The following is a 114,219-nucleotide window of genomic DNA, read 5'->3' as shown; positions in this document are numbered from 1 at the left end:
AGTATTCTACGTATAATAATTCTACCTAAGCATCCATGCCAGCACCAACCGCGAAACCATCGTGACCGAGGTTCGCCGCTCACAGCGGATCCACGGTGTCGATCTCGCCGATCTTGAGGATGCACCCCGTCCTCGCCTCGAGCTTGGCTTGTCCGTATCCGACCGTGTAGGAGATGGTGATGCCCTCATCCGTGGCAGCCGAGACCCGATAGCCGCGCGACTGGTCACCGGTGGCGGCCTCAGCGGAGGAATCACCGGTGATCGTGTATCCGTGCTCCGTCCATGACTCCTTGAGGCTCTCCATGTACGCCAAGCTCAGCTCGCTGTCCGGTTCGAGTTCACCGAAGCGGTAGACGATCTGGAGATCTACCCATTCCTCGTCCCGGGCGGCACCGTGCTCGCATTCGTTGAGGCCCGAGTAGTCCCTGTAGTCCGGGCCCCTGGCCACGGCAAATCCTTCGACGGCTTCGAGCGCGGACAGACTGTCCTGCACCACGGCATCGAGGCGCTGCCAGCCTTCGGAGGAATCGAATTCGCGCGGCGTGTTCGGTTCCCCGGGAACGTATTCCGCGTCGATGTGGCCAATCAACACTGCAACCAACGCGATACTTGCCGGGATGACCACCAGGTCCGGCCACAGGATCAGCTTGCGGGAGCGAGGGTTTGCGAGCTGATGCTTAATGTCGGCCCGGGTCGCTTCGTAGAGAGCGAAGATCCCCGCGATAGCCGCTGGCAGGAATGTGATGATTCCAAGGAAGGCCTGAGCATTGAGGGCAAGCACCATCTGGATCGCGAAAGCGGGCACAGACAAGCCCAGATAAACCATCCCCCGCCCGGTCAACCCGACATGGATAGCCGCGAGCAGATAGACCGGCAGCGCCGTGCCGAATGCGAGGATCACCAGTAGCGCCGTGCTGTGCATCTCGTCCAAGGGCGGATCCGGCTTGAAAGCGTGCTCAAGGCCGGGAATCATCGTCATCGCCGGAACGCCGCAGATGCCGGTGAGTCCGGCCATGGACCACAGGGCTACGCGCAGGCCCAGCACCGATCCTTGGGTGCGCTCTTGCTGAGCGATCGGCTCTTCTTGCGGCGGCGCGGCTTCGCCGCTGTCTGGGTCCTCGGATATCAAGGCGCGTCCTCGTTCTCAGTGGTCGGTGGGCTTAGAACCACTGGTCGGATCTGGGATGGGGGCGGCCCGGAACAGGTCGGTCAGGTAGCGCTCGATGTCGGCCACCGGGGAGTCCTCGGCGGCGTAGGGGTCGATCTCGACGCTGACGGTGGCGTCGGAGTGGACTATGAGGCGAACCAGGCCGTTGGCTGCGTGGGTATCGGAGACCACCGAGACCTGGCTCGAGCCGACCTCGGCCAGCGCTGACATGAGGTCGTCAAGTCCCCCATCGGAATCGCTCATCGTTTGCCCTCCCCTCGGACCGCCGCGAGGATCTTGGTTCGGGCTCTGGCGCAGGCGGCGTGGAGTTCGGTCAGGACCACTCCGGCCTCGGCGGAGACCTCTTCGCAGAAGGAGACCGAGCGGGCGATGTCGTGCGGGAGTCTGATGTTCGAGAGTTTGAGGTCGAGGGACATGGTCGCCTCGATCGAGTGGGTGGTGGAGGCGGCGGTGACCATGCTCCGAGACAGGCCGGTCGCTACCGGGTCGCCTCGGAAATGGGGGTCGGCGGCGATCTCGCGCATCTGGCTCGCGGTCTCTCCCAGGATCTGGTCCGCGCTCGGGACTGTGACGGGCACTTCTGGATGCTCCTTCTAATGCGTTGGGTTGCAATGAGTCCGGCGATGGCGCTGGATCAGGTTAGGAGGGCGATGCTGGATACGAGCTGGATCAGGTTAGGAGGGCGATGCTGGATACGACGGTGTCGATCTCGGTGCGGTTCTCGTCCGTGTCGGGCATCGCCATGCCCATGAGGAAGATCGAGCTGTCCTCGGTGAGGACGTGAACGATGTGGCCGTACATCGCGTCCTCGCCTTCCGTGGACACCTCCCAGGTGAAGGTGTAGGCCTCCTCGCCGTCGACCTCGGTGGCTTCGGAGATGAGGATTTCCCTCTCGTCCGGATAGGGGTAGAAGAACTCCGAGTTCTCGCCCGCGATGGTGGAGGTCGAGAACGACATCTCCTCCCCCGTCATCGGATCGCCGTGGAAGGCGACCACCGATCCGCCGTCGGGACCGGCCGCGGCCGAGGAGAAGGCCTCGATCAGGTCGCCGGACTCCTGCTGTTCCCAGCCCTCGGGGAGCTCGTAGGAGATGCCGGCGTCGACGTCCTCGACGCGGTTCTCGTCGGGGGTCGGCTCGCCGGAGCCCGACTCGATCGGCGGGTCGCAGGCCAGGAGTTCGGCGCCGGAGGCGCAGGTGGTATCGGGACGTTGCATCATCCACAATGCCCAGGCCCCGGATCCGACCAGGACCAGGACGAGGGCCAGGAGGAGGACGATCCTGCCGCCCGCCGATTTCTTCGGCGGGGCGGGCGGCTGGGGGCCGTACCCGTGGGGCGGCTGGTTCTGCGGAGGGTGGTACCCGGATTGCGCTTGGGGCCCAGACGAATAGCCGGCTGGGGGCGGGACCTGTTGGGGGTGGCCGCCTTGGGGTTGCTGCTGGGGTCCGGGTTGGTAACCCGGTGGCGGTCCAGGTTGGAAACCCGACTGGGGTCCGGGTTGCTGGTATGGGTTCTGGTTGTGGTCGGCCACAGGAGTGTCCTTCAAGGGTGCGGAGCAGGAGATTGGGCGGGTAACGTGATCACTTCGCCACGGACGGACAGTAACAGAATCCCGCATCCTTCACAGTCCACGTGAATCGCCCTTTGCGGCGCAGCGGGGTGCGGAGGTCGGCGGCTCGCGGACTCGGGCGGAGCTTGCCGAGATCGCGTCCTCATGGTGAGGCGCGCCGGGTCTTCGCCTCATCATTCAAGGTGCGCTCGCAGTTCGTTGGCCACCAGTTGGGAGACAGCCACGGCCTGGGCCTGCGGCTCGGCGTCGGAGTCGTTCGGCTGGACGACTTCGATTCGCATGACGATATTCTCGAAGTACCAGAAGATCTCCGCTTCGAAGTAGCCGTACTTCACCGAGCGGTCGTAATGCAGGAACGCCAGGCGGTCGTTGACGAACTCCCTGCCGGGAACCTCGCACAGCTCGTACCAGCGGGAGATTGCGGCGTCCTCGTCGGTGAGCTCCTGAATCGGGACCGCCTTTAGGAGCTCGATGTCCGCGGTCAATGTCGTGAGATCGTTCGATCCGGTTCCAGTCCAGTCGCATCGGGCGCCGTCGTCTTCGGTTCGGCCCTGCACTGGCGCCTGGTCCGCCGCGAGTTCCCAGCCCTCCAACGACATTGAGTCGCACAGGTCCGGAAGCAGCTCGGAGCGACGCGGCGTCTCGGGGAGGGTGGGGCGAGCTTGGGTGTCGGGGTCGAACTCGGCCATCACCAGGTTTGCCGCATGGAGGGTCAGGTCGAGTTCCCGTTGCGTCGAAGCGGAACTCGCGTAGAACACCATCGCGACATTCCCGACCGATGTGAAGAGTCGATAGCCGCCGGAGCCGTCGTCGTACTGGGAATGGAGCAGGAGCGCCTGGTCGCCAAAGTCCCCGAGATCGATCCCGGAAACGTAGGCATCCGATCCGTCGGCGAAACTCTTGAAGTCCTCGTAGGCGTCCGCGACGTCCTCGCGCCAGTCCTGCGGGTCTTGAAAGAACTCCAGCTCGAAATCGACGCCTTCCTCATCCGCCACTGCCAACCAGCACTCCAGACCGACCACGTAGGGCTCGTACCAGTCGTCCACGACCGTCTCAACCGAGGGATCGACTTCAAAGGGCATGTCGGCGCCTACGGTGGCGCAGAAGTGCTCGGAACCCTCGGGCGAGAAGGGAATTGGATCGGTGCTGGCGAAGACCTCGTCGGTCGGCACGAATGTACTGGGCTGCACCGAACCCCCGAGCAATAGCAGCGCCCCGAGGAGCACGGCGCCCATGCGCCATTTCGGACTGATGCGTTCGCCACGGCTCCAATCGATCGTGCCGTCGCCGCGCTGTATGGCGTGGTGCCGCGACGCGCTCTGTGCGTCACGCGGTTCGACCGGTCGGTTCCGGCCGGGGTGGGGGCTATTCATCGTCGAATTACCTTTTCAGTGATCGAAATCGGGTCCGGGAAGTCGAAGTCGTCCGCTTCGACGGGTTCGGAGGGGCAGGTGGACGTGGGACGTCGGTCAGCTGTTGCGTGCCGCCCACCACCCCGCGGCGGTTCCGCCGCCGAGGAGCAGCACGATCATCAGGACCACCCTGAGGATGTGGCGGCGGTGGTACATCTTGGGAGGTGGCGGGGGACCGGGTGGTCCGTATGGCGGCGGGCGGGATGGGACGTTTCCCGGCACGGGCGGGTAGGGCGGCTGGGACGGCTGGCCCGGGGGTCGGGGATTCGTCGGGCCGGTTGACGGTTCCCATACCGGGAGCGGGCCGGGTTGGCCCGGTGGGGGGCCGGGCCGACCGAGCGGCGGACCGGATTGCGGACCCGGGTGGCCGGGTTGCGGTTCCGGCTGGGAGAACCGGTTCGGTGGGGTGCCTTGCGGGGGAGGGTAGGACATATCGACGTCGCTCCAGGGGATCGGTGGAGGTCGGGCTGCGGGGTCGGGTGGTGGATGTGATCGTCTTCGATCATCGCGGATCGCGATCCTCGTTGAGGTGCATCCGAGTTCGCCGGAACCATCCGCTGTCGAGTACCAATGGTTACTGATGGGTATCGTAGCGACACAAAGCAACCCCAAGTGCTCATGCCGTCTCAGTTCACGGCCCTCGCTTGGGGACGAAGTTCGAGGTGGAATTCGGCGTCCTGACGGAGCGGCACCGGTGAATTACACTCTCCGTCGTGGTCACACTGCACGATCCCCCGCCCCCTCCCCCCTACAAACCCCCGAAGCCCCAGGGCAAGGCCGACCGCGAGGTCCACATTGTCACCTCGATTGTGTTCATCTCGGTCATCTTCAGCCTCGTCGTCCTGACCGGTCCGGCCAGCTCGGATCCCCCGCTCACCAACGATGAGGCCTCGGAGATCGTCGGGGAGTTCTTCGATGCGCTCCAGGCCAAGGACATCGATGCCGCCTTGGCCTTGACCGATCTGGATCTGACCGACCAGCACCTTGAGTTCCTGCGGCCCGAGATCATCGCGGACGACTGGCAGGTCACGACCATCGCCGCCGCCGGCACCGAATCCAGTTCCGGCGCCGACGTGACGGTGATCCTCGAGTTCGACGGGGAGTCCGACTCAGGGGTGATGGAGGTCGGAAAGACGGATGACGTTCCGCATATCAAGATGCCGCTCAACGAGACTCGAGTCGAGAGCGAGCGCGCTTTCGATTGGATCACCGTCAATGGCGAGGCCGTCGAGCCCACCGAGTTCGACTCGATCTTCCTGCTTCCCGGGGTCTACGACTTCGGATCCGAGGCGGCCGGACGCCATGCGGTGTTTCCCGACACCGAGCTCTCAGCGGGCGAGACTGTCAACCTTCCCGATCCGTCCGAGTACACCGATGCCGCTCAGCGTCTAGTGGAGGCCGACCTCGATCGCTGCGCGGAGTGGGCCTTCCCGGTACCTCGCGGATGCCCCGCGGGCCTCGAATACTTTGAGGATGACCTGCCGAATCTGCATGATGTGACCGACCTCGACTGGGAGATCGTGGAGTATCCGCAGGTCAGCACCGATGATGGCGTCTACTTTTTCACCGTGAACACGGTCGAGGCGGGGAGCGTGGAGGTGTCCGGTTCGGCCTTCTACCGGGCCGACTCCGGCGAAACCGGTGAGCGGCAGGCATTCCATCTCCGCTGCGAGATCAACACCGGCTATTTCGATATGGCGATCGACGCGGACGGGGAAGGGTACTTCCCGGGCCTCGCCCCAGGTTACGACTCCGAATGCGAGTTCATCCAATGAGGATATTGACTGGACCGGGGCGCAAATTGCTCGCCGCGGACATCGCGGTGACGGTGGCGATCGCTCTCGGATTCGGGGGCCTCAGCCTGCTCCAGCTCGCTTCTTCCGACATCGTCGAAGTCGATACCGAGAAGGTCGAGCTGGTCACCGAATACCTTGAGGCCCTTCGCGGTGGAGATTTCGACGCCGCCGACGCCCTGACCGTTGCATCCTCCGAAATTCCGATACACGAAGAGGCCCCGCCTAGCGGGGACTGGGAAATCGGCGAGGTCACCCAACGCACCCGCGACAGCAGCGTGGTCCAGGCAACAATCAGGCACGGCGAGGAAGAGCACCTCTTCTCCTTCCGCGTCGACACTGAAGGCGACGAGCTCCTGCTCTGGGTCCCTGTGGTTCCCGTCAACTACTCCCCCGGAGATTTCACCGGCCCGGTCAAGTTCAACGGCACCGAGATCGACCTGCCTGAGGCCGAATCTGTGGGCTCGCAGGGCACCATCTACCTCCGCCCCGGGGTCTACGCCGTCGAGTTCGCGCCCTTCATCGAAAGCGTGACGGTGGCCCTCGGCCCCTGGGACAATCTCAATCTGAACCAGCTCTTCGCCGACGCCGCCGCGGCCGATTCCGCTGCCCTCCAGGAACAGATCGCCGCCGATCTCACTGCGCTGCTGGAGAACTGCTACTCCGGCGAATCCGACGCCGACTGCACCGGCCTGCCGGATCCCGTCCTCGAGGAGGTCACTATCGACGACGACGGGTACGACAATCTGGAGGGCCACGAGTGGACGGTCGTGCCGCCCGAGGTCATCGAGGTCCTGCAATATGCCGGGGCCACCGCCCAGTTCGGGTTCTACGGCGCGGAGCTGCAACTCACCGCGACCGGCGAGGATAACGAAGGGCGGTCCACGACCGTCAGGAGTCGGTGTCTCCTCGTCACCGATTTCCGTGCCACCACTGCGGTGATCAACGGAAGCGACACCATCGCATTCCCCGATCCCGGCCATGCGGAATCCTGCGACGGCATGGGTCGCACCTGACTATTGCCCGGCGGCCTTGTCGGCGGCTTGTTCGAGGCGGTCGCGGTAGTCGGACCACCAGCCCTCGTCGCCTTCGGGCAGGCCGTTGAAGTCGGGACGCAGTCCGGCGGTGCCGCTGATGCGCTTGACCAGGCCGAGGAGGTTGGTTCCGGTCGGAGTCATGGGACGGCGCAGATCGTATTCGCCCAGGCCGTCGAGTTTCCACAGCAGGCTTTCGCGGGCGTTGCGGAGATCGCGGTGCAGCCGTGCCTTGGTGTCGGTCATGCTCGCGATATTGCCATCGAGGTGCGACATCAAGCTTGCAGGACAGCGCTCAGTCGATGAGCTCGAACGGGTACTGGTCTATCGAGGGGACGATCGCTTCGAGGAACAGCTCCTCGATCCGTTCAATATCTTCCTGGGTTGGGTCACTGTTGCTCGCGCCGTAGTTGATCCGGGCCGTGACAATCCACGCTCCCTTGACGAATCCGGCTTCCATGACTTCGAGGTCGGCGATGCCGGATCCCATACAGAGCGGTTGCGGCGCACCGGCGTCCAGCGCCTCGAATCGGTCCGCGAACGAACGCCAGGTAATGGGTTCGACCTCGTCGCAGGTGTATTCGGTCCAGCGATTCGGGTCGTCCGCCAGATCGACCTCGAACGACACCCCCATCTCCTCGAGGCGCTCGCCCGAGGGCAAATCCATCGTGACTTCGAGATCGCAGCTGGCGGACGGCCATGGCCTGGGGTCGGATTCGGTTCTGTTCAGCTCCGCCTCCTCGAACGGCGCGAGCGCCGTTTCCCAGCGTTCCCTGTCGCACAGGTCGAGCGACACGGACGCGGCCAGGTCCGTCATGCGGTCTTCTTCTCGGTCGGACACGAGTTGTATTGACAAGCCGGTCAGCGGGCCCACGAGCATGACCACCAGCACCGTGACCAGGATGATGCTGGTTCCCTTGCCCAGCTTGGGAGCCGGCAGTGGGGGTCCCGGCTCGACCACTGAATCGTGGCGCTCCTGGATGGCCCAATGCACCGCGAGGAAGTCGTCGTCATCGGTGAACATCTGCCGCATTGGCGAGCGGCGTTTTCCGCTCGGCAGCTCCAGCAGGATGCGATCGCCACTGGTGATCAAGCGTCCCCGGTCCGGTGTGCGCGGCAAGCGGGTCCGGTGGTCGAAGATGCCGAAGATGGTCGGGTTGACCAGGCTGTTGGAGCGCGGATCGTAGTAGGTCCACGGGTGCCGCAACCACCTGCTGAAGAGCAGGAATACACCGACGCATGACGTGAACGGCCCCAAGGCCAGCCACTCGAAATCTTTCACGAGGATGAAGGAGAAGGCCGCAACGAGCACGGCCATGACCACCAGGAGGATCACCACCCAACTGCGGCGGAAACGGACCGGGATCAACTCATCCGGAACGGGTTCGTCGGCTTGGAACTCGACATACGGATCGATGCTCACTCGGCGCCCTCGCAGCCGGAGTCGAAGTCGGAACTCCACCAGCTCGCCTTGCCGCTCGACTCTCCCTCCGGGTCCTCGTTCGGGCCGATCCCGAAGCCGCCGTCCGCGCCGAAGTACGGGTACAGGGCCGCCAGCGGGATATCGCAGTCGATCACGGCCTCCTCACCGGTGTCCGCATCAGTCGCGGTGAGCCTGGCGGTCCCGGGCTCCCTCGTCGCGAAGATCATCTCTTCGGGGGAGGTGATGACGCCGCTCAGGCTGGTGACGGCAGCCCGCGGATATGTGGTTATCTCCCAGGACTTCTCGAAGTCGTCGCCCTCGCCCCCGAAATGGTCATTGACCCGGTGGTCCGGGAGGCCGAAGGGACAGCCGAATCGTTCGGGCCCGTCTTCGGCTGAGAGGCAGTCGTCCAGGTATGCGGCGAGGCGCTCGTTCACCGCGTCTTCGGCCCCAATCGTGATCGCGAAGTTGAAGAACTGATCACCCCACATTGGAGTCTCATCGTTGGGGTGTTTGAACACCGTGTCGCCCAAGACGATCACCGGTGGGCTGTGAGATTCCAATATGTCCGGCGACGTCTCTCGGTAGGGCTGATAGACCCCGGGCAGGAACGAGAAGGAGAGGACGCCGGCATCCGGTTCCACCGGCACCGAGTGGCCGTTCAGCTCGAAGTAAGGGAGCAATGGCTGCGAGATTTCCAGCTCGGCGAACGCGTTCTCGATGCGCCATGCACCGTCGACGCGATCCAATTCGTACGCTTCGGTCACGGCCGTCGCCTCCGGACCTGTGATCGTCGCCAGAACCACCGCTGAGCCGGAGTCCGGTGACCAGACATGGAGGCCGAGCTCGGTGATCTCCCAGTCGCCGCTGATCGCGTCCGGGGCAATGAAGTCGGTGCGACCCGTCGGCTCGTCCAGCGCGATTGCCAGCGCGGTGTCCACATTGCCGTCCCGGGAGGCCTCCAAGAACGCACGCACCGTTTCGACCGGTTCATCCGCGTACCCGCGGGCGGTCGTCCACCGTCCGACGACAACTGCGACGCCGGCCGTCAAAGCGAGCGCGATGACCAGGGCGAGGATGCGACGGGTGCTGGAGCGCAGGGGCGCGTCGGGCCAGTGTCGGCGGCGGCGTTCCTGCGGTTGAATTCTGCGGGCGACCATTACTTTCCCAGGGGCTCAGGGGCATTCGGCACTCACCGTACAACGATGTTTCCATTCGGTGGTGTCGTGCTCCTATCATGGACCGGTGCGGCTGCCCCGAATCCCTCGCCACCTTAATCCCGCCCGAGTCTTCTCCCGATTGCCAGACCGGGTGCTCGTCGTGGGGGCGGTCTTGGTCGTCCTCATCTTCCTCATGGTCCTCGGCTGGACTCCGAAGCAGGACAGCTTCGTTGATCAACAACACTATGAGGAGGCCAATGACCCGCCGTATGTCGTCAGCGAGTATCAGTTGGTCGAGGATGCGGAGGTGGGCGCGGAGATCAGCGTCGCCGACATCGTGTTCCGCGCTTCAGAAGACGGCGAGTACGTCAGTTGGGCGGCCTCTTTCTCCAACCCGCACACCGAATATGCCGCGACCTTCGTCATCGAGGTGACGGCGGTCGGCGGAGACGAGACCGAGACGGAGGAGTTCGAGGTGTTCACGCTCGAGTCCCCGCTGCGGTCGGGCGAGTCGGTCACGTTCGGCAACGCCATGTCGATCTATGGCCTCCCTGACGTGACCGAGGTGACCGTATCGATCACCGAGCTCGCGTGGTTCGAGACCAAAAACGCCGAACCACTCCAGGCTCGGACCGCCATCGGATTCCTGGTCGAAGAGATCGAGATCGCCTCCGACCGTTCCACGGTGACCTTCCACCTCACGGTCGACAACGTCGCGGCCTACGCGTACGAGGTCGACTATTTCGCCCTGTTCTACGACGCGGACGGCGCGCTCCTCGGCGGCGCTGAGGCGAGCGGCTCGATGGGCGATGTGCTGCCGCCCGGCACCTCCACTCGCGTGTTGGAGATTCCCCGGTTCTCCGAACCGCCCGCGGGCGCCGACTTCGAGAACACCATGATCTTGGCGATCTGAAATGGAAATCAACGACGGAAGCGTGTCCCATACCCCTATGGCTGACCCGACCTCGAAGCCGCCGACAGCCCCGAAGTCCGGACCCGATCGCGCCAGGCGCGAATTCCGGGTGACGGTGTGGGTCGTCGTCGTCTCGCTGGTGCTGACCTGCACCGCGTTCATCTGGCGTCACCAGTACGAGAGCGACTTCTCGCGGATCGCGGAGGAGACGGTGACCTCCTACTTTGAAGCACTGCAGGACAAGGACATCCAGTCGGCACTCGCACTGACCGATTACGTCCCGGACCCCAGTCACCCGGAGTACCTTGACCCCGAGGTGATCGGCGAGGACTGGTCCGTCGGCCGCGTCGAGACTGTCGGGACCAGTGAGGCTGCCGAACTGCCGATGGGCGTGACAGCTGAGGCGACCGTGGACGTCGACCTCGACTTCGACGGCCAGACCGAGACCGGCCAGTTCACTGTTAGAGAAGGGGCGAACGGTCCGTACATCATGGACCCTGCCACCAACATGTTCATCCTTGAGGCCGGTGTCTCGCGCGACTTCGTGCAAGTCAACGGCCTCGCAATCACTGGCAGCACGGTCGAGTTGACCGTGCTGCCGGGTGTCTACGACTTCGGTGCCGAGGCCGGGCGGGTCGCACTCTTCCCCGGGGACGATCCGCCTGCGGATGCGACAGCGACGCCTCCGCTCAATCCGGGCGACTTCGCCGAAGTGGCCCACAATACGGCCACGAATGTCATCGAAGACTGTGCGACGCAATCGGTCCCGGAACCAATTGTGGGCACCGCCTCAGCCTGGGACAGCTGCCCGTTCGGTATTGACCAGCTCGAACTCGATCTGTTCATGATGGGCCTGTGGGACCCGTTCGACGTGGAATGGACGGTCATCGAGTACCCGGAATGGCGCCTCGAAGTCGACGCCAACGGGGTTCTCGTCGCCAACTCAATCGCACCCCTCCGGATGGAGGTTTCCGGCCACGCCTTCTACCGAGACGAGCCTGAAGGTGAGAAGTATCGGCACGCGTTTCACCTGGCCTGCGATTTCCCGGACCTGATCGCGTACCCCGTTGTGCATGCCGAGGCCCCAGAGGTGAGCCACCCGAACGGAATCTCTGGCCCCACAATCCACGAGGGCTGCGAGGTACTCCCATGAACCCGATGAAAATGAAGACTTTGAGCATCGGACGGCGCTTCTCGCTGGGAGCCGAGGCGATGGTGATCGCCCTCGCCGCCACATCGTTCCTGTTCGCCCTGGAACTCGAGCCCGAACCGACCCAGCAAGAACAGGCTGTCACCGAATACTTCGAGTCCCAGAACGAATCGCCCCTGCCATTGGGCGACTGGGAACTCCTCGACGTCGAACAGCGCGGCCGGCGCACCGTGGTCGCGACCGTCCAATCCGGCGGGGCCGAGTATGAGATCGCGTTCCACCAACCAGACGATGATGTAGGTGTCATGGGCGGCGATCTCGCCGGCGTGTCCTCCGAGTTGTTCTCGGCGGCGACCGTCAATGGCGAGAGCGTCGACTTTTCCGAGCTGGTGGATGAGGAAGGTGACGGCGGCCTCTACGTTCCGGCCGGCGTCTACCGATTCGAGTTCGCCCCCTTCATCGAACCGGCCACGGTCGTCGTGCAACCGGGAGGAACCGTCGACCTGGAAGCGGTGTACCGGGAAGCTCTGGCCGCGTCGCTCGAGGAGGTCGAGGCTCAGGTTCTGGCCGACTTCGACGCCTACCTAGAAGGGTGTGTACCCGAGGGGGACGAGTCCGCAGAGTGCCTGAGCTTCACGCGCTTCGACCGGGACACAGTGTTCGTTGACCTGAAGCAGTACGACGAGGTCACGAGCCATGTCTGGTCGATCGGCGCGACGGGGGCGGTCGCCCTGGCGGTGAACCGAAACGAGTTCAGCCTGGGCTACACCGGGGTCACGCTCAACCTTGACGCCGAAGGCATTCCGGATGGCGAATCAGAGCCGGTCGCGTTCCATGCCAGTTGCGAACTCGATCCGGGGCACGTGACTCCGGTTCTCACGCCGGATGGCACCTTCGAGTTTCGCGGGTTCGCGGAAGGCAGCTTCTCCGACTGTCTTTCGGCAGGCACCGACGAGTTCGAGTAGTTCGCCTCTAGCGTGTTCTCGCAACGGATTTCGATGACCGGTCAGCCGGTGCCGAAGGCCGTCAGGGTGAGATCGGTTCCGGGCGGGATTCGTTCGGCGTCGACCCGCAGGGTTCTCGTCGCCGAACCGGTCGGCATCCAACCCAGACTGTGGAGACCACTCTCGGCCCCGAGAATATTGCCTTCCTCATCCCGGTAGACGATCGTGGGATTGCCGAGGCTCACGGCCAGCCCGCTGTCGTTCTCCACCGTGACCGTCAGCAACTGCTCTCCGCCACGCGGTTCGTCCTCGAACTCGGTCACCTGCAAATCCGCGTCGGAGACCTCCCAACCCGTCACGCCTTCCGGTTCGTACCAGGTGATCTCGTCCACCTCGAGGGTCGCGTCCACGGCCCGCACCGGCTCGGCGGCGTCGAACACCGACTCGTCCTCCAGGTAGGTCTCGCCGGAGTCACCTGCCCAGCTGGTCCCGCCCGGTTCCAGCGCCACGGAGAGCACGCGCGGTACCGCGAAGTCACCGTTCTCGGCTTCGACCGTCAGTGCCACGGAAACCAGGGCAACATAGTCGGGGTGGTCATTGGCCAGCAGCACACCCCAGCTCACATCGGCGCCCTGGCGGAAATCGTCCTGCAAGATCGTGAACCCCGAGTTGCCCATGCCCACACCGAGCCCGATCTCGTCCTCGTCCAGCTGCACCGGATCGGTGTTCGGTTGCACCGGTTCCTCTTCCGCCGCAGGCGACTCAGTGGACTCGGCCGGGGTCGGATTCGCGAACACTGCTGGGTCAGGCTGCCAGGAGGACCCGACGATCAGGGCGAGCACCACGAAAATCCAGGCAAGGACCGTTACCGGGTAAGGCACGCGTTCCAGGACACGGTCGACGGTGTGAGCGAAAGATCGCAGGCGAGGGTGCATGAGTCCCAAGATAACCGGTTCCCGCGAGGACCACAGGCCTCGCCGAGACCACATAGAATGGCCCTCGCCCCACCCTCCGTGACCCCCGAGGATCCCCATGCCATCCCCAGCATCACAAGAGAACCACGATGAACCGGCTCTTGACTACCGGCCCTCCCGGGCGCGAGTCATCGCCGCGACGGTGCTCGCGTTGCTGCTCCTGGCTGCCGCGGCCGGGTTCACCCGCGGGTGGTTTCAGTCCCGCACCATCGCGCATGAACCGGTGGAGACGGTGCGGGAGTTCCTGGAGGCCTCTCGCAGCGGCGACGTCGAGACCGCGCGGGCCTTGGCCGCTGGCCAGAATGAGAACCGCGACGACCTCCTCACCGCCGAGGCCGCCAGCGCCGACTGGGAGATCGGCGAGCTCGAGCTGGAGGTCTTCGAGGAGGCCGAGAATCCGAGCTTCCAGTACGACTCGGCCGTGGTGCGGGCGACCATCACCGGGCCCGCCGGCGCGAGCGCGACCGAGCAGTTCGAGCTGGACCGCGTCGACGGCGAATGGAAGCTGTCGCACCCGTTCGGGACGCTCACCGTCTCAAGTCAGCCGGTCCCGTACTTCGAAGTGAACGGGTTCGTTGCGCCGCTGGAGAACGCGGCTGACGAGTCGGAGGACATGTTCACCTCCGAGTCGGTGGAATTCGATGTGCTCCCCGGCCTGTACGAGTTCTACGCCGATGCCCCCGAAGGCCTCGAATTCGAAGTGCCCGCGCTGCTCTCGCTCGGGGACAAGTTCGTCGTAGACGGCGAGATTGACGAGGTCACCGCCGAGAAGTTGGCGGTTGCCGAGGCCATGGGCTATGGGTTGCAACTCTCCGACATCGGGGGCTTCACGGTCTCCGGAGTGAACGAGGAGGACCTGAACGCCCGCGTTCACACCTTCCTCGATGACTGTCTGGCCGCGGAGGACGGATCGGTCGGCTACGGCTGCCCGTTCGGGCTCGGCTGGTCGGAGATCAGCGATCTCCCCGATCAGTTCTCGATCCACGATGAGCGGTCCTGGGAGGTCCTGACCTATCCCGAGGTGAGCGTGGGCACGACCGAGGAAATGGTGAACGCCACCTCTGACCTCCACATCGTCAACCGCACGCCGGGGCTGGCGGCGGTCACGCTGACCTCTGAGGAGACCGACGATACCGCGGTGCTCGAATGCGATATCGACGTCAGCCGGTTCTGGGTCGAGTACGACGAGGAGGGCCGCTATCTCATTGCCCCATGGGAGAACGGCCAGGTCGAGAGCGCCACCGATGAGGATGCCGAGGATTGGGACGGCGGCTTCGACTTCAACAGCGTCTGCTCGATCGCGGCGTAGTACGTCGCCCCGGTGTTATCGATTTTCGATGCGGGGGCTCGGCTCACGGCGGTTTGATCGCGAAGGCGATGCGGACGAAGAGGGCCAGCCCGAGGAACACGAAAACGTAGACGCCGAAGTCGGCCGGATCCCGCTCGATGTGGGATGCGCGGGAGTCCAGGATCTCGCGGGGATCGTATTCGACCTCGATGGCCTGCTCGGGCACCGAATCCGAGAAGCAACAGCCGTCCAATGGGTCCGTTTCGAGGCCGTGGTCATCGGAGAGTCCGTAGCCGTTCGGGTCTTCGAACTCGCCGAAGCCCACGGTCACCTCGGTGGCGAAGCCGTAGCAGTCCACCGCGAGTTCGCTCTCCATGTGAGAGCCGAATCGACCGCTCACCTCCCGGTCGGTCACGTCCAAGACCACGCACTGGTCGACAATGCCGCGGTAGTCCATCGCGATGTCGTAGACGGCGAAACCGGAGCAGACGAACACCCCGATCAGCGGCAGGTTCATGAGCCAGGCGGCGCGATGGCGATACTTCACGCTGTCGGCAATGCCGAAGGCCGACGTGATGCAGAAGGCCAGAATGACGGCGCCGGTCGGATATCCACTGCCGCCGTAGAAAGCGTTCAGCCAGAATGCGCCGAAGACGACGGCCGCGGCGAGCGGGGTCCAGCAGAGCGCCGTCCACCATCCGCCGCGAGCGGGGCGGACCTGATCGTCGTCCATGCAAGGGGCTCCTACAAAGGCGAGGGCCGCCGATCCGAAGATCGACGGCCCCCTTGTTCTGTCGGTGGTTATTGACCGCTGCCGTTGGGCGGCAGCAGGGTCGTCTGGATGAGCTGTTCGCCGTCCTTGCGGCGCACCAGGGTGCCGCGGCCGGCGGGTTGCGGGCTCGGGCGGAGCTTGCCGAAGATCGCGCCCTCCTCCTTGCGTCCGCTCATGAGCAGGCCCGGCGATTCGAGCTGCTTAATCTGGCCCACGATCGGGTCCATCATGGACCTGCTGGCGCCGGTCGCACGTCGGGCGACGATCACGTGGAAGCCGATGTCGCGGCCCTGCGGGATCAGCTCTGCGATGGGCGCCATGGGGTTCTGCCTGGTCCCGACCATCTCGTAGTCGTCCACGATCAGGTACAGGTCCGGGCCGGTCCACCAGGAGCGGTCGCGCAGCGCCTGCGGCGTCACGTCGTCGCCGGGCATTCGCCGTTCGATCGGGCCCTTGAGGTTCTTGATCGAGTTCTCGAACTGCTTGCCCGACATGGCGTAGTCCAACAGCGTCGGCTTGGAGATCTCCTCCAGCATGCCGCGCCGGTAGTCGGCCATGATGACCTTGGCTTCCTTGTCCGTGTACGTCGCCTGGATCTGACGGGCGATGTGCCGCAGCAGGTTCGTCTTTCCGCACTCCGAGTCGCCGAACACCAATAGGTGCGGCTCCGTCTGGAAGTCCAGGTAGACGGGCTTGAGGCCGGCCTCGTTGAGGCCGATCGGAATGCCCGGCTTGGAGCGGTCGACGGCCTGCAGGAACCCTTCGACGTGCAGCTCGCGCGGCAGCAGTCGCACGGGCGGGCAAGGCGCGGCGCGCCAGGCCTGCTTGACCTTCTTGACGAAGTCCTCCACGCCCGGCTGCAAGTCGTCGCCGTCACGAATGCCGTCGATGCGCGGCACACCCGAGAGGAAGTGCAGCTTCTGGAGCGACAGGCCCCGGCCCGGGCGGCCCTTCGGCACGTTCGCCGCGGCCTTCCGGTCGATCTCGGATTCCATATTGTCCGAGAGCTTGAGCTCCAGCTTCAGGCCGAACATGTCGCGCATGTTCATGCGGATGTCGCCCCAGCGGGTGCAGGTGACCATGACGTGCACGCCGTAGGACAGACCGCGGTTACCGATGGCGCGGATGGAGTCCACGAACGGCTCGAAGTCCTCCCGCAGCGTCATCCAGTTGTCGATGACGAGGAAGACGTCGCCGTACGGGTCCTCTTGGTACCTGCCGTCGGCCTTCATGCGGCGGTAGGTGCCCATGCCGTCGATCTTGTTGGCGGTGAAGAACGCCTCGCGCTCGTCCAGGATGGTCGAGACCTCCTGGATCGTGCGCCGCACGCCCTCTTCCTCCTGGCGGCCGAAGACGCCGGCCACGTGGGGCAGCTCCTCGATGCCGCGCAGAGAACCGCCACCGAAGTCGAGGCAGTAGAACTGGACTTCCCGAGGCGTGTGCGTCAGCGCCAGCGATCCGATGAGCGAACGCAGCATCGTCGACTTACCGGAGACGGCACCGCCGGCGATGGCGACCGTGCCCTGGGCGCCCGACAGGTCCACGATGAACGGGGACCGGGTCTGCTCGAACGGGCGGTCCTCCTCGCCGAGGACGGCGTGGAGCTTTCCGTTGAGCGCGAAGTTCTTCGGCGTCAGGCCGCGAACCGGGTCGGCCTCCAGCGGCGGGAACAGCTGGTCGAGCGTCGGCGGGTCGAGCAGCGGCGGCAGCCACACCTCGTGGGCCGGGCGGCCCATGCCGATGCAGTTCTGGACGATGACCTCGAGGACGGAGAGCTTGCTCTCCTCCTCTTCCTCTTCCTCGATCTCCTCTTCCGGCTCCTCCTCGGGCTCCGGCTCGGGCGGGAGCTCGACGAAGCCGGGCAGGAACCGCTGCACCTTCTGCGACACCGCGGCGATCCGCTCGGCGCGGGAGGCGACCTTCTTCGGCGGCTTGTAGGTGCCACCGACGTAGGCGGCACGGAAGCGCACCAGTTCCTCGGTGCCGACCTGGAGGTAACCGTGGCCGGGCGCCTGCGGAAGCTCGTAGGCCGCACCGGAACCGATCACGGTGCGCGACTCCTGCGCGGAGAACGTGCGCAGCGCGACCCGGTAGGACAGGAACGTGTCCAGGCCCTTGAGCTTGCCCTCTTCCAGTCGCTGCGAGGCGAGCAGCATGTGCACGCCGATCGAACGGCCGATGCGGCCGATCTGCAGGAACAGGTTGATGAACTCGGGCTTGGCGACGAGCATTTCGGAGAACTCGTCCGAGATGATCATCAGGGTCGGCATCGGGTCGAGCGGCTGGCCCGCGAGGCGGGCCTTCTCGTACTCCCACCGGTTGGTGAAGTTGCCCGCCTTGCGCAGTTCTTCCTGGCGCCGAACCAGTTCGCCCTCGAGGGCGTCCTGCATGCGGTCGACCAGCTCGATCTCGTCGGCGAGGTTGGTGATGACCGCCGAGACGTGCGGCAGGTCGTCCAGGGCCGCGAACGTGGCGCCACCCTTGAAGTCGACGAGGATGAAGTTGAGCTCTTCGGAAGAGTGCGTGGCGATCAGGGCACCGACCATGGTGCGGAGCACCTCGGACTTACCGGAACCGGTCGCGCCGATGAGCAGGCCGTGCGGGCCCATCCCGCCGACCGCCGCCTCCTTGAAGTCGATGTCGACGAGCGCACCGTCCGGGCCGGGCCCGATCGGCACCTTCAGGTAGTCCTTGATGGGCTTCTCGCGCCAGTGCACCGCCGGGTCCATCGCGGCGGCGTCGTTGAATCCCAGCATCTCGGGAAGACCCGACGGGTTCGACATCGGCGAGGCGTCCTCGTCGCCGGATTCGGTGGAGCCGCCGGCGCCCTTGAGCGTCAGCCTCCACGGGCTCAGGCTGCGGGCGACGCCCTCGGCCTCGTTGGTAGAGAGGCGGTCCGGCTTGCCCAGCACGCGGCGGCGCCCGGCCTGCTCGGTGCGGACCTCCTCGACGGCGACGTCGAACAGCTTGATGTGCGCCCCGGGCTTGCGGGGCAGGTAACCGGAGAAGTCGAAGACGGTGACGCCGGCCATGCCATCGGCCGCGACGATGCCCGTCGGGTCGACCTCGCCGCCGTCGAGAATGATCACCAGGTGCTTCTCGCCGTCACCGGAGGTCGCTCCCGGCGACCAGCCGCCACGGCTGGACAGCTGATCGCGCAGGGCGGCTTCGAGCTTCCCGGTCGAGTTGTAGAACATGCGGACCGGCCCGGCGCCGTCCTCGTCGCTGGGGTGCTGGAGGTGCGGCAGCCACTTGGCCCAGTGCCAGTCGGGCATCCGCTCCTGGTCGGCGACAACCGCAATGAGCACATCGTCGGGCGAGTGCAGGACCGCCAGCTGACACAGCTGCGCCCGGAGGTTCTCCATGACGATCTGCCGGTCGCCGCGCAGGACCACGCGCCCGGCCTCGGTATAGCTCATTGAACGTGGGATGTCGATCACGTTCGAATGGGCGGCAACGAATCTTCGCAGCGCCATCGACGTCATCGGCTCCAGGTCCTCGACCGGTTTCGTCTCGGGAGGCACCAGTTTCATCGTCATGCGCTGCTTGCCGATGCCCACCCTGATGTCCAGGGCGTCATCGTCCTTGGCACGGCGCTCCCACATGCGCCGCGAACCCACCAGCGACCACAGCGCCTTCGGGTCGGGGTGGCGCCAGCGCGCCGCCCGCCACTGCCGCTCGGCGCCCTTGCGGGCGCGGCGCCGCACCTGGTTGAGGTAGCGCATGTAGTCGCGCCGGTCCGCGTTGAACTCGGCCTTCTTCTGGCCGCGGTTCGAGGTCATGCTCGTGGCCATCATGCCGACCATCGAGATGCCCATCATCGCGCCCATGGCGATGCGCAGCGTGTTGTTGCCGCCACCGCCACCGCCGCCCATGCCGGAGCGGCTCATCATCATGAGCGCCATGGCAGCAGCGCCCGCGAGCATCGGCAATATCATCAGATACTGGGCGATGTTCTTGGGCTGCGGGTCGGGCATGTCGGGCGGCGACTCGAGCAAGATGTCGCCACGCGGCGCCTGCGGACCGCGTTTACGCGGCGGCCTGCGGAAGAGTTTGGTCGTCACACTGGGTCCTTGTACTCACCGGGGATGCGCCCTGCCGAACGAAGCGCGCTCTGTACGAGTATCGCACTTAACAGGGTAGAGCCGCATCGCCACTCATGCGGTACTCGGTCGTTGGCGCAATGCGTTTATCCTGTGTATGTCCCCCGATTTTCAACCCGACCCGGAGGTTCGTGCGGTGAGCACCAAGTCGGCCACCCTAAGCAGGGTGACGATCGTCAGTCCTCGCACCAGGATCGACCTCGCATTGCCCTCAGATGTCCCCCTGTCGGACCTGCTGCCTACGATCCTGCATCAGGCCGGTGAGTACTACATCGACGAGGCAGGCGACAACGGCGGTTGGATCCTGTCCCGCCTCGGCGAGGACGCCGTGGACATCGGGCATTCCTGCTCCCAGCTGTCGATCACCGACGGCGAGATGTTGTACCTCAACCCGGCCGACGCGGCCAAGCCCGAGGTCGTCTTCGACGACATCATCGACGCGGTCGCCACCGCCACCGACTCCCGCGGCAATCGCTGGGACCACGTGGCCACGAAGCGCTTCAGCATCGGCGTCGGCACCGCGGCCCTGGCGGCGGGCGCCATCGCGATCCTGTTCACCGGGCCGAACCACCTGCCCGGTGCGATCGTCGCCCTCGGCGTGGCCGCGGTCCTCGTCGGCGCCTCGGCGCTGCTGTCGCGGGCCGTCGGCGACTCCCGCGCGGCCACCTACTTCGGCGTCGTCGCCGTCATTTACAGCGGGGTCGGCGGGCTGCTCATCGCCGCCGGCGACGAGAGCCTGTGGGATCTGGCCGCACCGCACGTCATGATCGCCGCCAGTGCGGTCCTGCTGTTCAGTGTGTTGTCGATGGTCGCCGTCGGCGATATGGCCTCGGCACCGGTGTTCATCGTGACCATCCTCGGCGCGGTCGTCCTCGGCATCGCCGTGGGCTTCATGATGGCCTTGCAGGAGAGTGGAACCGCCGCGGCGGGCGCCGCCCTGGCCGCCCCGCTGGCCATGACGATCCTGCCCTCGGCGCCGCGACTGGCGCTGACGATGGCGATGGTCCCCACCCCGACCCTGCCGACGACCACCGAGGAGCTCAAAGAGGGCGACACGGAGGCCATCGACGGCAAGCGGATCCTCAAGCTCTCCGAGCACGCCGGCAACTACCTGGAGGCCCTGTACTCCTTCGCCGCCGTGGTCGGCCTGGTCTCCTCGATCGCCCTGGCCTTCTCGGGCACCCTGCCCGGCGTCCTCCTGGCCACCATCGTCGGCCTGATCATGCTCAGCCGCTCCCGCACCGTCGAGGACCGCCCGGCCCGCATCGTCATGCTGGCCTCGGGCATGGGCAGCCTGGCCCTGGTGCTGACGGCGATCTTCATCGGCACCAACTCGATGGTCGTCCAGCTCGCGGCGATCCTCGGCTCGCTGGTGCTGCTCACGGTGATCGCGATGGTCTACGGCCTGGCCGTGGCCGGCAAGAAGATCGCCCCGACGTGGGGCCGCTCGCTCGACATCTGCGAGGCGCTCCTGATCGTGGCGATCCTGCCGCTGGTCGGTTGGATCTGCGGCCTGTACACCTTTGCGCTGACGCTCCGGGGCTAGTTTCTCCCACCTCTGAAAGGGATATCTGATGGCACAGATGCGTTCCCGCCGCGAACAGGTGGACGCCCACAAGTTCATAACCTCGCGGATGAACCAGGCGCTGGTGCTGGCCAACCCCGACTCCGTCGAGCGTCCGCTGCGGCGCATCGGGGTATCGATCTTCGTGTCCGTGATGATCATGGTGCTGGTCTTCGGTGGCTTCGCGATCGCGGCGCTGCTGGGCAAGGGCAATGAAGAGCCGGTCGTGGGCAATATCATCGTCGTCAAGGGCACCAGCGCGGTCTACGTCTACACGACGCAGGACGGCCAGGAGGCGACCGACGACAACCCGGCCATGCTGTGGCCGGTGCACAATTACACCTCCGCGCTGCTGCTGGCCCAGCCCGGCGACAATGGCATGCCCACCGTGCAGAACCTGAAACTCTCGTCGCTGGAGGACCGGCCGCGCGGCTTCACCGTCGGCATCCCCGGCGCCCCGAGCATTCCTCCGGGCAAGGAGGACCTGCTCCAGAACGAGAACTGGAACGCCTGCTCGATGCCGAGCGAGCCGGGCTCCGACCCCCACCTGTACCTGACCCAGCTGGTCGTCGCGGACATGACCGGTGGGCAGAAGCTCGGAACCGAGCAATGGATGCTGGCCAAGACCGCAGTGCATGAGGAGACCGAGGAACCGGACTACTTCCTGCTGTGGAACGACCTGAAGTTCGAGATCCCGGACCTGGACCTCCTGAACCTGCAACGGGCTGATGCGGTTCCCATCAACGAGAACGTGATGAACACGATCTCTCCCGGGCCGCCGCTGGCCGCCAAGACCTCCGACTACGAGTACTTCGGCACCCCCTCCGAGGTCGAGAGTGAGGGACAGTTCCTGTACTTCGGCCAGACGGTCGAGGCCAGCGGGTCGTATTTCGTGCTGATGCAGGACGGCGGGGAGGCCCAGTTCGCTCCGATCTCCGAGACCGATGTGACGCTGCTCGAGGGCGCGGGCATCGAGAACACCGGGGACCGGCTCCCGGTCCAGTCCTCGGTCGTCTCCGGTACTGGTTCGCAGGCCCAGTACCGAGCGGACTCCGAGTCGTTCCCGCAGGGCGTCCAGGAGCTGTGGACGGCCCGCCCCGAGCAGTCCGCAGTCTGCGCGGTCTTCGACCCGGCCACCTCTGCTGAGGAGGCCAAGGTCGAGATCAACCTGTACGACTCGGCTCCCAGCACGCTGACCACCCGGGCGAAGGAGATCACGCTCGACGAAAACGGTGAGATCATCTCCAACATCGCGGGCCAGACCGCGCAGACCGTGCTACCCGCCGGGACGGCGGCGCTGGTGAAGTCGCAGTCGAGTCCGGGCCAGAGTTTCGAGATGGCCACGTATCTGATCGACGACCGGGGTTACCGCTTCGGCATCGTGGACCACGAGATTACGGGGTCGACCAAGAAGATGCTCGGCTATGACGGCGTGACCTCGACCGGGGTTCCGCAGGTCATGCTCGATCTGATTCCCAAGGGCGCCGACCTCGACCCCGAGGACGCGAAGAAGGAGCAGAACCCGGACGCCGAGGTCCCCGAGTACGACACGGGCGGCGACCCGGCCGCCGACGACGGCACCGGCGGTTCCGAAGGCGAATCCGAGGGCGCCGAAGGCGAGTCGCCTGCCGCAGACGAGGGCGGCGAATAAGCGCACCGGCGGCACCGCTCACCAGATTTTGGTGGGCGGTGCCATTGGTTCCACCGTGTTAGCCTGTCGCCTAACACTCCACAACCCGAGGACTCACAATGACCTTCCCGCCCCAGCAGCCTGGGTTCGACCCCAATCAGCAACCGCCCCAAGGCCAGCCGGGCGGGTACTCGCCGCAGCAGCCGGGATACGGCCAGCAGCCGCAACAGCCCGGATACGGCCAGCAACCCGGTTACGGCCAGCAGCCGCAGCAACCCGGCTATGGTCAACAGCCGCAACAGCCCGGCTACGGCCAGCAGCAGCCCGGCGGCTTCGGGCAGCAGCCGGGTCAGCCAGGACAACCCGGTCAGCAGCCCGGCTACGGGGCCCAGCCCGGTTTCGGCGGCCCCGGCGTTCCCGGGCAGGCGCCGAAGAAGTCCAAGACCGGCCTGTTCGTCAGCATCGGCGCGGGCGTCCTGGTCCTGGTCGTCGCGATCGTGCTGCTCGTCCTGAAGCCGTGGGACGGCGCGGGCGCGCCGTCGGCGTCGGATTCCCCCACAGAGGTGGCGGAGAAGTTCCTTCCGGTCATGTCCGAGGTCCTCGTTGCGATGTACTCCGGCGGCGACAACGCCGACGCCGCCGCACTCGTCGAGGACATCAAGCCTTACTTCTGCGCCGAGGCGGTGTCTGACATGGAGTCGTCGCTGGCAGAAGCCGACATGGAGTCGGCGGCCGAGGAACTCGGTCAGACGGACCTCCCGGAGATGGACGTCGACATGGACATCCAGTACGAGGTCACCGGCGAGAAGATCGATGGCGATACGGCCACCGTCGACGTCCACACCAGCATGAACGTCCCGACCCCGGAGTTCGACGACGAGTACAACATCACCGGTTGGACCGGGGAGCCCACCGAGTCGGACGAAACCCTCGACATGGTCAAGGAGAACGACGTCTGGGTCGTCTGCGATGCCACGTTCATGGGTGGTGGCGGCGAGGAGTAAACCCCCGCAAGCGAAGTGAAGGCCCCGCCAGAAAACCGGCGGGGCCTTCGCTTTGCGTCTCAAGGCGTTAGACGAGGGCGGACAGCAGGTCGTAATAGCCAGCCTGGCCGGCCCGGTTCGGGTGGTAGGACTCCGCGACCGGCCAGGAGAAGCCGTTGAGCCACTCCGTGTCGTCGCAGATGGCATGTCCTTCAAAGGAATCGCGCACGTCGATGTACTCGAAGCCGTAGCCGCCGGCGACCGAGGCGATGGCCCGGCCGAGGTGGTCGGCGGCGTTATTGAGGGCCGCCTGCTCGGCGGAGCTGATGCGGGTGATGGCGTTGCACTCCTCGCCGTTGAACAGGCGCGGGTAGCCCAGGACGATGACGCGGGCGTTCGGAGCGGCCGCTGCGATGGCGTCGTAGGCGGCGCTGAGGTCGGTCGGAAGCTGCTCGTCGATATACCGCTCGGCGGCGGCGATCTCGGCGTCGCAGGTCCAGGGGGACGGGTAGGCGCACTGCTGGATGACGCTCGCCCAGCCGGTGTCGTTGCCGCCGATGGTGACCGTGACGAGGTCGGTGCTGTCGGAGAGGGCTCCGAGCTGGTTGGCGATGAGGTCGCCGGTCTCGGCGCCCGAGCAGGCCGCAAAGGTGAAGTCCGCGCCGGTCCCGGCGGCGATCAGCGAGGGGTAGGCGTAGGTGGAACGGCTGCAACCGGAGCCGTCCTCGATGTACTCGCGGGTTCCGACACCGGAGGCGTAGGAGTCGCCGAGTGCGACGTATTCGGTGGTCTGCGCCTGTGCGGTTCCGGTGGCGGCTAGGAGGGTCGTCAGGGTGGCTACGACCAAGCTCGCCACCATTGTGGAGATTCTCCGGGGGTGGGTCATTCGGGCTCCATCTCGAATTTTGTCCGGGTAGTGGAGCCCTGTTTATAGCAATTCGATAACGAATGATCCACCAACGGAACGCGGCGAGTCGGAAAATTGACGCCGAACGTTCCCGTTGCACGCCAGCGGCTCCGCGCCCCGAGGACGGGAGGCGGAGCCGGTGCTGTTGTAAGTGGACCAGCGAGGGTCAGAGTCCCTCGGGCAGGTCGAGCCGGTCGAGCGGCTGGGGTTCGTCGGGGGTCTCGGCGAGCAGGCGCTCGTCCTCGTCCTCCTTGGCCTCACCGGGACCGACCAGCAGCCGTTCCACCTCGGCCTCCAGGTGGGCGCGCAGGAGCGAACCGAAGCACTCGGAGTCGCCGGCCGAGAGCGCGGCCAGGAGATCCTCGTGCTCGCCGACGAGGTCGCGGTGGACCTCGAAGTGCTCGTACATCGAGAAGGTGCTCAGCCGGGTCTCGATGAGGAGGGTGCCCATCATGCGGCCCAGACGGGGCGAACCGGCCGCGTCGGAGAGCATGCGGTGGAAGGCGAGATACGCGTCGCCCAGGATGCGCGCGTCATCGGTGCGGAGCGCACGCTGCATCCGCTTGACCTCTCCCCCAAGGTCTTTGATGACGGCCTTGCGTTCGGCCAGCGGCAGCCCCAAGAGGCGCCGGCCCAGTTCGGGCTCGATGCGCGAGCGCAGCCAGTGGACGTCGCGCACGTCCTCGGCGGTCATGGTGCGCACCGCGAGGCCGCGGCGGCCCCGGATGATCAGCAGCCCCTCGGCGGCCAAGCGCTGCATGGCCTCCCGCAGCGGCCCGCGACTGACGCCCAGCTGGTAGGCCATCTCGGCCTCGCCCAGCGGAGCGCCGGGCGGCAGTGAGCCGTCGACGATCGCGTCGCGGATGGTGTCGGCGATGAGGTCCACCGTCGACGTGCGCCGCACAGGGGCCAAACGCCCGACCTGGCGAGTGCCCGAAATACCGCTCTTGCGATCTGACACGGCTGTCTGTTCTCCTTCTGTCCGCTCTGGCCAGGATCTTAGCGCCACCCGAAAACCACGCTCCGTCTAAAGCCCCGGTTGCACGCGCCGACAGGACAAGGTTTGACAACGTTTTCGTTACCGAACGTCGATAATCAGATTGTCGACAAACTTACATTAGACGGCTAGGGTCGGCAATGAACACGAGTAAGTTTCTGGAGGAGCCCAACGTGTCCGATAAATTGAATCTCAACCGCCGCAGCCTGATGCTCGGCGCATCCGGCATCGCTGCCGCCTCCGCCCTGGGAGCCTGCTCCCGTGTGGACGAAGGAGGCGACGGTGAAGACGGTGGCGGCCTCTTGGCAGACGCGCAAGACGGCGGCACCATCCGCGTCGCCTACGCCGATGAGAACCCCTACGCCTACACGGCCGACGACGAGTCGGTCACCGGCCAGTCCGTCGACGTCCACACCCACCTGCTCGGCGAGCTCGGCATCGAACCCGGCCAGATCGAGTGGATCTTCACCGAGTGGGACTCCCTCATCGGTGGCCTGGGCAGCACCCACGACATGGTCATCGCGGGCATGTACGTCACCCCTGAGCGCTGTGCGAACGTCGCGTTCGCAGACCCGGACTACATCATGCCGGACGCACTGCTGGTCCTGAAGGACAATCCGGGCGGGTGGACCACCCTCAACGCGATGGCCGACGAAGGCGGCACCATCGGCGTCATGAACGCCACCAGCGAGCAGGAGGTGGCCGATCAGCTCTTCGAAGAGGACAGGATCAACGTCGGGGCCGACCTTCCCGCCCTCATCCTGGAGCTCAAGGCCGGACGCTGCGACGCCATCGGCCTGACCGGGGCGAACCTCAAGCTCGCCGCCGAGGCCGACGGCGAACTCGAAGTGACAGAGGACTTCTGGCTGGTCGACCCCGAGTCCGGCGAGGACATCATCGGCGCCGGCGCCGCGGTGTTCCAGCCCAAGGACACCGACTTCCGCGACGCGGTCAACGAGAAGCTCGCCGAGCTCCTGGAGGACACCGCCACGTGGGAGGGCCTGGTCGGCAAATACCAGTTCACCGTCGAGGACAACCACCCCGACGGACTGACCGCGCAGGACCTGTGCGGGGACTCCTACCAGTAGCCCCATGGACTTTCAAGCGGTCATTGACTCGCTGCCCAGGTACGCCGAGCCGCTGCTGGTGACCATTCAGGTCACCGTCGCCTCGGCGGCCCTGGCGCTGCTCGTGGCGTTCGCACTGGGCCTCATGACGAGTTCGAAGCACCTGGTGGTGCGCACCCCGGCCCGCGTGGTCGTGGAGTTCTTCCGCGGTTCCTCGGTCGTAGTGCAGCTGTTCTGGTTCGCGATCGCCATGCCGGTGATCCTGGGCATCCAGTTCGACTACGCCATCGCCGCCGCGATCATCGCGCTCGCCCTCAACTACGGTTCCTACTCTTCTGAGGTGGTGCGGAGCGCCATCGCCTCGGTCCCCAAGGGACAATTGGAGGCCTGCACCGCGCTGAACTTCACCCCGATTCAGCGGATGCGGCTGGTGATCCTCCCGCAGGCCTGGCCCGAGATGATCCCCTCGCTGTGCTCCTTCGCGATCATGCTGCTCAAGGCCAGCGCCCTGGTCTCGCTCATCAGCGTCACCGACATCACCAGAATGGCCACCCTCATCGGCGGACAGGGCGGCGGCGTCAATCAATTGCCGCACCTCGCCCTCATCCTGGTCATCTACTTCGTGCTGGCCTGGCTCATCTGGAACGGGATGCGAGCGCTGGAGCGCAAGGCCAAGCGGGGCGTCGGCATTGACGCGAAGCTTCCCAAGAACCGAGCGATCGACGCGCCGGCGGCCGCCGCCGGCGGGGGAGGTGCGGCCTGATGCAAGAGTGGAACAACGAGACCGTCGTCGAGATCTTCCCGGCCATCTGGGATGGCTTCCTGGTCGTTCTCCAGGTCACCCTGGTCGCCGGCATCATCGCCGTGCTCCTGGGCCTGTTGGTGGCGATCGGCGAGCGCAGCGGCCCTCCGTGGCTGAAGCGCGTCCTCTCCGGTTTCTTCCAGTTCATCCGCAACACCCCCCTGCTGGTGCAGGTGCTGTTCGTCTGGACCGCCACGAGCCTGTACATCAACCCCGAGTGGACCGCCTTCGCGGTCGGCTCGGCGGTGCTGGGCGTCCACTACGCCTCCTACACCTCGGAGTCCTACCGGGCCGGGATCGAAGCGATCCCGAAGGGCCAGTGGGAGGCCGCGACAGCGCTGAGCCTGCCCACCCACCGGGTGTGGGGCGCGATCATCCTGCCGCAGATGCTGCGGCGCTCGACCGCGGCGGTCGCCAACTGGGTCATCGCCATGTTCAAAGAGGTCCCGACGCTGTTCGCCATCGGCGTGCTGGAGATGATCGCCCAAGCCCAGAAGTACCAGGGCCAGAACTACACCGGCGTTGTCGAGGGCTACACCATCGCAGGAATCCTGTTCCTGGCCGCCTCCTACCCGGTGGCGGTCGCAGCGCGGAGATTGGAGAACCGTCTTGCCAAGTCCCACTTCTAATGAACCGATTATCCGCTTCGACCGGGTCAACAAGTCCTTCGGCGACCTGAACGTGCTGAACGGGCTGAGCTTCGACATCGCCCCCGCCGAGCGCGTCACGCTGATCGGACCCTCGGGTTCGGGCAAGACCACGATCCTGCGCCTGCTCATGACGCTGGAGCACATCACCCCGGTCAAGCACCCGGAGGAGAACGGCGGCGTCATGTGGGTCGAGGGCGAGCCCTTCTCCCACATGGACAAGGGCGGGAAGCTGGTGGTCGCGAACGAGCGCCACCTGCGGCAGGCCCGCCAGAAGATCGGCATGGTCTTCCAGCAGTTCAACCTGTTCCCCAACATGACCGTCATGCGCAACGTCACCGAGGCGCAGGTCCACACCCTCAAGCGCTCCAAGGACGAGGCCGCGGCCAAGGCCAAGGAGCTGCTCGACCTGGTGGGCCTGTCCGACAAGGTCGACAACTACCCCAGCCAGCTCTCGGGCGGGCAGCAGCAGCGCGTGGCGATCGCTCGCGCCCTGGCGATGGACCCCGACATCCTGCTGCTGGACGAGGTCACCAGCGCGCTCGACCCGGAGCTCGTCGCCGACGTGCTCGGCGTCCTGCGCGACGTGGCGTCCTCGACCAACATCACGATGCTCATCGTGACCCACGAGATGGGTTTCGCCCGCGACGTCTCGGACCGGATCATGATGTTCGACAAGGGAGTCATTGTGGAAGAGGGTGCGCCGGAAGCGATGTTCGGCGATCCCCGAGAAGAACGCACTCAGGACTTCCTCAGGGCCGTGCGCTCGGAGTAGACTGAATGCTCCTCCATCCTTGGAGAGTGTTAGGGGTGTTCGAGGGGGACGGCCAGAGGGGTTTTAAGGCCGTCCCCCTCATTTTTTTGCGTCCAGAACGTGGCCCGGTTCCTCGGCTCGGTCTCGCGCCCGAGCGAAGCCGCTGGGTATGGGATGCGGTCACATCGCGTGAGTGGCAGAATCTAACTTCGTGTCGACTCCCGGCACCCAGACTCAGTCGCCAGACCTAGTAGCCAGAAAGTGAGCCAGCGAGCCGATGAATCTGTTCGGTAGAGGCGAAGTCACCCCCGAGGAAGCCGTGGCCGTCATCGGCCTGGGCCGCTTCGGCTCGGCCGTGGCCGATTCCCTCACCCGCCTCGGCCACGAGGTCCTGGCCATCGACGAACGCGCCGATATCGTGCAGCGGTCGGCCGAGTCGCTCGCCCACGTCGTGCAGGCCGACTCGACCGAATCGGCGGTGCTCGCGCAGCTGGGCCTCGGCGAGTTCGACCACGTCGTCGTCGCCATCGGCACTGACATCGAGGCGAGCGTGCTGACCGTCCTGGCGTGCGAGGAGGTCGGCGTCCGCGAGATCTGGGCCAAGGCCATCAACGCCAAGCACGGCCAGATCCTGCACCGCACCGGCGCGCACCACGTCGTCTACCCCGAGGCGGCCATGGGTGAGCGAGTCGCACACCTGGTGAGCGGCAAGATGATGGACTTCATCGAGTTCGACGACGGTTTCGCGATCGTCAAGACCAAGGCGCCGACGGAAGCGGTCGACAAGCGCCTGGGCGACTCCCGGCTGCGCTCGAAGTACGGCGTGACCGTCGTGGGCGTCAAGAAGACCGGAGAGGACTTCACCTACGCCACGGCCGAAACGGTGGTCGCCGAGGGCGACACCCTCATCGTCTCTGGAGCGACCACAAAGGTCGAGGCCTTCGCCTCCACCACCTGATATGTCCAAGCTCTTCGCGAGAATCGCCCGGCACCCGATCCGCCTGGTGCCCATCACGTTCGTGGTGGTCATCCTGGCCGCGGGCGGACTGCTCATGCTGCCGGTGGCGCAGGCCGACCCGGGTTCCACGCACTGGGTCGACGCGTTCTTCACCTCCACCAGCGCCATCACCGTGACCGGGCTGGTCACCCTCGACACCCCGGTGCACTGGACGATGTTCGGCGAGGGCGTCATCATGGTCGCCATGCAGGTCGGCGGCCTGGGCATCATGACCAGCGCCGCGTTCCTGGGCCTCCTGGTGTCCAAGAAGCTCGGCCTGCGCTCGCGCCTGATCGCCCAGGCCGAGCTGCACACCTCGGTCAGCCTCGGCGACCTGCGCGGGGTCATCCTGCGCGCCTTCGTCGTCGCGGGGCTCGTGGAGCTGACCGTCGCGGTGATTCTGACGCTGCGATTCCACTTCCACTACGGCATGCCGACCGGCGAGGCGATGTGGCAGGGCCTGTTCCACGGGGTCAGCTCGTTCAACAACGGCGGCTTCAGCCTCTTCTCCGACTCCCTCATGGGGTTCGTGAACGACCCGTGGGTGATCGGCCCGGTCGCGGCCGCCTCCATCATCGGTTCGCTCGGCATGCCGGTGATCTTCGAGCTCACCCGGCGCGGCTGGGGCCGGCGTAAATGGACCCTGCACACCAAGATGACGCTCGCCGGGACCTCGATCCTGTTCGCCGGCGGCATGGTCGTGTTCCTGGCCTTCGAGTGGTCCAACCCCGCCACGCTCGGTCCGATGGGCTGGCACGAGAAGCTCTGGCCGGCGTTCTTCCAGTCGGCCATGCTGCGCACCACCGGTTTCAACTCCATCGACGTCGGTGCGATGCAGGAGCACTCCCTGCTGACCTCGATCGTGCTCATGTTCATCGGCGGCGGGTCGGCCTCGACCTCCGGCGGCATCAAGGTCACGACGTTCTTCGTGCTGCTGTGGGTCATCTGGTCCGAGGTGCGCGGCGAGCCCGACGCCTCGGCCTTCCGCACCCGGTTGAGCGTCGCCGTCATCCGCCAGTCGCTGACGATCGCGCTGATCTATGTGGCCGCCAACGCGGCCGCCATCGTCACGATGCAGATGTTCGAGCCGCAGTTCGCGCTGCACGAGATCATGTTCGAGGTGACCAGCGCTCTGGCCACCGTGGGCCAGTCGACGGGCATCACCGCCGACCTGAGCACACCGTCCAGATTGCTCATTGTGTTCCTTATGTTCGTCGGCAGGATCGGGCCGGTGCTGTTGGCGACGTCCCTGGCGATGCGCACGAGGCAGCGGCTGTACCGTTATCCCGAAGGGCGTCCGCTGGTCGGCTGAGCCCCCCGGTCGAGCCCGTACCCCTGCACAAGCGAAGATGGTCACCAGCACGCCGCAGCGCGGATCGTCGCTTAGGAAAGGACGCCCCCCGATGTCCCGTAAAGCCCGGCAGCGCACCAGTAGGCTCCCGATCCGCATGCAGCTCATGCTGCCGATCGCGGCGGCGCTCATGGGCATGCTCGTGCTCGGGCTGTTCCAGACCGTCACTGTATGGGACCAGTACCAGGACTCGGGTGACGCGGAGGTGCTGGCGGATCTGGCCGGCTCGCTCAACCGGGTCCTCGACGGCCACCAGAACGAGGGCGGTCCGTTCCTCGAGGCGGTGCTGACGCAGGACATGGAGGGGTTCGACGCCGCCGCGGCGCGGGCGGACACCGATGAGGCGATCGACGACTTCGAGTCCGTCGGGAGCACGGCCGCCACGCGTTTCCCGTCGCTGGATTCGGAGATCGAGGACCTGCTCGAACGGGCCGACGAGTTGGGCGCGGCCCGTACCTCGCTGGACGGCCTCGCCGCCGGGGAGCTGGAGTTCTCCGGCGAAGAGGTCCTGGGCGCCTTCGGCACGTACACGGCGATCGCCGACAAGATCGTCGAGCTCTCGTCGCTACTGCCCACATTGGTGAACGACGCGCGGATCTCCGCGCAGCTCGACTCCATCGCCTCGGCCATGCAACTCGGCCGGCTCGCCGCCGAGATCCAGTTCCGGGTGACCGCCGACCTGGCGTTCATCGCCGTCGAACAGGCGCTGACGGTCGACCGCGAGACGCTGGGCAACGTGGCCGTCCGGGCCGGCGCCTACGACCGACAGCTCACCGACTTCCAGAACAACGCCTCCGATCAGGTCATCGACGCCTTCCAGGACCTGGCCGAGGGCGACGGGCCGAGGTCCGCGAGCGAGGCGCTCGGGATCTACCTCAACGGTTCGATCCCCACGATCTCGCCCCCCGAGTTCTCTGCCGCGCAGGGCGAGATCGTGGACTCGTGGAACCGGACCACGAACACCGCGATGATGTACCTGCGCCAGGACGTGGAGGACCTCGGGCAGTCCTCGACGCGGACGCTGCTGACCACGTTCGCGCTCATCATCGCCCTGTCGCTCACCGCGATCATCTCGGCGGCCATGCTGGCCCGCCGCATCAGCCTGCGCGTCGACGGCGTCCGCGAGGCGACCCTGACCGCCGCGTACGACACGCTGCCGAAGACCGTCGCCGCGGTCTCGCAGGCGGGCAACGCCGACGATGTCGACCGCCTCTTGCAGTCCGCCAAGAAGCAGACGGTCATCGCCACGGACTCGCGCTACTCCGACGAGCTGGACTCCCTCGCGGAGGCCTTCAGCGCCGCCCACCACCAGGCGCTGCGCCAGACCGCGAACCAGGCGCTGCTGCGCATCGACGTCGAGGCGATGATGAAGACGCTCGCCCGCCGGGGCCAGAGCCTCATCCGGCGCCAGCAGCAGGTCATGGAATCCCTTGTGGACGACAGCGGGGGTTCCCGCATCCCCGACGAGTGGCGCAGCGTCTACCACCTGCTGTCGCGCATGCGCCGCAACGAGGAGAACCTGCTGCTGCTCGCGGGCGGCGACCCGCAGCGGCGCTACAACCACCCCTCGGACGTGGAGACGATCATCCGCGACGCCGTCTCCGAGATCGAGGACGCCGGCCGGGTCGTGGTCGAGAACCAGGTCGGGGCGCGCCTCGACACCAAGCCCGCCGGCGACGTCGTCCGCATCCTCGCCGAGCTGCTCGACAATGCCGCGTCCTACTCCCCGCCGACGCAGGCCGTCCGGGTCACCTCCCGCCGCTCGGGCTCGGAGATCGTCATCTCCATCGCCGACGACGGCATCGGCCTCGGGCCCGACCAGATGTCGGCGATCAACCGCCGCCTGGCCGAGCCGACCCAGCTGAACTCCGAACTGACGGCCACCATGGGCCTGTTGGTGGTCGGGCGGCTCGCCGCCGAGCACGCCATCAGCGTCCAGCTCCATTCGACGATGGGCAAGGGCACGCTGGCGCTGGTGCGCATCCCCGCCGCCGCCCACGCCGAGGACCCGGTCGGGCTCGTCCCGCAGCACGGCGGCGGAGCCGCCGCGCGGCTGGCCCTGTCGGCGCGAGCGGCGAACCTGCCGATCACCGGGACGGGCACCGACGGCGCGGCCGCCGGGGCGACCGAACCCATCGTTCCCAGGCCCCGCAAGGCCGGCGACGCGTTCGGCGAGCCGGACCCGGTGCCCGCGCGCTCCGGAAGCATCCCTCAAGCGGGTCGTTCTCGCGGCGCCACCGGCACTCCTGGTGCCGTGACGCCTACGCTTGCAACCTCGGCCCCGGCCACTGCGGGGCCCGGCGGCGAGCCGGTGGATGTTACCTTCAGGAAGGTGAACAGAGCACTCGAATCCACCGGCAGGGAGAACGGTTCGGCATTGCCGCGCCGGGCGCCCGGATCGAAGCTGCTTCCCGGCTCCGTACCCGGTTCCCGTCCGAGTGGCAACGGGGTCGACCTGGACCCCGCAGAGATCCGCGACCGCTTGACCGGATTCGCTTCCGGAATCGCGGCCGCATCGGAACACGAACAGCGCCAATAACGTAGAAAGCAGCGAGATGGACACCAAGGAAAAGAACGTCGGCGACCTCGACTGGCTCCTCACCTCCTTCGTGGAGAAAGTGCCTGACGTTTCCGAGGCGCTCACCGTCTCCGTCGACGGCCTCGCCATCGCCGCCTCCCAGGGCTTGACGACCGATCGGGCCGACCAGCTCGCCGCGATCACCTCGGGGCTCGCGAGCCTCACCACCGGCGCGGCCAAGGTCCTCGATGCCGGCCGCATCCGCCAGTCCGTGATCGACATGGACGAGGGCGTACTGCTGCTCATGGCCGTCGGCGACCGCGCCCAGGTGGCCGTGCTGGCCAACGCCGGCTGCGACCTCGGCCAGGTCGGCTACGAGACCGCGCTGCTCGTCAAGCGCGTCTACGCCGCCCTCGAACCCGACGCGCGCGCCTGACGACCTCCCCAATTGACGACCATTCCTCTGGGACTTTGCTCACCTGTGCCCGGCCGTCCCTCGGGGCGGCCGCTCCGGCGTCCGACGGCCGAAGCCGGTGTTGCACTCTCCACCTGCGACAACCACCGAACGCCGATGAGTGAGTGACGCTCGGAAACGCCGCTTGACGCCCGGCCCTCCGCACGTGCGGGCGATCGGGAGGCTATTCTGCGTTCGCTACCTGGTAATAGAAATCTGGAGGCCCACCGGTGACCACGGTTGAACCCAAGGTCGAACCCACGCCCATCGTTGCGCGGCCCTGGCCGGTGCGTCGCGAACCCAAGGGCTCCTGGCTCGCCCGGACGCTGCGCACCACGGACGCCAAGCAGATTGGGCTGCTGTACTTCGTGACGTCGTTCGCGTTCTTCGCGATCGGCGGCATCCTCGCGCTCCTGATCCGCGCCGAGCTGTTCCAGCCCGGCCTCCAGATCGTCTCGTCCGAGCAGTTCAACCAGCTGTTCACCATGCACGGCACCATCATGCTGCTGATGTTCGCGACGCCCATCGTGTTCGCGTTCGGCAACTACCTGGTGCCCTTGCAGATCGGCGCCCCGGACGTGGCGTTCCCGCGCCTGAACGCCTTTGCCTACTGGCTGTACCTGCTGGGCTCGATCATGGCCGTCAGCGGCTTCATCACCCCCGGCGGCGCCGCGGCCTTCGGCTGGTTCGCCTACCAGCCCCTGTCGAACGCGATCAACTCCCCCGGCATCGGCGCTGACCTGTGGTTCGTCGGCCTGACCATCTCCGGTCTGGGCACGATCCTCGGCGCGGTCAACATGATCACCACGATCGTGACGATGCGCGCCCCGGGCATGCTCATGTTCCGGATGCCGATCCTCACCTGGAACATCCTCATCACCAGCCTGCTCATGGTCCTGGTGTTCCCGATCCTGGCCGCCGCCCTCCTCGCCGTCGTCGCCGACCGCCAACTGGGCGCGCACGTCTTCGACTCCGAGACCGGCGGCGCCATCCTGTGGCAGCACCTGTTCTGGTTCTTCGGACACCCCGAGGTGTACATCGTGGCCCTGCCGTTCTTCGGCATCGTCTCCGAGATCTTCCCGGTCTTCAGCCGCAAGCCCATCTTCGGCTACAAGACCCTAGTGTACGCGACGCTGTCGATCGCGGCCCTGTCGATGGCGGTGTGGGCCCACCACATGTACGCCACCGGCTCGGTCATGCTGCCGTTCTTCTCGCTCATGACCTTCCTGATCGCTGTGCCCACCGGCGTCAAGTTCTTCAACTGGATCGGCACCATGTGGCGCGGCCAGTTGACGTTCGAGACCCCGATGCTGTTCAGCGTCGGCTTCCTGGTGACGTTCCTGCTGGGCGGCCTCTCGGGCGTCCTGCTGGCCAGCCCGCCGGTCGACTTCCACGTCTCGGACTCCTACTTCGTGGTGGCGCACTTCCACTACGTCCTGTTCGGCACCATCGTGTTCGCCGTCTACGCCGGCGTGTACTTCTGGTTCCCGAAGGTCGCCGGACGCATGTACGACGAGCGACTCGGCAAGGTCCACTTCTGGTTGACCTTCATCGGCTTCCACACCACCTTCCTGGTCCAGCACTGGCTCGGCGCCGAGGGCTTCCCCCGCCGCTACGCCGACTACCAGGCCGGCGACGGATTCACGACGCTGAACATGATCTCGACGGTCGGCGCGTTCATCCTGGGCCTGTCCACGCTGCCGTTCATCTGGAACCTGTTTAAGTCCTGGAAGGCCGGCCGGATCGTCGAGACCAACGACCCGTGGGGCTACGGAGGCTCGCTGGAGTGGGCCACCTCCTGCCCGCCGCCGCTGCGCAACTTCGACCGCCTTCCGCGCATCCGCTCGGAGCGCCCCGTCTTCGACGAGAAGTGGGGCCACCTGGTCAAGGAAGTCAAAGGCCACTAACGCCGCAAGACGAAGCCCGGGAGCCGAGCTCCCGGGCTTTTTCCTTGCCAGCCCCTGTTACCGAGGCCTCGATATCACTAGGATCGGGGACATGAGCCGGGCATTGATTGTGGTGGACGTGCAGAACGACTTCTGCGAGGGCGGATCGCTCGCCGTGGCGGGAGGTGCTGCCGTGGCCCGTGCGGTCACGGAACTCATCAACGACTCAGCGGGGCGCTGGGACCACGTGGTCGCCACCCGCGACTGGCACATCGACCCCGGCGCGCACTTCTCGGCCGAACCCGACTTCCTCGACTCCTGGCCGCCCCACTGCGTGGTCGGCACCCCCGGCTCGGATTTTCACCCGGACTTCGACGCCTCGCTCGCCGAAGCGGTCTTCGACAAGGGCGCCTACGAGGCCGCGTACTCGGGCTTCGAGGGATCGAGCGGCGAGACGAGCCTGGCCCAGTGGCTGCGCGCCCGCGCCGTCACCGAGGTCGAGGTCGTCGGCATCGCCACCGACCACTGCGTCCGGGCCACCGCGCTCGACGCGGCCACCGAGGGCTTCAAGTCCACGGTCCTGCTCGACTACACCGCGGCAGTGGCGGAAGAGACCAGGGCAAAGGCTCTAGACGAGCTCACGCGGGCCGGCGTCACCCTAGCCTGACCATAATGTGACGCTGAACATAGACGACACGCCCATTGCACGTCCCGTATATGTACCATCGAGATTGGTACCGTCCGGGTATGTCATTGGAGAGCACGATGCCAAAGAACCTGCAAGTCCGCGATCTCGATGAGGAAGTCGTCGCCGAACTCAAGGCCCGGGCCGCCCGCGCCCGGCAGTCCCTATCGACCTACGCCGGACAGATCCTCGCCGAGGCCGTTTCACACCCGAGCCCAGATGATCTTCTGGAACGCCTTAAGGCGCTACGCGAGCTCGGCGGCGGTGCGAGCCATGAGGACATCATGGAAGAGATCCGCAGAATCCGCGAATCGTGATCGTCCTCGACAACTCGGCGCTCATCGAAGCGACGATCGGCCACGACGACCGGCCGGGCCTCGACCAGGAACTCGTAGGTCAAGAGCTGCACGTTCCACACTTGATCGACTATGAGTTTCGGAACGCGCTTCGCGGAATGCTGCTGGGTGGCAAGATCATCCGAACCCGCGCAGAAGGAGCGATCATGATCAAGGAAACCCTGCCCTTCGTGCGATACCCCGAGTCGGTTACAGGTCGCCGGGCCTGGGACCTGAAGGACAATTTTAATCCCTACGACGCCAGCTACGTGGCGCTGGCGGAGTATCTCGGATGCCCGTTGGTGACCACCGACGCGAAGATCGAACGCGGATCGAGAACCATCGAAGTCCGTCTCTATTGAGCGCGACTACTTGCCGAAGCGGCGGTCCCTGGTGGCGAAGGAGCGGACCGCCCTCAGGAAGTCGACGCGGCGGAAGTCCGGCCAGTTCGAGTCGCAGAAGAAGTACTCCGAATAGGCCGACTGCCACAGCAGGAAACCGGACAGCCGCTGCTCCCCCGACGTGCGGATGACCAGGTCGGGGTCGGGTTGGCCGGCGGTGTAGAGGTGCCCCGCGATTCCCTCGGCGTCGATGGACTCGGCCACCTGCTCCAGGCTCGCGCCCGTCGCGGCCTGTTCGAGCATGTACGAGCGCACCGCGTCGGCGATCTCGCGCTGGCCGCCGTAGCAGATCGCCAGGTTGACCTGGATGCCCTGCTTGCCGGCGGCACGCTGCTGGGCGTGCTTGAGGCGCTTCTGGTGCTCGGTCGGGAGCAGGTCGAGCGCGCCGACCATGCCCACGCGCCACGGCTGGTCGTCGCCGGCCAGCTCGACGGCGAGGTCGCAGATGATGTCGAGCAGCGGATCGAGCTCGTCGGCGGGGCGCTCGAGGTTCTCGGTGGAGAGCATGTAGATCGTCACGTGAGCGACGCCGAGCTCATCGCACCAGCCCAGGAACCGCTCGATGTGCTTCGCCCCGGCCCGGTGGCCGTCATTGGGGTCGGTGTATCCCATGTCGCGCGCCCAGCGTCGATTGCCGTCGACCATGACGCCGATATGGCGGGGCAGGGCGGCGTCGCCGACCAGTTCACGGGTCAGACGCCGTTCGTAAATGCGGTAGAGCAGGTTCGAGATCGCCACAACGAGCAATTGTAGGCCGGGACGTGCAGCGTCCCGGCCCCGAGGGTTGTGACCTTTCGGTTAATAACACCCGACTACTCCAGCCCCAGGCGGTGCTTGAGCGCGTCCAGCTCGCTCCAGAGCGTGGCCGGGAGCTTGTCGCCGAAGCGGGCGAACCAGCTCTCGATGAGGGGGATCTCGGCGGTCCACTCGTCGAGGTCGACCTTCAGCGCCGCCTCCAGGTCCTCGTCGCTCATGCCCAGGCCGGAGACGTCGAGCGAGTTCGGCGTCGGGCAGTACCCGATCGGGGTCTCGACCGCCTCGGCCGTGCCGTCGAGGCGCTCGGTCACCCACTTCAGGACCCGCGAGTTCTCGCCGAAGCCCGGCCACAGGAACTTGCCGTCGTCGTCGCGGCGGAACCAGTTGACGTAGAAGACCTTCGGCATCAGGTCCTCGTCCACGGCCGCCTTGCCCATCTCGATCCAGTGCCCGAAGTAGTCGGCCGCGTTGTAGCCGATGAACGGCAGCATCGCCATCGGGTCGCGGCGCACGACCCCGACCTTGCCCTTCGCGGCGGCCGTGGTCTCGGACGAGAGCGTCGCGCCCATGTAGACCCCGTGCACCCAGTCGCGGGATTGCGTCACCAGCGGGATCGTGTCGGCCCGCCTGCCGCCGAACAGGATCGCGTCGATCGGGACGCCCCGCGGGTCGTCGTACTCGTCGGCCAGCACCGGGCACTGCCGGATCGGCGTGCAGAAGCGGCTGTTCGGGTGGCTGGAGAGCGTCCCCGTATCGGGCGTCCAGGGCTGGCCCTTCCAGTCGGTGGCGTGGGCCGGGGGCTCCCCCATGCCCTCCCACCAGACGTCGCCGTCCTCGGTGAGCGCCACGTTCGTGAACAGCGTGTGGCCCTTCTCGATGGTGCGCATCGCGTTCGGGTTGGTCCTGTAGTCGGTGCCCGGGGCGACCCCGAAGAAGCCGTACTCCGGGTTCGAGGCCCACAGCCGGCCGTCCTCGCCGAAGCGGAGCCACGCGATGTCGTCGCCGAGCGTCTCGACCTTCCACCCCGGGATCGTCGGCTCCAGCATCGCCAGGTTCGTCTTCCCGCACGCCGAGGGGAACGCGCCGGTCACGTGGAAGACCTTCCCTTCCGGGCTGGTCAGACGCAGGATGAGCATGTGCTCGGCGAGCCAGCCCTCCTCACGGCCGATCGCCGAGCCGATGCGCAGCGAGTAGCACTTCTTGCCCAGCAGCGAGTTCCCGCCGTAGCCCGAACCGAACGACCAGATCTCCCGGTCCCCGGGGAAGTGCGAGATGTACTTCGTCTCGTTGCACGGCCACGGCACGTCGGCCTGGCCCGGTTCCAGCGGCGCGCCGACCGAGTGCAGGCACGGCACGAAGTCCGCGTTCTCGCCCATCTTCTCGAGCGCCTCGGCGCCCATGCGCGTCATGATGTGCATCGAGACCGCGACGTAGGCCGAGTCGGTGATCTCCACGCCGAACATCGGCTTCTCGGCCTCGAGCGAGCCCATGCAGAACGGGACGACGTACATCGTGCGCCCGCGCATCGAACCCCGGTACAGGTCGGTCATGGTCTCGCGCATGTAGTCCGGCGCGGTCCAGTTATTCGTGGGCCCGGCGTCCTCCGGATCGACCGAGCAGATGAAGGTGCGCTCCTCGACCCGCGCGACGTCATCGGGGTCGGTGCGGGCGATGAACGAGTCCGGCTTGCCCGGAACGGGCTCGAGGGTTCCGAAGGCGACCAGTTCGGCGGTCAGGCGCTCCCACTCGGCGCGGGAGCCGTCGCACCAGACGACCTGGTCGGGGGTCGTGAGGTCGGCGATCTCGGCGACCCAGGCGAGCAGTCGCGCGTGGCGGGTGGGCGGGCTCGTAAGCCCGGTGGCGGGTTCGGCGGCGGTCGTGACTTGTGCGCTCACTGTCGCTCCTTCGTCTGGTGCTCATTGACGGCTCGCATGCTTCACCGTCGAGGGCAGTGCCGGTCGCGGGCAGGTTCAGGGCCCCGGCCGGTGTCTTGGACGCTACGTGAGCGCACGCTTCCGCGCAGGAACTCATGATCGAAGAGGGAGCAGTTGAACAGGGACTCCGCCTGCGGATACCTACAACGTGCTTATTCAAGCTCGAAACAAGCATATATATCGGTGTTTTCAGCGTGACCGAGCAGCATCGAGCACGATGTAATGAATTGGTCTCATTCCCCCAACTAAAGCGATCTGTTTCGCGCAGCGAACGAGCGCGTTAGATCGCCGTCTCGAATGGGTTACTGGGGCGAACAGCGCCAGGTTTCGCCCATTCCGGCGCACGGCGGGGCGAGGTATTACAGGATTCACTGCACACCCAGTTCGGCCCGAGTACGGAGGCACCGATGTCACACCGCGAAACCGAATCGAACGCCCGCAGTGGCCGCGCCAAGGTCTGGATCATCGCGCTGGCGATTCCGGTCGCGATTCTGCTCGCGGCGTGGCTGGTCTACCGGGCCTTTTAACGGGCGCGCATGGCGCCGGGCACGTTCGCGCTCAGCGGGAGGGGCCGTCAGGTCGGGTCGTCGTCAGACGGACGGACCGCGGCGGCGCAGGTCGTCCACGCTCGTCATGGCCTCGCGCAGCTCCTTGAGCCAGTCCTGGGCGTGCTGCTCGACCAGCCGGACGCACCAGGCGAGGGCGTCGGAGCGGGAGGCGGCGACGCCGGAGCCGACGAGGGTGTCCAGGACGAGGCGCTCGGGCTGGCGGAGCCTGGTGGTGACCGGCAGGGACTGGTGGGTGAAGACCATGGTGGTCGCCCCGCAGCGCGCGCCCCAGGAGGCCTGGCGGTGGTAGCGGTACTGGAGCTGCTGGGCGATCTGGACGCGCATGTCGCGGGTGGCTTCGCGGAAGCGGGAGATGCGGCCCTCTTCGGTTGCGGCCCTGTCGGACTCGGTGGCGTCGGCCGGGTGGTCCGGGGCCGGGAGCGGGCAGATGACGATCATCTCGTCGCGATCGGCGGTCACCTCGGGCATCCCGGCGATCCACCCGTCGGGCACTATTCCGAAGATCCAGGCCGGGGCGTCGTCGGTGGACGGCAGGGGGCCGTAATGCCACGAGCCGGTGTCGTCGATGCCTGGTGCCATGGACGGATCTCCTCACGTTTCCGAGGACTCCTGTGTACAGCATGGAGGCAAACCGGACTCACATGCCCCTGAGTCTGTGTTCACATGTTTCGGAGAAACGCCCCCGCCAGCGCGCAGGTGCAGACGATGGCGGCACCGACGCAGGCGAGCATCTGGCCCGGCCGGGGCCGGACCCGGTACTGCCAGGACAGCCAGACGCCCAGGACGATGGGACCGGTGCCGATACCCGCGAAGAGGGTGGCGGCGGCGAAGGCCCCGCGGACGACTCCGCCGGATCCGTCCGCTGCCGTGCTGAGGATCCAGGCGGCGGCCGCGACGGCGAGTGCGCCGACCGCGGCGCCGATGGCAGCGGCGGTGATCTCGGTGTGACGGGGCGCTTCGATGGGGAGTTCACCCCGTCGGGCGAGGCTCAGGAGGCGGTCGGCTCGTTTGAGGCGGGCGCGGATGCCGGCGGCGGTGGGGATGCGGCCCGAGTGGGCGGCGTGGGGGGTGGGGCCGGTGCGGCGGTGGCCGACGAATTCGCCGAGGGCCCTCCAGAGGACGGCGACGGTCTTGTCGGTCTCGGCGACCAGTGTGGAGGCTTCGACGGCGGCGCGGTTGGCCTCGTCGCGGCGGGCGCGAGAAGCGGCGACGGTGCCCGCGAGGTCGGCGGTCTCGGTGCGGTAGGCGTCGTGGGCGGCTTCGATCTCGGCGGCGGTGGCGGCGCGTTCGCGCAGGTAGGTCTCGACGGCGGCGGTGTAGTTGTCTGGCATGGCACCCCTTGGTGTTGCGCGCCTTGGCTAGGCGAGGCTGTCGAGGACGGCGTTCGGCAGGTGGGCGCACGTCATATAGGGGATGACGACCTGCGGGGCGCGGTGGCGGGCGCGGTCGAAGTAGAGGCCGCGTCGCGGCCTCGGGTACCAGGCGGGCCCGCCGGAGGCGGGCGAGAGCGGGGCGAGTTCGGGGCCTTGGACGTCGAGGGCGAGCCAGGCGTCGACGGCGTCGAAGCGGGCGGCGTATCCGCCGAGGTCTTCGCGCAGGCGCGGCACGGACCGCCACCAGCCGAGGGTGTGCAGGTGCCGTTCGGGGCCGTTGAGGAGCATGTCGCGCATGGCTTCTCGTCCGGCGGCGTCGAGTCGGGCGGAGCCGGCGTCGACGGCGTACCAGAGGGCGAGGCGGAGGGTGCCGTCGCAGCGCGATTCCCAGTCCTTGCAGGCGTCGGTCAGGCTGTCGTGCCAGTTGACTTGGGCGCCTTCGGCTTCGAGGGCGGCGGCGAGGTTGAGCGCGCCGGAGGCGGCGTCGGTTTCGAGGCAGCACAGGTCGACGGCGATGGGCTGGGCTCGGGCGGCGGTGAGTGCGGCGGCGGCGAGGATGTCGGCGGCCTCGCCGGAGCGGGTGCCGAGGATGGCGAGGTTGCGGCCGGGCGCGCGGTGGAGCGCGAGTTCGGCGCCGGCGGCGCCGAGGTCGATGGTCTGGCCGAGGATCGCGGTCTCCGGCCGCGGGGTGCGGCCGGAGAGTTCGGGGATGTGGTCGCCGTCGAAGAGGGCGGGTGGTTCGTTGTCGGCGGGGCGGCCCTCCCACAGTCGTTTTTGGAGCGGTTCCCAGGCGTCGGCGTGGCCGGCGTTGGGTATAGCAACGCATTTGTTGGCGCCCGAGTGCCCGGATTCGTCGTTGACGATGGCGTGGAAGCGGGGGACGGTGTCGGCGGCGTGGTTGTTCTCGGCGAGGACGCGGCGGGCCTTGGGCAGGGCGATGCGGAGGGTGAACTGGGCGACGAGGCTGGGTCGGCCCCACAGCGCTTCGATCCCGGCGATGTCCTGTGAGGCGAGGACGAGATGAATGCCCTGGCTGCGGCCGCGGCGGGCGAGGTCTTCGAGGAGCCCTACGGCCTCTTCGGTGACGGCGTCGCGGGCTTCGAGGAGGACCTGGAATTCGTCGACGACGGCGACGATGCGGGGCCAGTGGCCGGCGGGGTCGGCGGCGCGGAGCTCTTCGAGTTTGGTGGCCTCGTGGGCCTTGGCGGCCTCGGCGCGGCGGCGCAGTTCGGCCTTGAGGTGGCGCAGGAGGGCGAGCCCGAATTCGCGGTCGTCGTTGATATTGACGCCGACGAGGCGCACGTGCGGCAGCCACGACGGGTCCCGTCTACCGGCGGCGAAGCGCGCGAAGGAGACGCCCTCTTTGAAGTCGAGGAGGTAGAGGGCGAGTTCGTCGGGGTGGTAGGTGGAGGCGAGGGCGGCGATCCAGGCGTACAGCAGGTTGGTCTTGCCCGAGCCGGACGGGCCGCCGACGAGGGCGTGGGGCGGGTTGTCGCCGAGCGTGACGCGGGCGATCTCGCCGGTGGGGCGTTCGCCGAGCGCGGCCTCCAGTCCGGTGGCGGAGGACTCGGCCCACAGTCGCTGCGGGAGGAGGTCGACCAGGCGGGCCGGTTCCCTTCCGGCGCTGTGCTTCTCGGCGATGGACTTGGCGGCGGCGGTGATGAGCGGCAGGGGCGGCGCCGCGTCGAGCCGGACGGGAGCGCCGAGCCCGGAGTAACCAGCGGTCTCGAGGCGGGGCACGTCTTCGACCTGGTCGCCGACGACGACGAGGTGGACGCCGGCGGCGATGCCGGTGCGGCGCAGGCGGGCGAGCTGGGCCTTCTCGTGGGCGTGCCATTCGGACAGGCTCGCGCCCTGGAGGACGAGGACGCGCCACGGTTCGGGGCGGCGGCCGGTGGCGGCGGCGAGTTCGGCGAGGGAGGCGTGTTCGCCGGCGAGGACGTCGGCGTTGACGCGGCGGACCTCTTCGACCAGGGAGTCGAGGGTTTCGCGCAGGCCCGAGGGTCCGACGAAGGACAGCAGGCCCGCCTTGCCGAGGGGCGCGAAGGCCGACAGGGGCCCGCCGAGGTGTTCGGGGTCGTAGACGTGGCAGCGGACGCGCCCGGCCGGGACGGATCCGATGGCGCGCAGGAGGAGTCCGGGGAGCGCGGCGGCGGCGCCCGCGTCGACGCACAGGTGGGCGCGGTCGAGCAGCGGCACGAGCGCGGGCAGGTCGGCGTCGCCTGCCAGGCGGCCGATCCGCAGCAGCGGTGCGGCGCCGCGGCCGAGACCGGAGGCGGGTTCCCAACTGGCCCAGTCGGTTCCGGCGGCGGCCGGGGCGCATGCGGCGGCGGCGTCGCGAACGGCTTGGACACTGGCGGCGACGGCGTTCTCCCGGCGGGCCTCCAGGGTTTCGATCATGCGGCGGTGGATGGCGCCGAGCTTGGCCTGCTTGCGGGTGGAGCCGGTGATGAGCGCGTCCGCTTCGGCGCGCACGGCCTCGGATGCGGCGGCGGTGTGCTCGGCGAGGGCGCGGGCCTCGGCCCGGGCCCTCCCGAGCTCGTCGCCCATCGCGACCACCAGTCGTCGGCGCCAGCTGCTCATGGTTCAGGCCTTCCGGTCGGTCTTACCCAGTCGGTGGAGCGCGGCGACCAGGGCCGGGCCGATCGCGGCGGTGCGGGCCGCGGCGGCGTGGTCCTCGCCGTCTTGGGGCGGCGGCGGGCCGAGGGTGCACGCGGAGGCCAGCGCGGCCGCGATGTGGTCGGGTTCGGCGCGGGGCACGAGGGAGCGGACCTTCGCGGAGCACCGGTCGCGCAGGGTGCCCACGTCGCCGCCGCCCGGAGTGCGGCCCAGGTGCTCGGCGGCAAGGGTGCGCACCAGTGGCCAGGCCAGGCCGGGCAGTTTCACCCCGGCGCCGGGACCGGCGTCGCGCAGGCGCTTGTGATAACCGTCGGCGTTGCCGTCGGCGGCGCAGCGCAGCAGGTCGTTGAACAGTCGGGTGGGCGGGACGTTCTGGGGGTCGGCGTCGCCGGAGCGGTCGCACAGTTCGTTGATCTGGTCGGTCCACCAGCGCTTCGGGTCGACCGGGGCGGGTGCGGCCGGTGCCGTTCCGGTCGGGGCCGCCCTGGAGCTCGAGGCGGCGGCTCCGGCGCCGATCGAGTCGAGGTAGTCGTCCACGGCTCCGGCGGCGTCGGCCAGTCGCTTCCGCGCGTCGGCGAGTTTCTCGCGGGCGGTGCCGAGCCGGTGGAGGCCGACCTCGGCGTTCGATTCGCGGGCGGCATCTTTGAGCTCGGCCTGGGCGGCCTCCAGGTGCGCGTCGGCGGCGGCGAGCCCGGGCGAGGGGAAGTCGGCGGCGAGGGTGCGAAGGTGGCCGGCGAGGGCGGCGACGTCCAAGAGGGGTCTCCGTTCTAGAGGGTGGCGGCGTAGGCTTCGGCCTGCTCGGCGGCGGCGAAGGTGGCGGCGAGGGACTGCTCGAGCTCGGTGGCGGCCTGGGCGAGCGCGGCCTGGGCGGTGGCGACGGCGTCGTGGCCCGACCCGGCGGTGACGGCGGTGAGGCTTCCCTGGGCGGCTTCGATGTTCTGGCTGGCAGTGGTGATGGCGGACTGGCCGTCGCGGACCTGCTGGAGCGCGGCGGCGATGGCCGACTTGAGTTCGGCGACGCTCACGGTTGACACGATTCTCATTCTCACCGAAATCCCGTCGACTTTCCGTGATTGACCGATCGCACAGCGTGTCTGCTTTGTCGGATTCCCGACATGCCCGTGACCTGGAGTCATGGTTTCAATGCATTTAACGGTGGCGAAGTGACACACCTCCCAACTACAGTGTGAGTACCAACGGGGCCAGATGAGGGGTCGTCAATTGGGGAGGTCCGCAGGTCCTTCCCAATTGACGACCGCTCATCTAAGTCCCCCACACATCGACACCCGGGAGGCGACCGTGCTAACACAGCGCACCTACGTCCTCGATACCTCGGTTCTCCTATCGGATCCTGGAGCGTTCTCACGGTTCGACGAACATCATGTGGTCATCCCCCTCGTCGTCATCAGCGAACTCGAGGCCAAGCGGCACCACCCGGAACTCGGCTGGTTCGCCCGCGAATGCCTCAGGCGCCTCGATGAACTTCGGATCAAGCACGGACGCCTGGACCAGCCGATCGAGATCGGCGACGCCGGGGGCACCTTCCGCGTAGAGCTCAACCACGTCGACACCTCCCGGCTCCCCGCCGGGTTCGCCGTCGACTCCAACGACTCCCGCATCCTCGCCGTCGCCCACAACCTCGGCAAGGAGGCCGAAGCCAAGCCGGGCAAGGGACACGGCTCGAAAGCCGTGCTCATCACCAAGGACGTGCCGCTCCGCGTCAAGGCCGCCGCCGTCGGCATCTCCACCGAGGAGTACCGCCACGGCCAGGCCGTCGACCCCACCTGGTCGGGCATGAGCGAACTGTTCGTGTCCGATGAGGACATGCAGTCGCTCCATGACGGCCACGACGTCGACCTGCCGCCCGAATCCGACCTGCCCTGCCACACCGGGCTCGTCCTGGGCGGCAACAACGGCTCGGCGCTCGCCCGCGTCACCGCCGACAAACAGGTCCGGCTCATCCGCAGCCGGGAGGCCTTCGGCATCCACGGGCGCTCGGCCGAACAGCGGGTCGCGCTCGACCTGCTGCTCGACCCCGAGATCGGCATCGTCTCCCTGGGCGGCAAGGCCGGCACCGGCAAGTCGGCGCTGGCGCTGTGCGCGGGACTCGAACAGGTCCTGGAGCGCGAGACCCACAAGAAGGTCATCGTGTTCCGGCCCCTGTACGCCGTCGGCGGGCAGCAGCTGGGCTACCTGCCCGGCACCGAGGGCGAGAAGATGAGCCCGTGGGGCCAGGCCGTGTTCGACACGCTCGGCGCGGTCACCACCGAGGTCGTCGTCTCCGAGATCCTCGAGCGCGGCATGCTCGAGGTCCTGCCGCTGACGCACATCCGGGGGCGCAGCCTCCACGACGCGTTCGTCATCGTCGATGAAGCGCAGTCACTCGAACGCGGAGTGCTGCTGACGGTGCTGTCCCGAATCGGACAGGGATCCAAAGTGGTGCTCACCCACGATGTCGCGCAACGCGACAACCTGCGGGTCGGCCGCCACGACGGGGTCGCCTCCGTCATCGACGTGCTCAAGGGCCACCCACTCTTCGCGCATGTGACCCTTACGCGCAGTGAGCGTTCGGAGATCGCGGAGATGGTGACCAACCTGCTCGAAGGCTGAGGAAGAGACTCTGGCATTCTGTGTCGCGGGTGTGTCCATAAGCACCCGCGACACAGGAGTTGAGAGATGATCCCACTGCTGACCCGGTACGGCTCCAGACTCGCTGCCGTACTCGTCCTCGCGTTGGGGGCGGTCATCGCCGTCTACGCCATCAACGACACCCCCGCGGAAGAAGACGCCAACCACCCCAGCCAGGCCGCCGCAGAGCAGCAGGCCGAGGCCGAGGCCATGTACGAAGAGGTCCGCTTCCAGCACGTCAACTACATCCGCGAGACCGCGGGTGCCGACGTCACGACCAAGGCCGACGCCGTCGCCGACTACGCGGTGGACAAGGCCCAAGGCCTCAACGACGCCGAGCAGGCGGCCGAAGAGGCCAAGGAAGCCGAAGAGGCCGCCGAAGAAGAAGCGGCGGCCAACTCCAACCCCACGTCAGTTGACATTCCGTCCAGCTGCGACGAGTTCTCGGGGAACAAGGCCACCGGCTGCGCGCTCACCCTCGACCACGGCTTCGACCTCGAGCAGTTCGCCTGCCTCGAGCTGCTGTGGGACCGCGAATCCGGCTGGAACGAGAAGGCCGCCAACGGCATCGGCGCCTACGGCATTCCCCAGGCGCTCCCCGGCTCCAAGATGGCGACCGAAGGCGACGACTGGGAGACGAACCCGGTCACCCAGATCAACTGGGGCCTGGGCTACATCGAAGGCCGCTACGGAGAGCCGTGCAGTGCTTGGGCGGCTTCCGAGGAACAGGGCTGGTACTGACCGCAGCCAGAAACCGACGACGGCCAAGGTCACGACCTCGGACCCGACCGTCAACCGCTGAGTGAGCCCGGCCGCGAAAGCGCCGGGCTCTCGCGGTACCCCGAACCACTCGGCCACGTACGGCGCCGAGCAGATCACCAAGGCGCTCACCGCGATCCAGCTGCACACCACCACGGTGCGGCGGGCATTCGCCGCGACCGGCACCTCGCTGCGCTTCGCCCAGCGGTCGAAGCACAAGCCCGTCGCCGCGAGCGTGACGAAAGCGCAGAACGCCGCGTAGCGGTGGATGGCCGAGATCAGCGAGACCTCGGGAAGTCCGGGAGGGTCGGTCGGAAAGACCGCCACCAGGGTCAGGAAGCCCGCCCACGTCAGCAGCGCCGGCATGATCCAGCGCGGTGCGGCCGTGCGCCGCGAGGCGAAGGCGAACAGGCACGCGCCGGAGGCGAACAGCCCCAACGAGGTCGGCAGCAGCCAACCCAGCGGCGTGTACAGATGCAGGCTGATCACGGCCGTCAGCGGGTTGAGCCCGGAGGTCGCGTGGAGCACGACCATCGCGACCAGACCCACGCCGAGTGCGGCGAAGCCCGCGACGGTCAGTCGATTCAGGAGCTTGTCGGGAGTGCCAAGGGGCGCTGGTGAACTCATGACTAAAGACTCGTCGGAAACGCTCGCGAGCGCAGTGACGCGGGCGCCCGAATCCACCCCCTTGCAGGCCCCCACCCCTAGGTACAGCCAGCCCTACCATCCCGGTGTCGGTACCCGCCGTTTCCCCAGCCCGCGGACCGCGCTCCCGCCTGCCCGCGATGTGACACGCTGGAGGCATGAACCGTCTCGCCGGGGCGATGTCCCCGTACCTACGCCAGCACGCCGACAATCCCGTCGACTGGTGGCAGTGGGGCCCCGAGGCGCTCGCCGAGGCCGAGCGGCGCGACGTCCCGCTGCTGCTGAGCGTCGGCTATTCGACCTGCCACTGGTGCCACGTGATGGCGCACGAGTCGTTCGAGGACCCGACCGTCGCGGCCTCGATGAACGACCGGTTCACGGCGATCAAGATCGACCGCGAGGAACGGCCCGACCTCGACGCGGTCTACATGCAGGCGACCATGGCGATCACCGGGCAGGGCGGCTGGCCGATGACGGTGTTCGCCTTCCCCGACGGCACCCCGTTCTTCGCCGGGACCTACTTCCCCAAGACGCATTTCCTGCGCCTGCTCGACGCCGTCCACACCGCCTGGACCGAGCAGCGGGCCGAACTCGGGCGCCAGGGCGCGGCCATCGTCGAGGCCGCCGCGGGCGGCGGGCCCGCGTTCGCCGACGTCACCATCGCCTGCCCGCTAGACGGCCCCTGCCCGCCCGCGCCGCCGATCCGCACCGAACTGCTCGACCGGGCGGCCGCGTCGCTGCTCTCCTCGGCCGACCGGGTGAACGGCGGCTTCGGGACGGCCCCGAAGTTCCCGAGCGTCCCCTCCCTGCGATTCCTGTGCGACTACTACGTCCGCACCGGCGACGAGGCCGCGCTCGACCACGTCAAGCTGACCGCCGAACGAATGGCGCGCGGCGGCATCTACGACCAGCTGGCCGGCGGTTTCGCGCGGTACAGCGTGGACGAGGCGTGGACGGTCCCGCACTTCGAGAAGATGCTGTACGACAATGCCGAGCTGCTGTGGCTGTACTCGCGGCTGTACGGCGAGGGCGAGCTGTTCGCGCGCGTGGCCGACGAGACGGCGTGGTTCCTGTTGGAGCACTTCACGACCGGCGAGGGCGCCTTCGCGGCGGCATTCGACGCCGACACCGGCGGAGTCGAGGGCCTGACGTACGTGTGGACGCCGCAGGAGCTGACCGAGGTACTCGGCGTGGACGACGCGATGTGGGCGGCCTCGGCGTTCGGGCTCGACCCGGCGCGGCCGAACTTCGAGCACGGCGCGAACGTGCTGCTGCTCCCTCAGAACCCCGATGACGGGCCGCGAATGGCGGCGGTGCGGCACCGGCTGCTGGCGGCGCGATCGAAGCGCGAGCAGCCGGGCCGCGACGACAAGGTCGTGGCGGCCTGGAACGGGCTGACGATCGCGGCGCTGGCCGAGTACGCCTCCCGCACCGGCCACCGGGATTCGCTCCTGGCGGCCGAGCAGGCGGCGGACGTGCTGGCGCGCATCCACCTTGACGCCCAGGGGCGGCTGGCGCGGGCGTCACTGAGCGGGGTCGCCTCGGAGGCGCCGGGGATCCTGGAGGACTACGCGGCGGTGGCGCTGGGATTCCTGCGCCTGGGTGGAAGGTGGACGGAGCGGGCGACGGCGCTCCTGGAGCAGATCCGCGAGCGCTTCACCGACGGCGAAGGCGGATTCTTCGACACAGCCGAGGACGCCGAGGCCCTGGTGACGCGCCCGGCGGACGTGCACGACGGCCCGACGGCCTCGGGCTGGGCCCTAGCGGCGGCGGCGCTGCTGGAGGCATACCAGGTGACCGGCGACGAGACCTATAAGGACGACGCCTGGCGAGCTGTGGCCCGCGCCGAACCGGCGATGGGCGCGAACCCGAGGTTCACCTCGGGCCTCCACGCGGCGGCCGAAGCGCTGGTACGGGCGCAGAGTCACTGACCGTCCGGAAGTTATCCACAGGCGAGAAATAGGTCGCATCTTCACGCCGAATGCTGCGTTACCTGGGGTAGGACCATTTGCGGGTGGGAGTTATCCACAGGGGGAAAGTTTTTGTTGGAAATGTTGGCCGGGCCTGTGATGGTAGATAGCAAAAACGTCTCTTCGCCGGAGGTCGGAGGAGAGCGAGGAGACGTTGGCTGTAGGACCGGCGGTAAGACATTGGGTATCCCGGGAGCCGCCCCCGTAGAGGAAAGTCCGGGCGCGGGTGCACCCGCGCCCGGCTCCTACAGCCACACCTCGCGAGGAATACGCGAGTGGACCGCATCCAGCGGTCCACTCGCACCAAACTCTGAAACTCCTAGCCGCGCGGCTAGATTTTGGGTCGATCATCACACGGGCGTTCCGGGGAAATGCGATTGCCGCTGTCGGAGGCGGCACTTACGTTTGATGGTTGTGAACCCGAAACCGCCCCGCCCCCAACCCCTGTCGCCGCCCGATATCCCCACCGCCCCACTCCGCTACCTGCTCCAGGTGGCGAAGGCGCAGACCGGCCGGGTCGCGCTCGGGTTCATCTTTCTGAGCCTCGCCGGCACCGCCTGGGTCCTCCTGCCGTGGGCGATCTCCAAGATCGTCGACGAAGTCCTCCTCGCGCGCGACACCAGCCTGCTGCTCCCCTGGTCGATCGCGCTGGGCATCATCGCCTTCTCCAGCTCATGGGTGTTCGTGATCGGATACCGGGCTCTGTTCATGGCCGAGTCCCATGCCCGCGTCAGCACCGTCGAGCACCTCACCGACCACCTCAACCGGGCCGGCACCGGCGTGCGCGGCGCCATCTCGCCCGGCGAGATGGTCAACCTGTCGACCGAGGACGCCCACAAGACCGGTTCGTTCATCTTCCAGCTCGGGTTCGGGTGGATGGGCGTGGTCATGCTCGGCGTCGGCGGCGGCATCCTGTGGAACACCGAACCGGCGCTCGGACTCACCGCCGCCATCGGCGTCATCGTCATCGGCTTCCTCGTGGGACCCTCGCTCGGGCGCCTCCAGGGCCACCAGATCCGCTACCGATCCTCGGTCGCCACCCTCACCAGCCAGGCCGCCGACGTCGTCGGCGGCCTGCGGGTCCTGCGCGGCATCGGCGGCGAGGTCGGTCGAGGAGTCGCGGTAGCGCGAGGCCCAGTTCGCCTCGCGCTACCGCGACTCCTCGACCGACCTGCGCCAGGCCGGCTACGCCGTCGCCACCGCCGACTCCTGGGTCCAGGGCCTGCGCAACGCCCTGCCGCTCGCACTCATCGCCGCGATCACCTGGGTCGGCGCCCGACTCGCGCTGACCGGCACCATCTCCGTCGGGGAACTCTCGGCCGCCTTCGGTATGACCACGCTTCTGGGCGCCCACGCCGGCGCCATGATCGGCATGGCGCAGGCCGTCATCGCCGCCCGCGTCTCCGCCCGCCGCCTCACCGCGTTCTTCGCCACCCGCACCGACATCGACGAGACCGGCGACGCCACCGGCGCCTCGGGCGCCCTCGCCGACGCCGAGACCGGGCTGCAAATCGAACCGGGCCGCCTCACCGTCGTCGTCAGCGCCGAGGGCAGGCCGGCGGCCGACGCCCTCGAACGCCTCGCCCGATACAAGGACTCCCAGGCCACCTGGGGTTCCGAGCCCCTCGGCGAGATCGCCCTCACCGAGATCCGCGAGCGCGTCCTGCTGCTGGGCGAGGACTACCTCTTCGCCCAGACCCTCGGCGAGACCCTCCGGGGCGACCCCGAGGCCGCCCTCGCCGCCATCGAGACCGCCTGCGCCGCCGACGTCTACTCCAGTCTCGGCTCCGACCTCGACGCCGAGATCACCAACGGCGGCCGCAACCTCTCCGGCGGCCAGCGCCAGCGGCTGCGCCTGGCCCGCGCGCTCGCCGCCGAGTCCGAGGCGCTGCTGGCGGTCGAGCCGACCTCCGCCGTCGACGCCCACACCGAGTCCCTCATCGCCGAGCGGGTCGCGGCCGCCCGGGCGGGTCGCGCCACCGCCGTCGTCACCGCCTCGCCGCTGTGGTTGGCCCGCGCCGACCGCGTCGTATGGATGTGGGAAGGCAAGGTCCGTGCCGCCGGAACGCACGCCGAGCTCTCGCTCGACCGCGAGTACCGCGCCCTCACCTCCCGACAGGAGTCCTGATGACCGCTCAAAGCCAGTCCGGTCACCGGCTGCCGATCGCCGACCGCTCCGCCATGCTGCGGGCGATCGGCCGGCTCGTGCTCGACGACAAGGCCGCGTTCTGCGCGGTCCTCGCCCTGTATGTGGCGGCGGCCGGGGCGGGTGCGGCCCTGCCGGTCATGCTCGGCGCGGTCATCGACGGCATCGGGACCGGTTGGACGGCCTCGCGCGTCGACCTGGTGTGCGGAGCGATCTTCGGTTGCGTGGTGGCGCAGCTGGTCCTGATGCGCACCGGTCGTCTCTTCGGCTACCGGCTGGGCGAGCGGGCGGCGGCGCGGCTGCGCGAGTCGTTCGTCGAGCGCGTCATGCGGCTGCCGCTGGGCACGGTGGAGCGGGCCGGGACCGGCGACCTGGCTACGCGGACCTCCGGTGACGTCGGGGCCGTGGCCGAGCTACTGCGCAAGACCGGCCCGGAGGTGGCGGTCTCCCTCATCGAGCTCATCGTGATCACGGTGGCCGCGTTCGTGGTCAGCCCGCTGCTGGGCCTGCTGTTCCTGGTCGGCGTGCCGGCCCTGGTGTTCGCCGCTCGCCGCTACGCGCGCCTGGCCAGTCCGGTGTTCATCTCCGAGCGGGCGGCGATGAGCGAGATCGCCGAGACGCTGACGGCCTCGGCCGCCGGGGCGCAGACCATCGCGGCCTACCGGATGCAGGACGAGCGCCGGGGCGCCGGCCACGGGCGGGCCGCGACGCACCTGGACCGCCTCAAGGGCATCATCCGCCTGCAGACCTGGTTCTTCCCTGCCACGGACCTGACGTTCCTGATCCCGACGGTGGTCGTGACGATCGTGGGCGGGCTCTGGTACCTGGAAGGGTGGGTCACGATCGGCGAGGTCGTGGCCGTCGCGATGCTGACGCTGCGCCTGGACGGTCCGGTGTTCCGGTCCATGATGTCGCTCAGCGAGTTCCAGATGGGCGGGGCGGCGCTGGCCCGCGTCGAGGGCGTCCACCTGATGCCCGACGAGGTGCGCGAGGCGGCTCCTTCGGGCGCCGAGGTGCGCCTGGACGACGTCACCTTCGGCTACGGCGACGGCCCGGATGTCCTGCACGGCCTGAGCCTGCACCCGCGGCCGGGCGAGCGGCTGGTGGTCGTGGGCCCGTCGGGGGCGGGCAAGTCGACGATCGCGCGGCTCATCGCGGGGATCGACCGGCCCCGCACCGGTTCGGTGATGCTCGGCGGGGTCCCGGTCGCCGATATCCCGCTGGAAGTGCTGCGCCGCAAGGTGGTCCTGGTGACCCAGGAGCATTACGTGTTCACGGCGACGCTGCGCGAGAACCTGAACCTGGCCGCGCCGGAGGCGGGCGACGAGCAGCTGCTGAACGCGCTGGACCAGGTCGACGCGCGCTGGGCGTGCGACCTGCCCGACGGGCTCGACACCGCGCTTGGGGACGAATACCGCGAGGTCACGATCGCCGAGGCGCAGCAGTTGGCGCTGGCGCGCGTCATCCTGGCCGACCCGGACGTGGTCATCCTGGACGAGGCCACGGCCGGGATCGATCCCGGCAGCGCGGGGAACGTGGAGGCGTCGCTGGCCGCCGCTCTGGGCGGGCGCACCGTCATCGCGATCGCGCACCAGCTTCAAGCGGCGGAGGCGGCCGACCGGATCGCGGTGGTCCGCGAGGGCCGCATCGCCGAGGCGGGCACGCACCACGAACTGCTTGCGGCCGAAGGGGTGTACGCGAGCCTGTGGAGCGTGTGGAAGGGCGTCGCCGCCTGAGCGTCGTTCGAGCTTCGGACGCGCAACCCAACCCGAAAGACGGACATATCAACAGCCGCGCTACAAAATACCAGAAATTCGCGTTTTCGGCATTAAAGTGGCTCCCCGTACCAATGGTTGAAAGCTCGAACGGGGAGCCCTCGATGGCAAGCACGCGCCTCCAGTCCACTGTCCATGCGCACCACTGGAAAGGCTTCCGCTATTACTCGCGGCTGACCCGCTCGCCGGCAGCACGGCTCGACCCGGTGGTGCTCATCGGCGGGGCCATGCAGCGCAAGGAGGACTGGGGCCGGCTGGAGCAGGGGATGCTGGAGGCCGCCGACGTCATCTGCCCCGACCTGCCCGGCTGGGGCGAGGCCGACCTGCTGGCGGCCGAACACGGCCCCGACCTGCTGGCCGATGCGCTGCGGCACCTGCTCGACGACCTGGGGGTGCGGCGCGCCAATGTCTTCGCCGGCTCGTACGGCACCGCGATCGCCTACCGGCTGGCGCAGACCGCGCCCGACCGGATCGCCCGGATGGTCCTGGCCGGGACGATGAGCACCATCCCCGACGAGGCCCGGCCGGGCATGCAGGGCGCGATCGACCTGGCGCTCTCGGGCGTCCGGGAGCGGTTCGGTCCGGCCGCCGTCGAGATGCTCATGTGCGCCGATCCCGGCATCGACATCGCCTCGGCTGCCGTGGTGCGGCGCATCCTGTCCCGCCGCTTCGAAGGCGTCAGCGAGGACGAGCTCGCCAAGTTCGTCGCCAACACCCGCCGCCTGCTCGAACGCGACCTCATCGACACCTCGCTCTCCCCGGTCGTCCCGGCCCTGTTCGCCGTCGGCGCCCACGACACGCTGACGCCGCCGGAGCTGTGCCGCGAGCTCGCGCTGACGTGCCGCGACAGCTGGTTCACCGTCATGCCCCGCGCCGACCACCTGCTGCACCTCGAACGCCCCCGCGAACTGGTCGACCTCATGACCCGCTTCTTCGCCACCGAGCCGCTCGCGGGCCTGCACCGCGACGGCCTCAATGACGGGCCCTACGACGGCCCCTATGACGGCGCCGTCGAGTACCTGAACCAGAGCCGCGTCCCGGCCCTGACCTGAACCGGCCGCCGCGTCCAGAACCCGGAAGGCCGGTTCTCCCAACGGGAACCGGCCTTCCGGGTTCGTCGGTCCGTCACCCTTGCTTTGACCGCCTTGTTCTGCCCCAAGGTAATCGAGCTTGATCATCCCTTTTCGGACACTTGACAAGTTAAGTTGCTCCTGGTGATTGCCAAAACAAAAAATCGATGCTTACCTATATGTGGTTGGGTAGAACAATCGTTTGCAGGTCCGTCCCCAGGCGCTCTGCGGCGTCTTGAGTCGGGCCTCCCCTCTTGTGAAAGGCAGCGTTATGACAACGCCAGCCCGCATACGCTCGCGCCGTTCAGTGCGAAGACTTCTACTGGCCGCACTCACAGCGGCCGCACTCGCCGTAGCCGGATTCCTGTACCTCACACCGGCACAGGCACAGGCGAACGGCTTCCACATCGTCGGCAACGACCTGGTCGACGCCAACGGCAACGTATTCATCATGCGCGGCTCCACCCACCCGTACGAGTGGTACCAGGGCCAGAACGAATCGATCAGCGACATGAGCGCGAAGGGCGCCAACACCATCCGCGTCGTCCTCGGCTCGGGCCAGCAGTGGGGCCCGACTCCGGCGTCGAGCGTCGCCGCGCTCATCGACGAGTGCAAGGCCAACCAGGTCGTGTGCGTCCTCGAAGTGCACGACACCACCGGGTACGGCGACCAGTACGCGCCGAACGCGGCCTCGCTCGACCAGGCGGTGGACTACTGGGCGAGCATCCAGGACGTCCTCGAGGGCGAAGAGGCGTACGTCCTCATCAATATCGGCAACGAGGCCTGGGGCAACGACAATGTCTCCGGCTGGGAGCCGGCGGCGACGGCGGCCGTGCAGCGGATGCGGAGCCTCGGCTTCGAGCACACGCTGGTCATCGACGCGCCGAACTGGGGCCAGGACTGGACCAACACCATGCGCGACGGCGCCGCCGCGCAGAACATCTTCGACGCGGACCCGCAGGCCAACACCCTGCTCTCGGTCCACATGTACAGCGTCTACGCCCAGCCGCAGGCCGTCATCGACTACTTCGACGCGTTCGAGGCCAAGGGCCTGCCGCTCATCATCGGCGAGTTCGGCGAGGACACGACCACCACGATCGAGTCCGAGGCCGAGGCCCGCGGGATCGGCTGGATCTCCTGGTCCTGGTCGGGCAATAACGGCCAAACCCACGACCAGACCCTCAATTTCGACCCGAACCAGCTGACGCCCTGGGGCGAGCGGGTGTTCAACGGCCCCTATGGCATCGGCGCCACCGCCGAACGCGCCAGCATCTTCGATGACGGCACCGACCCGACCAGCCCCGACGATCCCACCTCGCCGGACGACCCGACCACGCCGCCCGAGGGCGACTGCTCGGCCGAGATCACGGTGTCCAACTCATGGGGTTCGGGCTGGCAGGGCAATGTCAGCGTCACCGCCGACTCCGACGCCATCGACGACTGGACGCTCCAGTGGACCTGGCCGGGAAGCCAGACCGTCAGCTCGTCCTGGAACACGGAACTGACCCAATCGGGCAGCACCGTGACCGCCACCAGCGTCGGCTGGAACGCCAAGGTCTCCTCGGGTGAGACCCGCCAGGTCTTCGGCTTCATCGCGACCTCCGCGACCGCGACGCCGGGGGTGACCTGCTCGGCCGCGTAAGCAGCGGCAGCGCAAGTTCCGCAACTGAGAACATGCAGTAGGTGTCCGGCCCCGCCAATGGGGCCGGACACTGTCGTTCGGTCCTCTAATCCAGGTAGCCGATGGCGGCCATCATGCCGACTTCCCCGTGGTAGAGGTTGTGGCAGTGGAGCATCCACGTGCCGGGGTTGACCGCGTCGAAGTCGACCTCGACGGTCTCGCCGGGCAGCACGATCGCGGTGTCCTTGCGCAGCCCGGTCTCGGCGAGCGCGAAGGAGTGCCCGTGCAGGTGCATCGGGTGCCACATCTCGTCGCCGTTGACGAACCGCAGCCGGACCCGCTCGCCCTCCTCGATCGGATAGGGATTGCCGAGGTCGTGCGGTCGGCCGTTGATGGCCCAGTCGAACGCCGCCATCCCGCCGGTCAGTTCCAGGTCGATCACCCGGTCCGGTTCCCGCGCTTCCAAAGCGGTCGTCTCGGCCGGGACGATCTCTGCGTAGGAGAGCACGTGCCCGGTGAGTTCGGCGGGGGCGAAGTCGGCCGCCGGGGCCTCGCCCGAACCGGTGCGCACCAGCGCCCGGCCGCGGGCCTGCTTGCCCTCGGCCTCGGCCACGAGCGCGAAGGCGCCGTCTTGGAGCGTCACGATCGCGTCGTAGCGCTCGCCCATGCCGATGAGGATCGCGTCGGCCTCGGCCTGCTCGCACGCGAACCCGTCGGTGTGGGTGACGGTGAACTTATGCCCCGACAGGGCGACGCGGTAGGCGGTATCGGCTCCGGCGTTGATGATCCGCAGCCGCACCCTCGCGCCGGGTTCGGCCTCGAACACCTCCGGGTCGTCCGCGATGCGGCCGTTGACCAGGTGGTGCGGATACCTGACGTCGCCCGCGTCCGGACCGAGGAGCTCGGATTCGGCGCCGTGGAGCAGGAAGTCGTCGGCGGTCGGCGCCTGACCGTGGCCGTCGTGCCCGCCTTGGGATCCCTCGCCTTCCATGTCCATCCCGGCGGCGAGCGCGGCGAGCACGTCGTCGGGCGTACCGGTGACGCCGTCCATCCAGTCGTCGAGCACCACCGTCCACTCCAGGTCCCACTCGGCGGCCTCGTCCGGGTCCTCCACGATGAGCGGCGCGTACAGGCCCCGGTCGAGCTGGGTGCCCATGTGCGGGTGGAACCAGTGGGTCCCGGAATCGGCGGCGGTGAACCGGTAGGTGTAGGTCTCGCCGGGCTCGACCGGCGCCTGGGTGAGGTCGGGGACCCCGTCGGCGTCGCAGCGCAGCTGGAGGCCGTGCCAGTGGACGGTGGTGGCCGCGGGCAGGTCGTTGACGAGGGTCGCCTTGATCTGCTCGCCCTTGGCGACGCGGATCGGAGCACCGGGAACGGTGCCGCCGTAGGTCCAGGTGGGGACGATCAACCCGCCGAGATCGACCTCGGCGGCAACGGCATTGAGCGTGATTTCCCGGACGGCACCGGGATTGCGGGCGGCCTCGGCGGCGGCGACCCGCTCGGAGTCGGGGCCGACGAAGGACGGTTTCGGCTCCTGGTCTTCGGAGCAGGCCGCGAGGGCGGCGAAGGGGATCGCGACGGCGCCGGAGCGCAGCACGGAGCGACGTGTCAGAGCACGCATGATGAAAGGACCTTTCGGTTCACGGTTTGCGAATGGATTCGGCGGCTTATCCCCTGGCGGGGGCCGAATCTAAATCCGCAGCACCGCGATCCGATTGAGACGCAGGCCGGTCGGCGGCAGTTCAGGTGGAGGGAGCGCCCACCGCCGAGGATTCGCGGGGGCCGCCGGGACGGGCCGCAACACGAACGCCGGCAGGCGTGACCAGAAGGCGCGCAGGAACTTCAGTGAGAGCCCGACCAGGATCGCCCCGCAGACCATGACGCTCAAAAACGACATGAGCGGCACCGGTTCCGGATCGACGTCGACCGGTTCGACGGGCATCGCGTGCGCCCCCATCGCCGAATGCCCGGCGCCGTGCGCCGTCGCGGGCCCGGAAACGTCGGGCCCCTCCACCGCGATCACGGCCGCAATATGCCCGTGCCCCTCGCCGTGCCCGCCCGGATGCCCGAACGCGTGCATCGCGATGATGCCCACCGCCAGTACGGCAACGGAGGCGAGGCGCAGCAGCATGCGAAGCACGGCGTCCTCCAATCCGCGGGCGGGACGAGCACTTCGGTACTCGCTCAACGACATTGGCCACGGCGACTCGCCGTCACACCGCATGATCGTACCCTATAGGGGTATTCATGAGCGAAACGCGAACCCCTGGGTCCTTCTATTGCAAGACACTTGCAATAGTAAGCTTCTGGCAATAAGCACTGCACCGCCGCACCACCAAGGGGGACCGCCCACGATGACCGTCTACACGCTCCCGGACCTGCCCTACGATTACGGCTCGCTGGAGCCGCACATCAACGGCCATATCCTCGAACTGCACCACGACAAGCACCACGCCGCGTATGTCAAGGGCGCCAACGACACCCTGGAGCGGATCGCGGAGGCGCGCGACAAGGGCGACTTCGGCGGGATCGTAGGCCTGGAGAAGACCCTCGCGTTCAATGTCTCCGGCCACGTTCTCCACTCCCTCTACTGGGAGAACATGAGCCCGGACGGCGGCGACCGGCCCGAGGGCGACCTGGCCGACGCGATCAACGAGTACTTCGGCTCCTTCGAGGGCTTCCACGGGCAGCTCTCTGCCGCGACCACCCTCGTCCAGGGTTCGGGCTGGGGCGTCCTCTCCTACGAACCGACGTCGGGGCGCCTCATCGTGGAGCAGGTCTACGACCACCACGGGAACGTCGCCCAGTCCTCGGTGCCGCTGCTCGCCTTCGACGCCTGGGAGCACGCGTACTACCTCCAATACAAGAACGTCCGCCCCGACTTCGTGAAGGCGATGTGGGAGGTCGTCAACTGGCAGGACGTCGCCGCCCGATACGAGGCGGCCAAGGCGGCATGACCGACGCGCCACGCGTCGACGCAGACGTGGGAGACGCCGATCGCCTCCCATGAGCCTCAGCCTTCGGGTGGGGTGATTCCACAGGGCCCGGCCGCGCGATGCACGCGCGGTCGGGCCCGTCGCCTGCGCCCGCGCTCATCCGCGCCGACGAAAACCGGCCGGTAGGGTGGCAGTCCAGGACGCAGAGGGCGGGGTGGGAATGGACGGCGACGAGTACATGCAGATCGGCGAGGTGGCCGAGCGGACGTCTTTGAGTCTGCGGACGATTCGCTACTACGAGGAGGTCGGCCTGGTCGTGCCCTCCGAGCGCAGCCAGGGCCGGTTCCGGCTCTACACCGAGGCCGATGTGCGCCGCCTGTGGCTGATCCGCAAGCTCAAGCCCCTCGATCTCTCGCTCGACCAGATCCGGGACCTGCTCGCCGCCCTCGACCGCGCAGGCGCCGATGACGTCGGTCCCGACGAGGCCGCCGTGCTGCGTTCATCCCTGGCCGCGTTCCATGCGATCGCCCGCGCCCGCTGCGCGCTGATGCGGGAGCAGCTGGTCGGCGCCGAGGAGTTCGCCGCCGACGTGGCCGACCGGATCACCGCGCTCGAACCCGCCGGCGAGGACACCGCACCCAAGTCCTGACCGGACCCGGTGCGGTCGCTCCGTCCGCGCCTTCGGCCCCTCAGTGCGCCGAGGTGAGGTTCCCCGAGAGCTCCCCGTGCAGTTCGGCGCTGGGCCGGTTGAGGCCGACGAACTCGACGGTCTTGCCTCGGGCGGCGTACTTCTCCTCGATCGCATCCAGCGCGGAGACGGTGGAGGCGTCCCACACGTGGGCGTCGGACAGGTCGATGACGATCTTGTCGGGGTCGCCGTCGTAGTCGAAGAAATGCACGAGGTCATTGCTGGAGGCGAAGAACAACTGGCCGGTGACGGCGTAGACCTCGGTCGAGCCGTCGGGGTCGGTGACGCTGGTGACCTCCACGACGTGCGCGACCTTGCGGGCGAAGGCGACCATCGCGACGATGACACCCGCACCGACGCCGATGGCGAGGTTGTGGGTCGCGACGGTCGCCGCGACGGTGACGACCATGACGATGGTCTCGGAGACCGGCATCTTCTTCAGGGTCTTGGGTCGGATGGAGTGCCAGTCGAAGGTCACCGCGGACACGAAGATCATGACCGCGACCAGCGCGGCCATGGGGATCTGCGCGACCACGCCGCCGAGGACGACGATGAGGATCAGCAGGAAGATCCCGGCCGAGAAGGTCGAGAGGCGCGAACGCGCCCCGGCCTTGACGTTGATCATGGTCTGGCCGATCATCGCGCATCCGGCCATGCCGCCGAAGAACCCGACCAGCACATTGCCGATGCCCTGGCCGGCGGCCTCGCGGGTCTTATTGGAGCGGGTGTCGGTGGCGTCGTCGACGACCTTGGCGGTCATGAGCGACTCGAGCAGGCCGACCGCCGCGAGCCCCAGGGCGTACGGCGCGATGACGGAGAGCGTGTCCAGGTTGAACGGGACGTCCGGCAGGGCGAGGAACGGCAGGCCCGAAGGCAGTTCGCCCATGTCGCCGACGTTCGGCACCGCGATCCCGAAGGCCACCGTCACCACGGTGAGGCCGACGATGGCGACCAGCGGCGAGGGGACGGCCTTGAAGACCAGGGGCAGGCCCCAGATGACGGCGAGTCCGGAGCCGATCAGGGCCCACACCATCCAGTTCGCGCCCCAGAAGTGCGGAATCTGCGCCATGAAGATCAGGATCGCGAGCGCGTTGATGAACCCGGTGAGGACGCTGCGGGGAATGAACCGCATCAGCTTGGCGACGCCGGTGAACGCCAGGACGACCTGGATCAGGCCCGCGAGGACGGTGGCCGCGATCAAGTACCCGACACCGTGCGAGGCGACCAGCGGGGCGACGACCAGGGCCATCGCGCCGGTCGCGGCCGAGATCATGGCCGGGCGTCCGCCGAGGAAGGCGATCGAGCAGGCCATGACGAACGACGCGAACAGTCCGACGCGCGGATCGACGCCCGCGATGATCGAGAACGCGATCGCCTCGGGGATCAGCGCGAGGGCGACCAGCAGACCGGCGAGCAATTCAATTCGCAGGAAGGGCACGAGCGGCCTGGGCAGGACGAATCGGCCGCGCGCAGAGCGCAGCTGGGCGGCAAGAGGCATGCAACACCGTTCACGGTAAGCGGGCGAGGGCGCACCGAGACGGCGTTGGGACGGTGCCGGAAGACCTCACCGATACTACTGTGCAACCGGAGAGTATCGGCGCTCATCGTGTCTGGTGGTGTGCCGTCTAACAATGACGCCACGGAAGAGTTCACCGCCCACATAACGAACGCCCGGAAGGCCCGATCCTCAAGCCGGGTTGAGCCGCTTGACGAGCCGATCGCGGTCACCGAGGTTCTCGCTGCTCAGGCCTTTCCGTCGTCTTCGGGGAAGAGTTCGGCGATCAGTCCCTCGATGCGGGTCTTGATCTCGTCGCGGATGGGGCGGACGGCCTCGACGCCCTGCCCGGCGGGGTCGTCGAGCTTCCAGTCCAGGTAGCGCTTCCCGGGGAAGACGGGGCAGGCGTCGCCGCAGCCCATGGTGATGCACACGTCGGAGGCCTCGACCGCGTCGTAGGTCAGGATCTTCGGCGATTCGGCCGAGATGTCGATCCCGACCTCCCTCATCGCCTCGACCGCGGCCGGGTTCACCTGGTCGGCCGGGGCGGACCCGGCGGAACGGACCTCGACGCGGCCGGCGGCGAGGTGGGCCAGCCACCCGGCGGCCATCTGCGAGCGTCCGGCATTGTGGACGCAGACGAAGAGGACGGACGGCTTCTCGGACATGGTGGGCTTCCTTTGTGAGTAGGGCCTTTGCTCTGGACGGTGGTCGGTGGACATGATCAGGCGACTTTGGCTGCGGGAGTGCGGAAGAGGCGGCGGGCCCACAGGCTCACGTAGACCAGGCCCACCAGGACCGGGACCTCGATGAGCGGGCCGACCACGCCCGCGAGGGCCTGGCCCGAGGCCGCCCCGAAGGTCGCGATCGCGACGGCGATGGCCAGTTCGAAGTTATTGCCCGCGGCGGTGAACGCGAGCGTGGTGGTGCGTTCGTAGTTCAATCCCACGGCCTTGCCGAAGGCGAAGGAGCCGGCCCACATGATCGCGAAGTAGGCGAGCAGTGGGATCGCGATCCGGACGACGTCCATCGGCTGACCGAGGATCGCCTCGCCTTGCAGGGCGAAGAGGACCACGATGGTGAACAGCAGTCCGTAGAGCGCGAACGGGCCGATCTTCGGGAGGAACTTCGACTCGTACCAGTCCCTGCCCTTGCGGCGCTCGCCGACGCGGCGGGTCAGGTAGCCCGCGGCGAGCGGCACGCCGAGGAACACGGCGACATTGAGCGCGATCTCCCAACCGGAGACTTCCAGGCCGGTCGAGTCCAGGCCGAGCCACCTGGGGAGCGCGTCGAGGTAGAGCCAGCCGAGCGCGCCGAAGGCGATCACCTGGAAGACCGAGTTCAACGCGACGAGGACCGCGGCCGCTTCCCGGTCGCCGCAGGCGAGGTCGTTCCAGATGATGACCATCGCGATGCAGCGGGCCAGGCCGACGATGATGAGTCCGGTCCGGAACGCGGGGAGATCGGGCAGGAAGATCCAGGCGAGGGCGAACATCAGCGCCGGGCCGATGAGCCAGTTGAGGACGATCGAGGAGACCAGTAGCCGCTTGTCCGCGGTGACCGAGTCGAGCTTGTCGTAGCGGACCTTCGCCAGGACCGGGTACATCATAAGCAGCAGGCCCGCCGCGATCGGCAGGCTGATCCCGCCGATCTGGACCGCGTTGAGCACCTTGCCGACTCCGGGCACCCACTGGCCGAGCGCGATGCCGGCGACCATCGCGGCGCCGATCCACACCGGCAGGTACTTGTCGAGGGTGGAGAGCCTGCCGCCCATCGCGGTCGGGGCGGCCGTGGCGGTGGCGGTCATACGCCGGCCTCCTGCGGGACCGACAGGACCGTGGAGAGCAGGTCGAGCGCGGCGGGCGCGGCGCGGTAGTAGACCCAGGTGCCGCGGCGCTCGGAGGTGACCAGGCCGATCTCCTTGAGCACCTTGAGGTGGTGGGAGATCGTCGGCGCGGACACGTCGAATCCTTCGGTCAGGTCGCAGACGCACGCCTCCCCGCCCGCGTGGGACGCGATGAGGGAGAGCAGGCGCAGCCGGATCGGGTCGCCGAGGGCCTTGAACGACGGGGCGAGCCGCTCGGCCTGATCGGCGTTCAAGGGCTCTTTGATCAGCGGGGTGCGGCAGTCCGCCAGGGTCAGCGCGATCGGCTCGCGACCAGGTTGCTTCGACATACGTTTATTTTGACCGACATGAAAGCAAGACGGCAAGCCGACCCCTGGTAATCCAGATCACGGCTCACGTCGAAGCCCCGACCGACCACGCGGCCGGGCGAGTCGTGGTCAGATCGGCCGGATCGGGCGGCAGGGCACCGGCGGGATACCGGCGGCTCGGCGGCCGCCTCTCACGCGAGGCTATCGGCGACAATGCGGCCGCATACCGTCCGTGACCAGTCGCGATGGCGGTTCCAGCGGTAGTGGAAGTGCTTAATGGACAATATTTGAAGAAGGATCGGGTGTCATAACCTCGCCCTGAACGGAAGGTTTCCAACCACCGAAGGGGATTCGGTGCCATGCGTGCCCTCATGACGCCGTGCGGCGGCACCGCGTCCTCGGTCCACCCGTCAACGTCCGGAACGAAGAAGGCCGAAACCGCATGACCGATCGCCCCAGTCCCACCCGTCAGCCCGCCCGGTCCCGGCGAATGACCTGGGACCAGGCCGCAATGCTCGTGGTCACCATCAGCGTCTTGGCGATCCTCGGCGCCATGGGGTTCCTCGGCATCACGGTGCTCCCCGGCGAATTGGCCGAGCCCGCTCCCGAACCGCTGGCCGCCGACCCGGCGGAGTCGGGAAGCGACGAACCAGGACCGGCGCTGGAATACTCGACCACGGAAGAAGTCGATCTGGACAGCCGAGAAGGTGCGGCGACGCTCTGGTTCGAAGCGCGAATCAATGACGACCTCGACGCGCTCGAACCCCGCACGTGCGCGAACCCGTCATCTGTCGTCACCGCGGACCTGCAGGACGCCGAAGCACACGAGGCGAGGGACGACGACTACACCGTCTCGAACATCTTCGTGACCTCGCGCGAGTACAACGGCGACACCGAGGTGGCGATATTCCTGCTCGACCAGGAGCCGACCTACGACTACATCTGGGAGAAGGAGTCGAGGCCCGGCGACATCATCACGATCCTGACCGTCGTCGAGGAAGACGGCGAGTGGAAGGTATGCGATGTCGAAGGGTTCGCCTGACGCGACAAGGACGCCCGAGAACGGCTTCCACGCCGCCCGCTACCTCGCTGACGAGGGCCACGGCCGATCGTCCTATTCGGTCCTCGTCGCCCTCGCCAGGGTTCCGATGATCTCCGAGATCGTCACCGCCTCGACCTGACCGGCCGGGAAGCGAACTTCCTTGATCGTCTGGACCTCTTCGGCTTCGAAGTAGTAGCCGCCGCCGAAGCCCGGCTCTATGTCGACTTCGACCGCTCCCCCGCCTCGCAACCGCCGCTTCAGACCCGAAGTCCAGCCGCTGGACGGCTCACGCATCGGCAGCCAGTCTTTCTTCGACAGGCCGTACAGGGCTCCCGTATTGGATTTCGTACCCGCGAACCTCGTCAGCTTTCCGGCCTTCGATTCCGCCTCGGTCGGGGCCTTGACCTGGCGCCCAAGTTGCTCGAACGGTTGCAGCACTTCGTAGTCCGCCAGGATCTCAGCCCAGGTCTCCACCTCACCGCCCATCAGCAGAGGATGCGCGATCCTGATCCGCGCGTCCTCGGGCAGATCTCTCTCGTTCTCTTCGGCGTCGGTGACCGTGCGGTCCTCGGCCAGCCGGAACGTCACCGTCCCGGTTTCCGAGTTCGCTTGCCAGACCAGGCGCTTCGCCAAGTGCCACATCAGGGCGTGGTCGACCAGCAGACGCTGGAACTCCCCCTTCGACCAGGTCCGACCCTCCACCATTGCGAATTCCAGGCGCTTGGTCTGCTCCGTGCCGACCGACTTCAAGCCCTTCTTCAGCCGCTCGAATTTCTGCTTGGCCTCCCCTGCGGCCTCGAGGTCGTCCCCCGGTCCCGGCTTCGGCAGACTCTTTCGGATCTTGTCCTTCTCGTCGATCACGAAGGGCCGCAACTGCTCGTCGAATCCGACCTTGAATCGGCGATTCCCGTAGTCGAGCCTGAGGGTCGCGTCCTCCCCCAGTTCGAAGTCCGGCACCAAGCGGTCGGCCAGCTCCTCCGCATCCAGGCCCATCCCGGCCGCGATCAGTTCCACCTGGTCCTCCGCGGCCTGCTTGAGCGGCTTGGACTTGCCGCTCCGCTGCATGTCGTAGACGGCCTTCAGCGACTCCTCCGACTCGATTGCGCCCAGCACCTCCAGGCCGTTCACAGCCCGCTTCGTCAGCCCCTCACCGGGCCAGCGCCGGATCTGCGCCTCGAGGCGTTCGACCGTCTCGACGTCGGCGAAGCGGGCGAGCTGCGTGAACGCCCACACGTCCTTCGGAGGCGCCCCGTCCACCGTCCAGGCCTCGAAGACCGCCCAGGAGAACGCGCGCAGACTCGCCGCGTCGCAATGCCGCTTCACCTCGTCAAGGCCCGCATAGGGAATCGATATCGAGTCCAGGGACATCGCCGCCACCAAGTGCTCGACCGCCTCGCACGGCAGGCGCGCCTCACGGCCCCGTAGCAACACCGGCACTTCGCGCACCTGCCCGGCCCAGTCCGGGGCCTTCGGCTTGCGGGTGCCCGGGTCCAGCGGGTCGGCGTCGAGGATCGTCTTGACCGCAGCGACCGCTTCGTCCTCATAGTCGGCAGCGGAGGCCAGGACCGCGTCCACGCCGTGGCGGCCCGCGAGGAACCGCAACGCGGCCTCGGCGGCCTGCTTCTGCTTGCCCGCCTTGCCGACGGCGTCGGGCACCAGCCAGGCGATGGCGTCAAGGCCGTGCCGGTTCATCCAGGTGAGGACGCTCGCGCGGGTCGAGCGCAGGCGTACCAGCCAGTCGGCGACGAGACGGGCGGCCTCACTACCGCCGATCGGCGGTAGCGCGCGATGTTCGCGCGGCTGCTTCGCCAGCGCCGCCAGCACTTCCGGGACAGCGTCGAGTCCGCCTTCGGCGAGGCTCACCTGCGCCTCCACGATGGCCTTGCCGCCCTCGGCCCACAGCTCGCGCTCGCCCTCGGCCCAACGCAGGCTGGTCCCGCCGATCGGCGTCAACTCGACCACCGCGCGTTTCCGTTTGGGGCGCTTCTGCTTCCATGGCGGACTAGCGAGGAATTCGGGGACCTCCTCGGCCACGGACGGCACTCCGTCCAGGTTCAAGAGCCGGTCGATGGTCTCGCGAACGCCGGGCTCGGCCACGGCGTAGGCGGCCTCGCCGACCAGCGGGATCGCGGTGACCAGGGAGGAGAACCGCGCCCGCTGCCCCGGATCCGCGGCATCCGCGAGTCGCGCGATCGCCCGCAGCGTCCGCTGCGGGAAGCGCTCGGCGGCTTCGCGCAGGAGTTGCCACGTGCCCTGTTCGACGACGTGATCCAGCAGGAACGCCATCGCCTCATCGCTGGGCAGTTGCGCCAGGACCTCGCAGAGGTAGTCCTTATTGCGCTTGCCCTCGCCGTTGAGGATCGTCTCGGTCAGGATCGGCACGCCGCCGACGCCGACGCTGTCCAGTAGCGCCTGAACGGTCCGGAAGCTCCGACCCCACTCGTCGAGCGTGGTGATCCCGGCGGTGGCGAGCTGCTCGGCCGAGGCGACGCTGGCGATGAGCATCTCCTGGTGGATCCAGCTCTCCTCGCCGGACGCGCCCCACTCGGCGCACGACTCCTCGACCCAGTCCTGCTCGGTCGGCATGCAGAAGGCCCGGAGCAGTCGCTGCCGGACGTTGCCTCCCCGGTCCTCGAACACGTCGCGGAAGCGCCGGTACTCGGTTTCGGGCAGCGCGGCGAGCAGTTCGCGGACGCGATGCGCTTCGACTCCCCTGCTCACCCAGTAGGCTCCCCGGGGGTTGGGTGGCACGAACTCGACCGCGAACATCTCGCTGGAGTAGCGGCCGGCAGGCTGCCCGGATTGGGATCCCACGGCGTGGACCGCCAGCAGCTCCGCGGTCGCGGCGACCGCGAACTCCGCTCCATGCTCACCGAGCCAGGCGTCGAACTGGAGGTAATCGATCGCCCAGAGCGGTGTTCCGGCTCGGGAGACGACTTGGAAGGCCGCCGCCGCCCCGAGGGGGTCGGGCTCACCGCGCAGGTAGGACTGAAGCGCCGAGGCCACCACGGGATCGCTCTGCGGCGACTCGACGGCGTGACGCAGATGGGACATGCGGCGGCGGACCCCGACCTCCTTCCAATGCTCGGTCAGGTTCCCCAGGGGCACGTACGGCCCCGTCGATCGCCGGCCCCTGCGGGGGATCGCGCCATCCAGTAGCGCGATCTGATTATGCCGCAACAATTCCGGACGAAGCTCCAGATGGTCCTCATCCGGCAGTTCGAAGGCTCGCTCGTCGTTCATGCTCGTGAGCTTAAGATCCAGGTGCAACAGCGTAGCGGCGCAAGGCCATCACCGCCTTGACGGATCCGCGAATCCCATCGCTCGGGAAGATCGACTGGTCGGCGGCCTGCCTCGACGGCTCACATGTTCGGCCATTCGGTGGCAAGGCTTCCTCTTCACCATCACCGGACTCGGTATCGCAGGATCCGCCTCCGCCGACCCGGCCACGCCCGCGGACGACATCAGCATTCAGGCCCTGACCTGCTCGAGCGGGACCGGTTCGACCAATGAAGGGGGCACCCTGATTCGCCACGCCTGGGCGAAGTGCGACGACGATCTCGGAGGTGGCTACTGGCGGTTCAGGGTCGTCTGGAGCTGCTCCGGTGAGAACTGGAACCGCACCAGCGGATGGGTCCCGGCCGACGCCCGACGGACCTACGGGTTCTGCCCCGCCGGCAAGAGCGTCGACTACAAGAGGGCGGACCCGGACCACACCGGGTTATAGCAAGAATTCGGGGCCTGACCTGCGGATACACCGATCGGTCGGTAGCAGATTGAGTAGCAGACAGGCCACAAGGGAAACCCTTGTGGCCTGTTTTGCCTGTTCATAGATGTGGAGCTTAGGGGATTCGAACCCCTGACCTTTTCATTGCGAACGAAACGCGCTACCAACTGCGCCAAAGCCCCGAGCGCCGACAACTTTAGCACAGGGGTGGAAGTGGGCTCGGGGCGTGCCGTGTGGCCCCCGTCTCGGGGTCAGATCCAGGATTTGAGCCACATCCGGGCGTGCCAATCGGTCCTGGTCAGTGCCTCGCCGGTGTAGATGGGCCAGAAGTAGGCGAAGCACAGCACGACGACGGCGATGAAGGCGCCGGCGATGAGCGCACCGGTGAGGCGTCGCTCCGGGGAGCCGGTCAAGGTGCCGCGTACCGGGTGGATGCCGATGATCATTCCCAGGCACCAGGTGACCGCGATGATGAAGAACGGGACGGCCGGGGCGGTGTAGAAGAAGAACATCGTCCGGTCGGGGTAGGCGAACCACGGAAGGATGCCGGCACCGATGCCGCCCAAGGCGAACCAGGCCCGCCAGTCGCGCTTGTAGAGCGCCCAGGCGAGCAGGGCGAGGGTGGCGGGGACGAACGTCCACCACAGCAGCGGGGTGCCCAGCAGCAGGACCTCGGCGGCGCAGTCGTCGGTTCCGCAGGCGACGTCGGAGCTCCAGAAGAAGACCACCGGGCGGATATTGAACAGCCACTCCATCGGCGTGGACTGGTAGGAGTGCGTCGAGGACAGGCCGGCGTGGAAATCCAGGACCGCCATGTGGTACTCCCACCAGTTGACCAGGGCGCCGAACACCGGGGGCTCGGAGCGGCCCTGTTCGGTCAGCCAGTGCCGGTAGGAGCCGGTGTCGTTGGCGAACCAGCCGATCCACGTCGCCAGGTAGGTGCCGATCGCGAGCAGGCCGAACCACAGGTTCTGCCCGAACTCGTAGATGACGGTGTCGCGCACGGGCTTGCGGGCGCCGACGTCGATGCGCAGCCGCCGGTTCCAGACGATGAACAGCACGATGCACACGATGATGTACCACACCGCACTCCACTTGGTGGACATGGAGAGTCCGAGCAACACCCCGCACGCGATCCGCCACCACGGAATGCCGATGAACGGCCGCTCGCGGACCGGGTCGAGCCCGTCCTCGATCGCCCGCAGCCAGCGCGTGCACCGCCAGGTCCGGTCGCGGACGAGGCAGTACATGGCGGCGAGTATCAGCGTGGCCAGGAAGATGTCGAGCAGCGAGGTGCGCGAGAGCACCAGGTGGCTGCCCTCGACGGCGAGCAGGAGCCCGGCGGTGCCGCCCAGCAGGCTCGAGCCGGTGAGGCGGCGCACGAGCCGGATGAGGATCGCGACGCCGATGATCCCGGCGACGGCGGCGGCGATGCGCCAGCCGACCTCGTCATAGCCGAGGAGGGTCTCGCCGGTCGAGATGAGCCACTTGCCGAACGGGGGGTGGGCGACGAACGCGGAGCCGTCGTCGCCGGGGTCCCATTCGACACCGTGGTTGAGCATCGAGTGGGCGTCCTGGGCGTAGTAGACCTCGTCGAAGATCAGCCCTTTGGGGTGGGCGAGGCCGATCAGCCGCAGCACGGCGGCGATCGCGGTGATCCCCACGGTCACGAGCAGGGCGCGGCGGCCGTCGGTGGGGGTGCGGTCGGTCAGCCGGGCCCGCACGCCGGGCCGGGGCCCGGGGGGCGGGGTCGGCCGCCAGGCGGCGGGAGGCTCTTGTGGCCGGACTGCGGTGGCGCTCACCGGGGTGAGTCTAGGGTAATGGCGCCGCCGATGGGTCCGGCGGATCCGCTGGGCGACCACCCAGCTAGCTCACCAGATCAGTCGGCGGCGTGAAGTCGCCCTCGCCGTTGCTCTCCCATTGGGCGGCGAGGATCTCGGCGACGGCGTCGGCGGGTTTGCCGAGGTTGCCCTTGCCGACGTAGTGCTGGGGGCTGTCGGGGTCGGCGATGAACGCGGCTGCCGCGGCGTTCGGCGTGAACCCGATGAACCAGTTGGTGGAGTTGGAGTCGGTGGTGCCGGTCTTCCCGGCGACCGGGCCCTTGACCTCTTCGCCGACCTGCTCGGCGGTGCCCCAGGTGCAGTTGCCGGTCGCGGCGCCGTACCCGGTGGGGCAGCGGGCCGCGTCGACGGCGGCGCGGGCCACCTCGACGTCGATCACCTGCTCGCACTCGGATTGGAACCCGATCCGCTCGCCGCCGGCGGTGGTCGCCGACGTCGCGGGGATCGGCTCGCAGTACATGCCGTCGGCCGGGAGGGTCGCGTAGGCCGCGGCCATCTCCATAGGAGTGTTCTGGGTGACGCCGAGGGTGAACTGGCCGAAGTTCTTCGCCGCGTCCCCGGAGGTGTAGCCCAGGTCGGTCGAGTTGTGGAATTCGAGCCCGAGGCGCTCGGCGACCTCGATCGCCTTGTCCGCGCCGACCCGCTCGACCAGCTGCACGAAGTAGGTGTTCACCGATTCGCCGAAGCCGGTCCACATGTTGTAGTTGCCGACCTCGGACTTGGAGGCGTTGCGCGGGCACCAGTAGTTCCCGCACGAGGCCTCGCCCGCGCCGGTCACGTACTTCGACGTGTACTGGTAGGGCGAGTAGATGGTGGTGTCCAGCGGCATGCCCGCTTCGAGGGCCGCGATCATGGTGAACATCTTGAACGAGGACCCGGCCTGGTAGCCGGGCACGGCCGAGTTGCCCGTCAGCAGCGGGTTCGTCGTGTTCGGATACGTGCCCTTGCCGTACTCGGACCCAGCGGTGTTCTCGCCGTTGTCGGAGATGTCGTTGGAGTACTCGCGGTTGACCGCCATGACCTGGACCGAGCCGGTCCCGGCTTCCACGACGACTGACCCGAGCGCGTACTCCGAGCCGGTCTCCTTCTCCGACTCGATCGCGTCCTGCGCCTCTTTCTGCAGGTCTTTGTCGAGACTGGAGACGATCTCGTAGCCGCCCCGGTAGAGGCGGGCTTTGCGCTCGTCGTCCGAGTCGCCGAAGTCGGCCTGCTGCTCCCACCACTGCTCGAAGTAGTCGACGAAGAAGCCGTACTTGGAGTCGATCGCGCCGCCGGCGGTGTTGTTGGCCTCCTGCGGGTTGAGGTTCAACTCCTCGGCGCGGGCCGTCTCCCCCTCGGCGCGGGACAGGTATCCGGTGGTGATCATGCGGTCGATGACGTGGTCGCGGCGGGCCAAAGCGGCCTCGGAGGAGCCGTTGATCGGGTCGTAGTTCGACGGCGACTGGACCAGGCCCACGAGCATCGCCGACTCGGCGTCGGTCAGCTCGGCGGGGAGCTTGCCGTAGTAGACCTGGGCGGCCGCGCCGATTCCGTACGCGCCATTGCCGAAGTAGACGGTGTTGAGGTAGTTGGTGATGATGTCGGCCTTCGACATCTCCTCCTCGAGCGCCAGCGCGTAGCCCATCTCCTTGACCTTGCGGTCGATGGTGACCTCGCTGGCCGCGGCGACCTCGTCGGGGGTGGTGGCGGTGTAGGAGAGGACCTGCCGCACGTACTGCATGGTGATCGTCGAGGCGCCCTCGGAGGCGCCGCCGTTGGAGATGTTGGTGACCAGGGCGCGCATGACGCCTTCGGGGTCGACCCCGTTGTGGTCGTAGAAGTTCGAGTCCTCGGTCGCGACCAGGGCGTTCTTCACCGAGTCGGGGATCTGGTCGTATTCGAGCTGGACGCGGTACTGGTCGCCGAACGTGGCGATCGCCGTCTTCCCGTCGGAGGCGTAGAGGGTGGACGACTCCGGCGCCGGGGGCAGCACGAGTTCTTCGGGCAGTTCGAGGACGCTTTCCGACCCGGTCTTGGCGAGGCCGCCGAACGCGCTCGTCAGCGGCAGGAACGCGAGCCCGACCACCAGACCGAACGCCACGGCCACCGGCACGAGCGCGAACATGGCGCGCCGCTGCACGGCGGTGATGGGTCCGAACCAGCTCTGCGCCACCGGTTTCGAAGGTGCTCTCACGCTGTCTCCCGAGGAGCCCCGCTGTACGGGGAAGTACGGTCAAATGCAATTGGGCGCGGTGCCGCCGCTCGGGCGGAGATTCGGGGGCGCCTTCACTCTACGACGGTGCCGCCGGGGACTTTCGGGGCAGTCCGGACGCGGGTGGGGGCGGTTACAGGGTCGGGTGGGAGTGAATGTGGACGGATCGCGTTACCAGGCGAACGCCAATGCGCAGACCAGCACCGCGCCGGTCGCGGCCCAGCACAGGCCGATCGCCTGGCCGCGCCCGTCGAACAGCCGGTTCGCGCCCGAGGCGGCCACCAGGACGAATCCGAAGACCATGAACAGGACCAGGCCGGGGGCCCAGCGCCAGATGAGTCCGCCGAGGCCGCCGACGTAGGCACTGGAGGCGTCCGGGCCGGTCGTCTCGGCGATCAGCACGTCCCCGACATCGGTGGCGGTGACCGAACCGGTCAGCCGCAGTTCCTTCGTCCACCCGGCCGAGGCCGCCTCGAAGAGGCCGTCGCACGAGGGTGCGAAGCCCTCCCGGCAGGAGGTCACGGTGACCGTCCCCGTCTCGGAATGGCCCAGCGACATCCACAGCGCCGGCGCCGACACCCAAGCCAGGAACATGAGCACGCACGCGCAGATCAGCACCCCGGCCAGCGCCGGAGCGAACGGTTTGGGGCCCTTGCGCTGCACCGGCCGCCCCGGCCTGATACGCCGCTCGGTCTCCCCCGCCCGCTCCCACACCGCCCGGATCGCCGCCAGCCCCTCGGTCTGCGAACCGATCGGGCTCCACTGCGGCTCCGGTGGCGGCGGCCCGGCCGCCTGCGGCGGGGCGCCCTCGTCGGCGGGGCGGCGGGGCGCGATATCGCCGTGGGGCTCGGCGGCGCGGTGCGTTCTGGACATACCGGTATTGCACCACCGATACGGCGACGCCGCGTGCAATCGGCGCACACTCGCCGTGTCGGTGGACGCCCGTGGCCCCGACCTTGGAAGTCTCGGATGATGGACGGATACCATGGGGCGCATGACTCACGTATTGACCGCGCTGGCCTGGCCTTATGCCAATGGCCCCCGCCACATCGGACATGTAGCCGGGTTCGGTGTTCCCGCCGACGTCTTCGCCCGCTACATGCGCATGCGCGGTCACGACGTGCTGATGGTCTCCGGCACCGACGAGCACGGGACGCCGATCCTGGTGCAGGCCGACGCCGAGGGGCTGACGGCCGTGGAGGCGGCCGCGAAGTACAACCGGATCATCGTCGAGGACCTGGACGCGCTCGGACTGTCGTACGACCTGTTCACGCGCACCACGACCGGGAACCACTACAAGACCGTCCAAGAGCTGTTCACGACGCTCTACGACAACGGCTACATCCTGCAGAAGAAGACGATGGGCGCGATCAGCCCGTCGACGGGACGGACGCTGCCCGACCGCTACATCGAGGGCACGTGCCCGCACTGCGGGTTCGGCTCGGCGCGCGGCGACCAGTGCGACAACTGCGGCCGCCAGCTCGACCCGACCGACCTGATCGACCCGAAGTCGCGCATCAACGGCGAGACCCCGAAGTTCGTGGAGGAGGACCACTTCTTCCTGGACCTGCCGGCGTTCGCCGACGCGCTGCACTCGTGGCTGGACACCCGGACGGGCTGGCGCACCAATGTCGTGCGCTTCACCAAGAACCTCCTCGACGACCTGCAGCCGCGGCCGATCTCGCGCGACCTGGACTGGGGCGTGCCGATTCCGCTGCCGGGCTGGGTCGACCGTCCCGACAAGCGCCTGTACGTGTGGTTCGACGCGGTCATCGGCTACCTGTCGGCGTCCATCGAATGGGCCCGCCGCTCCGGCGACGCCGAGGCCTGGAAGCAGTGGTGGGCCGACCCCGAGGCGGTCTCGTACTACTTCATGGGCAAGGACAATATCGTCTTCCACTCCGAGATCTGGCCGGCGATGCTCTTGGGCAACAACGGCGAAGGCTCGAAGGGCGGCGAGCCGGGCTCGCTCGGCAAGCTGGAGCTGCCGACCGAGGTCGTCTCCAGTGAGTTCCTGACGATGGAGGGCAAGCAGTTCTCGTCCTCGCGTCGGGTGGTCATCTACGTGCGCGACTTCCTGGAGCGGTACTCGGCCGACGCGCTGCGCTACTACATTTGCGCGGCCGGCCCGGAGAACCAGGACTCGGACTTCACGTGGGCGGAGTTCCTGCGCCGCAACAATGACGAGCTGGTGGCGGGCTGGGGCAACCTGGTGAACCGGTCGGTGGCCATGGCCGCCAAGAACTTCGGGGGAATCCCCGAGGCCGGGGAGCTGGAGCCGGTCGACGCCGAGCTGCTGGAGACGACGAGGGCCGCGTTCGACACCGTCGGGGACCTCATCGGCTCCAACAAGGTCCGCGCCGCGATCGGCGAGACCATGAAGACCGTCGCGGCCGCCAACAAGTACCTGGCCGACACCGCGCCGTGGAAGATGAAGGAGGACCCGAAGCGGCAGGCGACCGTCCTGCACACGGTCCTCCAGGCCGTCAGCGACCTGAAGACGATCATGAGCCCGTTCCTGCCGCACTCGTCGCAGCAGGTGTACGAGCTGCTCGGCGGCGAGGGCGTCTTCGCGCCGATGCCGCGCATCGAAGAGGTAGAGGACCTGGACGACGGCGGCGCGACCGACGGGGTCTACCCGATCCTCACCGGCGACTACTCGAACGTCCCGAAGTGGGAGTCGGTGCCGGTGACGGCGGGAACGCCGCTGGAGAAGCCGACGCCGATCTTCACCAAGCTCGAACCGTCGATCGTTGAAGAGGAGATCGAGCGGCTGAACTCCTGATCGAGACTGCGAACCGGCCCTGCGCTCAAGCGCCGGGCCGGTAGCTTTTGCAAGGTTACTTCGAGTGTAGCCATTCGTAGCTTCTTTGCTATAATGGTCGCATGAGCAAGACCATCACGCAGCGCGAAATGCGCAACGACAGCGGTGCCATCCTCCGCGCCGCCGAGGGCGGCGAGGATTTCACGGTGACCCGGAACGGCACGCCAGTCGCCCGGATCGTCCCGCTCGCCGAACCCGACCGCCGGTTCGTCTCCACGGAGGAGCTGCTGAAGAGCGCGGCAGGCCTGCCGCGCGTCGACCACCGACGTTTCAGAGCCGATCTCCAGGACGCCCTCGACTACGAGCCGCGCGACCCCTACGAGCGGCGCAATGACTGACGGCCTTGAACTGTCGGCGCTCGGGCTGCTGGACACCTGCACCGTCATCGACTTCTCAGAGATCGACCGCGCACACCTGCCGAAGATCAGCGCGGTATGCACCATCACCATGGCCGAGTTGGAAGCCGGTCCGCATGCGGCACGGGACGACACGGCCGAGGAAGTGCGCCGTCGCCAACGCCTGCAATGGGCCCAGGTGTCCTTCCCTGATCCGCTGCCTTTCGACCGCCAGGCCGCGGCCACGTACGGATCCGCCCATCTGCTCTATCTGAGCGCCGGCCGCAAGCCTCGCAAGTTCTTCGCAGACCTCCTGATCGCCTCCGTGGCGATCGCCAATCAACTGCCGCTCTACACGCGCAACGCGAAGGACTTCGAACCGCTGCGGTCGATGCTGGACATCCGCGAAGTGTGAACCCGGTCGACCCCGCCGCGCGCGAACGCTGGCTCTACATCGGACAACCGCCGTTCACGCTCGGCTGGGACGTGTCGGACCTGGTGGAGCAGGTCGGCACCGGGGTATCCCGGTTCGAGGTGGGCGAAGAGGTCTACGGCATGCGGGAACTGTCGAGCCTGGTCGCGGCCGGTCAGCTGAACGTCCATGTGTCCCAGACGTTCCCGCTGGAGGAGGCCGCCGCCGCGCACCGCGCGATGGAGGACGGCCACGTCACCGGCAAGATCGTCCTGACCATCGACTAGAGCGGCCGAAAACCGCAGGAGTGCAAGCGATCGGGCCCCGGCATCACTGGGCCCGACTCCGTAAATCCTATAGGATATATCCTGCACGATTCAGGGTCAAGCGGACGGGGCTATCCCGCCGGGACCAGTTCTCCGCGCGAGACCCACTTCTCGTAGACGCCGCGGCGCACCGGCTCGGCTCCCGTGCGAGACAAGGCGTCCGGGCCCGGCCGGGAGAGCCGGAAGCGGCCCCACTCCTCATCGGCGTCCACAAGGGACCCAGAGACGCCCTTCCACACCACGCGGGTCGCCTCGCGCAGGATGCGCCGCACCGGCGCGGCACGGCCGATCTCCACGCCGGGAATGTCGACGCGCCGCTCCAGCGTCAGCGGCGACCACTGCTTGTCGGCGTAGGCGAACAGCTCGCTCTCGGTCCCGTTCGGCGTGTAGGCCACGATCTTCGCCGCGTCGGGCAGCGGCAGATCCACCAGGTCTGCGGTGACGTACTCGGGCAGCAGGTGGCCGTTCGAGATCGCGAAACCGGTGCCCAGAACGGGCATGCCGCGCCGGTCCGAGGACGGCATGGACGACAGTCCTTCGTATTCGGGGGCGATCGGCGCGTGGTAGTCGGCCGGGTCGGCGACCCGCCACTGGAGCGCGAACACCCACGGCTCGTTCGGTTCGGTCTCGCCGCCGAGGATGCTGCGAGTGGTGGGCGTGCGCAGGTGCGCGACGTCGCGGCGGCGGTAGCAGAAGCCGCCCGGTACGGCGGCGGTCTCGGTCAGCCGCGCCACCTGGGCCGACGTCAGGGGCCGCTCCATGAGCTCGCCGACCACCAGCGGCGAGGAGGCGCGCACCCGATCGAGCAGGACCCGCGCGGCCGGGTCCAGATGCGGCGTCTGGGTCAGGCGCCGCACATACTCCAGGTCCAGGCCGGGAGCGAGCGGCACCATCATGGACCGGTCGTCGTCGACGCTGACCGGGACGCCGTCGCGCAGCACCTCGTTGGCGTGCGCGAAACCGCGGTGCGGGTACTCGGTCCCGGCGCGCGGATTCGACAGGAAGTCGGGGCGCGGGAGGGCCGAGAACAGCTCCCAGGCGGTGCCTCCGGCGATCGGGACGCCGGGATATTTCTCCCCGCGCCACTCCACGGTGACGAGTTGCGGCATGGGTGCTTCGTTCGGAACTGCCGGGCGGCGCGGCTGCAAGGCCGCGGCCCGGTTACGACGGGACGCGAGGTCACGTGTCATGGTCGGCTCGATTCGACGCGGGGTGCTTGGTGGGGCGAGAAGCCGTGGGGGCCGCTGCCTCGTCGGTTTCGCGCGATGCGACAGCGTTGTCGCCGAACGCTGTGAGCGCAGTAGGTGGATGTATCCGCGGCCGGTATACACCGCTGCCGTCAACGTAGGCCCGGGCTGTCAGCCGCACATGTCCAGAAAGTGAAGGTTATGTTACGTCGGCAGCATTACCGTCGCCGAGCTGCGGCAAGACCGCTCCCATCTTCCCGCCACGAGCATCCGTGGCACGCTTGAGGGCGTGTACCGACCCGAACCCGCGGCCCTGCCCGCACCGCTTCCCGTCCCGATCGTGGACTCGCACACCCACTTCGACCTCGTCGAATCCTATGGGAATACCGACGCCGAAGGCAATGCCGACGAGACCGTTCCCGAACCGTCGAGCCCCAACGTTGCCGCACTGCTGGACGCGGCCGCCTCGGTCGGCGTCGGCGGCGTCGTCCAGGTCGGCGTCGATGTGGACTCCTCGCGCTGGGCCGCCGCCCTGGCCGCCCACGACGACCGGGTCCTGGCGGCCGCCGCCCTGCACCCGAACGAGGCGCCGCGCCTGGGGGACCTGGACGCCGCGCTGGCGGTCATCGATGAACTCGCCGCGCTGCCCCGCGTCGCGGCGCTGGGCGAGACGGGCCTGGACTACTTCCGCACCGACGAGAGCGGCCGGGCCGCGCAGCAGCGGTCCTTCCGCGCCCACATCGAGATTGCGAAGCGCCGCGGCAAGACCCTGGTCATCCACGACCGGGACGCGCACGACGACGTCATGTCCATCCTGGATGAAGAGGGCGCGCCCGAGCGGGTGGTCATGCACTGCTTCTCCGGCGACTTCGCGTTCGCGACCGAGTGCGCGCGGCGCGGCTACTTCATGAGCTTCGCCGGGAACGTGACGTTCAAGAACGCCGGGATGCTCCGCGACGCGGTCAGCGTGGCCCCCGCCGAGCTGGTCCTGGTCGAGACCGACGCGCCGTTCATGGCGCCGATCCCGGTGCGCGGGCACCGCAACCACGCCGCACTGTGCGCCTACACCGCCCGATTCCTCGCCGACCACCTCGGCCGGGACCTGGAAAAATGGTGCGCGCAGCTGGCCGAGAACTCCCGGCGGGCCTTCGGCGACTGGTGAGACACCGCCGCCATAGGTCCTATTCAGACACGGCGTTACAAGTCGCCCTAGGAGATGTCGATGGCCGCCTCGGCGGTCGCGGAGTTCCCTGCGGCGTCCGTGAGCGTGAAGGTGAAGACCCACCGTCCGGCCTCGGAGAGGCTGACCTCGCCGCCGAGGATGCCGGTGCGCAACTCGATGAGCCGCAACGTCTCCGGTTCGGCGCCTTCGAGTCCGTAGGTGGCCTCCCATTCGACGGCCTCGAACGCGGCGCCGCCGAGGTCGTCGACGAGCAGCCGCACCCCGTTCGGGCCGGGCCGGCCCGGTTCCAGCACGAGCTGGCCGGCGAAGGCGTCGGAGGTGAAGATGGCCGACTGCTCGGTCGACTCGACCTGCTGCGCCTGGTTCTCGGTCAGGGCGGTGTCGGCGGGGACGGCCTGCACCAGCACCACCACCGCACCGAGTATCAAGGCGACCAGGCCGACCTCGGCCCCGGCCAGGCGCCGCAGGAGCTTACGGCCCTCCCTCCCGCGCACCACCGCCTTGCGGGTGAACAGGCCGACCACGACGACGACGATCAGGACGGCGGCCTTGATCATGACCAGGCGCCCGTACTCGGTGTCGGTGAGCGCCTCGAGCGAGTGGATGTGCAGCAGCGCCGAGGCGAGCCCGGCGACGACAAGGTTCGCCATGAGCCACGGCACCAGAGCGATCCAGAAGTCCGCGGTCGACTTGGGGATCTCACCGCCCGTGTGGAACGCCAGGATCAACAACACCGCGACCCCGCCGGCCCAGGTGAGGGCGGCGGCAACATGGACCCAGTCGGCGACGTAGGCGACGACGAGGGGCACGGCGGTCATGGCGTGCCCGGCCAGCGGCCACGTCGCGGCCATCGCCAGCCCGATCCCCGCGAGGCCCGCGGTCACCGCCCGGCCGGGCGGCCCGGCGGCGGTGACTACTACCCGCAGCAGCGGCATCGCCAGCAGCACGATCAGCAGGCGCAGCAGCGCGGCCAGGCCGAAGCTGGACTCCATGACCGCTTGCAGCGCGGTCGCATCGAGTTCGGAGAGGGACACGCCGGACTCGTAGGCGGCCTGGAGGACAATCCCGAGCACGGCGGTGATCGCGACGGCCGACAGGCCCCCGGCGACGAGCCGGGCGCAGAAGGCGCGCGGGCGGGCGCCGGTGGCGAGCAGGACGCCCGCGCCGAGCGCGAGCGCCAGTCCCGCGTAGCCGGCCCAGCGGTCGGCATAGAGCAGTGCCTGAACGAGGCCGTCGGTCCCTCCCGCGAGCGCGTCGGCGCTGGGCGGCTCGGTCTCGGTCCCGACGGAGAACGTGAAGGTGCCCGAGACGGGGTGTCCGTCGTCGGAGACCACCCGGTAGGCGACGAGGTAGGTGCCCTCCTGGTCGGCGTCGACCTCGATGACCAGCGTCGCGGCGTCGTCGGTTTCGGCGATCCCGGTGTCTGCTCGGTCACCATCGGGAGCCACCACGCCGGTGGCCGCGTCTACAGGGTCGACTGGCTCGTTGAATTCGACAACGACGTCGTCCGGCGGTGCGTCCAGGACCTCACCGGAGGCGGGCTGCGTCCCTGTGGCGAGCGCATGCGCCTGGGCCGGTGCGGCCCACAGCGCTCCTACCAGGACCGCGGCCAATGACAACAGGACGAGGCGGATGGGAATTCGGCGTGACATCGCCGCTGACACTACTCGAAACCACCTCGCGAATCGACCATGGCGAAAGAGGCGAATCCAGGGCATGGGAAAGTCGGAGCGCAAGCAGGCCGCTGAAGCAATGCGCAGGGCGCAGGCCGCCGAGGCCAGACGCCGCAAGACCTTGTTCGGAGTGGCGATCGGCGCGGCCGTCGTCCTCATCGGAGGGCTGATCGGGCTCGGCATCTGGATGAACCGGCCGACCGAGTACGAGGTCTCCGAGCCGGCCGCGACCACCACCGAGGACTACGGGGTGACACTCGGGACGGGCCCGACCGAGGTCGACCTGTACATCGACTACATGTGCCCGGCGTGCAACCAGTTCGAGTCGACCTACGCCGAGGACATCCAGGGCTGGCTCGACGCCGGCACGGTCACGGTGAACTACCACCCGCTGAACTTCCTCGACCGGCTCTCCAACGGCACCGAGTTCTCGACGCGGTCGGCGGCCGCGGCCGTGGCGGCGGCCGACACCGGCGAGCAGGAGTTCCTCGACTACACCCTCGCCCTGTACGAGAACCAGCCCGCGGAGAACACCGACGGGCTGACCGATGAGGAGCTGATCGCGATCGGCACCAACGAGGTCGGGCTCGGATCCGACTGGGAGCAGCTGGTGAACGACGAGACCTACAAGGGCTGGGTCCAGGAGGGCACCGAGGACGCCACGGCGAACCAGGGCATCGAGGGGACGCCGACGGCGAAGCTGAACGGCGAGGTCGTGGACGCCGCCACGTTCGCCGACGCCGTGAACGCCGCGATCGCCGAAGCGTCCTAAGGGGTGTTTACGAACCCCTGACGGCCGCTGAAGGGCCGCTCAATGCCGGAGCGAAGATCGGGCCGCTTCGAGCGAGAACCCGAACGGCAGCTCCAGCCGGTGCCGCGCCAGCAGCGCGGCATCGGCGAGGATCTCGGCGGTCGGCGCGTCGGCGACGACCTTCCCGGCGTCGAGGATGACCGCCCGCTCGCACAGCTGCAATGCGTACGGCAGGTCGTGGGTGACCAGCAGCAGGGTCGGTGCGGTCCGCTGGAGGATCCCGGCGAGGTCGCGGCGGGCGGCCGGATCGAGGTTGGCGCTGGGCTCGTCGCAGACGACGATGTCGGGCCGCATCGCCAGGACCCCGGCCAGCGCGGCGCGCCGCTGCTGCCCCACCGAGAGGTGATGCGGGGGCCGGTGCGCCAGATCGGACAGGCCCACGTCGGCCAGTGCCGCGGCGACCCGCTCCCGCAGCGCCTCGCCCTTGACTCCCAGGTTGGCGGGGCCGAAGCCAACGTCGTCGGCGACGGTCGGCATGAAGAGTTGGTCGTCCGGGCTCTGGAACACGATGCCGACGCGGCGGCGGACCTCGGCGAGCGTCCGCTTCTCGATCCGCAAGTCCCCCACGCTCACCGCGCCTTCGGTGGCCTCCAGGAGGCCGGCGAGGTGCAGCATGAGGGTGGTCTTGCCGGCGCCGTTGGGGCCGAGCACGGCGACGCGCTCCCCGGCGTCGACGGCGAGTTCGACGCCGTCGAGGGCGCGGTGCCCGTCGGGGTAGACGTGCCCCAGGCCGGCCACATCGAGTGCTTTCACGGGACCTCCCGGCGTTTCGCTCGCGCTCGCATTGCGGCCGTCCAGCGTAAACGCACTCACATTGCCACCGCCGTCCACATCGCTATGCCCGCCGCGAGCGCCGGGGCGCCCATCGCGGCCGTCCACTGGCGTGCGCTGGCGGCGGCGGGGCCGACGTCGAGCGGCAGGCGCCCGGTGTAGCCGCGTGCGGCCATGGCCTGCCAGATGCGTTCGCCGCGTTCGAAGGAGCGGATGAAGACGGTGCCGAGGCTGCGGGCGAGCGCTCCGGCCTGCCACAGGAACCGGGGGTCGTCGCAGCGGGCGAGGCGGGCCAGGCGCATCTGGGTGACCTCTGCGATCGTCAAGTGGGCGTAGCGGACCGCGAACGCGGTGATCTGGAGGAGGATGTCGGGGCAGCGCAGCCGGGCGAGGCCGGCCAGGAGCGCGGCGACCGGGGTGGTCGCGGCGAGCAGCAGCGCCGCCCACACGCCGAGGGTGGCCTTGGCGAACAGGTTCCAGCCGGCCCACAGTCCGTCGATTGAAAGATCCAGGGGACCGGCCTCGACGGTCGCACCACCGACGAGGAACGGAAATGCCAGCGCCAGCAGCAGGAACGGCGTCTCGACGAGGCTGCGCACCATAATCCAACCGGCCGGGATGCGGGCGAGCCAGAACAGTGCGACCAGGATCGCCGCGTAGGCGCCGAAGGCCCACACGGCCTCGCGGTCGGTCGCGGCGACGGCGAAGGAGAAGACGACCAGGGCGACCACCTTGGTCTGCGGGGCGAGCCGGTGCAGCGGCGAATCGCCCGGTCGGAAGAGTCCTTCGGCGCCGTTCACGCGCCCTCGTCAGACCGGGCACGCTTGCCGCGGGCGAGCAGCCAGAACAGGCCGGTGCCGACGCCGAGGGCGATCAGGACACCGATGATCCCCGAGAGCGAGCCGCCGAGCATCTCGTTGTCGATGAAGGAGACGTTGTAATCGGCGAGCGGGCCGCCGATCTCGTGGTCGCCGGAGGCTTCGGCGACGCAGCGGCCGCCGGTGATCTCATTCTCGGCGTCGGTCACGCAGCCGGTCAGCATGACCGATTCGAGGCCGTCGGGCGAGGAAGAGGCGAACAGGGACAGTCCGCCGGCGAGGAGGACCGCGACGACGATGCCGCCGAGGATGAATCGGGAGGTCTTCATGGTCAGGCGGTCTCCTGCTGCGGTGCGGGCGCGTCGAGGCGCGCGCCCTTGAGGGCGTGGACGAGGTCGGGTCGGGCGAGGGCGACGGCGGTGACCGCGGCGGCGGTGATGACACCCTCGCCGATGCCGATGAGGACGTGGGTGCCGAGGATCGCGGTGAGCATGGCCCCGAAGCTCTGGACGCTCTCGCCGCCGATCGCGAACTCGACCATGAAGGCGGCGGAGGCGGCGACGACCGAGAAGATCGAGGCGACGAAGACGGCCGCGATGAGGCCGCGGCGGTTGCGTCCGAAGGCCTTGAGCGCCAGCGTGATCACCGCGTAGGCGACGAAGGTGGAGACGACGGCCATATTGAGGACGTTCAGTCCGATCGCGGTGACGGCGCCGTCGGCTAGGAGGAGCGCCTGGATCACGATGACGACGGTGACGCACAGCGCCCCGACCCACGGGCCCAGGAGCGCGGCGGCCAGGGCGCCGCCGAGGAGGTGGCCCGAGACGCCGGCGGCGACCGGGAAGTTGAGCATCTGGGCGGCGAAGATGAACGCGGTCGCCAGGCCCGCCAGGGGCACGAGGCGTTCGTCCAGGCCGCGCCGGGCGGCGATGACGCAGGCGCCGACCGCGAGCGCGGCGATCGCGGCGAACACCAGGGACGTGGGTATGTCGATGACGCCGGTGGGGATGTGCAGCGCAAGGTCCGTCATGGGGCCGGGCCGCCTTTCGACAGGGGGAGAGGGCGCCGACGCCGGGCTGGATCGCCGGACGCCGACTGCGGAATCTACAGCCCACCGTTGGGCTATTGCAATAATTTTGCAATAGTGACGCGGCGCTCGTCAAGGCGGGCCCGCCGCGGTGTCCAGCACCGTGCTGGCCGCGGCGTCCGGCCAGCCATTGTCAAGCCGACTCCCAGGGGATTGTCAGGGTCTGCCGGTAGGGTTGCAACCTGTGAACGTACGACTTCAGCCTGGCGACGCGGCACCCGACTTCACGCTGACGACCGACACCGGTGACACGGTGACCTTGTCGAGCCTCCAGGGCCGCAAGGTCATCCTGTACGCCTATCCGCGGGCGATGACCCCCGGCTGCACCAAGGAGGCCTGCGACTTCCGCGACAGCCTCGCAGGTCTGCAGGCGGCCGGTTACGCGGTGCTCGGGATCAGCCCCGATGAACCGGAGGCGCTGGCCAAATTCGTCGAGCGCGACGGCCTGACCTTCCCGCTGCTTTCCGACCCCGAGCACAAGGTGCTCGAGTCCTACGGGGCGTGGGGCGAGAAGAAGAACTACGGGCGGACGATTACGGGCGTCATCCGATCCACGTTCGTCATCGACGACGAGGGCAATGTCTCGCTGGCGCAATACAACGTCAAGGCCACGGGGCACGTGGCGAGGCTGCGCAAGCAACTCGAACTCGACTAGCGACGGGTGCCGTCACGGGGCGGAACCTCCGCGGGCAACGAATTCCGCCTCGATGCAGAGCCTGTGCGGGTTCGTCCGCGTTCGGGTATGGCGCATTCGGGATCGTGGGACAACGGGATTGACAGGCCGTCGGCGAACTTCTAGCTTTGTATCGGTAAATCCAGTGCGGGAGCGAGGAGTGGCGACGTGGCCGATCGGACGATCGTCCGCGGCGCTCAAGCCGGCGACCGCGAACTGGCCTGCATCGACGAAGGAGCCGCATGAGCGAGCGAACAGCGCTGATCGTCAGGGGCGGATGGGAAGGGCACGCGCCGGTCGAGGCGACCGAACTGTTCCTGCCCTTCCTGAAGGACAATGGCTACAGCGTCCGGGTCGAGGAATCCCCCGAGGTGTACGCCGACGCGGAGGCCATGGCCCGCACCGACCTGGTCGTCCAGAGCGTGACGATGGCCCAGATCGAAGGGCCGCAGGTCGAGGGCCTGCGGAACGCGGTCGTGGCGGGCACGGGCCTGGTCGGCTGGCACGGCGGCATCGCCGACTCGTACCGCGCCTCCTCCGACTACCTCCAGCTCATCGGCGGCCAGTTCGCCACGCATCCCGCGAAGGAGCCGGAGCTTCGCGTCGGCGGCCAGGAGGACAACTACCTGCGCCACACCATCGAGATCACCGACCTCGGCCGCGAACACCCCGTCACCGGCGGCATCGCCGACTTCGAACTCGACACCGAGCAGTACTGGGTGCTCCACGACGACCTCATCGACATCCTCGCCACCACCACCCACCCCGTGCGGCCGTGGCACCCGTGGCACCGGCCGATCACCTCGCCCGCGGTGTGGACCCGCCAGTGGGGGGCGGGACGCATTCTCGTCGCCACCCCCGGGCACAGCGTCGACATCCTGCAGCACAACAGCGTTCGCACCATCATCGAAAGGGGCATCCTGTGGGCGACCCGCACGGCATCGGCATAGTCGGACTCGGGGCCATCTCGGCCCAATACCTCGCCACGCTCACGGACCACCCGCACCTCCGGGTCACCGCCGTCGCCGACCTGAACCAGGCGCGCGCCGCCGAGGTCGCCGCCGAGCACGGAGCGGCGGCGCTCGACGTCGACGCCCTCGTCGCGGACCCCAAAGTGGACACCGTCCTGAATCTGACGATCCCCGCCGCGCACGCCGACATCGCGCTGCGAGCGATCGCGGCCGGGAAGGGCGTCTACGGCGAGAAGCCCCTCGCGGCGACCTTCGACGACGCCCGGCGCGTCGCGGAGGCCGGGGCCGCGGCCGGCGTCCCGATCGGCTGCGCGCCCGACACCGTGCTGGGCACCGGAACCCAGACCGCCAGGGCCGCCATCGACCGCGGCGACATCGGCTCGCCCACCTTCGCGACCGCCACGATGATCACCCCCGGCCACGAACGCTGGCACCCCAACCCCGACTTCTACTACACCGAAGGCGGCGGACCCCTGCTCGACATGGGGCCCTACTACGTCAGCTCCCTCGTACACCTGCTCGGCCCGGTCAGCGCCGTCACCGGCGCCTCCAGCCGCTCCCGCGACAGCCGGATCATCGGCTCCGGACCCCGTGCAGGGGAACCGGTCCCGGTCAGCATCGACACCCACGTCACCGGCATCCTCGAACACGCCGGCGGCGCCCTGAGCACCCTCGTCATGAGTTTCGACGGCAGCGCCACCAGCGCACCGCCGATCGAAGTCCACGGCACCGCGGGCTCCATCTCGGTCCCCGACCCCAACACCTTCGGCGGCGATGTCACCCTCCACGACGGAACCAGCGAAGACATCCTGACGCCGAGCGCCGGCTACGCCGACGCCGGACGGGGCATCGGCCTCATCGACATGGCCCTGGCCGACCACGACCGACCGGCACGGGCGGGCGGCGACCTCGCCCTCCACGCCCTCGAGGTCATGACCGCCCTCATCCGATCCGCGACCACCGGCCGGCGACTCGACATCACCACCACCGTCGACCGCCCGGCCCTGGTCCCGCTCACCCCCCGCGCGACCTGGCACAGCCCCGCCCGGGCGACCTGACGCGTCGGCCCGGGGAAACCAACGAACCCGGCAGGATCAACCTGCCGGGTTCGGGGAAGAAGAATCTGTACCTGGCGTCGGCCTATCTGAACCCACCGCCCCAGATCGCGGTCCTGATCTCGCAACTCGCGGCCGCGTCGGTGAACTCGGCCGCAATGATCCGCCGCTCTCGCGGAGTGCGGCCTCAGGTCTCTGTCCGCCGCCTCGCCTCTTCGGCGACTCTGTCGATGCGCACCATGAGCGCGGCAGAGGGCACCACCTTGCCGGTGGTATATGTCGACAGACGCGAGACCGAGGTCCCGATGCGCGATGCGAATTCGGAGCGTGCCAGTCCCGAATCGGCAATGGCCTGCCTGATCCTGCCCGCTACGGCCTCGCGTTCGACGCGTTCGGCGGCGGTTCTGGCGCTCCGCACCACTCGTTCCATCAGGTTTGCGACGCCGTAAGGGCGGCTGTAGCTCAGTACGTGCTCGACCTGACGGGAGGTCTTTCCCCAGGGGTCGCGATCGATCGCGTCGATCAGCCGCCGCCAGTCCCGCACCGAGCCGCGCTCGAGCGCGGTCTGGACCGCCTCGACCGGCCAGCGCTCCACCGGATCGTCCGGTGAGATGTTCAAATTCCGGAACCGAAGTGCCATGCGGTCATTCTCTCGCGATCTGCTCAGCGAGGGACCCGCAGACGGCGACCACCTTGGACCAGTCGGTCCACTGCTCACTGAGGTTGCGATAGGCACCCAGCTCCGCAGTGACAGCGAAGTCCGCCGGACAAGGCTCACTGAGCTGCCGGATCAGCTGCGAACGGACCCCGTCCTCCTCACTGCGCTGATCGGCGTAGTACTCGTCGATGCCGCTGAGGACCACTGCCGCGCGCTCGATGCCGTAGCAAGAGCTCAATGCCGCCACGTCGAGATAGTCGCGAGTCTGGTTGCGCCGCACAATCAGAAAGGCCTTCACCCGCAGGGTCTCGGCAGGCGTGGGGACCCGAAGGAGCCACCCACTTCCCAGCTCGATTTCGGCAGTCTCCAGCGGTCGCCTGCGAATCAGTTGCCGCACGCCGGTCTCGATGTCGCCGAGACGACCGAGAATGATCTTGCCCGGCCGCACCCGGTTCGTTACCCACTCGCCTTCGGACTCGAGTGCCTCGAGCACCACATCAAATCGGTCGCGGAGGTCGGCGACCGCATGATCATGGTCGTACGAATCCCTGTGCCCGGCATAGAGCGCCGCGGCGGAATCGCCCGCCAGGACCGCGTCCGGAACCAACTCCTGCAGCTTCGCGGCCGACTCCAGTACCGCTCGCAGGTCTCCACTCGCCTCATCGTAAGCATGCCCGGTATATTCCATGACTCAAAATTATCACTTCTGATAAATTCGAACCGATCACCGAAGGACATCGGACGCCTGGCGCACCGTTCGCCAAGTTCGCAGTGGTTCGCATCCAGCCAAACATAAGACACCCTCGGATTTTCATGCTGTCCTGAAAGTGACGCCCAACACATAACCAGAATTGGTTGGTGGCATCATGACCCAGACGCCCGCTTCACCGCCACCAGTGCAACCGCCCTACCCGCCGCAGGCTCAAGGCCAAGCGCAGCCCAGCAATACGATCTCGATCCTCGCCGTGGTCTTCGGCGCGGCCGCACTGCTGTTCGGGCTCATTCCAGTCGCCGGAATCTTCCTTGGAGGAATGTTCGGATTGGCCGCGATCACGCTCGGGATCATAGGCATCTTCAAGTCCCACAGGCTGATGGCGATTATCGGCATCGCGCTGGCGGTCATCGGCCTGATCATCGCGACCGTCATCAGCCTCGCAGTCGGGCGGGCCGTCGAAGACGTGGTCGAGGACTGGCCGACGGACGTAGAGGACCTGACCGACGAAGGCGCGGATGGTCGCGACGACGCCGACGACGATGAGGGTTCGGACAGTGCGGACGGCACCGATCCAAACTCGCCCCTGCCATCTGGTTCAGCGGTCGACATCGGCGACTGGAACGTCTCCTTCAGCAACGTCGTTCCTGACAGTACTGACACGATCCTCGCCGAAAACGAGTTCAACGAGCCCCCAGATGACGGGCACCAATTCTTCATGTTTCAGGTCGACGCCATCTATGAAGGATCTGACTCCGGGTTCGCCTGGGACGACATTGAACTCGGAATATACTTCAACAACACCCTGTACACGGATGAGTGCGGGGTCATTCCCAATGATCTCTTCGAAACTCCCGAGGTGTATGAAGGCGGGACGGCATCTGGGAACGCCTGCGTCGAGGTGCCAAGCGACGGAGTCGATGCGGCAGTAATATCCGTCGAAGACTACTGGGAGACCAGCGCGAGGTACTTCGTTGAACCCGACTAGCCCAGATGCGCACTTCTAGCCGTTCACTCAGTCCACGACCGCCTCAGTCGGCAAGGGCTTCCTCCGCATGGACCAAGTCGACCCTCGATCAACTCCCCTGCTGGCTCCACGCGACCCTCAGCGCAGTCGTCACCATGGGGGTTTTCCGACTAAAGGGAGATACATGAAAAGACCCTGTCATCAGGGCCTTTCCTCTGTGCACGAGGGGGGACTCGAACCCCCACGCCCTAGGGCACAGGAACCTAAATCCTGCGCGTCTGCCAGTTCCGCCACTCGTGCGAGAGCGCCATTGAGCAGCAACCAGTGTGTCATACTCGTGTGCGTTCCCGTACGCTGGTGGAGATGACTCGACCCGACAAGCGCGCCGCCGATGAGCTGCGCCCCGTGAAGTTCACCCGCTCCTGGACCGACCACCCCGAGGGCAGCGTCCTCGTCGAGTTCGGCCGCACCCGCGTGCTCTGCACCGCCTCGGTCAACCCCGGAGTCCCGCGCTGGCGGCGCGGCACCGGCGAAGGCTGGGTCACCGCCGAGTACGCGATGCTCCCCCGCTCGACCCACTCCCGGTCCGACCGCGAATCCATCCGCGGCAAGATCGGCGGACGCACCCACGAGATCTCTCGCCTCATCGGCCGCTCCCTGCGTGCCTGCGTGGACTTCAAGGCGCTCGGCGAGAACACGATCACGCTCGACTGCGATGTCCTCCAGGCCGACGGCGGCACCCGTACCGCCGCGATCACCGGTGCGTACGTCGCCCTGCACGACGCCGTCGACTGGCTGCGCGACAAGAAGCTGGCCCGCAAGCCGGAGAAGGTCCTCACCACCTCCGTCGCCGCGATCAGCGTCGGCATCGTGAACGGCCAGCCGGTCCTGGACCTCCCCTATGAGGAGGACGTGGCCGCCGCGGTCGACATGAACGTCGTCTGCACCGGCGAGGGCGACTTCGTGGAAATCCAGGGCACCGGCGAGGAAGCGGTCTACAACCGCGCCGAGCTCGACGCCCTCCTCGACCTCGCCGTCAAGGGCTGCAAGGAACTCGCCGGGCTCCAGGCCCGCACCCTGCTCGAATAGCCGGAGGCCGGGAAGCGCACATGAAGATCCTGCTGGCCACCCGCAATGCGGGCAAGATCGACGAACTGCGGCAGATCCTCGCCGAGGCCGCGCCGGGCGTCGAACTCGTCGGGCTCGACGCCGTCGATGAGTTTCCGGAGACCCCCGAGACGGAACTGACCTTCGCGGGCAATGCCCTGTTGAAGGCCCGCGACGGGGTCCGCCATTCGGGGTTGGCGACCATTGCCGACGACTCCGGTCTCGCCGTCGACGCGCTGAACGGCATGCCCGGGGTGCTCTCGGCCCGCTGGGCCGGCTCCAAGAAGGATGACGCGGCCAATAACGCCCTGCTGCTCGACCAGCTCAGCGATCTGGCCGACGAGCGGCGCGGCGCCAAGTTCGTGTGCGCCGCCGCCATCGTGTGGCCCGACGGCCGCGAACTGGTCGTCCACGGCGAGATGCCCGGCCGCATCGGCCGCGAGGAGCGCGGCGAGAACGGCTTCGGCTACGACCCGCTGTTCCTCCCCGAGGGTCGCGACGTCACCAGCGCCGAACTGACCGCGCAGGAGAAGAACGCGATCTCCCACCGCGGGAAGGCATTCAGGGAGCTTGCGACCCGAATCTGAGGCGCAGCAGGGAGCTGGCGACCCGAATCTGACGTACGACCGGGGCTCGCGGCCGACCTCGACGGTCGGCCGTGAGTCCAGGTTCATCTCCTCCCAGCCAGCTCCGCACCCGACTTCCGCCATGCCCTGACAAGCCCCTTTAGCTGTGTTTCGATGACCGGTGGGCACGAATTGCGAGGGGGAGTGCAACATGATCGCTGTAACCGGGGCGACGGGCAATATGGGCCGTCTCGTCATCGAACACCTGCTGGAACGAGGGGTCCCAGCCGAGCAGATCAGCGCGCTGGTCAGGGATCCGAACCAGGCACACGATCTCGCCGACCGCGGCATCGACGTCCGCCACGCCGACTACGCCCAGCCCAATACGCTTCAGCCCGCGCTGCGCGACGTCGAGAAGCTGCTGCTCATCTCGGGCTCGGAGGTCGGCCGGCGCCTGCCCCAGCACCGCAATGTCATTGACGCCGCCAAGTACGCCGACGTCGGGCTGCTGGTCTACACCAGCATCCTGCACGCGGACACCTCGATGATGGCTTCGGCCGAGGAGCACATCGCAACCGAGCGGTACATCGTAGAATCGGGCCTTCCGCACCTCATCATGCGCAACGGCTGGTATATGGAGAACTACACCGGGAACCTGAACCAGGTGGTGGAGTCCGGCACGATCTACGGCGCCGCGGGCAAGGGGCGGGTCGCGGCGGCGGCGCGCAATGACTACGCCGAGGCGGCGGCGGTGCTGCTGACCGAGGACCACGGCGTGGACAAGGTCTTCGAGTTGTGCGGGGACGAGCCGTTCACCTACGACGAGTTGGCGGCCCAGATCGGTAAGGTCGCCGGGACCGACGTGGTCTACCAGAACATGGACCCCGACGCTTACTCCGAAGCCCTGACGCAGGCGGGCCTGCCGTTGCCGATGGCGGCGATGCTCACCGACGTGGACGAGGGCATCGCGCGCGGCGACCTCGACTCGAACGCGACGGACCTGGTCGATCTGCTGCACCGGCCGACGATGTCGCTGCACGACCTGATCCGAGGCGCGCTGGCCTAGGCGGCCGCCGTGAGGGCCGGAGGTTAAGCGGCGGCGCGATCGCGGAGGATTTCCAGGGCCTTGTCGGCGTGGGCGTTCATCTTGACCTCGCTCTTCACCGCGCCGATGACCTTGCGGTCGGTGTCGATCACGAAGGTCTTGCGCTTGGTCTGGAGCACGCTGATCTTGCGCTTCACGTCGAAGGCCGCCGAGACCTCGCCGTCCGGATCGGACAGCAGGGGGTACCCGAGCGAGTGCTTCGCGGCGAACTCCGCCTGGCGCTCGACCTCATCGTGCGAGATCCCGACCGGCGTCGCGCCCAGGGCGGCGAACTCGGCCGCCACGTCGCGGAAGTGGCAGGCCTCCACGGTGCACCCGGCCGACATGGCCAGGGGATAGAAGAACAGCACCACCGGTCCCGATTCGAGCAGACCGGTGAGGCTGCGCCGCTCGCCGGTCTCGTCGGCGAGGGTGAAGTCCGGGGCGATGTCTCCGATGTCCATGGATCCCAGTCTATCCACGCCGCCCTCGACCGGCTCGTCCGCGAACGAGGCCGCCGCAGCCCACCGGCCCGGTCGCCGAAGCGACGCTCCGAGCCCGCGTTCCCCGCAACGGAAGGGTCACCAGAGCCGCCCAGCCCCCTTGCGGTGCTGGAAGGACCCCCATTGCGCGAATCACCATATATAGATACACTCAAATATCATAATCACGGTGGCACTGCCCGGCACTGCCGCTGACCCTCACCTCATCCGTCCATAAGAACGTGCTGACTCTCGGGAGTCAGGTTGGGAGCGCTCCATGTACTACAGAGGAGTACCTCGATGTCCACCACCGCAGTCTTGGGGCTGCAGAGCAGACGCCGCCGCCTCGCCGCCGTAATGGCGCTAGTCCTCGCGGTCGTAGCGGCCCTGGGGATCTCGACGCTGTTCACGCAGTCGAAGTCGGAGGCGCACGGCGCGACGGTCTTCCCCGGTTCCCGCCAATACTTCTGCTACTTCGACGCCCTTACGCAGAACGGCTCACTCGACCCGTACAACGAGGCCTGCCAGGCCGCCTTCGACGAGGTCGGAGCGACCCCGTTCTACAACTGGTTCGGCAACCTCGACTCCAACGGCGCGGGCCAGACCGTCGGGTACATCCCCGACGGGCGCCTGTGCGACGGCGGAGGCAACGGCCCGTATGACTTCGAGCCGTTCAACGACCCGGGCGCCTGGCCGCGCACCCACGTGACAGCCGGTGCCACCGTCGAATGGCGCTACAACAACTGGGCGCACCACCCCGGCAAGTTCGACCTGTACATCACCAAGGAGGGATGGAACCCGGACGAGCCGATCGGCTGGGACGACCTGGAACTGTTCGAGACCATCCAGGACCCGCCCCAGACCGGCGGATCGGGCAACGAGGCGAACTACTACTACGCCGACCTGACCCTGCCCGAGCGCGACGGTTACCACATCGTCTACACGCACTGGGTCCGCTCGGACTCGAACGAGAACTTCTACGCCTGCTCCGACGTGGAGTTCGACGGCGGCAACGGCGAGATCACCGGCATCAACCCGGACGCCGAGCTGCCGGGCAACGACGGCGGCGTGACCTCGCCGACCGACGAGCCGACCGATCCCTCCACCGACCCGACCGATGACCCGACTGACGACCCGACCGACATGCCGACGGAGGACCCCGACGCCTCCTGCGACGTCGAAGCGAACCTGTACCCCTATTCGGGCGGTGCGTCGGTCAATATGACGGTCACCAACACCGGGACGAAGCAGTTGAGCGACTGGATGATCCACTGGCTGTGGGAGCCCGGCTCCAACATAGAGATCAGGGATTACTGGAACGCCGAGATCAGCTCCATGGGCGATATGGAGATGGCCTCGCCGGTCAGCTGGAACCGAAGCGTGCCAACGAATGGCACGGCCTCATTCGGCTTCAACGTGACCGGGGACCTGTCGCAGATGCCGGCCCTGGAGTGCATCCCGACCTGATCGGGCAACTGAAAAATCGTCACTTCCGCTCCTCCCCCCGCGGGCCCGCTGCGATACTTGTCGCAGCAGGTCTTGCTGGGGGGAGGAGCCATGTCAGCAGCAGCCACAGCGTCCGCCAAACAAGCGGCCCGGGCCGAGGCGATGACGGCATCCACACGGTCCGGTGTCGTCGTCCGCAACTACATCTCTGATCAAGTCGACGCCCTCAATGAGGCGATCGCGGCCACCCAGCGCTACGCACCCGGCTCGGCCGGATCGGTGCGCGCGTCCATCCACCGCATCCGCACCGCGATCCGCGGCTACCGGCACCTGTTCACCGAGGTCCCCTACGGCGGCGAGCAGCTCGACCAGCTGCTCGCGGCGCTCAAGCACACCGAGGACCTGGAATCGCTCCGAGTCCACTTCGCCGACCGGTTCGACCAGCTCGACCTGACCGTCGCCGAGTATCCGAGGTGGTACGACGCGCTGGAGAAGGAGATGCGCGCCTCCTACCGGGAGATCGAGCGGACCAGCACCCAGGCCTGGGTGGCGGCGCTGATGGGGCAGGTGCGGATCTTCGCCGAGCACGCCCATTTCAGCCGGGACGGCGACAAGCCGGCGTCCTCGCTCATGGGAGTGCTCTCGCAGGCGAAGACGCATCTGCTGGACACCTACGCGAAGCTCAGCCACGCCACGGACCTGGTCGCCGCGCGCGACGAGGCCAGGCAGGCGGCGCGGGACACGCACTACCTCGCCGAGGCCGCATATGCAGCGCTGGGGAAACCGGCCGAGGACGTCATCATTCCGGTATCCAATCTGGAGCATCTGCTGGCCCAGTACCGGCAGGCGGTCATCGCCCGCAACTGGCTGCTGCGCCTGCCCGGAGCCGACCGGGCGGACCGGACCACGGCGGCGCTGGCGGACCTGGAGCGGGAGCACCTGCGGCAGTTGGGCGAGGAGATCGACCAGGTCACGTCGGGAATGATCGACCTCTGGCGCTAGATGTATTGCCCTGTGAGGTTGTGGGCCCGGATGTCGGTGGCGCTCGAAGAGCGGGCGCCGAAATGAGTGGGCGCTGGATTAGTAGGCGCCGAATCGTGCGGCCGCTGGACTCGAGGTTGCCGAATTGAGCGGGCGCTGGACAAGTGACCGCTGGATTGCGGGCACGCCGAAGGGGGTGTTCCAAGGGGGCCCCTAGGCGAAAGTTTACTTCGGGGGTAGGACAATTCCCGGGCACGCGACCGGGCTCCGGCGCGCCCCCGGGACTTTGTTCGCTAACCGCGAAGGACTCCCGCGAGGTTGTCCAAGCCGATCGGGCCGAGGTTGAGGGCCCGGGTGTGCCAGGCCTTCAGGTCGAAGTCGGCGCCGGCGGCGGCCTTGGCCTCGTCGCGGGCCGCGATCCAAGCCCGTTCGCCGAGCTTGTAGCAGATCGCCTGTCCCGGCCAGCCCGCGTAGCGGACGATCTCCGGGTGCGCCCGGTGGGAGGCGATGCGTCCGCGCTGGGTCAGGACCTCAAGCGCCACATCGAAGTTCCACTTCTCGCCGTGGCGCTTCGCCTCGGCCGGCGGCAGCGGCAGGTCCAGGTGCCAGCCGATGTCGATGACCACGCGCGCCGCGCGCAGCGCCGAGCCCTTGAGCATCCCCAGCCGCGTCGCCGGGTCCGAATGCCAGCCGAGCTCGTCGGCGAGCCGCTCGGCGTACAGCGCCCAGCCCTCGGCGTGGCCCGAGATCGACCCGGCCGACTTCGCGAAACGCGAGAGGCCGTCCCCGACGATCTTCGTCTGCCCGATCTGGAGGTGGTGGCCGGGCACGCCCTCGTGGAACACGGTGGTCAGCTCGCCCCACACGGCGAACTTCTCGCGCGCCGCGACGGGCCACCAGGTGCGGCCCGGACGGGACAGGTCCTCGCTCGGGCCGGAGTAGTAGGCCGAGCCGGCCGAGGAGCCGTGGACGAGCTCGACGTCGAGGTTCATCAGCCTCGGATCGATGTCGAAGTGGACGCCGTTGAGGGCCTCCAACGCACCGTGGTGCTTCTCGCTGAGCCAGTCGAGGTAGGCCTCGTGGTCGGTGAGCAGATCCGTGGAGTCGAGGTGCGCGATGACCTCGTCGAGCGTCGCACCGGGCACGATCTTGGCGGCCTCCGCGGACATCTCGTCCTCGAGGCGGTGCAGCTCCTCCCAGCCCCACTCGTAGGCGTCGCGCGCGTCCAGCGTCGCGCCGAGCGTATTGCGGGCCGCCAGCAGGTAGCGCTCCTCGCCGACACCGTCACGGGCGACGGCATGCGGCGCGTACTGGGTCTCGAGATATTCGGCGACCCAGATGAACGCGGCGTAGGCGGCATCGGCCGCGGCGGCCAGGTCGCCGGCCTGCGAGCCGGAACCGTAGGCCTTGACGTGCTTGTCGAACACGCGAGACTCGGCATTGCGCCGCGCCTGCCGGGCGCCCTCGACGACCTGCCGGATGGCGACGGTCTCACCGGCGGCGATCCCGGCGTTCATGGTCTGACGCCAGGTCGCCAGCATCTCGGGGATGGCCCGGATACGCGAGATCGTGGTGCGCCACTGGCCCTCATTGCCGCGCGGCGCCAAGTCGACATAGGAGCACAGGCTCTGGATGAGCCCGTACGGGACGCGCAGCGCCCGGCGCCACTCCCCCGCGTCGAAGAGCGCGGCCTCGGACTCCAGGCGCTCGGCCATGTGGAGCCTGGCCAGGTCATCTGCCGCGCCGGTCGACTCGAGGGAGCCCAGGCGGGCGAGGGTGTCTCGGCCCAGCTTGGCGCGCTCGCCGGTCGCGTCCGGTCCGAGATCTGAGGCGACGCCGAAGTCGCCCTTGATGCCGGCCATCCCGGCGTACATGGGGTGCAGCCGTGCGAACAAGGTGACGTACTCGTCTGCCAGTGCGAAGATCGGTGAGCTCATGCGCCGTAGCTTACCGCGCGGCTAGTCAGCCACTGTTACCTGACTGTTGCGCGCGGTCGCGCGTGGAGACGGCGATGGCGCCGACGAGCGCGGCGAGCAGCAGCAGCGACAGCACCTCGAAGGGCAGCACCCATTCGGAGAAGATCGCCTCTCCCATGGCGGCCGCGTCGCCGTTCTCCCGCCCGACAAGACTCACCCTCGTCCACCCGAACGCGCCGGTCAGCACCGCCGCGAGGCCGAGTCCGACGCCTGAGGCGATGAGGATGCCCGGGAGTTGGCGACGGTCGAGTTCATCGGAGGCCTCGGTGGGGGCGCGGGTGAGCATGGTGGCGAACAGCAGCAGCACCACGATCGCGCCGACGTAGACGAGCACCAGCACCCACGCCAGGAATTCGGCGGTGAGGACCAGCGCGACCCCGGCGATCCCGGCGAAGGACACGGCGAGCCACAGTCCGGCCCGGACGATCCGCCGGGTGGTGACCACACCGATTCCGGCCCCGAGCGCGAGCAGCCCGAAGGCTGCGGCCAGGACGTCGGTGAGGCTCATGCGTCGTCGCCGGTCTCGGGCAGGGTCGCGGCCGGGACGCCTTCCATCCACTCCCCCAGGTGTTCCTTGCCGTGGAGGAGGTCGCGGATGTCGCCCTCGGCGTAGTCGAAGTCGGGGGCCCAGAACAGCGCGTCGAACGGGCAGACGTCGACGCAGATGCCGCAGTACATGCACAGAGAGAAGTCGATGTCGAACCGGTCGAGCACATTGACCTGGCGGGGCCGGGCGGCGCCCTCGACCTCGACGGTCTCCTTGTGCGAGTCGATGTAGATGCACCAGTCGGGGCATTCGCGTGCGCAGAGCATGCAGGAGGTGCAATTCGTCTCCAGCAGGGCGATCACGCCCCGGGTGCGCTCAGGCAGTTCGGGTTCGGATTCGGGGTACTGGCTGGTGACCGCCCGGCGCGTGGCGGTGCGCGCGGTCGCGGCGAGACCGCTGAGGAGTCCGCTTCCGGGAACCTTCATGTCCTCATCGTCGCAGATCACATCGATGTTCTCCACCCGCCGAGCCCGTTGAAATTTTCTCGATTTGCGGTGCGGGGCCGAGAGCGGCCATTACGGTGATCGGCAGGAGGCGCCCGGTCGAATAATCGGCCGAGCGCCGAGAGCGACCGGGTCCGACCGGGGAGGAAGCCCATGTTCAAGGCCGTCAAGCAATTCGCCGTCGCCCTGACGCTCGGCGCGGGGCTGGTGCTCGCGTCCGCGCAGCCGGCGGGCGCCGCAGTCACGGTGACGATGACGCCGTCCACGGCGACCAGCGGCAGTACCGTCACGGTGCTCGCGGCGAGCTGTTCGCAGTCCGCGACGGCGATCGTGCAGAACACCGGCACCAACGTGAGCATGCAGACGAACAACAGCCAGGCGCAGGGCACCTTCGTGGTCCCGGCGGACTGGAAGGTCGGCACGTACACGGTCGCGGTGAAGTGCGGCGACCAGACCGCGAACGCGACCTTGACGGTGACCGACGGGTCGGGTGCCCAGACCGGCTCGGGCTCGATGGCCTCCACTGGTCCTTCTAAGGGCGTGGCTTCGGCGATCGCGATGACCGGTGCGGCCGTGGTGGCCGTGGCGGTGATCGGGCTGTGGCTCCTCAAACGGCGCGGCAAGGTCTCCGCCTAGCCGATGACCGACGATCAGACCGTGCACCGGCCGGAGCCAGCGCTCCGGCCGGTGCTCACGCTGTTCCTGTCACTGCTGCTGGCCGGGGGTCTGGGGCTGATGATCGGCGGGGTGGTGCCGGTGCCGTCGTTCCGGCTGCCGTCGTGGCCGGAGCATCATTGGGGCGATGACTCGTTCGTCGGGTTCGACCCCACCGGTGGGGAGTGGCTGGACCGCTCGGTGCCGACGCGGGTCGACGTGGACGCGGTCGACATCCACGCGCCGCTGACGGACCTGGGAATGGGGTACAAGGGACGATTCGAGGTGCCGCCGCTGTCGCAGCCGCACCTTGCCGGCTGGTATGAGGGCGCGGCCAGCCCGGGTGAGTTCGGGCCGACGGTCCTGTTCGGGCACGTGGACTCGGACTGGTCGGGCCCGGCGGTGTTCTTCCCGCTTCGGGACCTGGAGAAGGGCGACGAGATCGAGGCGGCCCGTGAGGACGGGATCGTGGTGACCTACGAGGTGACCGGCAGCGAGTCATATCCGAAGGACAAGCTGCCCTACGAGGAGATCTTCGGGATCGAGCGCAAGCCCGGGCTGCGGTTGATCACCTGTGGCGGCCGTTTCGACCGGAAGATCGGTGACTACACCGAGAACCTGGTCGTCTTCGCGACTTACACGGGGCACCGCGGCGCCACTGCGGAGGACGAGGACCGTCCCCTCCACGGCCGGAAGCATTTCCTAAGGAACTGAAGCACGGTCGAAGGAACTGAAGTACAGCCGAAGGGACTGAAGTACAGCCGAAGGGACTGAGGCACGGTCGAAGGAACTGAAGCACTTCCGAAGTTGCTGAGAAACGGCCGGAGTGGCTGAAGCACAACCGAGGGAACGAGACCACGGCCGCCGCGATCAAGCCCTTGTGTCATAGGCAGTGGTTAGGTTGTCGGGCATGACACTGCAAATCGCGAACGTCACCGTCAACACCACGCGCCCCCGCGAGCTCGCCGAATGGTGGGCGGCCGCTCTCGGCGGCGAGATCACCGCCGACTACGGCGAATACATCATGGTCGGCTGCAAGGAGCTGACTGGCATCTCCTTTCAATACGTCGAGGACACCACCCCCGGCCGTCTCCATATCGACCTGGCCGCCTCCGATGCCGGAGCCGAGACCGCCCGCTTGATCGAAGCCGGGGCCACCAGAGTCGCCGACCACGAAATCCCCGGGGTCGACTTCACGTGGACGGTCTTGACGGACCCGGACGGCAATGAGTTCTGTGTTTCCCAAGGCCACTGACCGACGATGCCAGGAGTTATCCACAGGCCCCCAAGCGGTCCGCATCCGCTGACCAATTGGCCGCTGAGCTGCGTTTGCTCTGACCCATCCACAGGTTATCCACAGGCGGCAAAATAGTTTTGGTGGGTCCTTGGTGCGCATGATGTGATTGTGTTTTTGAAGTAGTGGCACCAATTCCGGCTAGTCGAGTTGGTGTCGGCCAGTGCAGGATCGGCGGTAAGAACATTGGGTTATCCCGGGAGCCGCCCCCGAAGATCGCACGCGGAGGCCTCCGCGTGCGGCTCCTGCACCGGCAACTCGCGAGGAAAATCGCGGGCGCACCGGCAACCAGCCGGTGCGCCCGCCCTACAACTCCACAGTGTTCACGGCCCCAACCGACGCGCGGGCGAGTCGCATCCGGCGACTCGTCCGCGCCATACCAGCGAGTGGACCGCATCCGGCGGCCCGCTCACGACAGGGCCAGTGCATGGACCGGGAAGAAGAACCGCCAGCGGGCCGAGGATGAGCTGCGGGCCCTCCTGGAGCTATGTGGCACCAGTAGAACCGCGGACGCGGGGCCGAAGGTCTTGACCCCGTGACGGCCCCGCGTCCGCGGTGGTCAGGCCCGTGCTGCTTTGGTGAGGACGCCCTCGAAGGCGGCCCTGGTTTCGTCGAAGACCTCTTGGCCCGGGCGGGCCCAGAGAGCGTCGTTGAAGAGTTCGACCTCGATCTTGCCGGTGAAGCCGGTGGCGTCGACCGCGTCCAGGTAGCGGCGCATGTCGATGCATCCGTCGCCGAGTTGGCCGCGGCCGGTGAGGACGCCCGCTGGGAGGGGGGTGATCCAGTCGGCGAGTTGGAAGGACGCGATGCGGCCCTCGGCGCCGGCTCGGGTGATGCCGTTCCAGACCTCGGGGTCCCACCAGAGGTGGTAGGTGTCGATCACGACGCCGACCGCTTCGGGGGCGAAGGGGGCGGCCAGGTCGAGGGCTTCGGCGAGGGTGGTCACCACGCAGCGGTCCGAGGCGAACATCGGGTGGAGGGGCTCGATCGCGAGGGTCACGCCTTGTTCGATCGCGTAGGGGGCCAGGAGGCTCAGTGCCTCCTTGACGCCTTCGCGGGCGCTGTCGATCGTGCCGGCCTCGGGGATCGGCCCCGAGACCAGGACGAGGGTCGGTGCGCCCAGGGCGGCCGTTTCATCGATCGCCCGCTTATTGTCCTCGATCGCCTCGGGGGTCGGGTCGGTGAAGAATCCGGCCCTGCACAGGCTGGTGACCGGTACTCCGGCATCTTGTAGGTATTCGGCGGTGGAGGCTAGGCCCTGTTCTGCGACTGGTTCGCGCCACAGGCCGATCGCCGAGCCGGTGCGTGCGCACGCGTCGATGGCTTCTCGCTGGTCCCAGAACTTCGCCGTGGCGTGGTTGAAGGAGAAACGCTCGAGGATGTCGGTCATCGCTTCCCCCTCGGGCTCTGGCCCGCGACCTTGAGGAGGGCGTTGAAGCGGTCCTCGGCGAGGTTCGGGTCGGCGAAGAGGCCGACCTCCAACGCGAGGTCGTAGATCTGTCCGAAGTGCTCGATGGAGCGGGCGGATTCGAGGCCGCCGACCATCTTGAAGTGGTCCTGGTGGCCGCCGAGCCAGGCCAGGAACACCACTCCGGTCTTGTAGTTGAAGGTGGGGACCTCGAAGACCTTGCGGGCCAGGGGGACCGTCGGGTCCAGGATCGCGCGGAACCCTTCGACATCGTTCTCGTCCAGGCGCTTGGCCGCCTTGGCCGCCAGGGGGGCCAGGGGGTCGAAGATGCCGAGCAGCGCGTCCGAGTGGCCTTGGTCGTCGCCGGCGATGAGCTCGGGGTAGTTGAAGTCGTCGCCGGTGTAGCAGCGGACGCCCTCGGGGAGCCTGCGGCGCAGCGCGATCTCGGCGTCGGCGTCGAGCAGGCTCATCTTGATGCCGTCGATCTTGGCGGCGTTCTCGGTGATGATGTCCACGAAGACGTCGGCGGCCTCTTCGAGGTCGCTGGAGCCCCAGTAGCCCTCCAGGGCCGGGTCGAACATCGGGCCGAGCCAGTGCATGATCGCCTTGCCGCTGACCTCGCCGAGCAGTTCGGCGTACAGCTCCCGGTAGTCGTCCGGTCCCTTGGCGCTCGCCGCCATCGCCCTGGAACACATCAGGATCGTGCCCGCCCCGGCGTCTTCGACGACCGAAAGCTGGTCGAGGTACGTCGACCTGATCTCATCCATTGTGGTCTGTGTGGCGCCCAGCTGATCGGTGCCCACCCCGCAGGCGAGCAGGTCACCCGCTCCGGCGGCCTCGGCCGAACGGCGAATGAGCTCCTTGGTGGCCGCCCAGTCCAGGCCCATGCCCCGCTGTGCGGTGTCCATCGCGTCGGCCACGCCCAGGCCCAGGTCCCACAGGTGGCGCCGGTAGGCGATGGTGGCATCCCAGTCCACAGTGGCAGGGCGTCCGGGGCCGTTGTCCGCCAGCGGGTCGGCGACGACGTGCGCCGCCGAGTAGATGACGCGGGAGTCGAACTGGCGGCTCACAGCTCCAGGTCCTCCATCTCGATGCGGCGTCCCTCGCGCGCCGAGCGGTAGCCGGCCTCGGCCAGCTGCACGCCGCGGGCGGCGGCCAGGAAGTCGTGGTGCCACGGCGCGTCGTCCACCACGTGGAGCAGGAATTCCTCCCACTGCAGCTTGAAACCATTGTCGAATTCGTCGTTGTCGGGCACCTGGTACCACTGCGACCGGAAGTCGATCGGCTGGTCGATGTCGGGGTTCCACACCGGCTTGGGGGTGTGGGCGCGGTGCTGGGCGCGGCACTTGCGAAGGCCCGCGATCGCGCTGCCCTCGGTGCCGTCCACATGGAACTCCACCAGTTCCTCGCGGTCGACGCGGGTGCACCAGGAGGAGTTCATCTGGACGACGGTGCCGTCGGCGAGCTCGAAGATCGCGTAGGCCGCATCGTCGGCGGTGGCCGCGTAGGGCTTCCCGGCCTCGTCGGTGCGCTCGGGCAGGTGCGTGGTCACGTGCGCCGTCACCGATTTGATCGGCGCGATCGTCCCTTCGAACAGGTAGGACCAGTGCGGGAACATGTCGAGCACCATCCCGCCGCCGTCCTCGGCGCGGTAGTTCCACGACGGACGCTGGCCGCCCTGCCAGTCGCCCTCGAAGACCCAGTAGCCGAACTCGCCGCGCACCGACAGGACCCGGCCGAAGAAGCCGGACTCGATGAGGCGCTTGAGCTTTCGCAGACCCGGCAGGTACAGCTTGTCGGCGACGGCGCCGTTCTTGACGCCGGCGTCGCGGGCGGCCCGCGCCAGGCCGAGCGCATCGTCCAGGTTGGTCGCGATGGGCTTCTCGGTGTAGACGTGCTTGCCGGCCTTGATCGCCGCGCCGACCGCGCTGAGGCGGTGCTGGGTGGTGAGCGCGTCGAAGTAGATGCTGATGGACTCGTCGGCCAGCGCCTCGTCGAGGTCGGTGGTGTAGCGGTCCAGGCCGTGGCGGGCGGCGATCTCGGCGAGCTTGTCGGCGTTGCGGCCGATCAGGGTGAGCTCGGGCCAGATGACCGATCCGTCCGCGCGCTCGACGCCGCCCTGCTCGCGGATGGCCAGCAGCGACCGCACCAGGTGCTGCCGGTAGCCCATGCGGCCGGTCACGCCGTTGAGGGCGATGCCGACGTTGATTCGTTCTGCCATAGGGGAATGCTCCAGTCAATAGCTAGCAAGGTGCGGTTCCGCAGGCGTTCGCCGAGCTCAGTGGCTCGACCGAGCTACAGGCAAACGCTTTCTTGAGGTTTCCTGAAGCATACAGCAAAACCGAGCCCGCAGGAAAGCGGTCTCTCGACAGAATTTCATGGAATGAGGGCGCGCTGGGAACACCCGAAAGAAAGGACCTATCCGCAGGACAGGCCCCTAGAAGCATCGCTCGCGACGGAGGCTAGAAGTATTCCTCTGCGGTGTCGTTGACCTCGCCGGCCGGCGCCCAGATCTGGTACACGCCGGTGTCGTAGGGTTCCAGGCCCAGACTCATCGCCACGTCGCTGCGGCCGCCCCGGTATTCCAGCCGCATCCAGTCCCCCGAGTCGCCGAGCACGAAGAACGGCTCGCCCCTCCAGGTGCAGACGGTGCGGACGTAGAAGAAGTCCTCGAGCTCGCCGATCGGCACCCCGCGCCGGAATCGTCCGTCGGCGACCTTGACGAAGCCGTCGCCGCCGGTCGGCGAGTACAGGCGCACGTGTGCGCCGTCGGGGCTGGAGTCGTATTCGGCGCCGTTCCAGCGCGCAATGTAGCCGTCCCGCATGGCTAGGCCCCCTTCCATTCACGGTCCCGGTGGTCCAAAACGGACGCCGCCCGGTCCTCCGGGGCGGGGCGCACCAGGTCGTAGTGCCCGCCCGCGTCGCCGCCGAAGGCCTCGCCGAGCGCGGAACCCTCGTAGCCTTCGTCGTAACCGGGGGCCGCCTCGCCCATCGGGCCCGCCGGCGGCGTCTCGGCCGAAGGTCCGGCCGGGAGCGCGGGAACGGAGGAGGCCTCGATCGCGCGCGGTCCGCCGCCGTCGGCGGGGGCCCATTCGCGGGTGTCGGCGTCGTAGACGGCGAGCTCGGTGACCTCGCCGCGCGAGTCGATCCGCAGGATCTGCGCGCCCTGCGGCAGTCGCACGGAGTCGACCTTGTGCTCGGGGATGCGGTCCTCGGGCGATTCGGACGGCGCGAAGCCGTCGCCGCGGAACGGCCCGGGCTCGACCACCCAGCCGCCGCGCGCCTCGGCACCGGCCGCGTCATTGCCGCCGACCGCCGCCGGGTACAGGTCGGTGCGGTAGCCGGTCCAGCGCAGCACGTGCACCGAATCGTCCGTGGGGCTGAATTCCTCGGAGGTGCGGATGAGGCCCAGCGCCAGGTACAGCTGCGCGGGGGTCCGCAGGTGGTCGACGGCCTCGGCGGGGTGGATGAAGCCGCCCACCCGGTCGTAGCCGCGCTCGAGGTAGAACGGCACCTGCTGGTGCGGGATCGTCTTCTGCCACAGGATGGGAGCGACCACCGATGCCGGGTCTGCGGCGCGGACCGCGGCCGCCTGGTGTCGTTCCATCTCCGTGGCGAACGCGAGCAGGTCCTGGGACTCGGCCCACTTCAGCAGCGGCTCGATCTCCGGCCCGGACATGTTCGCGCCGACCTCGGTGCCGGGGTTGACGTACAGCGCGTACTCGACGCCGGGCCAGTGCTGGATCAGCCAGCCGAACGGCACGGTCGTGTGCGGCGTGTCGGGGCCGACGCGGTCGGCCATGCGCTCGATGGTCGTGTACATCGTGATGCCGTGGATGCCGTCGACAATGTCGGAGGCCCACCGGAAGGCGGGATCGCCGACCCGGATGGCGATGGCGCCGGGGTCGGCCACCGGCAGGATCACGCTGGTGCACAACAGGGTCTGCAGGAACGTCGCCGTGTCGCCCGACGTGGCGGCCGCGGCGAGCGCGCGCTCGGCGTCCTCGCCGGTGAGCTCGACGACCTGCTGCGCGGCCCGCTGCGGTTCGGGCTCGGGAGCCTCGGCCGGGGCCGGTTCGGCGGGGCGGCGCCCGAAAGCGCTGGACATGGACGTGAAGGACTCGGCCGACGGGGCGCCCGTCGCAAGCCCCGGCTCGGCCGGTGCGCCGAAGGTGGAGCTCTGGTCGGGTTGGGGATCGGACGGAAGGTCCGTGGCGGCCGGAGCGCGCTGCGACAGTTCGCCCATGCCGTCGGGCTGCTGGTCGCGCAGCCAGTCGGGGGCGTCAGGCCACTGGGTCTGCTCGGCGGGCCACGCCGATTGCTGCTCGCCGTGGCCCGGCTCGGGCCGGCGGCCTTCCAGCGGCGGCGAGGCGAAGCTCTGGCCCGAGAAGCCCTGCTCGGGCGGACGGTTCTCGAGCGGCGGTGAGGCGAAGCGCTGGTCGCTGAAGCCATCGCTGGGCGGCGGCGAGGCGAAGCGCTGGTCACTGAAACCGTTGGCGGGCGGCGGCGAAGCGAAACGCTGGTCACCGGTCGGCGGCGAGGCGAAACGCTGGTCGGCGAAGCCGTCCTGCGGCGCGGACTGCGGGGCGAAGCCGTCGCCGTGCGGCGCGGCGGGCGGGGACACGGGCGGCGTCGCGAGGCCGTCGGCCTCGGCGGCCAGTTCGCTCTCGACCTGCGGCGGCTGGCGCAGCGGCAGTCCCGCCGAAGTCGTACCGGCGATGGTGGACTGCTGGCCGGTCGTGTTGTTCAAGTCCTTGGAGCGGCGCGGCGCGGGCGGGACCTCGGGGACCGGCGGGGCCGGGGGCATGAAGCTGCCCTCGCGGGCCGGAGCGGCGGGTGCCATCGGGTTCGCGAACGGGTCGGACTGGGCCAGCGTGGCGAAGGTCTGGTCGGTGCCGTAGTGGTCGGCCTCGGGTTCGGGCTCGGCCGGGACGGTCGTCATGCCTTGGGCGACTTGGGAGACGAACCAGGCGGGGAGGTAGCCCTCGATGGGGAGGCCGGGGTTGACCGCGAGCCACCACTCTTCGTCGGGCCAGGATTCGGCGAGGGTCGCGAAGCCGACGCGGCGGGAGGCGCCGGCGTTGTCGCGAAGGCACTGGCCGAGGGCGCTCTCGGAGGTGAAGGCGAGGATGTGCGTCCGGTCGTCGGTGGTCCAGGTGGCCCACGTGTCGGCGCCGCCCAGGCCCGCTGAATCCTCATAGGACAGTGGAAGCACGAGTTCGATCTGGGAGAGTATTCGGAAGTACCCGTCCTGGTCGTCGGCGCGCAGGGCCTCTCTCAGGCGGTGCTCGATCTCGTTACTCGGTTCCCACATCGATTCCATTCAGCCCTTCCCCCCTACCGGTCAGCGATGGGGCAGCGTCGAGTGAACGCGGCGTTCCCTCGCGATCGTCACCGTAACGCGAGGGCATTGTCAAGTTTCCGTCAGTAGGCTGAAAATAACGAATTCATAAAGACGAGCGCGTGTCATTCACCCGCCCGGGCGGCTGCGCTGTGTAACGATCCCGTTCTCATGAGGGACCGCTGCGCACGCTGGATCATCGCGTGGATTTGCTCGACACTGTTGGCGCTCTTGCTGAACGCGCCCGCGGCGCTGGCGGCTGCCCCGCCGGCGTGGCATTTGGCCGCGATCGGCGCGCAGGAGGCGTGGCGGACGTCGACCGGTTCGGGGGTGACGGTCGCTGTGATCGACTCCGGTGTGGACGCCGGTCACCCCGACTTGGACGGGGCGGTCCTGCCGGGCCGCAGCTACGTCGACACCGACGCCGGGGAGGAACCGCGCCTGCTGGCCCTGGGCTCGGATCCGAGTCCCGCCTATGAGCGGGCGTTCGCTCAGGCCGACCCGGTCGGCCACGGCACGGCGGTGGCCGGGCTCATCGCGGGGCGGGCGTCGTCGGGGCATCCGGGGGTCGCGCCGGGTGCGAAGATCCTGCCGGTGCGGGTGCTGGACGACGAGAACCGCTACCACGATTCAGCGATGGTCGGTCAAGCCGTGGAGTGGGCGGTGGACAACGGCGCCGACGTCATCAATCTGTCGTTGGGCGGCCATTACGACTCGCGGGCGTTCGCCGACGCGATCGACTATGCGGCCCGGCATGACGTGCTGGTGGTGGCGTGCACGGGCAATCAGCGCCGGGACGGGGCGGAGGAGCCGGTCTGGTTCCCCGCGCGCATCGACAATGTGCTGGCGGTGACTGGTTCGGACCGCACCGGTGAGCGCTGGCCGACGGCGGTGACGGGTTCGGAGACGGATCTGGCGGCGCCGGGCGCGGACCTGGCGGTTCCGGCGGCCGGGGGCGGGCACAAGCAGGTGACGGGAACGTCGTTCGCGTCGGCGATCGTGTCGGGGGCGGCGGCGCTGGTGCGGGCGGAGCATCCGAAGCTGAGCGCCGCACAGGTGCGGCTGCTGCTGACCGAGACCGCCCGCGGCGGCGACTCGGCCCTGGGTGCGGGCCTGGTTGACGCGGGCGCGGCGCTCGCGGCCGATATCGGGCAGTTGCCCGAACCGCAGCAGGTCGCGGCAGGGTCGGAGCCGCCGTCGGTGGGCCTTTCGGCCGTGATGTCGACGGCGGGCGGGGCGCTGCTGGGCGCGGCGGCGCTGCTGCTGCGCGGCCGGAGGCGGCACCGTCCGGGCGCCGCTGCCTCGTCCGGTCCGCGGTGAGCCGCATCGCGTCGGCGTTTTCCGGAGGTCCGCGTAGGATTGCCGGGTGACCGCCGCCGACGCACGCAATGGAACCGAGAGCGAGCTGGCCAAGAAGCGCCGCGCCCGCGTCATCGACCGACTGCTGGCCGCAGCCCATCCGGATGCGAAGTGCGAGCTGGACTATGCGAATCCGCTCGAACTGGCGGTGGCGACGATCCTGTCGGCCCAGTGCACGGACGTGCGGGTCAACCTGACCACTCCGGCTCTGTTCGCGAAGTACCGCTCGGCGGAGGATTACGCGGAGGCGAACCCCGAGGACGTCGAGGCGATCATCCGCCCGACCGGTTTCTACCGCAATAAGGCCAAGTCCATCATCGGCTTGGGCAAGGCCCTGGCCGCCCACCACGGCGGAACGCTGCCGAAGTCGATGGAGGAGCTGGTGAAGCTTCCCGGGATCGGCCGCAAGACAGCGAACGTCATCCGCGGCAACGCGTTCGGCGTCCCCGGCATCACCGTCGACACCCACATGATCCGCCTGACGAACCGGCTCGGCCTGGTCTCCGGCAAGGACCCGGTGAAGCTGGAGTTCCAGCTCCAGAAGCTCATCGAGCATCGCGAGTGGACGATGTTCTCGCACCGGATCATCTTCCACGGCCGCCGGGTGTGCATCGCCCGCAAGCCCGCGTGCGGGGCGTGCACGCTCGCCGCCCAGTGCCCGTCGTTCGGCGAGGGCCCGACGGACCCGGCCGAGGCGGCCTCGCTGCTGCGCGGCGACAATATCGAGGAGCTCATAAAGCTGGCGGGAATAACTCCGACCGACGAATCGGCCGGCACGAGCCCTAAATCCGGGGCGGCCCTATGATGCGCGGCAGCACTGCGATGCGCGGCGGCACGTTGAGTCGCGCACTGGCCTGCGCCGCGGCCGGCCTCCTCTTCTTGTCCGCTTGCAGCGGTGAGGAACCCGACGGCGAGGCCGCCTCTCCTGACGACGGCGCCGGCGAGGCCGACTGGGCGGTGGCCTGCACCGCCGGCGCGGTCCCGATCGAGGGCATCGGCTCGCTCGAACTGCCCTGCCTCGGCGACGATGTGGCCACGGCGGTCGGCACGGACGGCGCCCGTCCGATGATCGTGGTGCTGTGGGCCAGCTGGTGCCAGCCGTGCGCGGCCGAGGCGCCGGAGGTCGAGGCGTTCTTCTCCGAATACGGAGACCAGGTCGGTGTGCTCGGCGTCGACACCGCCGACACCGCCGAGGCGGGCCGCTGGTTCGCCTCCGAGTTCGCCATGACCTACCCGTCGGTGTTCGACGCCGACGAGACGATCCGGACCGGGCTCGGCGTGCCCGCGCTGCCCGGCGTCGCGTTCGTCGCCCCCGACGGGACGGTCGAGAAACTCATCACCGAACCGGGCATCACCGCCGACTCCCTCGCCGCCGACGCCGAGTCCGCCTTCGGCCTGGAGCTGACGTGACCTACCAAGCGACCGACGACCACCCGCGCTGGTGGGGTTCGCTCATGGACGCCGCCCAGCAGGCCGATCGCCCGCAGGTGCCGCGCGTCGCCTCGGACCGGCTGCGACTGCACTCCCCCGGCCGGGCGCGCACCGCCAGCGTCCTGGTGCTGCTCACCGACGCGGGCGACGACTCGGACACCAATGCCGGCGCTCCCGCCGGTTCGGGCGGACCGCGCGTGCTGCTCCAGCAGCGCGGCGCGACCCTGCGCCACCACCCCGGCGAGGTCGCCTTCCCCGGCGGCGCAGCCGATCCGGGCGACGCCGACGCCGCCGCCACGGCCCTGCGCGAGGCCGCCGAGGAGCTCGCCGTCGACCCCGCCAGCGTCGACATCGGCATCACCCTCCCGCCACTGTGGATTCCGGTTTCCGGTTTCGCGGTCACCCCGGTCCTGGCCTGGTGGCGCGAGCCGCACCCGGTCAGCCCAGCGCCCGGCGAAGAAGTCGCGGCCGCCCACCTGGTCGCCCTCACCGACCTGGCCGACCCGGCCAACCGGGGGTCGACGCTCTACCCCTCTGGTCGCACCGGCCCCGGCTTCTCCGTCCCCGGCGTCCCGCTCATCTGGGGCTTCACGGCGGGGATCCTGTCGTGGCTGCTGGAATTGGGCGGCTGGTCGCGGCCGTGGGACACTGGCCGAATGATGGAACTCGAAGGGCTCTGAGTCCCCGGCTCCGAAAACCCCGCTCTGCGAGGAGGAAAGACGATGGAACCGACGGACGCCGGCATCATGGTCGACGTCATCATCGTCGTGCTCGCCCTGCTGTTCGCCATTCACGGCTACCGGCAGGGCTTCCTCATCTCCGCCGCGACGTTCCTCGGCTTCCTCGGCGGCGCCCTCATCGGCGTCCAGCTCGCGCCGTTCGCGGCCGACTTCTACACCGACCCGCTCGCGAAACTCGTCGCCGCCCTCATCGTCGTCTTCGGACTCGCCCTCGGCGGGCAGGCCGCCATGACCGCGGTCGGATACAAGCTGCGCCGCAAGGTCAAACGCCGCGGGTCCCGCAAACTCGACCAGCTCGCCGGACCGGTCGTCTCGGTCGCCGCCGTCCTCCTCGTCACCTGGATGGCCGCTGCGCCGCTCGCCAGCTCGGCGATGCCGGCCGTCGCCGCCGCCGTGCGCAACTCCAGCCTCGTCGTCACCATCGACGAGAACATGCCCGAGGCCGTCCGCGGCGTCTACGACTCCATGCGCGACTCCCTCGCGACCTCCGAGATCCCCGACGTGTTCTCAGGTCTCGACCCGACCCAGGTCCGCGAGGTCGAACCGCCCGACGCCGAACTGGCCGCCTCCGCGGTCGTGACCGGCTCCGAGGCGTCGGTGCTCAAGGTGCACGGATGGGCCCCGCAGTGCGACCGCCAGATCGAGGGCTCCAGCTTCGTCTACGCGGACGACCTCGTCGCCACCAATGCCCACGTCGTCGCCGGCACCGAGGAGGTCGAGGTCGAATCCGACGGTCGCCTCCTCCCCGCCGAGGTCATCGTCTTCGAACCCGAAAAGGACCTGGCGATCCTTTCCGTGCCCGGCCTCGACGCCCCCACGATTTCGATCGCCGACGACGTGGCCGCCTCCGGCGACGACGCGATCGTCCTCGGCTACCCCGGCGGCGGCCCCTACACCCCGACCGCCGCCCGCGTCAGAGAAGCGCGTGTGGTCACCGGCCCCGACATCTACGAATCCGGCAATGTCACCCGCGAGGTCTACCAGCTCTATGCCCGCATCATCGGCGGCAACTCCGGCGGCCCGCTCCTCAACCCCGACGGCGAAGTCCTCGGCGTGATCTTCGCGGCCGCAGTGGACGATCCCGACACCGGATACGCATTGACGATGGCCGAAACCCAGCCCGTGCTCGACGAAGGCCTGACCGCCTCCGGAGCGGTCGACACCGGCTCCTGCACGTAACGGCGCGCACAGCCGCACGACCGAAGCACGCCTGCCAGCGCCCTCCTCCGCGTAACGACGCGCACAACCGACCGTCCGCAGCACGCCTGCCAGCGCCGTTGCCGCGTGCGGCCGTTGGGCGAGACGTCACATTAGCGGTAGGCTGTAGCGGGCACTGCCGACAGCGAGTGCAATTCCGGGTGAATCCCCTGCTCATCGCGTGAGTTCATGTTCACGCTGTGATACTCGGAGGCTTCGGGGATCGCGGCATTCGGATACGAATGCCGAATACGGCGTCGTCGGTGCGCATGCGGATTTACGGGGGTCTTGCTCCCGCTATGCGGACAACAGGCATAGACTCAGGACTTGCACTAGCGGTGCGTCGAAGAAAGGTGCGAACGGACATGGAAGATGTATTGGCCAGGGCCGCCCTGTTCAAGGGGGTGGACCCCGAAGCGGTCGAGTCACTCATCAAAGAGATGGAGTACATCGACGTCAACAAGGGCCAGACCGTCTTCACCGAGAACGAGCCGGGTGACAGTCTGTACATCGTCATGTCCGGGAAGGTGAAGCTCGGGCGCCGCAGTGCCGACGGTCGTCAGAACCTGATCGCGGTCATGGGCCCGTCCGACATGGTCGGTGAACTGGCGCTGTTCGACCCCGGTCCCCGCACCGCCACCGCCACCGCGCTGACCGACACCCGTCTGGCCCGGCTGTCCAAGACGGCGCTGCGTCCTTGGCTGGCGAACCGGCCCGAGATCGCCGAGCAGCTGCTGCGCGTGATCGCGCGTCGCCTGCGTCGCACCAACGACTCGATGGCCGACCTGATCTTCACGGACGTGCCCGGTCGCGTCGCGAAGGCCCTGCTGCACATGGCGAGCCGTTTCGGCACGCGTGACGGCGGCGTCCTGCGCGTGACGCACGACCTGACCCAGGAGGAGCTGGCGCAGCTCGTCGGCGCCTCCCGCGAGACGGTCAACAAGGCCCTGGCCGATTTCGCCGGGCGCGGTTGGCTGCGCCTGGACGGCAAGAGCGTCATCATCATGGACCCGGAGCGCCTGGCGCGCCGCGCCCGCGTGTAGCGCTATTCGGTTCGTCGTTCGGCCCCCGGTTTCGACCGGGGGCCGTTCGCTTTGGACCGGCAGTGATCTTGCCTGCGGCCGTGAGTGGCCGATTCGACGTTCGGGCCTCGGCCGTCTAGACTTCCCGTAACCATCCTCGGAGTTTGGTAAGGAGCGTTGTGGCCAAGCAACTGAACGTCGAAGTCGTCGCCGTCGAATCGAAGGTGTGGTCCGGTGACGCGTCCGCCGTCTACGCTCGGACCACCGAAGGCGAGCTGGGTGTCCTTGCCGGCCACCAGCCGATGCTGGGCGAGCTTCGCATCGACAGCCAGGTCCGGGTGCAGCCGATCGAAGGCCCGGAGCTCGCCTGGAACATCGAGGGCGGTTTCCTCTCGGTGACCCCCGATGGCGTCACCATCCTCGCTGAGACCGCCGAGGCGGTCGCGCCGACCGCGGCTTAAGCCATGGTCAAGGCACTGCTCGTCGCCGCCGCGCTGGTGGCGTCCGTCGCGGTGTTCCTCGTGCTGACCTACGTGCGCCGTTCCCTCTTGTCGCGAATGGGGACGGTGGCGATGGCCGCCAGGCTCTCCCGTCGCATGGAGGGCCGCGGCTGGGCCCCGGGTTTCGCGGTGTACCGGCAGGACACGCTCCGCTGGTACCGCATGTTCTCCCTCGCGTTGGGTCCGCGCTATACGCTCTCGCGCACCGATCTCCATGTCGCGGACAAGCGAGACCCGGCCGGTGCCGAGGCGCAGATCTTCCCGCCGGAGGTGGAGATCATCCGCTGTAAGCATTCCGGTGGTGAGGTGGAGTTGGCAATGACCAAGTCCGCCGCGAACGGTTTTCTCTCCTGGCTCGAAGCCGCTCCACCCGGGGCGGCTTTTTATCGCACCGGGTCCGAGTAGGTCCACTTAGCCGAGGCGCCCGCGCCCGGAGCATCCACGAATCCGCTCTAGTTCAGCGGTCGCTGGGAAGCAGACGGAACGCCCCTCCCTGAAGCGGCGTGATCGGCCGGAAATCACGTTCATCGCGAGTAAGCAGGTCGACGGTCCTATACC

General features: G+C 68.1%; 104 protein-coding genes, 2 tRNA genes and 4 pseudogenes (1 of these 110 running past the window's edge). 59 read left to right on the top strand and 51 right to left on the bottom strand.

The genetic code is table 11. The features are described from left to right. Positions 1-79: 79 nt before the first annotated feature. The 5 genes from FAB82_RS07100 to FAB82_RS07080 all read right to left on the bottom strand — a co-directional run bounded on the left by FAB82_RS07100 (position 80) and on the right by FAB82_RS07080 (position 4,110). Entirely contained in the window at positions 80-1,129 is a 1,050-nt protein-coding gene (locus FAB82_RS07100; RefSeq protein WP_136533845.1) for a hypothetical protein, read from the bottom strand. 15 nt (positions 1,130-1,144) lie between these two features. Then, positions 1,145-1,411, bottom strand: a complete 267-nt coding sequence (locus tag FAB82_RS07095; protein ID WP_136533844.1) for a hypothetical protein — start codon at positions 1,409-1,411, stop codon at positions 1,145-1,147. Beyond that, complete coding sequence (locus FAB82_RS07090; RefSeq protein WP_136533843.1) at positions 1,408-1,746, bottom strand: hypothetical protein; 339 nt, start codon at positions 1,744-1,746, stop codon at positions 1,408-1,410. Before FAB82_RS07090 ends, FAB82_RS07095 begins: the two co-directional genes overlap by 4 nt. Positions 1,747-1,837: 91 nt before the next feature. Then, a complete protein-coding gene (locus tag FAB82_RS07085; protein WP_136533842.1) occupies positions 1,838-2,698 on the bottom strand; it encodes a hypothetical protein in 861 nt (286 codons plus the stop codon). A gap of 212 nt (positions 2,699-2,910) precedes the next feature. Continuing rightward, positions 2,911-4,110 carry a hypothetical protein gene (locus FAB82_RS07080; RefSeq protein ID WP_136533841.1) on the bottom strand — a complete coding sequence of 400 codons (1,200 nt, stop codon included), beginning with the start codon at positions 4,108-4,110 and terminating at the stop codon, positions 2,911-2,913. 752 nt (positions 4,111-4,862) lie between these two features. Here FAB82_RS07080 and FAB82_RS07075 point away from each other — a divergent pair. Continuing rightward, complete coding sequence (locus FAB82_RS07075; protein ID WP_136533840.1) at positions 4,863-5,924, top strand: hypothetical protein; 1,062 nt, start codon at positions 4,863-4,865, stop codon at positions 5,922-5,924. A gap of 5 nt (positions 5,925-5,929) precedes the next feature. After that, entirely contained in the window at positions 5,930-6,958 is a 1,029-nt protein-coding gene (locus FAB82_RS07070) for a hypothetical protein (RefSeq protein ID WP_136533839.1), read from the top strand. Here FAB82_RS07070 and FAB82_RS28805 read toward each other — a convergent pair whose 3' ends face one another. From FAB82_RS28805 to FAB82_RS07055, 3 genes are read right to left on the bottom strand one after another with little or no spacing between them, the layout of a single operon-like run. Beyond that, positions 6,959-7,222 (bottom strand): mycothiol transferase, encoded by a 264-nt coding sequence (locus FAB82_RS28805; protein ID WP_136533838.1) that lies wholly within the window; start codon positions 7,220-7,222, stop codon positions 6,959-6,961. A 49-nt stretch (positions 7,223-7,271) separates the two neighbouring features. Next, a complete protein-coding gene (locus FAB82_RS07060) occupies positions 7,272-8,399 on the bottom strand; it encodes a hypothetical protein (RefSeq protein WP_136533837.1) in 1,128 nt (375 codons plus the stop codon). Beyond that, a complete protein-coding gene (locus tag FAB82_RS07055; RefSeq protein WP_136533836.1) occupies positions 8,396-9,559 on the bottom strand; it encodes a hypothetical protein in 1,164 nt (387 codons plus the stop codon). Before FAB82_RS07055 ends, FAB82_RS07060 begins: the two co-directional genes overlap by 4 nt. Before the next feature lie 160 nt (positions 9,560-9,719). Here FAB82_RS07055 and FAB82_RS07050 point away from each other — a divergent pair, with 160 nt between their 5' ends. Genes FAB82_RS07050 through FAB82_RS07040 form a run of 3 tightly spaced genes read left to right on the top strand, consistent with a single transcriptional unit; the run spans position 9,720 to position 12,587 of the window. Beyond that, positions 9,720-10,472: a hypothetical protein gene (locus FAB82_RS07050; protein ID WP_136533835.1), complete on the top strand. Its 753-nt coding sequence runs from the start codon at positions 9,720-9,722 to the stop codon at positions 10,470-10,472. A 37-nt stretch (positions 10,473-10,509) separates the two neighbouring features. Beyond that, positions 10,510-11,625 carry a hypothetical protein gene (locus tag FAB82_RS07045; RefSeq protein WP_136533834.1) on the top strand — a complete coding sequence of 372 codons (1,116 nt, stop codon included), beginning with the start codon at positions 10,510-10,512 and terminating at the stop codon, positions 11,623-11,625. Beyond that, complete coding sequence (locus FAB82_RS07040) at positions 11,622-12,587, top strand: hypothetical protein (protein ID WP_136533833.1); 966 nt, start codon at positions 11,622-11,624, stop codon at positions 12,585-12,587. The genes FAB82_RS07045 and FAB82_RS07040 overlap by 4 nt, the downstream gene beginning before the upstream one ends. Positions 12,588-12,628: 41 nt before the next feature. On the opposite strand, the gene FAB82_RS07035 is transcribed toward FAB82_RS07040, so the two are convergent. Then, positions 12,629-13,447 carry a hypothetical protein gene (locus tag FAB82_RS07035; protein WP_136533832.1) on the bottom strand — a complete coding sequence of 273 codons (819 nt, stop codon included), beginning with the start codon at positions 13,445-13,447 and terminating at the stop codon, positions 12,629-12,631. 151 nt (positions 13,448-13,598) lie between these two features. Here FAB82_RS07035 and FAB82_RS07030 point away from each other — a divergent pair, with 151 nt between their 5' ends. Then, positions 13,599-14,849, top strand: a complete 1,251-nt coding sequence (locus FAB82_RS07030; protein WP_136533831.1) for a nuclear transport factor 2 family protein — start codon at positions 13,599-13,601, stop codon at positions 14,847-14,849. A gap of 43 nt (positions 14,850-14,892) precedes the next feature. Here FAB82_RS07030 and FAB82_RS07025 read toward each other — a convergent pair whose 3' ends face one another. After that, positions 14,893-15,561, bottom strand: a complete 669-nt coding sequence (locus tag FAB82_RS07025) for a hypothetical protein (RefSeq protein WP_136533830.1) — start codon at positions 15,559-15,561, stop codon at positions 14,893-14,895. Between the two features lie 68 nt (positions 15,562-15,629). Then, entirely contained in the window at positions 15,630-19,664 is a 4,035-nt protein-coding gene (gene eccCa, locus FAB82_RS07020; protein WP_136533829.1) for a type VII secretion protein EccCa, read from the bottom strand. Between the two features lie 175 nt (positions 19,665-19,839). Between eccCa and eccD the strand changes: the two genes are divergently transcribed. From eccD to FAB82_RS27445, 3 genes are all read left to right on the top strand, one after another. Then, complete coding sequence (gene eccD, locus FAB82_RS07015) at positions 19,840-21,249, top strand: type VII secretion integral membrane protein EccD (protein WP_168801459.1); 1,410 nt, start codon at positions 19,840-19,842, stop codon at positions 21,247-21,249. A 28-nt stretch (positions 21,250-21,277) separates the two neighbouring features. Continuing rightward, a complete protein-coding gene (gene eccB / locus FAB82_RS07010; protein WP_136533827.1) occupies positions 21,278-22,918 on the top strand; it encodes a type VII secretion protein EccB in 1,641 nt (546 codons plus the stop codon). A 98-nt stretch (positions 22,919-23,016) separates the two neighbouring features. Further along, positions 23,017-23,901, top strand: coding sequence for a hypothetical protein (locus FAB82_RS27445; RefSeq protein WP_211116424.1), 885 nt, complete (start codon positions 23,017-23,019; stop codon positions 23,899-23,901). 67 nt (positions 23,902-23,968) lie between these two features. On the opposite strand, the gene FAB82_RS07000 is transcribed toward FAB82_RS27445, so the two are convergent. Together FAB82_RS07000 and FAB82_RS06995 are read right to left on the bottom strand one after the other, a co-directional pair. Next, positions 23,969-24,739, bottom strand: coding sequence for an SGNH/GDSL hydrolase family protein (locus FAB82_RS07000; RefSeq protein ID WP_246039480.1), 771 nt, complete (start codon positions 24,737-24,739; stop codon positions 23,969-23,971). A gap of 214 nt (positions 24,740-24,953) precedes the next feature. Then, a complete protein-coding gene (locus FAB82_RS06995; RefSeq protein WP_168801458.1) occupies positions 24,954-25,748 on the bottom strand; it encodes a GntR family transcriptional regulator in 795 nt (264 codons plus the stop codon). A gap of 209 nt (positions 25,749-25,957) precedes the next feature. Here FAB82_RS06995 and FAB82_RS06990 point away from each other — a divergent pair, with 209 nt between their 5' ends. The 12 genes from FAB82_RS06990 to FAB82_RS06935 all read left to right on the top strand — a co-directional run bounded on the left by FAB82_RS06990 (position 25,958) and on the right by FAB82_RS06935 (position 37,642). After that, entirely contained in the window at positions 25,958-26,872 is a 915-nt protein-coding gene (locus FAB82_RS06990; protein WP_168801457.1) for a transporter substrate-binding domain-containing protein, read from the top strand. A gap of 4 nt (positions 26,873-26,876) precedes the next feature. Continuing rightward, positions 26,877-27,614 (top strand): amino acid ABC transporter permease, encoded by a 738-nt coding sequence (locus tag FAB82_RS06985; protein ID WP_136533823.1) that lies wholly within the window; start codon positions 26,877-26,879, stop codon positions 27,612-27,614. Next, complete coding sequence (locus FAB82_RS06980; protein ID WP_136533822.1) at positions 27,614-28,282, top strand: amino acid ABC transporter permease; 669 nt, start codon at positions 27,614-27,616, stop codon at positions 28,280-28,282. The genes FAB82_RS06985 and FAB82_RS06980 overlap by 1 nt, the downstream gene beginning before the upstream one ends. Further along, positions 28,263-29,075, top strand: coding sequence for an ectoine/hydroxyectoine ABC transporter ATP-binding protein EhuA (ehuA, locus tag FAB82_RS06975; RefSeq protein ID WP_281276876.1), 813 nt, complete (start codon positions 28,263-28,265; stop codon positions 29,073-29,075). The genes FAB82_RS06980 and ehuA overlap by 20 nt, the downstream gene beginning before the upstream one ends. 256 nt (positions 29,076-29,331) lie before the next feature. Continuing rightward, positions 29,332-30,012 (top strand): potassium channel family protein, encoded by a 681-nt coding sequence (locus FAB82_RS06970; RefSeq protein ID WP_136533821.1) that lies wholly within the window; start codon positions 29,332-29,334, stop codon positions 30,010-30,012. 1 nt (position 30,013) lies between these two features. After that, the gene (locus FAB82_RS06965; RefSeq protein WP_136533820.1) at positions 30,014-31,363 is read left to right on the top strand and encodes a TrkH family potassium uptake protein; all 1,350 of its coding nucleotides are present in this window, start codon (positions 30,014-30,016) and stop codon (positions 31,361-31,363) included. A 91-nt stretch (positions 31,364-31,454) separates the two neighbouring features. Next, positions 31,455-33,941, top strand: coding sequence for a sensor histidine kinase (locus tag FAB82_RS06960; RefSeq protein ID WP_136533819.1), 2,487 nt, complete (start codon positions 31,455-31,457; stop codon positions 33,939-33,941). Between the two features lie 16 nt (positions 33,942-33,957). Beyond that, positions 33,958-34,356 carry a roadblock/LC7 domain-containing protein gene (locus FAB82_RS06955; RefSeq protein ID WP_136533818.1) on the top strand — a complete coding sequence of 133 codons (399 nt, stop codon included), beginning with the start codon at positions 33,958-33,960 and terminating at the stop codon, positions 34,354-34,356. 248 nt (positions 34,357-34,604) lie between these two features. Then, complete coding sequence (ctaD, locus tag FAB82_RS06950; RefSeq protein WP_136533817.1) at positions 34,605-36,281, top strand: aa3-type cytochrome oxidase subunit I; 1,677 nt, start codon at positions 34,605-34,607, stop codon at positions 36,279-36,281. 91 nt (positions 36,282-36,372) lie between these two features. Further along, positions 36,373-36,927 (top strand): isochorismatase family protein, encoded by a 555-nt coding sequence (locus FAB82_RS06945; protein ID WP_136533816.1) that lies wholly within the window; start codon positions 36,373-36,375, stop codon positions 36,925-36,927. Positions 36,928-37,025: 98 nt separating this feature from the next. Continuing rightward, a complete protein-coding gene (locus FAB82_RS06940; RefSeq protein WP_136533815.1) occupies positions 37,026-37,262 on the top strand; it encodes a FitA-like ribbon-helix-helix domain-containing protein in 237 nt (78 codons plus the stop codon). After that, positions 37,259-37,642 carry a type II toxin-antitoxin system VapC family toxin gene (locus FAB82_RS06935; RefSeq protein WP_168801456.1) on the top strand — a complete coding sequence of 128 codons (384 nt, stop codon included), beginning with the start codon at positions 37,259-37,261 and terminating at the stop codon, positions 37,640-37,642. Before FAB82_RS06940 ends, FAB82_RS06935 begins: the two co-directional genes overlap by 4 nt. Before the next feature lie 6 nt (positions 37,643-37,648). Here the strand turns inward: FAB82_RS06935 and FAB82_RS06930 are convergent, their stop codons facing one another. The 7 genes from FAB82_RS06930 to FAB82_RS06900 form a co-directional block, all read right to left on the bottom strand. After that, on the bottom strand, positions 37,649-38,419 hold the full coding sequence (locus FAB82_RS06930) for an isoprenyl transferase (protein ID WP_136533813.1): 771 nt from the start codon (positions 38,417-38,419) through the stop codon (positions 37,649-37,651). A 74-nt stretch (positions 38,420-38,493) separates the two neighbouring features. After that, positions 38,494-40,332: a phosphoenolpyruvate carboxykinase (GTP) gene (locus FAB82_RS06925; RefSeq protein WP_136533812.1), complete on the bottom strand. Its 1,839-nt coding sequence runs from the start codon at positions 40,330-40,332 to the stop codon at positions 38,494-38,496. Between the two features lie 629 nt (positions 40,333-40,961). Beyond that, a complete protein-coding gene (locus FAB82_RS06920) occupies positions 40,962-41,519 on the bottom strand; it encodes a hypothetical protein (protein ID WP_136533811.1) in 558 nt (185 codons plus the stop codon). A gap of 80 nt (positions 41,520-41,599) precedes the next feature. Next, positions 41,600-42,271 carry a hypothetical protein gene (locus FAB82_RS06915; RefSeq protein WP_136533810.1) on the bottom strand — a complete coding sequence of 224 codons (672 nt, stop codon included), beginning with the start codon at positions 42,269-42,271 and terminating at the stop codon, positions 41,600-41,602. 27 nt (positions 42,272-42,298) lie between these two features. Then, on the bottom strand, positions 42,299-44,896 hold the full coding sequence (locus FAB82_RS06910; RefSeq protein ID WP_136533809.1) for an FtsK/SpoIIIE domain-containing protein: 2,598 nt from the start codon (positions 44,894-44,896) through the stop codon (positions 42,299-42,301). 3 nt (positions 44,897-44,899) lie between these two features. Continuing rightward, positions 44,900-45,685: a hypothetical protein gene (locus FAB82_RS06905; protein WP_136533808.1), complete on the bottom strand. Its 786-nt coding sequence runs from the start codon at positions 45,683-45,685 to the stop codon at positions 44,900-44,902. 14 nt (positions 45,686-45,699) lie between these two features. Beyond that, entirely contained in the window at positions 45,700-45,966 is a 267-nt protein-coding gene (locus FAB82_RS06900) for a hypothetical protein (protein WP_211116423.1), read from the bottom strand. A 265-nt stretch (positions 45,967-46,231) separates the two neighbouring features. Between FAB82_RS06900 and phoH2 the strand changes: the two genes are divergently transcribed. Then, positions 46,232-47,542, top strand: a complete 1,311-nt coding sequence (gene phoH2, locus FAB82_RS06895; RefSeq protein ID WP_342799438.1) for an RNA 5'-3' helicase PhoH2 — start codon at positions 46,232-46,234, stop codon at positions 47,540-47,542. 66 nt (positions 47,543-47,608) lie between these two features. Continuing rightward, positions 47,609-48,301: an aggregation-promoting factor C-terminal-like domain-containing protein gene (locus tag FAB82_RS27890; protein WP_246039477.1), complete on the top strand. Its 693-nt coding sequence runs from the start codon at positions 47,609-47,611 to the stop codon at positions 48,299-48,301. Between the two features lie 69 nt (positions 48,302-48,370). Here the strand turns inward: FAB82_RS27890 and FAB82_RS28800 are convergent. Continuing rightward, positions 48,371-48,853 (bottom strand): annotated as a pseudogene (locus FAB82_RS28800) (DUF998 domain-containing protein); the annotation flags it as partial. 269 nt (positions 48,854-49,122) lie between these two features. Here FAB82_RS28800 and FAB82_RS06885 point away from each other — a divergent pair. The 7 genes and pseudogenes from FAB82_RS06885 to FAB82_RS06850 all read left to right on the top strand — a co-directional run bounded on the left by FAB82_RS06885 (position 49,123) and on the right by FAB82_RS06850 (position 57,567). Then, complete coding sequence (locus FAB82_RS06885) at positions 49,123-50,895, top strand: thioredoxin domain-containing protein (protein ID WP_136533804.1); 1,773 nt, start codon at positions 49,123-49,125, stop codon at positions 50,893-50,895. 120 nt (positions 50,896-51,015) lie between these two features. Beyond that, a pseudogene (locus tag FAB82_RS28795) lies at positions 51,016-51,975 on the top strand (ABC transporter transmembrane domain-containing protein); the annotation flags it as partial. A 100-nt stretch (positions 51,976-52,075) separates the two neighbouring features. Continuing rightward, positions 52,076-52,249: pseudogene (locus FAB82_RS28790) on the top strand (ABC transporter transmembrane domain-containing protein); the annotation flags it as partial. Positions 52,250-52,264: 15 nt separating this feature from the next. Continuing rightward, on the top strand, positions 52,265-53,062 hold the full coding sequence (locus FAB82_RS27875; RefSeq protein ID WP_136533803.1) for an ATP-binding cassette domain-containing protein: 798 nt from the start codon (positions 52,265-52,267) through the stop codon (positions 53,060-53,062). Beyond that, positions 53,062-54,816 carry an ABC transporter ATP-binding protein gene (locus FAB82_RS27870; RefSeq protein ID WP_246039474.1) on the top strand — a complete coding sequence of 585 codons (1,755 nt, stop codon included), beginning with the start codon at positions 53,062-53,064 and terminating at the stop codon, positions 54,814-54,816. Before FAB82_RS27875 ends, FAB82_RS27870 begins: the two co-directional genes overlap by 1 nt. A gap of 143 nt (positions 54,817-54,959) precedes the next feature. Next, a complete protein-coding gene (locus FAB82_RS06855) occupies positions 54,960-55,907 on the top strand; it encodes an alpha/beta fold hydrolase (protein ID WP_168801454.1) in 948 nt (315 codons plus the stop codon). A gap of 325 nt (positions 55,908-56,232) precedes the next feature. After that, a complete protein-coding gene (locus FAB82_RS06850) occupies positions 56,233-57,567 on the top strand; it encodes a cellulase family glycosylhydrolase (RefSeq protein WP_211116422.1) in 1,335 nt (444 codons plus the stop codon). Positions 57,568-57,652: 85 nt separating this feature from the next. Here the strand turns inward: FAB82_RS06850 and FAB82_RS06845 are convergent, their stop codons facing one another. Together FAB82_RS06845 and FAB82_RS06840 are read right to left on the bottom strand one after the other, a co-directional pair. Further along, positions 57,653-59,167, bottom strand: a complete 1,515-nt coding sequence (locus FAB82_RS06845; protein ID WP_136533799.1) for a multicopper oxidase family protein — start codon at positions 59,165-59,167, stop codon at positions 57,653-57,655. Between the two features lie 69 nt (positions 59,168-59,236). Further along, a complete protein-coding gene (locus FAB82_RS06840; RefSeq protein WP_136533798.1) occupies positions 59,237-59,686 on the bottom strand; it encodes a hypothetical protein in 450 nt (149 codons plus the stop codon). Between the two features lie 214 nt (positions 59,687-59,900). On the opposite strand from FAB82_RS06840, the gene FAB82_RS06835 reads away from it, so the two are divergent. Together FAB82_RS06835 and FAB82_RS06830 are read left to right on the top strand one after the other, a co-directional pair. Beyond that, positions 59,901-60,503 (top strand): superoxide dismutase, encoded by a 603-nt coding sequence (locus FAB82_RS06835; protein ID WP_136533797.1) that lies wholly within the window; start codon positions 59,901-59,903, stop codon positions 60,501-60,503. A gap of 199 nt (positions 60,504-60,702) precedes the next feature. Further along, on the top strand, positions 60,703-61,131 hold the full coding sequence (locus FAB82_RS06830) for a MerR family transcriptional regulator (RefSeq protein ID WP_136533871.1): 429 nt from the start codon (positions 60,703-60,705) through the stop codon (positions 61,129-61,131). A 40-nt stretch (positions 61,132-61,171) separates the two neighbouring features. Here FAB82_RS06830 and FAB82_RS06825 read toward each other — a convergent pair whose 3' ends face one another. From FAB82_RS06825 to FAB82_RS06810, 4 genes are all read right to left on the bottom strand, one after another. Continuing rightward, entirely contained in the window at positions 61,172-62,668 is a 1,497-nt protein-coding gene (locus tag FAB82_RS06825) for a SulP family inorganic anion transporter (RefSeq protein WP_136533796.1), read from the bottom strand. A gap of 245 nt (positions 62,669-62,913) precedes the next feature. Continuing rightward, positions 62,914-63,333: an arsenate reductase ArsC gene (locus FAB82_RS06820; RefSeq protein ID WP_136533795.1), complete on the bottom strand. Its 420-nt coding sequence runs from the start codon at positions 63,331-63,333 to the stop codon at positions 62,914-62,916. A 56-nt stretch (positions 63,334-63,389) separates the two neighbouring features. Continuing rightward, a complete protein-coding gene (arsB, locus tag FAB82_RS06815) occupies positions 63,390-64,472 on the bottom strand; it encodes an ACR3 family arsenite efflux transporter (RefSeq protein WP_136533794.1) in 1,083 nt (360 codons plus the stop codon). Further along, a complete protein-coding gene (locus tag FAB82_RS06810; RefSeq protein ID WP_136533793.1) occupies positions 64,469-64,840 on the bottom strand; it encodes an ArsR/SmtB family transcription factor in 372 nt (123 codons plus the stop codon). Before FAB82_RS06810 ends, arsB begins: the two co-directional genes overlap by 4 nt. Before the next feature lie 421 nt (positions 64,841-65,261). Here FAB82_RS06810 and FAB82_RS06805 point away from each other — a divergent pair, with 421 nt between their 5' ends. Further along, positions 65,262-65,861 carry a hypothetical protein gene (locus tag FAB82_RS06805; RefSeq protein ID WP_136533792.1) on the top strand — a complete coding sequence of 200 codons (600 nt, stop codon included), beginning with the start codon at positions 65,262-65,264 and terminating at the stop codon, positions 65,859-65,861. Positions 65,862-65,933: 72 nt separating this feature from the next. Here FAB82_RS06805 and FAB82_RS06800 read toward each other — a convergent pair whose 3' ends face one another. The 5 genes from FAB82_RS06800 to FAB82_RS06780 form a co-directional block, all read right to left on the bottom strand. Next, the gene (locus FAB82_RS06800; protein WP_136533791.1) at positions 65,934-69,104 is read right to left on the bottom strand and encodes a DUF4132 domain-containing protein; all 3,171 of its coding nucleotides are present in this window, start codon (positions 69,102-69,104) and stop codon (positions 65,934-65,936) included. Between the two features lie 593 nt (positions 69,105-69,697). Next, positions 69,698-69,770 (bottom strand) — tRNA-Ala (locus tag FAB82_RS06795). Positions 69,771-69,839: 69 nt separating this feature from the next. Continuing rightward, on the bottom strand, positions 69,840-71,390 hold the full coding sequence (locus tag FAB82_RS06790; protein WP_136533790.1) for a dolichyl-phosphate-mannose--protein mannosyltransferase: 1,551 nt from the start codon (positions 71,388-71,390) through the stop codon (positions 69,840-69,842). Between the two features lie 64 nt (positions 71,391-71,454). Next, positions 71,455-73,602: a transglycosylase domain-containing protein gene (locus FAB82_RS06785; RefSeq protein WP_136533789.1), complete on the bottom strand. Its 2,148-nt coding sequence runs from the start codon at positions 73,600-73,602 to the stop codon at positions 71,455-71,457. 189 nt (positions 73,603-73,791) lie between these two features. After that, positions 73,792-74,493: a hypothetical protein gene (locus FAB82_RS06780; protein ID WP_136533788.1), complete on the bottom strand. Its 702-nt coding sequence runs from the start codon at positions 74,491-74,493 to the stop codon at positions 73,792-73,794. A gap of 121 nt (positions 74,494-74,614) precedes the next feature. Here FAB82_RS06780 and metG point away from each other — a divergent pair, with 121 nt between their 5' ends. The 4 genes from metG (at position 74,615) to FAB82_RS28785 (ending at position 77,478) form a co-directional block, all read left to right on the top strand. Then, positions 74,615-76,405 (top strand): methionine--tRNA ligase, encoded by a 1,791-nt coding sequence (gene metG, locus FAB82_RS06775; protein WP_211116420.1) that lies wholly within the window; start codon positions 74,615-74,617, stop codon positions 76,403-76,405. Between the two features lie 101 nt (positions 76,406-76,506). Further along, complete coding sequence (locus FAB82_RS06770) at positions 76,507-76,782, top strand: type II toxin-antitoxin system Phd/YefM family antitoxin (RefSeq protein ID WP_136533786.1); 276 nt, start codon at positions 76,507-76,509, stop codon at positions 76,780-76,782. After that, positions 76,775-77,194: a type II toxin-antitoxin system VapC family toxin gene (locus tag FAB82_RS06765; protein ID WP_136533785.1), complete on the top strand. Its 420-nt coding sequence runs from the start codon at positions 76,775-76,777 to the stop codon at positions 77,192-77,194. The genes FAB82_RS06770 and FAB82_RS06765 overlap by 8 nt, the downstream gene beginning before the upstream one ends. After that, positions 77,191-77,478: a zinc-binding dehydrogenase gene (locus FAB82_RS28785; protein ID WP_136533784.1), complete on the top strand. Its 288-nt coding sequence runs from the start codon at positions 77,191-77,193 to the stop codon at positions 77,476-77,478. The genes FAB82_RS06765 and FAB82_RS28785 overlap by 4 nt, the downstream gene beginning before the upstream one ends. A 110-nt stretch (positions 77,479-77,588) precedes the next feature. Here FAB82_RS28785 and FAB82_RS06755 read toward each other — a convergent pair whose 3' ends face one another. Next, positions 77,589-78,626 (bottom strand): hypothetical protein, encoded by a 1,038-nt coding sequence (locus FAB82_RS06755; RefSeq protein ID WP_136533783.1) that lies wholly within the window; start codon positions 78,624-78,626, stop codon positions 77,589-77,591. A 367-nt stretch (positions 78,627-78,993) separates the two neighbouring features. On the opposite strand from FAB82_RS06755, the gene FAB82_RS06750 reads away from it, so the two are divergent. Further along, positions 78,994-79,866, top strand: a complete 873-nt coding sequence (locus FAB82_RS06750; RefSeq protein WP_246039473.1) for a TatD family hydrolase — start codon at positions 78,994-78,996, stop codon at positions 79,864-79,866. A 47-nt stretch (positions 79,867-79,913) separates the two neighbouring features. Here FAB82_RS06750 and FAB82_RS06745 read toward each other — a convergent pair whose 3' ends face one another. Beyond that, the gene (locus FAB82_RS06745) at positions 79,914-81,539 is read right to left on the bottom strand and encodes a copper resistance CopC/CopD family protein (RefSeq protein WP_168801453.1); all 1,626 of its coding nucleotides are present in this window, start codon (positions 81,537-81,539) and stop codon (positions 79,914-79,916) included. 64 nt (positions 81,540-81,603) lie between these two features. Between FAB82_RS06745 and FAB82_RS06740 the strand changes: the two genes are divergently transcribed. Beyond that, the gene (locus tag FAB82_RS06740; RefSeq protein ID WP_168801452.1) at positions 81,604-82,332 is read left to right on the top strand and encodes a DsbA family protein; all 729 of its coding nucleotides are present in this window, start codon (positions 81,604-81,606) and stop codon (positions 82,330-82,332) included. A 39-nt stretch (positions 82,333-82,371) separates the two neighbouring features. Here FAB82_RS06740 and FAB82_RS06735 read toward each other — a convergent pair whose 3' ends face one another. From FAB82_RS06735 to FAB82_RS06720, 4 genes are read right to left on the bottom strand one after another with little or no spacing between them, the layout of a single operon-like run. Beyond that, on the bottom strand, positions 82,372-83,124 hold the full coding sequence (locus tag FAB82_RS06735) for an energy-coupling factor ABC transporter ATP-binding protein (RefSeq protein ID WP_136533779.1): 753 nt from the start codon (positions 83,122-83,124) through the stop codon (positions 82,372-82,374). A 56-nt stretch (positions 83,125-83,180) separates the two neighbouring features. Further along, a complete protein-coding gene (cbiQ, locus tag FAB82_RS06730) occupies positions 83,181-83,942 on the bottom strand; it encodes a cobalt ECF transporter T component CbiQ (RefSeq protein WP_136533778.1) in 762 nt (253 codons plus the stop codon). After that, a complete protein-coding gene (locus tag FAB82_RS06725; protein WP_246039472.1) occupies positions 83,939-84,289 on the bottom strand; it encodes a PDGLE domain-containing protein in 351 nt (116 codons plus the stop codon). Before FAB82_RS06725 ends, cbiQ begins: the two co-directional genes overlap by 4 nt. Before the next feature lie 2 nt (positions 84,290-84,291). Next, entirely contained in the window at positions 84,292-84,990 is a 699-nt protein-coding gene (locus tag FAB82_RS06720) for an energy-coupling factor ABC transporter permease (protein ID WP_136533777.1), read from the bottom strand. A gap of 241 nt (positions 84,991-85,231) precedes the next feature. Here FAB82_RS06720 and bcp point away from each other — a divergent pair, with 241 nt between their 5' ends. The 3 genes from bcp to FAB82_RS06705 all read left to right on the top strand — a co-directional run bounded on the left by bcp (position 85,232) and on the right by FAB82_RS06705 (position 87,749). Then, the gene (gene bcp, locus FAB82_RS06715) at positions 85,232-85,702 is read left to right on the top strand and encodes a thioredoxin-dependent thiol peroxidase (protein ID WP_136533776.1); all 471 of its coding nucleotides are present in this window, start codon (positions 85,232-85,234) and stop codon (positions 85,700-85,702) included. Between the two features lie 260 nt (positions 85,703-85,962). After that, positions 85,963-86,670, top strand: coding sequence for a ThuA domain-containing protein (locus FAB82_RS06710; protein WP_136533775.1), 708 nt, complete (start codon positions 85,963-85,965; stop codon positions 86,668-86,670). Beyond that, the gene (locus FAB82_RS06705) at positions 86,643-87,749 is read left to right on the top strand and encodes a Gfo/Idh/MocA family protein (RefSeq protein WP_136533774.1); all 1,107 of its coding nucleotides are present in this window, start codon (positions 86,643-86,645) and stop codon (positions 87,747-87,749) included. The genes FAB82_RS06710 and FAB82_RS06705 overlap by 28 nt, the downstream gene beginning before the upstream one ends. Before the next feature lie 184 nt (positions 87,750-87,933). On the opposite strand, the gene FAB82_RS06700 is transcribed toward FAB82_RS06705, so the two are convergent. Together FAB82_RS06700 and FAB82_RS06695 are read right to left on the bottom strand one after the other, a co-directional pair. Then, positions 87,934-88,386: a helix-turn-helix domain-containing protein gene (locus FAB82_RS06700; protein WP_136533773.1), complete on the bottom strand. Its 453-nt coding sequence runs from the start codon at positions 88,384-88,386 to the stop codon at positions 87,934-87,936. A gap of 4 nt (positions 88,387-88,390) precedes the next feature. Next, entirely contained in the window at positions 88,391-89,092 is a 702-nt protein-coding gene (locus FAB82_RS06695) for a hypothetical protein (RefSeq protein ID WP_136533772.1), read from the bottom strand. Positions 89,093-89,270: 178 nt separating this feature from the next. On the opposite strand from FAB82_RS06695, the gene FAB82_RS06690 reads away from it, so the two are divergent. Further along, positions 89,271-90,104 (top strand): SUR7/PalI family protein, encoded by an 834-nt coding sequence (locus tag FAB82_RS06690; RefSeq protein WP_136533771.1) that lies wholly within the window; start codon positions 89,271-89,273, stop codon positions 90,102-90,104. Positions 90,105-90,301: 197 nt separating this feature from the next. On the opposite strand, the gene FAB82_RS06685 is transcribed toward FAB82_RS06690, so the two are convergent. Further along, a tRNA-Leu gene (locus tag FAB82_RS06685) sits at positions 90,302-90,383 on the bottom strand. Between the two features lie 63 nt (positions 90,384-90,446). On the opposite strand from FAB82_RS06685, the gene rph reads away from it, so the two are divergent. The 3 genes from rph (at position 90,447) to FAB82_RS06670 (ending at position 92,822) form a co-directional block, all read left to right on the top strand. Next, a complete protein-coding gene (gene rph / locus FAB82_RS06680) occupies positions 90,447-91,172 on the top strand; it encodes a ribonuclease PH (protein WP_136533770.1) in 726 nt (241 codons plus the stop codon). A gap of 20 nt (positions 91,173-91,192) precedes the next feature. Beyond that, the gene (rdgB, locus tag FAB82_RS06675) at positions 91,193-91,777 is read left to right on the top strand and encodes an RdgB/HAM1 family non-canonical purine NTP pyrophosphatase (RefSeq protein WP_136533769.1); all 585 of its coding nucleotides are present in this window, start codon (positions 91,193-91,195) and stop codon (positions 91,775-91,777) included. Positions 91,778-91,967: 190 nt separating this feature from the next. Then, positions 91,968-92,822 (top strand): SDR family oxidoreductase, encoded by an 855-nt coding sequence (locus FAB82_RS06670; protein ID WP_136533768.1) that lies wholly within the window; start codon positions 91,968-91,970, stop codon positions 92,820-92,822. Between the two features lie 23 nt (positions 92,823-92,845). Here the strand turns inward: FAB82_RS06670 and FAB82_RS06665 are convergent, their stop codons facing one another. Beyond that, a complete protein-coding gene (locus FAB82_RS06665) occupies positions 92,846-93,304 on the bottom strand; it encodes a peroxiredoxin (protein WP_136533767.1) in 459 nt (152 codons plus the stop codon). A gap of 318 nt (positions 93,305-93,622) precedes the next feature. On the opposite strand from FAB82_RS06665, the gene FAB82_RS06660 reads away from it, so the two are divergent. Beyond that, positions 93,623-94,789 carry a lytic polysaccharide monooxygenase gene (locus FAB82_RS06660; protein ID WP_136533766.1) on the top strand — a complete coding sequence of 389 codons (1,167 nt, stop codon included), beginning with the start codon at positions 93,623-93,625 and terminating at the stop codon, positions 94,787-94,789. Positions 94,790-94,879: 90 nt separating this feature from the next. Then, positions 94,880-95,770 (top strand): CHAD domain-containing protein, encoded by an 891-nt coding sequence (locus tag FAB82_RS06655; protein ID WP_136533765.1) that lies wholly within the window; start codon positions 94,880-94,882, stop codon positions 95,768-95,770. 272 nt (positions 95,771-96,042) lie between these two features. Here the strand turns inward: FAB82_RS06655 and FAB82_RS06650 are convergent, their stop codons facing one another. From FAB82_RS06650 to FAB82_RS06640, 3 genes and pseudogenes are all read right to left on the bottom strand, one after another. Beyond that, positions 96,043-97,686, bottom strand: a complete 1,644-nt coding sequence (locus tag FAB82_RS06650) for a DUF885 domain-containing protein (RefSeq protein WP_136533764.1) — start codon at positions 97,684-97,686, stop codon at positions 96,043-96,045. 25 nt (positions 97,687-97,711) lie between these two features. Beyond that, positions 97,712-98,233, bottom strand: coding sequence for an NADH-quinone oxidoreductase subunit J family protein (locus tag FAB82_RS06645; protein ID WP_136533763.1), 522 nt, complete (start codon positions 98,231-98,233; stop codon positions 97,712-97,714). Between the two features lie 32 nt (positions 98,234-98,265). After that, positions 98,266-98,697, bottom strand: a pseudogene (locus tag FAB82_RS06640) (4Fe-4S binding protein); the annotation flags it as partial. 171 nt (positions 98,698-98,868) lie between these two features. On the opposite strand from FAB82_RS06640, the gene FAB82_RS06635 reads away from it, so the two are divergent. The 3 genes from FAB82_RS06635 (at position 98,869) to FAB82_RS06625 (ending at position 100,624) form a co-directional block, all read left to right on the top strand. Beyond that, entirely contained in the window at positions 98,869-99,351 is a 483-nt protein-coding gene (locus tag FAB82_RS06635) for a hypothetical protein (RefSeq protein ID WP_136533761.1), read from the top strand. A gap of 3 nt (positions 99,352-99,354) precedes the next feature. Further along, positions 99,355-100,083, top strand: a complete 729-nt coding sequence (locus FAB82_RS06630) for a class F sortase (protein ID WP_136533760.1) — start codon at positions 99,355-99,357, stop codon at positions 100,081-100,083. Between the two features lie 196 nt (positions 100,084-100,279). Further along, positions 100,280-100,624 carry a VOC family protein gene (locus FAB82_RS06625; RefSeq protein WP_136533759.1) on the top strand — a complete coding sequence of 115 codons (345 nt, stop codon included), beginning with the start codon at positions 100,280-100,282 and terminating at the stop codon, positions 100,622-100,624. Positions 100,625-101,222: 598 nt separating this feature from the next. Here FAB82_RS06625 and FAB82_RS06620 read toward each other — a convergent pair. The 5 genes from FAB82_RS06620 to FAB82_RS06600 form a co-directional block, all read right to left on the bottom strand. Then, complete coding sequence (locus FAB82_RS06620) at positions 101,223-102,053, bottom strand: sugar phosphate isomerase/epimerase family protein (protein WP_136533758.1); 831 nt, start codon at positions 102,051-102,053, stop codon at positions 101,223-101,225. After that, complete coding sequence (locus tag FAB82_RS06615; protein ID WP_136533757.1) at positions 102,050-103,141, bottom strand: dihydrodipicolinate synthase family protein; 1,092 nt, start codon at positions 103,139-103,141, stop codon at positions 102,050-102,052. Before FAB82_RS06615 ends, FAB82_RS06620 begins: the two co-directional genes overlap by 4 nt. Then, positions 103,138-104,292, bottom strand: coding sequence for a Gfo/Idh/MocA family protein (locus FAB82_RS06610; protein WP_136533756.1), 1,155 nt, complete (start codon positions 104,290-104,292; stop codon positions 103,138-103,140). Before FAB82_RS06610 ends, FAB82_RS06615 begins: the two co-directional genes overlap by 4 nt. A gap of 241 nt (positions 104,293-104,533) precedes the next feature. Further along, entirely contained in the window at positions 104,534-104,896 is a 363-nt protein-coding gene (locus FAB82_RS06605; protein ID WP_136533755.1) for a hypothetical protein, read from the bottom strand. 2 nt (positions 104,897-104,898) lie between these two features. Beyond that, positions 104,899-107,394: an SseB family protein gene (locus FAB82_RS06600; protein ID WP_136533754.1), complete on the bottom strand. Its 2,496-nt coding sequence runs from the start codon at positions 107,392-107,394 to the stop codon at positions 104,899-104,901. 189 nt (positions 107,395-107,583) lie between these two features. On the opposite strand from FAB82_RS06600, the gene FAB82_RS06595 reads away from it, so the two are divergent. The 8 genes from FAB82_RS06595 (at position 107,584) to FAB82_RS06560 (ending at position 114,066) form a co-directional block, all read left to right on the top strand. Further along, positions 107,584-108,732 (top strand): S8 family serine peptidase, encoded by a 1,149-nt coding sequence (locus FAB82_RS06595; RefSeq protein ID WP_136533753.1) that lies wholly within the window; start codon positions 107,584-107,586, stop codon positions 108,730-108,732. Positions 108,733-108,778: 46 nt separating this feature from the next. Next, positions 108,779-109,576: an endonuclease III gene (gene nth / locus FAB82_RS06590; protein WP_136533752.1), complete on the top strand. Its 798-nt coding sequence runs from the start codon at positions 108,779-108,781 to the stop codon at positions 109,574-109,576. Then, a complete protein-coding gene (locus FAB82_RS06585; protein ID WP_168801451.1) occupies positions 109,576-110,181 on the top strand; it encodes a TlpA family protein disulfide reductase in 606 nt (201 codons plus the stop codon). The genes nth and FAB82_RS06585 overlap by 1 nt, the downstream gene beginning before the upstream one ends. Then, complete coding sequence (locus FAB82_RS06580; protein ID WP_211116419.1) at positions 110,178-110,882, top strand: NUDIX hydrolase; 705 nt, start codon at positions 110,178-110,180, stop codon at positions 110,880-110,882. The genes FAB82_RS06585 and FAB82_RS06580 overlap by 4 nt, the downstream gene beginning before the upstream one ends. A 42-nt stretch (positions 110,883-110,924) precedes the next feature. Then, positions 110,925-112,121, top strand: a complete 1,197-nt coding sequence (locus FAB82_RS06575; RefSeq protein WP_136533750.1) for a MarP family serine protease — start codon at positions 110,925-110,927, stop codon at positions 112,119-112,121. A gap of 383 nt (positions 112,122-112,504) precedes the next feature. Beyond that, the gene (locus FAB82_RS06570; RefSeq protein WP_030144656.1) at positions 112,505-113,182 is read left to right on the top strand and encodes a Crp/Fnr family transcriptional regulator; all 678 of its coding nucleotides are present in this window, start codon (positions 112,505-112,507) and stop codon (positions 113,180-113,182) included. 158 nt (positions 113,183-113,340) lie between these two features. Beyond that, positions 113,341-113,622 carry a F0F1 ATP synthase subunit epsilon gene (locus FAB82_RS06565; RefSeq protein WP_136533749.1) on the top strand — a complete coding sequence of 94 codons (282 nt, stop codon included), beginning with the start codon at positions 113,341-113,343 and terminating at the stop codon, positions 113,620-113,622. Between the two features lie 3 nt (positions 113,623-113,625). Next, on the top strand, positions 113,626-114,066 hold the full coding sequence (locus FAB82_RS06560) for a DUF2550 domain-containing protein (RefSeq protein ID WP_136533748.1): 441 nt from the start codon (positions 113,626-113,628) through the stop codon (positions 114,064-114,066). A gap of 52 nt (positions 114,067-114,118) precedes the next feature. Here FAB82_RS06560 and FAB82_RS06555 read toward each other — a convergent pair whose 3' ends face one another. Continuing rightward, positions 114,119-114,219, bottom strand: the 3' portion of a protein-coding gene (locus tag FAB82_RS06555; RefSeq protein WP_136533747.1) for a PIN domain-containing protein. The gene runs 322 nt beyond the window's last position; the window shows 101 of its 423 coding nt (coding positions 323-423); the start codon falls outside the window, past its right edge; it ends in the stop codon at positions 114,119-114,121.

It is taken from the genome of Glycomyces buryatensis (assembly GCF_004912275.1).
In the GTDB taxonomy this organism is placed as follows: domain Bacteria; phylum Actinomycetota; class Actinomycetes; order Mycobacteriales; family Micromonosporaceae; genus Glycomyces; species Glycomyces buryatensis.
Note: the sequence above shows the minus strand (reverse complement) of the source record. Positions and strands in the feature narration are given on the sequence as shown.

Excerpts from the sequence above, each read along its gene's own strand:
- FAB82_RS07095 (WP_136533844.1), bottom strand. The coding sequence starts at position 1,411 with ATGAGCGATTCCGATGGGGGACTTGACGACCTCATGTCAGCGCTGGCC.
- FAB82_RS07080 (WP_136533841.1), bottom strand. The coding sequence starts at position 4,110 with ATGAATAGCCCCCACCCCGGCCGGAACCGACCGGTCGAACCGCGTGAC.
- FAB82_RS28805 (WP_136533838.1), bottom strand. The coding sequence starts at position 7,222 with ATGACCGACACCAAGGCACGGCTGCACCGCGATCTCCGCAACGCCCGC.
- FAB82_RS07055 (WP_136533836.1), bottom strand. The coding sequence starts at position 9,559 with ATGGTCGCCCGCAGAATTCAACCGCAGGAACGCCGCCGCCGACACTGG.
- FAB82_RS07045 (WP_136533834.1), top strand. The coding sequence starts at position 10,510 with ATGGCTGACCCGACCTCGAAGCCGCCGACAGCCCCGAAGTCCGGACCC.
- FAB82_RS07040 (WP_136533833.1), top strand. The coding sequence starts at position 11,622 with ATGAACCCGATGAAAATGAAGACTTTGAGCATCGGACGGCGCTTCTCG.
- FAB82_RS07030 (WP_136533831.1), top strand. The coding sequence starts at position 13,599 with ATGCCATCCCCAGCATCACAAGAGAACCACGATGAACCGGCTCTTGAC.
- FAB82_RS07025 (WP_136533830.1), bottom strand. The coding sequence starts at position 15,561 with ATGGACGACGATCAGGTCCGCCCCGCTCGCGGCGGATGGTGGACGGCG.
- eccB (WP_136533827.1), top strand. The coding sequence starts at position 21,278 with ATGGCACAGATGCGTTCCCGCCGCGAACAGGTGGACGCCCACAAGTTC.
- FAB82_RS27445 (WP_211116424.1), top strand. The coding sequence starts at position 23,017 with ATGACCTTCCCGCCCCAGCAGCCTGGGTTCGACCCCAATCAGCAACCG.
- FAB82_RS07000 (WP_246039480.1), bottom strand. The coding sequence starts at position 24,739 with ATGGTGGCGAGCTTGGTCGTAGCCACCCTGACGACCCTCCTAGCCGCC.
- FAB82_RS06985 (WP_136533823.1), top strand. The coding sequence starts at position 26,877 with ATGGACTTTCAAGCGGTCATTGACTCGCTGCCCAGGTACGCCGAGCCG.
- FAB82_RS06980 (WP_136533822.1), top strand. The coding sequence starts at position 27,614 with ATGCAAGAGTGGAACAACGAGACCGTCGTCGAGATCTTCCCGGCCATC.
- FAB82_RS06970 (WP_136533821.1), top strand. The coding sequence starts at position 29,332 with ATGAATCTGTTCGGTAGAGGCGAAGTCACCCCCGAGGAAGCCGTGGCC.
- FAB82_RS06965 (WP_136533820.1), top strand. The coding sequence starts at position 30,014 with ATGTCCAAGCTCTTCGCGAGAATCGCCCGGCACCCGATCCGCCTGGTG.
- FAB82_RS06960 (WP_136533819.1), top strand. The coding sequence starts at position 31,455 with ATGTCCCGTAAAGCCCGGCAGCGCACCAGTAGGCTCCCGATCCGCATG.
- FAB82_RS06955 (WP_136533818.1), top strand. The coding sequence starts at position 33,958 with ATGGACACCAAGGAAAAGAACGTCGGCGACCTCGACTGGCTCCTCACC.
- FAB82_RS06945 (WP_136533816.1), top strand. The coding sequence starts at position 36,373 with ATGAGCCGGGCATTGATTGTGGTGGACGTGCAGAACGACTTCTGCGAG.
- FAB82_RS06940 (WP_136533815.1), top strand. The coding sequence starts at position 37,026 with ATGCCAAAGAACCTGCAAGTCCGCGATCTCGATGAGGAAGTCGTCGCC.
- FAB82_RS06920 (WP_136533811.1), bottom strand. The coding sequence starts at position 41,519 with ATGGCACCAGGCATCGACGACACCGGCTCGTGGCATTACGGCCCCCTG.
- FAB82_RS06915 (WP_136533810.1), bottom strand. The coding sequence starts at position 42,271 with ATGCCAGACAACTACACCGCCGCCGTCGAGACCTACCTGCGCGAACGC.
- FAB82_RS06910 (WP_136533809.1), bottom strand. The coding sequence starts at position 44,896 with ATGAGCAGCTGGCGCCGACGACTGGTGGTCGCGATGGGCGACGAGCTC.
- FAB82_RS27890 (WP_246039477.1), top strand. The coding sequence starts at position 47,609 with ATGATCCCACTGCTGACCCGGTACGGCTCCAGACTCGCTGCCGTACTC.
- FAB82_RS06885 (WP_136533804.1), top strand. The coding sequence starts at position 49,123 with ATGAACCGTCTCGCCGGGGCGATGTCCCCGTACCTACGCCAGCACGCC.
- FAB82_RS27875 (WP_136533803.1), top strand. The coding sequence starts at position 52,265 with ATGACCACGCTTCTGGGCGCCCACGCCGGCGCCATGATCGGCATGGCG.
- FAB82_RS27870 (WP_246039474.1), top strand. The coding sequence starts at position 53,062 with ATGACCGCTCAAAGCCAGTCCGGTCACCGGCTGCCGATCGCCGACCGC.
- FAB82_RS06855 (WP_168801454.1), top strand. The coding sequence starts at position 54,960 with ATGGCAAGCACGCGCCTCCAGTCCACTGTCCATGCGCACCACTGGAAA.
- FAB82_RS06845 (WP_136533799.1), bottom strand. The coding sequence starts at position 59,167 with ATGCGTGCTCTGACACGTCGCTCCGTGCTGCGCTCCGGCGCCGTCGCG.
- FAB82_RS06835 (WP_136533797.1), top strand. The coding sequence starts at position 59,901 with ATGACCGTCTACACGCTCCCGGACCTGCCCTACGATTACGGCTCGCTG.
- FAB82_RS06830 (WP_136533871.1), top strand. The coding sequence starts at position 60,703 with ATGGACGGCGACGAGTACATGCAGATCGGCGAGGTGGCCGAGCGGACG.
- FAB82_RS06825 (WP_136533796.1), bottom strand. The coding sequence starts at position 62,668 with ATGCCTCTTGCCGCCCAGCTGCGCTCTGCGCGCGGCCGATTCGTCCTG.
- FAB82_RS06820 (WP_136533795.1), bottom strand. The coding sequence starts at position 63,333 with ATGTCCGAGAAGCCGTCCGTCCTCTTCGTCTGCGTCCACAATGCCGGA.
- arsB (WP_136533794.1), bottom strand. The coding sequence starts at position 64,472 with ATGACCGCCACCGCCACGGCCGCCCCGACCGCGATGGGCGGCAGGCTC.
- FAB82_RS06810 (WP_136533793.1), bottom strand. The coding sequence starts at position 64,840 with ATGTCGAAGCAACCTGGTCGCGAGCCGATCGCGCTGACCCTGGCGGAC.
- FAB82_RS06805 (WP_136533792.1), top strand. The coding sequence starts at position 65,262 with ATGACCGATCGCCCCAGTCCCACCCGTCAGCCCGCCCGGTCCCGGCGA.
- FAB82_RS06800 (WP_136533791.1), bottom strand. The coding sequence starts at position 69,104 with ATGAACGACGAGCGAGCCTTCGAACTGCCGGATGAGGACCATCTGGAG.
- FAB82_RS06780 (WP_136533788.1), bottom strand. The coding sequence starts at position 74,493 with ATGTCCAGAACGCACCGCGCCGCCGAGCCCCACGGCGATATCGCGCCC.
- metG (WP_211116420.1), top strand. The coding sequence starts at position 74,615 with ATGACTCACGTATTGACCGCGCTGGCCTGGCCTTATGCCAATGGCCCC.
- FAB82_RS06770 (WP_136533786.1), top strand. The coding sequence starts at position 76,507 with ATGAGCAAGACCATCACGCAGCGCGAAATGCGCAACGACAGCGGTGCC.
- FAB82_RS06765 (WP_136533785.1), top strand. The coding sequence starts at position 76,775 with ATGACTGACGGCCTTGAACTGTCGGCGCTCGGGCTGCTGGACACCTGC.
- FAB82_RS06755 (WP_136533783.1), bottom strand. The coding sequence starts at position 78,626 with ATGCCGCAACTCGTCACCGTGGAGTGGCGCGGGGAGAAATATCCCGGC.
- FAB82_RS06745 (WP_168801453.1), bottom strand. The coding sequence starts at position 81,539 with ATGTCACGCCGAATTCCCATCCGCCTCGTCCTGTTGTCATTGGCCGCG.
- FAB82_RS06740 (WP_168801452.1), top strand. The coding sequence starts at position 81,604 with ATGGGAAAGTCGGAGCGCAAGCAGGCCGCTGAAGCAATGCGCAGGGCG.
- FAB82_RS06725 (WP_246039472.1), bottom strand. The coding sequence starts at position 84,289 with ATGAAGACCTCCCGATTCATCCTCGGCGGCATCGTCGTCGCGGTCCTC.
- FAB82_RS06720 (WP_136533777.1), bottom strand. The coding sequence starts at position 84,990 with ATGACGGACCTTGCGCTGCACATCCCCACCGGCGTCATCGACATACCC.
- FAB82_RS06710 (WP_136533775.1), top strand. The coding sequence starts at position 85,963 with ATGAGCGAGCGAACAGCGCTGATCGTCAGGGGCGGATGGGAAGGGCAC.
- FAB82_RS06700 (WP_136533773.1), bottom strand. The coding sequence starts at position 88,386 with ATGGCACTTCGGTTCCGGAATTTGAACATCTCACCGGACGATCCGGTG.
- FAB82_RS06695 (WP_136533772.1), bottom strand. The coding sequence starts at position 89,092 with ATGGAATATACCGGGCATGCTTACGATGAGGCGAGTGGAGACCTGCGA.
- FAB82_RS06690 (WP_136533771.1), top strand. The coding sequence starts at position 89,271 with ATGACCCAGACGCCCGCTTCACCGCCACCAGTGCAACCGCCCTACCCG.
- rph (WP_136533770.1), top strand. The coding sequence starts at position 90,447 with ATGACTCGACCCGACAAGCGCGCCGCCGATGAGCTGCGCCCCGTGAAG.
- rdgB (WP_136533769.1), top strand. The coding sequence starts at position 91,193 with ATGAAGATCCTGCTGGCCACCCGCAATGCGGGCAAGATCGACGAACTG.
- FAB82_RS06670 (WP_136533768.1), top strand. The coding sequence starts at position 91,968 with ATGATCGCTGTAACCGGGGCGACGGGCAATATGGGCCGTCTCGTCATC.
- FAB82_RS06665 (WP_136533767.1), bottom strand. The coding sequence starts at position 93,304 with ATGGACATCGGAGACATCGCCCCGGACTTCACCCTCGCCGACGAGACC.
- FAB82_RS06660 (WP_136533766.1), top strand. The coding sequence starts at position 93,623 with ATGTCCACCACCGCAGTCTTGGGGCTGCAGAGCAGACGCCGCCGCCTC.
- FAB82_RS06655 (WP_136533765.1), top strand. The coding sequence starts at position 94,880 with ATGTCAGCAGCAGCCACAGCGTCCGCCAAACAAGCGGCCCGGGCCGAG.
- FAB82_RS06650 (WP_136533764.1), bottom strand. The coding sequence starts at position 97,686 with ATGAGCTCACCGATCTTCGCACTGGCAGACGAGTACGTCACCTTGTTC.
- FAB82_RS06645 (WP_136533763.1), bottom strand. The coding sequence starts at position 98,233 with ATGAGCCTCACCGACGTCCTGGCCGCAGCCTTCGGGCTGCTCGCGCTC.
- FAB82_RS06635 (WP_136533761.1), top strand. The coding sequence starts at position 98,869 with ATGTTCAAGGCCGTCAAGCAATTCGCCGTCGCCCTGACGCTCGGCGCG.
- FAB82_RS06630 (WP_136533760.1), top strand. The coding sequence starts at position 99,355 with ATGACCGACGATCAGACCGTGCACCGGCCGGAGCCAGCGCTCCGGCCG.
- FAB82_RS06625 (WP_136533759.1), top strand. The coding sequence starts at position 100,280 with ATGACACTGCAAATCGCGAACGTCACCGTCAACACCACGCGCCCCCGC.
- FAB82_RS06620 (WP_136533758.1), bottom strand. The coding sequence starts at position 102,053 with ATGACCGACATCCTCGAGCGTTTCTCCTTCAACCACGCCACGGCGAAG.
- FAB82_RS06610 (WP_136533756.1), bottom strand. The coding sequence starts at position 104,292 with ATGGCAGAACGAATCAACGTCGGCATCGCCCTCAACGGCGTGACCGGC.
- FAB82_RS06605 (WP_136533755.1), bottom strand. The coding sequence starts at position 104,896 with ATGCGGGACGGCTACATTGCGCGCTGGAACGGCGCCGAATACGACTCC.
- FAB82_RS06600 (WP_136533754.1), bottom strand. The coding sequence starts at position 107,394 with ATGGAATCGATGTGGGAACCGAGTAACGAGATCGAGCACCGCCTGAGA.
- FAB82_RS06595 (WP_136533753.1), top strand. The coding sequence starts at position 107,584 with ATGAGGGACCGCTGCGCACGCTGGATCATCGCGTGGATTTGCTCGACA.
- FAB82_RS06585 (WP_168801451.1), top strand. The coding sequence starts at position 109,576 with ATGCGCGGCAGCACTGCGATGCGCGGCGGCACGTTGAGTCGCGCACTG.
- FAB82_RS06575 (WP_136533750.1), top strand. The coding sequence starts at position 110,925 with ATGGAACCGACGGACGCCGGCATCATGGTCGACGTCATCATCGTCGTG.
- FAB82_RS06570 (WP_030144656.1), top strand. The coding sequence starts at position 112,505 with ATGGAAGATGTATTGGCCAGGGCCGCCCTGTTCAAGGGGGTGGACCCC.
- FAB82_RS06560 (WP_136533748.1), top strand. The coding sequence starts at position 113,626 with ATGGTCAAGGCACTGCTCGTCGCCGCCGCGCTGGTGGCGTCCGTCGCG.